This window comes from Dendronalium sp. ChiSLP03b (assembly GCF_034531165.2).
GTDB classification, from domain to species: domain Bacteria; phylum Cyanobacteriota; class Cyanobacteriia; order Cyanobacteriales; family Nostocaceae; genus Dendronalium; species Dendronalium minutum.
On the sequence record NZ_JAVRBR020000123.1, the window covers coordinates 1 to 96,420 of the forward strand.

The 96,420-nt window shown below is 43.0% G+C and carries 84 protein-coding genes and 3 pseudogenes; 39 read left to right on the plus strand and 48 right to left on the minus strand.

Annotation, left to right across the window (positions count from 1 at the left end):
* Positions 1-98 precede the first annotated feature (98 nt).
* Positions 99-584 (minus strand): NACHT domain-containing protein, encoded by a 486-nt coding sequence (locus tag RMY31_RS28155; RefSeq protein WP_409878655.1) that lies wholly within the window; start codon positions 582-584, stop codon positions 99-101.
* A gap of 585 nt (positions 585-1,169) precedes the next feature.
* Here RMY31_RS28155 and RMY31_RS28160 point away from each other — a divergent pair.
* The 6 genes from RMY31_RS28160 to RMY31_RS28185 all read left to right on the plus strand — a co-directional run bounded on the left by RMY31_RS28160 (position 1,170) and on the right by RMY31_RS28185 (position 8,695).
* Positions 1,170-1,562 (plus strand): hypothetical protein, encoded by a 393-nt coding sequence (locus tag RMY31_RS28160; RefSeq protein WP_322657237.1) that lies wholly within the window; start codon positions 1,170-1,172, stop codon positions 1,560-1,562.
* A 26-nt stretch (positions 1,563-1,588) separates the two neighbouring features.
* Positions 1,589-1,714 (plus strand): hypothetical protein, encoded by a 126-nt coding sequence (locus RMY31_RS28165; protein WP_409878657.1) that lies wholly within the window; start codon positions 1,589-1,591, stop codon positions 1,712-1,714.
* Between the two features lie 15 nt (positions 1,715-1,729).
* Positions 1,730-3,811 carry a dynamin family protein gene (locus tag RMY31_RS28170; protein WP_322657238.1) on the plus strand — a complete coding sequence of 694 codons (2,082 nt, stop codon included), beginning with the start codon at positions 1,730-1,732 and terminating at the stop codon, positions 3,809-3,811.
* A 59-nt stretch (positions 3,812-3,870) separates the two neighbouring features.
* Positions 3,871-6,069: a dynamin family protein gene (locus tag RMY31_RS28175; protein ID WP_322657240.1), complete on the plus strand. Its 2,199-nt coding sequence runs from the start codon at positions 3,871-3,873 to the stop codon at positions 6,067-6,069.
* Positions 6,070-6,288: 219 nt separating this feature from the next.
* On the plus strand, positions 6,289-8,055 hold the full coding sequence (gene argS, locus RMY31_RS28180; RefSeq protein ID WP_322657241.1) for an arginine--tRNA ligase: 1,767 nt from the start codon (positions 6,289-6,291) through the stop codon (positions 8,053-8,055).
* A gap of 76 nt (positions 8,056-8,131) precedes the next feature.
* On the plus strand, positions 8,132-8,695 hold the full coding sequence (locus tag RMY31_RS28185; protein ID WP_322657409.1) for a Uma2 family endonuclease: 564 nt from the start codon (positions 8,132-8,134) through the stop codon (positions 8,693-8,695).
* A gap of 52 nt (positions 8,696-8,747) precedes the next feature.
* On the opposite strand, the gene RMY31_RS28190 is transcribed toward RMY31_RS28185, so the two are convergent.
* From RMY31_RS28190 to RMY31_RS28215, 6 genes are all read right to left on the minus strand, one after another.
* Positions 8,748-9,350 carry a heme-copper oxidase subunit III gene (locus tag RMY31_RS28190; protein WP_322657242.1) on the minus strand — a complete coding sequence of 201 codons (603 nt, stop codon included), beginning with the start codon at positions 9,348-9,350 and terminating at the stop codon, positions 8,748-8,750.
* Positions 9,351-9,549: 199 nt separating this feature from the next.
* Entirely contained in the window at positions 9,550-11,217 is a 1,668-nt protein-coding gene (gene ctaD, locus RMY31_RS28195; protein ID WP_322657243.1) for a cytochrome c oxidase subunit I, read from the minus strand.
* Between the two features lie 8 nt (positions 11,218-11,225).
* A complete protein-coding gene (locus RMY31_RS28200; protein ID WP_322657244.1) occupies positions 11,226-12,152 on the minus strand; it encodes a cytochrome c oxidase subunit II in 927 nt (308 codons plus the stop codon).
* A 96-nt stretch (positions 12,153-12,248) separates the two neighbouring features.
* Positions 12,249-12,851: a DUF2231 domain-containing protein gene (locus RMY31_RS28205; RefSeq protein WP_322657245.1), complete on the minus strand. Its 603-nt coding sequence runs from the start codon at positions 12,849-12,851 to the stop codon at positions 12,249-12,251.
* Positions 12,848-13,348, minus strand: coding sequence for a DUF2231 domain-containing protein (locus RMY31_RS28210; protein ID WP_322657246.1), 501 nt, complete (start codon positions 13,346-13,348; stop codon positions 12,848-12,850). Before RMY31_RS28210 ends, RMY31_RS28205 begins: the two co-directional genes overlap by 4 nt.
* A 1,154-nt stretch (positions 13,349-14,502) precedes the next feature.
* Positions 14,503-16,110 carry a 2-isopropylmalate synthase gene (locus RMY31_RS28215; protein ID WP_322657247.1) on the minus strand — a complete coding sequence of 536 codons (1,608 nt, stop codon included), beginning with the start codon at positions 16,108-16,110 and terminating at the stop codon, positions 14,503-14,505.
* 86 nt (positions 16,111-16,196) lie between these two features.
* On the opposite strand from RMY31_RS28215, the gene RMY31_RS28220 reads away from it, so the two are divergent.
* The gene (locus tag RMY31_RS28220) at positions 16,197-16,865 is read left to right on the plus strand and encodes a GntR family transcriptional regulator (protein WP_322657248.1); all 669 of its coding nucleotides are present in this window, start codon (positions 16,197-16,199) and stop codon (positions 16,863-16,865) included.
* A 101-nt stretch (positions 16,866-16,966) separates the two neighbouring features.
* Here RMY31_RS28220 and RMY31_RS28225 read toward each other — a convergent pair whose 3' ends face one another.
* From RMY31_RS28225 to RMY31_RS28235, 3 genes are all read right to left on the minus strand, one after another.
* Positions 16,967-17,380: a secondary thiamine-phosphate synthase enzyme YjbQ gene (locus tag RMY31_RS28225; protein WP_322657249.1), complete on the minus strand. Its 414-nt coding sequence runs from the start codon at positions 17,378-17,380 to the stop codon at positions 16,967-16,969.
* Positions 17,381-17,496: 116 nt separating this feature from the next.
* Positions 17,497-18,801 carry a Tudor-knot domain-containing protein gene (locus RMY31_RS28230; RefSeq protein ID WP_322657250.1) on the minus strand — a complete coding sequence of 435 codons (1,305 nt, stop codon included), beginning with the start codon at positions 18,799-18,801 and terminating at the stop codon, positions 17,497-17,499.
* Between the two features lie 226 nt (positions 18,802-19,027).
* On the minus strand, positions 19,028-19,462 hold the full coding sequence (locus tag RMY31_RS28235) for a hypothetical protein (protein ID WP_322657251.1): 435 nt from the start codon (positions 19,460-19,462) through the stop codon (positions 19,028-19,030).
* A gap of 586 nt (positions 19,463-20,048) precedes the next feature.
* On the opposite strand from RMY31_RS28235, the gene RMY31_RS28240 reads away from it, so the two are divergent.
* Positions 20,049-20,216 (plus strand): hypothetical protein, encoded by a 168-nt coding sequence (locus tag RMY31_RS28240; protein WP_322657252.1) that lies wholly within the window; start codon positions 20,049-20,051, stop codon positions 20,214-20,216.
* Between the two features lie 529 nt (positions 20,217-20,745).
* On the opposite strand, the gene RMY31_RS28245 is transcribed toward RMY31_RS28240, so the two are convergent.
* Together RMY31_RS28245 and RMY31_RS28250 are read right to left on the minus strand one after the other, a co-directional pair.
* Positions 20,746-20,976: a bromodomain-containing protein gene (locus tag RMY31_RS28245; RefSeq protein ID WP_322657253.1), complete on the minus strand. Its 231-nt coding sequence runs from the start codon at positions 20,974-20,976 to the stop codon at positions 20,746-20,748.
* Between the two features lie 59 nt (positions 20,977-21,035).
* Complete coding sequence (locus RMY31_RS28250; RefSeq protein WP_322657254.1) at positions 21,036-21,350, minus strand: hypothetical protein; 315 nt, start codon at positions 21,348-21,350, stop codon at positions 21,036-21,038.
* A gap of 293 nt (positions 21,351-21,643) precedes the next feature.
* Between RMY31_RS28250 and RMY31_RS28255 the strand changes: the two genes are divergently transcribed.
* The 5 genes and pseudogenes from RMY31_RS28255 to RMY31_RS28275 all read left to right on the plus strand — a co-directional run bounded on the left by RMY31_RS28255 (position 21,644) and on the right by RMY31_RS28275 (position 25,013).
* The gene (locus tag RMY31_RS28255; RefSeq protein WP_409878663.1) at positions 21,644-21,817 is read left to right on the plus strand and encodes a GFA family protein; all 174 of its coding nucleotides are present in this window, start codon (positions 21,644-21,646) and stop codon (positions 21,815-21,817) included.
* A gap of 32 nt (positions 21,818-21,849) precedes the next feature.
* Positions 21,850-21,921, plus strand: a pseudogene (locus RMY31_RS28260) (aldehyde-activating protein); the annotation flags it as partial.
* 6 nt (positions 21,922-21,927) lie between these two features.
* Complete coding sequence (locus RMY31_RS28265) at positions 21,928-22,053, plus strand: hypothetical protein (protein WP_322657256.1); 126 nt, start codon at positions 21,928-21,930, stop codon at positions 22,051-22,053.
* Positions 22,054-22,247: 194 nt separating this feature from the next.
* Entirely contained in the window at positions 22,248-24,197 is a 1,950-nt protein-coding gene (nblS, locus tag RMY31_RS28270) for a two-component system sensor histidine kinase NblS (RefSeq protein ID WP_322657257.1), read from the plus strand.
* 168 nt (positions 24,198-24,365) lie between these two features.
* Positions 24,366-25,013 (plus strand): HEAT repeat domain-containing protein, encoded by a 648-nt coding sequence (locus tag RMY31_RS28275; protein WP_322657258.1) that lies wholly within the window; start codon positions 24,366-24,368, stop codon positions 25,011-25,013.
* On the opposite strand, the gene RMY31_RS28280 is transcribed toward RMY31_RS28275, so the two are convergent.
* Positions 25,005-25,499 carry a hypothetical protein gene (locus RMY31_RS28280; RefSeq protein WP_322657259.1) on the minus strand — a complete coding sequence of 165 codons (495 nt, stop codon included), beginning with the start codon at positions 25,497-25,499 and terminating at the stop codon, positions 25,005-25,007. The genes RMY31_RS28275 and RMY31_RS28280 overlap by 9 nt on opposite strands.
* 391 nt (positions 25,500-25,890) lie before the next feature.
* Here RMY31_RS28280 and RMY31_RS28285 point away from each other — a divergent pair, with 391 nt between their 5' ends.
* From RMY31_RS28285 to RMY31_RS28295, 3 genes and pseudogenes are all read left to right on the plus strand, one after another.
* Positions 25,891-26,793: a YihY/virulence factor BrkB family protein gene (locus RMY31_RS28285; RefSeq protein WP_322657260.1), complete on the plus strand. Its 903-nt coding sequence runs from the start codon at positions 25,891-25,893 to the stop codon at positions 26,791-26,793.
* Between the two features lie 52 nt (positions 26,794-26,845).
* Positions 26,846-27,217 (plus strand): annotated as a pseudogene (locus RMY31_RS28290) (DUF4112 domain-containing protein); the annotation flags it as partial.
* A gap of 139 nt (positions 27,218-27,356) precedes the next feature.
* Complete coding sequence (locus tag RMY31_RS28295; RefSeq protein ID WP_322657261.1) at positions 27,357-28,292, plus strand: alpha/beta fold hydrolase; 936 nt, start codon at positions 27,357-27,359, stop codon at positions 28,290-28,292.
* Positions 28,293-29,194: 902 nt separating this feature from the next.
* Here the strand turns inward: RMY31_RS28295 and RMY31_RS28300 are convergent.
* Both RMY31_RS28300 and RMY31_RS28305 read right to left on the minus strand, forming a co-directional pair.
* The gene (locus RMY31_RS28300) at positions 29,195-29,806 is read right to left on the minus strand and encodes a hypothetical protein (RefSeq protein ID WP_322657262.1); all 612 of its coding nucleotides are present in this window, start codon (positions 29,804-29,806) and stop codon (positions 29,195-29,197) included.
* A gap of 275 nt (positions 29,807-30,081) precedes the next feature.
* The gene (locus RMY31_RS28305; protein ID WP_322657263.1) at positions 30,082-31,185 is read right to left on the minus strand and encodes a D-alanine--D-alanine ligase family protein; all 1,104 of its coding nucleotides are present in this window, start codon (positions 31,183-31,185) and stop codon (positions 30,082-30,084) included.
* 411 nt (positions 31,186-31,596) lie between these two features.
* On the opposite strand from RMY31_RS28305, the gene RMY31_RS28310 reads away from it, so the two are divergent.
* Positions 31,597-32,445: a lysophospholipid acyltransferase family protein gene (locus RMY31_RS28310; protein WP_322657264.1), complete on the plus strand. Its 849-nt coding sequence runs from the start codon at positions 31,597-31,599 to the stop codon at positions 32,443-32,445.
* A gap of 68 nt (positions 32,446-32,513) precedes the next feature.
* Here the strand turns inward: RMY31_RS28310 and RMY31_RS28315 are convergent, their stop codons facing one another.
* The 4 genes from RMY31_RS28315 to miaB all read right to left on the minus strand — a co-directional run bounded on the left by RMY31_RS28315 (position 32,514) and on the right by miaB (position 35,896).
* Positions 32,514-32,846 carry a DUF5615 family PIN-like protein gene (locus tag RMY31_RS28315; RefSeq protein WP_322657265.1) on the minus strand — a complete coding sequence of 111 codons (333 nt, stop codon included), beginning with the start codon at positions 32,844-32,846 and terminating at the stop codon, positions 32,514-32,516.
* Positions 32,843-33,067: a DUF433 domain-containing protein gene (locus tag RMY31_RS28320; protein ID WP_322657266.1), complete on the minus strand. Its 225-nt coding sequence runs from the start codon at positions 33,065-33,067 to the stop codon at positions 32,843-32,845. The genes RMY31_RS28315 and RMY31_RS28320 overlap by 4 nt, the downstream gene beginning before the upstream one ends.
* A 268-nt stretch (positions 33,068-33,335) precedes the next feature.
* Positions 33,336-34,331: a DNA cytosine methyltransferase gene (locus RMY31_RS28325; RefSeq protein WP_322657267.1), complete on the minus strand. Its 996-nt coding sequence runs from the start codon at positions 34,329-34,331 to the stop codon at positions 33,336-33,338.
* A gap of 200 nt (positions 34,332-34,531) precedes the next feature.
* Positions 34,532-35,896 carry a tRNA (N6-isopentenyl adenosine(37)-C2)-methylthiotransferase MiaB gene (gene miaB, locus RMY31_RS28330; protein ID WP_322657268.1) on the minus strand — a complete coding sequence of 455 codons (1,365 nt, stop codon included), beginning with the start codon at positions 35,894-35,896 and terminating at the stop codon, positions 34,532-34,534.
* A gap of 148 nt (positions 35,897-36,044) precedes the next feature.
* On the opposite strand from miaB, the gene RMY31_RS28335 reads away from it, so the two are divergent.
* The 3 genes from RMY31_RS28335 (at position 36,045) to coaBC (ending at position 38,451) form a co-directional block, all read left to right on the plus strand.
* A complete protein-coding gene (locus RMY31_RS28335; RefSeq protein ID WP_322657269.1) occupies positions 36,045-36,659 on the plus strand; it encodes an alpha/beta hydrolase in 615 nt (204 codons plus the stop codon).
* A gap of 154 nt (positions 36,660-36,813) precedes the next feature.
* Complete coding sequence (locus RMY31_RS28340) at positions 36,814-37,026, plus strand: DUF2555 domain-containing protein (RefSeq protein ID WP_322657270.1); 213 nt, start codon at positions 36,814-36,816, stop codon at positions 37,024-37,026.
* A 192-nt stretch (positions 37,027-37,218) separates the two neighbouring features.
* A complete protein-coding gene (gene coaBC, locus RMY31_RS28345) occupies positions 37,219-38,451 on the plus strand; it encodes a bifunctional phosphopantothenoylcysteine decarboxylase/phosphopantothenate--cysteine ligase CoaBC (RefSeq protein ID WP_322657271.1) in 1,233 nt (410 codons plus the stop codon).
* Positions 38,452-38,550: 99 nt separating this feature from the next.
* On the opposite strand, the gene RMY31_RS28350 is transcribed toward coaBC, so the two are convergent.
* From RMY31_RS28350 to RMY31_RS28370, 5 genes are all read right to left on the minus strand, one after another.
* Complete coding sequence (locus RMY31_RS28350) at positions 38,551-38,835, minus strand: hypothetical protein (protein WP_322657272.1); 285 nt, start codon at positions 38,833-38,835, stop codon at positions 38,551-38,553.
* Between the two features lie 691 nt (positions 38,836-39,526).
* The gene (locus tag RMY31_RS28355) at positions 39,527-40,156 is read right to left on the minus strand and encodes a beta/gamma crystallin domain-containing protein (protein ID WP_322657273.1); all 630 of its coding nucleotides are present in this window, start codon (positions 40,154-40,156) and stop codon (positions 39,527-39,529) included.
* 986 nt (positions 40,157-41,142) lie between these two features.
* Positions 41,143-42,258, minus strand: a complete 1,116-nt coding sequence (locus tag RMY31_RS28360; protein WP_322657274.1) for a HAMP domain-containing sensor histidine kinase — start codon at positions 42,256-42,258, stop codon at positions 41,143-41,145.
* Between the two features lie 2 nt (positions 42,259-42,260).
* Positions 42,261-42,971, minus strand: a complete 711-nt coding sequence (locus RMY31_RS28365; protein WP_322657275.1) for a response regulator transcription factor — start codon at positions 42,969-42,971, stop codon at positions 42,261-42,263.
* Between the two features lie 173 nt (positions 42,972-43,144).
* Entirely contained in the window at positions 43,145-43,855 is a 711-nt protein-coding gene (locus RMY31_RS28370) for an NYN domain-containing protein (protein ID WP_322657276.1), read from the minus strand.
* Positions 43,856-44,992: 1,137 nt separating this feature from the next.
* Between RMY31_RS28370 and RMY31_RS28375 the strand changes: the two genes are divergently transcribed.
* A complete protein-coding gene (locus RMY31_RS28375; RefSeq protein WP_322657277.1) occupies positions 44,993-45,502 on the plus strand; it encodes a fatty acid hydroxylase in 510 nt (169 codons plus the stop codon).
* A gap of 287 nt (positions 45,503-45,789) precedes the next feature.
* Here the strand turns inward: RMY31_RS28375 and RMY31_RS28380 are convergent, their stop codons facing one another.
* Entirely contained in the window at positions 45,790-46,110 is a 321-nt protein-coding gene (locus RMY31_RS28380; RefSeq protein ID WP_322657278.1) for a hypothetical protein, read from the minus strand.
* 404 nt (positions 46,111-46,514) lie between these two features.
* On the opposite strand from RMY31_RS28380, the gene RMY31_RS28385 reads away from it, so the two are divergent.
* From RMY31_RS28385 to RMY31_RS28400, 4 genes and pseudogenes are all read left to right on the plus strand, one after another.
* The gene (locus RMY31_RS28385) at positions 46,515-47,648 is read left to right on the plus strand and encodes a trypsin-like serine peptidase (protein ID WP_322657279.1); all 1,134 of its coding nucleotides are present in this window, start codon (positions 46,515-46,517) and stop codon (positions 47,646-47,648) included.
* A gap of 237 nt (positions 47,649-47,885) precedes the next feature.
* A complete protein-coding gene (locus RMY31_RS28390) occupies positions 47,886-48,134 on the plus strand; it encodes a hypothetical protein (RefSeq protein WP_322657280.1) in 249 nt (82 codons plus the stop codon).
* A gap of 27 nt (positions 48,135-48,161) precedes the next feature.
* Positions 48,162-48,719, plus strand: a pseudogene (locus RMY31_RS28395) (chemotaxis protein CheB); the annotation flags it as partial.
* A 57-nt stretch (positions 48,720-48,776) separates the two neighbouring features.
* Positions 48,777-49,283, plus strand: coding sequence for a GAF domain-containing protein (locus tag RMY31_RS28400; RefSeq protein WP_322657410.1), 507 nt, complete (start codon positions 48,777-48,779; stop codon positions 49,281-49,283).
* Here RMY31_RS28400 and RMY31_RS28405 read toward each other — a convergent pair whose 3' ends face one another.
* From RMY31_RS28405 to RMY31_RS28435, 7 genes are all read right to left on the minus strand, one after another.
* The gene (locus RMY31_RS28405; protein ID WP_409878671.1) at positions 49,284-54,368 is read right to left on the minus strand and encodes an ATP-binding protein; all 5,085 of its coding nucleotides are present in this window, start codon (positions 54,366-54,368) and stop codon (positions 49,284-49,286) included.
* A gap of 179 nt (positions 54,369-54,547) precedes the next feature.
* Entirely contained in the window at positions 54,548-54,688 is a 141-nt protein-coding gene (locus tag RMY31_RS28410; RefSeq protein WP_322657283.1) for a hypothetical protein, read from the minus strand.
* Between the two features lie 479 nt (positions 54,689-55,167).
* The gene (locus RMY31_RS28415; RefSeq protein ID WP_322657284.1) at positions 55,168-58,266 is read right to left on the minus strand and encodes an ATP-binding protein; all 3,099 of its coding nucleotides are present in this window, start codon (positions 58,264-58,266) and stop codon (positions 55,168-55,170) included.
* A gap of 149 nt (positions 58,267-58,415) precedes the next feature.
* Complete coding sequence (locus tag RMY31_RS28420; RefSeq protein ID WP_322657285.1) at positions 58,416-59,438, minus strand: response regulator; 1,023 nt, start codon at positions 59,436-59,438, stop codon at positions 58,416-58,418.
* A 382-nt stretch (positions 59,439-59,820) separates the two neighbouring features.
* The gene (locus RMY31_RS28425; RefSeq protein WP_322657286.1) at positions 59,821-60,018 is read right to left on the minus strand and encodes a hypothetical protein; all 198 of its coding nucleotides are present in this window, start codon (positions 60,016-60,018) and stop codon (positions 59,821-59,823) included.
* Positions 60,019-60,034: 16 nt separating this feature from the next.
* Positions 60,035-60,223, minus strand: a complete 189-nt coding sequence (locus RMY31_RS28430; protein ID WP_322657287.1) for a hypothetical protein — start codon at positions 60,221-60,223, stop codon at positions 60,035-60,037.
* A gap of 112 nt (positions 60,224-60,335) precedes the next feature.
* The gene (locus RMY31_RS28435) at positions 60,336-61,133 is read right to left on the minus strand and encodes a creatininase family protein (protein ID WP_322657288.1); all 798 of its coding nucleotides are present in this window, start codon (positions 61,131-61,133) and stop codon (positions 60,336-60,338) included.
* Between the two features lie 172 nt (positions 61,134-61,305).
* On the opposite strand from RMY31_RS28435, the gene RMY31_RS28440 reads away from it, so the two are divergent.
* Positions 61,306-62,022: an ROK family protein gene (locus RMY31_RS28440; RefSeq protein ID WP_322657289.1), complete on the plus strand. Its 717-nt coding sequence runs from the start codon at positions 61,306-61,308 to the stop codon at positions 62,020-62,022.
* Between the two features lie 245 nt (positions 62,023-62,267).
* Here the strand turns inward: RMY31_RS28440 and RMY31_RS28445 are convergent, their stop codons facing one another.
* Positions 62,268-64,019 (minus strand): thiamine pyrophosphate-dependent enzyme, encoded by a 1,752-nt coding sequence (locus RMY31_RS28445; protein ID WP_322657290.1) that lies wholly within the window; start codon positions 64,017-64,019, stop codon positions 62,268-62,270.
* A gap of 513 nt (positions 64,020-64,532) precedes the next feature.
* Here RMY31_RS28445 and RMY31_RS28450 point away from each other — a divergent pair.
* Positions 64,533-64,934, plus strand: coding sequence for a peptidoglycan-binding domain-containing protein (locus RMY31_RS28450; protein ID WP_322657291.1), 402 nt, complete (start codon positions 64,533-64,535; stop codon positions 64,932-64,934).
* A gap of 50 nt (positions 64,935-64,984) precedes the next feature.
* Here RMY31_RS28450 and RMY31_RS28455 read toward each other — a convergent pair whose 3' ends face one another.
* Positions 64,985-67,270 (minus strand): FUSC family protein, encoded by a 2,286-nt coding sequence (locus RMY31_RS28455; RefSeq protein ID WP_322657293.1) that lies wholly within the window; start codon positions 67,268-67,270, stop codon positions 64,985-64,987.
* A gap of 229 nt (positions 67,271-67,499) precedes the next feature.
* Between RMY31_RS28455 and RMY31_RS28460 the strand changes: the two genes are divergently transcribed.
* Positions 67,500-68,114 carry a DUF1622 domain-containing protein gene (locus tag RMY31_RS28460; RefSeq protein WP_322657294.1) on the plus strand — a complete coding sequence of 205 codons (615 nt, stop codon included), beginning with the start codon at positions 67,500-67,502 and terminating at the stop codon, positions 68,112-68,114.
* Positions 68,115-68,284: 170 nt separating this feature from the next.
* Here RMY31_RS28460 and RMY31_RS28465 read toward each other — a convergent pair whose 3' ends face one another.
* On the minus strand, positions 68,285-70,060 hold the full coding sequence (locus tag RMY31_RS28465; protein WP_322657295.1) for an SWIM zinc finger domain-containing protein: 1,776 nt from the start codon (positions 70,058-70,060) through the stop codon (positions 68,285-68,287).
* Positions 70,061-70,504: 444 nt separating this feature from the next.
* Here RMY31_RS28465 and lpdA point away from each other — a divergent pair, with 444 nt between their 5' ends.
* From lpdA to RMY31_RS28480, 3 genes are all read left to right on the plus strand, one after another.
* The gene (gene lpdA / locus RMY31_RS28470) at positions 70,505-71,932 is read left to right on the plus strand and encodes a dihydrolipoyl dehydrogenase (protein ID WP_322657296.1); all 1,428 of its coding nucleotides are present in this window, start codon (positions 70,505-70,507) and stop codon (positions 71,930-71,932) included.
* 176 nt (positions 71,933-72,108) lie between these two features.
* A complete protein-coding gene (gene trpC, locus RMY31_RS28475; protein ID WP_322657297.1) occupies positions 72,109-73,020 on the plus strand; it encodes an indole-3-glycerol phosphate synthase TrpC in 912 nt (303 codons plus the stop codon).
* Positions 73,021-73,111: 91 nt separating this feature from the next.
* Positions 73,112-73,363, plus strand: a complete 252-nt coding sequence (locus RMY31_RS28480) for a DUF5340 domain-containing protein (protein ID WP_214430562.1) — start codon at positions 73,112-73,114, stop codon at positions 73,361-73,363.
* Between the two features lie 497 nt (positions 73,364-73,860).
* On the opposite strand, the gene RMY31_RS28485 is transcribed toward RMY31_RS28480, so the two are convergent.
* The 6 genes from RMY31_RS28485 to RMY31_RS28510 all read right to left on the minus strand — a co-directional run bounded on the left by RMY31_RS28485 (position 73,861) and on the right by RMY31_RS28510 (position 78,809).
* Complete coding sequence (locus RMY31_RS28485) at positions 73,861-74,088, minus strand: DUF2949 domain-containing protein (RefSeq protein ID WP_322657298.1); 228 nt, start codon at positions 74,086-74,088, stop codon at positions 73,861-73,863.
* A 510-nt stretch (positions 74,089-74,598) separates the two neighbouring features.
* Entirely contained in the window at positions 74,599-75,099 is a 501-nt protein-coding gene (locus tag RMY31_RS28490; protein WP_322657299.1) for a DUF192 domain-containing protein, read from the minus strand.
* 231 nt (positions 75,100-75,330) lie between these two features.
* A complete protein-coding gene (gene nblR, locus RMY31_RS28495) occupies positions 75,331-76,017 on the minus strand; it encodes a response regulator transcription factor NblR (RefSeq protein WP_322657300.1) in 687 nt (228 codons plus the stop codon).
* 440 nt (positions 76,018-76,457) lie between these two features.
* Positions 76,458-77,375 (minus strand): NAD(+) kinase, encoded by a 918-nt coding sequence (locus RMY31_RS28500; protein WP_322657301.1) that lies wholly within the window; start codon positions 77,373-77,375, stop codon positions 76,458-76,460.
* Positions 77,376-77,512: 137 nt separating this feature from the next.
* A complete protein-coding gene (locus tag RMY31_RS28505) occupies positions 77,513-78,508 on the minus strand; it encodes an SDR family oxidoreductase (RefSeq protein WP_322657302.1) in 996 nt (331 codons plus the stop codon).
* A gap of 196 nt (positions 78,509-78,704) precedes the next feature.
* Positions 78,705-78,809 (minus strand): PetM family cytochrome b6-f complex subunit 7, encoded by a 105-nt coding sequence (locus tag RMY31_RS28510; RefSeq protein ID WP_006199111.1) that lies wholly within the window; start codon positions 78,807-78,809, stop codon positions 78,705-78,707.
* Positions 78,810-79,174: 365 nt separating this feature from the next.
* On the opposite strand from RMY31_RS28510, the gene pdxA reads away from it, so the two are divergent.
* Genes pdxA through RMY31_RS28530 form a run of 4 tightly spaced genes read left to right on the plus strand, consistent with a single transcriptional unit; the run spans position 79,175 to position 81,561 of the window.
* Complete coding sequence (gene pdxA / locus RMY31_RS28515; protein ID WP_322657304.1) at positions 79,175-80,260, plus strand: 4-hydroxythreonine-4-phosphate dehydrogenase PdxA; 1,086 nt, start codon at positions 79,175-79,177, stop codon at positions 80,258-80,260.
* 44 nt (positions 80,261-80,304) lie between these two features.
* Complete coding sequence (locus RMY31_RS28520) at positions 80,305-80,934, plus strand: Uma2 family endonuclease (RefSeq protein WP_322657306.1); 630 nt, start codon at positions 80,305-80,307, stop codon at positions 80,932-80,934.
* Positions 80,935-80,939: 5 nt separating this feature from the next.
* On the plus strand, positions 80,940-81,278 hold the full coding sequence (locus tag RMY31_RS28525) for a type II toxin-antitoxin system RelE/ParE family toxin (RefSeq protein ID WP_322657307.1): 339 nt from the start codon (positions 80,940-80,942) through the stop codon (positions 81,276-81,278).
* On the plus strand, positions 81,271-81,561 hold the full coding sequence (locus RMY31_RS28530; RefSeq protein ID WP_322657308.1) for a hypothetical protein: 291 nt from the start codon (positions 81,271-81,273) through the stop codon (positions 81,559-81,561). Before RMY31_RS28525 ends, RMY31_RS28530 begins: the two co-directional genes overlap by 8 nt.
* Before the next feature lie 224 nt (positions 81,562-81,785).
* Here the strand turns inward: RMY31_RS28530 and RMY31_RS28535 are convergent, their stop codons facing one another.
* Positions 81,786-82,319, minus strand: a complete 534-nt coding sequence (locus tag RMY31_RS28535) for a hypothetical protein (RefSeq protein ID WP_322657310.1) — start codon at positions 82,317-82,319, stop codon at positions 81,786-81,788.
* A 146-nt stretch (positions 82,320-82,465) separates the two neighbouring features.
* Complete coding sequence (locus RMY31_RS28540; protein ID WP_409878681.1) at positions 82,466-82,606, minus strand: hypothetical protein; 141 nt, start codon at positions 82,604-82,606, stop codon at positions 82,466-82,468.
* Between the two features lie 254 nt (positions 82,607-82,860).
* Between RMY31_RS28540 and nifJ the strand changes: the two genes are divergently transcribed.
* Positions 82,861-86,556, plus strand: coding sequence for a pyruvate:ferredoxin (flavodoxin) oxidoreductase (nifJ, locus tag RMY31_RS28545; RefSeq protein ID WP_322657311.1), 3,696 nt, complete (start codon positions 82,861-82,863; stop codon positions 86,554-86,556).
* Between the two features lie 156 nt (positions 86,557-86,712).
* Here nifJ and RMY31_RS28550 read toward each other — a convergent pair whose 3' ends face one another.
* The gene (locus tag RMY31_RS28550; RefSeq protein WP_322657312.1) at positions 86,713-87,303 is read right to left on the minus strand and encodes a hypothetical protein; all 591 of its coding nucleotides are present in this window, start codon (positions 87,301-87,303) and stop codon (positions 86,713-86,715) included.
* Between the two features lie 292 nt (positions 87,304-87,595).
* Here RMY31_RS28550 and RMY31_RS28555 point away from each other — a divergent pair, with 292 nt between their 5' ends.
* Both RMY31_RS28555 and RMY31_RS28560 read left to right on the plus strand, forming a co-directional pair.
* The gene (locus tag RMY31_RS28555; protein ID WP_322657314.1) at positions 87,596-87,823 is read left to right on the plus strand and encodes a helix-turn-helix transcriptional regulator; all 228 of its coding nucleotides are present in this window, start codon (positions 87,596-87,598) and stop codon (positions 87,821-87,823) included.
* Positions 87,824-87,841: 18 nt separating this feature from the next.
* Positions 87,842-92,119: a PAS domain S-box protein gene (locus tag RMY31_RS28560; RefSeq protein WP_322657315.1), complete on the plus strand. Its 4,278-nt coding sequence runs from the start codon at positions 87,842-87,844 to the stop codon at positions 92,117-92,119.
* 156 nt (positions 92,120-92,275) lie between these two features.
* Here the strand turns inward: RMY31_RS28560 and RMY31_RS28565 are convergent, their stop codons facing one another.
* From RMY31_RS28565 to RMY31_RS28575, 3 genes are all read right to left on the minus strand, one after another.
* Positions 92,276-93,145: a class I SAM-dependent methyltransferase gene (locus tag RMY31_RS28565; RefSeq protein ID WP_322657316.1), complete on the minus strand. Its 870-nt coding sequence runs from the start codon at positions 93,143-93,145 to the stop codon at positions 92,276-92,278.
* Between the two features lie 69 nt (positions 93,146-93,214).
* Entirely contained in the window at positions 93,215-93,373 is a 159-nt protein-coding gene (locus tag RMY31_RS28570) for a YqaE/Pmp3 family membrane protein (protein WP_322657317.1), read from the minus strand.
* A 139-nt stretch (positions 93,374-93,512) separates the two neighbouring features.
* Positions 93,513-93,860, minus strand: a complete 348-nt coding sequence (locus RMY31_RS28575; protein WP_322657318.1) for a translation initiation factor — start codon at positions 93,858-93,860, stop codon at positions 93,513-93,515.
* A 263-nt stretch (positions 93,861-94,123) separates the two neighbouring features.
* On the opposite strand from RMY31_RS28575, the gene trpB reads away from it, so the two are divergent.
* Positions 94,124-95,365: a tryptophan synthase subunit beta gene (trpB, locus tag RMY31_RS28580; RefSeq protein WP_322657320.1), complete on the plus strand. Its 1,242-nt coding sequence runs from the start codon at positions 94,124-94,126 to the stop codon at positions 95,363-95,365.
* A gap of 102 nt (positions 95,366-95,467) precedes the next feature.
* Here trpB and RMY31_RS28585 read toward each other — a convergent pair whose 3' ends face one another.
* On the minus strand, positions 95,468-96,208 hold the full coding sequence (locus tag RMY31_RS28585; protein WP_322657321.1) for an FkbM family methyltransferase: 741 nt from the start codon (positions 96,206-96,208) through the stop codon (positions 95,468-95,470).
* Positions 96,209-96,420 lie beyond the last annotated feature (212 nt).

Here is a 96,420-nt window from a genome sequence, read left to right on the forward strand (position 1 = left end):
CGCCCGTCTCCAAATGCTTTCCCCTTAACTGCTTGCGCGTGTATTCTGATTGGATTTTCCACTGCCTTTTACTCCTCAAAACCCCTGCTCTTATTACTTTACTTCGACTTGTGTGTACACCGTAGCCTTGGAAAGGGGGGAACGGGGGGATCGTAAGTGCTACACAACAGCGCTAACCGCAAAGGATTTTTAACTAAATCTTGGATGCGCTGACGTTCAGCTTTATCTAATTCCTGCCATAATCTTTCCCCTTTGTCTGCATCCTTGTTGTGAAACCAACGCCCAATAAACTCTTGCACTTGTTGCGGATATTCAAAATTGAGTAACCGATACGTCTCGAAATTTTCTAAAGCGCCGGCGTTTGCTTCCCAAACATTCACCCGACAAGTCAGCACAACCCGCGCATTTTTCACCCATCCCGTCAACTGCTGGGAAATCTCAGTTAATGGTTGGGGTGAAGACATTTCATCAGCTGCATCCAACAACAACCACAGACTATTATTCTTGAATAAATCTGCGAAAGCGTTTTCCTGTTCTTCTTGTACGCGCACCACTTCTAAAGCATTCTTCAGCCAATCTTGCAACAGATAATTTTCTACACTCTTTCCTTGCAGAGAGGGGCTGTGGCTATATTGGTTGTTATACAGGAATCCGGTTTAATTGCGTGAAAAAATCTAATGCCAATTCAATTAATGATTGCAACACATCCTTGGTTTAAGACGCGATGAATCGCGTCTCTACAAGATGGTTTATTTGTTAAATTTTTTTCAAATTGGTATAAATATGGCATTTATCGATTGTATGCAACACGGTTCGGATCGTTTTTTTGATAAAAATCATACATGACAAAAACGCCTTGTAGAGACGGCGATTTATCGCGTCTCTCTTGTTAGTTCACAACACAAGTCCATTCGTCCACAACGCAAGTCCATTCATTCACAACATAAGTCCATTCATTCACAACACAAGTTCATTCGTCCACAACATAAGTCCATTCATTCACAACACAAGTCCATTCTCAACTATTTATTCTCTAGCGTCGTGTAATTACTGAGCTAGCAATCTAATCTTATTAAAAAAAACACCTTTTTTTGCAAGCTTTACTGAACCGCTACATTGTCCCATTGAGACACTCTAGAAAGATAGAGTTTAGTAAAAAGTATCCATTGATGCCACGCAAAAAAAGAAGCTCTACCCTGCTGGAAAAAACCGAACAGAGAGTAATCGGATTTAAATCAATTGATTCCAGCCTTGACTTTGGTAACTCCATCAGTTTAAACCATTTAACCGAGTTAACCGGGCAACTCCGTAACCAGATTGACCAGTATAATATGATGCTAACCGCCCTTGATTCGGCAAAGGCAGAAATAGAAACCCTTGAAAAAGCCATCCGCGAAACCTCAGAACGCTTAGTCAGTGGTGTGGTATTGAAGTATGGCAAAGACAGCCGGGAATACGAAATGACAGGCGGAGTACGCAAAAGCGATCGCATTCGTAAAGCCACCATTACTAGGTTAAAATCGACCGCAGATTCCAAAGCAGCTTCTAAACAGACGGCGTAAACAGCAACAAGTAGGCATCATTTACGATGAATGATGCCCATGCTTTGCGTAGGCGAGGCGTAGCCCCGCAGTTAGCTAGAGTGATTATTGTCGCTGTGCTGGCGGGGGTAACTGAGAAACTATTTTTTGATTCCCAAAAAAACAATCCTTAATTAAGGTGTTATTTTATGAGCGATCGAGTGGTAACTGACAAATTTCTCCAAGATTTAGAGCGTATTGCTCAAGTGCGGTCTGAAATTTCTGTAGGTTTGAATCAAATTGCTGAAACTATTAATCAAGCTGAATTAGCTGGGGATTCATCTTCAGGTAAACTCAGTTTAGAAAGAGATATTCAAGATATTACAGTAGCTAGTAAAAATCTAAAGCAAGGTGTATTTCGCCTTTTAGTTTTAGGCGATATGAAACGGGGGAAAAGCACCTTTTTAAATGCTTTAATTGGTGAAAACTTGTTACCGAGCGATGTTAACCCATGCACAGCAGTATTAACAGTTTTACGCTATGGCCTAGAAAAGACAGTTACCATTCATTTTAATGACGGTAAAAATCCCCAACAGCTAGATTTTCAGAGCTTTAGATATAAATATACGATTGACTCGGCTGAAGCCAAAAAATTAGAACAAGAGAAAAAACAAGCATTTCCTGATGTAGATTATGCAGTAGTTGAGTACCCCTTGCCACTGCTAGAAAATGGCATTGAGATTGTTGATACTCCGGGATTAAATGATACAGAAGCACGTAACGAATTATCATTAGGTTATGTAAATAATTGTCATGCAATTTTATTTGTCATGAGAGCTTCCCAACCATGTACTTTGGGCGAGCGTCGCTATTTAGAAAATTACATCAAAGGTCGAGGATTGACAGTTTTCTTTTTACTTAATGCTTGGGATCAAGTGCGGGAATCATTGATCGATCCTGATGATGTAGAGGAGTTAACAGCAGCAGAAGACAGACTACGGCAAGTATTTAGCGCCAATTTGGCAGAATATTGTTATGTAGATGGTCAGAATATTTATGAGGAACGCGTGTTTGAACTTTCTTCAATTCAAGCACTCAGAAAACGATTGAAAAATCCCGAAGCAGATTTATCAGGAACTAGTTTTACTGCTTTTATGGGAGCGTTGAATACTTTTCTCACTAAAGAACGTGCGATCGCAGAACTCCGCCAAGTTAGAACCTTAGCTAGACAAACCTGCAATCATACCCGCGAAGCAATTGCAAGACGCATACCATTACTCGACCAAAATGTAGATGAATTGAAAAAACGGATTGATTCAGTAGAACCAGAGTTTAACAAACTTACAAATATCCGCGATCGATTTCAAAAAGAAATTATCCATACAAGAGACACTCAAGCAAGAGCAATTTCTGAATCGTTTCGCAGCTACGTTTTAGATTTAAGCAATACCTTTGAAACCGATTTCTTACGCTATCAGCCAGAATTAAAGATACTTGATTTCCTCAGTAACGGCAAACGCGATGCATTTAACGCAGCCTTGCAAAAAGCTTTTGAACAATACATTACTGATAAATTTGCCGCTTGGACTTTAACTGCTGAAAAAGATATGAATGCAGCTTTTAAAGAACTTTCTCGGAGTGCCGCACAGTATGGCGCATCTTATAGTCAAGTAACAGACCAAATCACTGAAAAATTAACCGGACAAAAAGTTATAATTGATGCTGAAGCTACTACAGAAGATGATAACTCTCCTGCATGGGCAAAATGGGCAATGGGATTGTTATCTTTGACTAACGGTAACATTGCTGGTTTTGCAATGGCTAGTGTAGGGTTTGACTGGAAAAATATCTTACTGAACTACTTTACTGTACTTGGTATTGGTGCATTAATAGGAACAATAATCAGCCCTATCCTTGCTCCTCTCTATATCCCTTTACTTGGCTTAGGTGTAGGATTTTTACAAGCAGACCAAGCTCGAAAACAGTTAGTTAAAAGCGCCAAAAAAGAATTAGTTAAGTATTTGCCACAAGTTGCCCAAGAGCGATCGCAGACTGTATACGATGCAGTAAAAGAGTGTTTTGATGCTTATGAAAGAGAAGTAAATAAGCGAATTAACGATGATATTTTAGCTCGTAAATCTGAATTAGATAATCTTTTACAACAAAAACAAACACGAGATATTAATCGCGATCGCGAGTTAAATCGATTAAAAGTTTTGCAAGAGAATGTCATAGCTGAGGTACAAAAAATTGAAGCGGCATATAGTAATTTAATAACTTACTATAGCTAAATAACTTTAGACCCAGACGCAGATAATGAAATTTTGGGTGCAGTGGGAATGAGGAAAATATGCAACAAAAGTCTGAAGGTTATAAAAATTTAGTATACTCTCTCAAATCTGCATCTGGGTTACTAGATTTAAAGCAAAAATCGCAACTGAATCGAGATTTAATTGCCATCTGCAACAATCTGGCTAATTCCAACTTTCGGATTGCGGTATTTGGGCCTTTTAATCATGGCAAGTCAACTCTGTTGAATGCTATGCTGGGAAATCGCACATTACCAATTGATTTGATTCCCACAACAGGCGCAGCGATTACTGTTAGATATGGTTCTGACGTGCGGACTCGCATCATTTTAGTCGATGGAACAGAAATTGACTGTAGCGGCACAGAAATTTTACAGCAATTTGCCATTCTAGATGAGAATAGACAGATGCGAAAAGATGTGGCATCTGTAGAAGTTTTTTGTCCCCATCCCTTCTTAGAAATGGGTGTAGAATTTCTCGATTTACCGGGAACAAACGATCGAGAAGAACAAAATAATTTAGTCAGAGAACAACTTTTAAGTTCAGATTTAGTTGTTCAGTTATTGGATGCACGTAAGTTAATGACTTTAGGCGAACGAGAAAACCTGCGAGATTGGTTATTAGATCGCGGTATTAAAACAGTTATTTTTGTTGTTAATTTTATTAACTTACTCGAACCCGACGAGCAAAAACAAGTTCAAAATCGTTTGATATTTGTTGCAGAAAGCTTTCGAGCCGAATTACCTGCTGGTTTTAGTAATTTATATCGTGTAGATGCTTTACCTGCATTAAGAGCTAGATTAAAAGGTGATGTTGCTGCCGCTAATAGTAGCGGTTTAGCAGCTTTTGAAGTAGCTTTGCAAAATATTGTTGGGATTTTACAACAAAATTGTGGCGATGTGCGATTGCCAAGATTGCAGGCGCTCGCCTCTCAAATTCAATTATCATTAAAAAATAAAATTGACCCGCTTGCTAATGAAATTAAAACTTTTGATGACAAGCAAAACGCCAAAATTGAAGTTAAACAAAAAGCTGCTAACTTAATTAATCAAGGCTTTGTCACAAGTGTTAGAGAACTACGCGATTGGCTAGCATTACCCAAGCTGCTTGCAAAATATCAAGCCGATGCAGCAGTCGCATTGGCAGAAAATAATTTTAAAGCGTGGCAAACAGGCACTTTCAAAAACGACCTGACACAATTGCAACTAGCTGTAGTGAAATGGCTTTACCAAGCTTACGACTTTTTCCAAGAACAACGACCAGAAGACTTATTAATTCCCCTTCCTAGCGAACCGCAAATAACGCTACCACCAAAACCAAATAATACAGATACTTTGAGTGAACCTGGTTCCATAGCAGTTGGCAGTGGTATTGGTTGGTTGTTAGGCGGCCCTGTAGGAGCAGCTGTAGTTGGAAGTATTTCTTATTTGTTAAATAAAAATGTCCAAAAACAAGACGAACAATTAGTAAAAGAATCTTATCATCAAGAAGTTGCTAAACTTTGTATAGTCGCAATTGAAGATTATTTATCTCGCTTCAGTCATCAAGGGTTAACAATTTTGGCAGAATACGAGCAGAAAGCTGTAAAAATAATTCGCTTTACAGTTGGTCTGGAACCGCAAGAAATTACTAATAAACGTGAAGATTTGCAGTCATGGCAAAATACTTTTAATCAATTACTGCAAGAGTTAGAAACAGCAAATATCTTTTCAAATTATCAATCTTATCAAGAAACACCAAAACCTCAAAACTCAAGCAGAGAATATTTCCCACAACAAGAAACAGTTCAAACTTCCTCAGCAAAAGATATTCCGAATCAGCAACGACAAGAAAATACAACAAAGAATACCAGCACCAGAGTAGAATCTCCACGACAGCAAGTTTCTTCACCTCCCTCACCACGTCCAGAAGAGGTGGAAGCGAAATTTCGCAACTGGGAACTTGATGAGGAGATTGCACAAATGAAAGTAGAAATGCGTTCTGGTTCGCAAACTAGCAAAGCACCGAATCAACCCAAAACAGAGGTTGAAAAAGATAAAATTGCTCGCGCTTATACGACTTTAGGGTTACAACCGAGTGCTTCATTTGCCGAAGTGAAACAAGCTTATCGAACTTTAGTCAAACAATGGCATCCAGATTTATTTGTGGGTAAGCCACAAATACTACAACAAGCTCAAGAAAAAATGCGTATAGTTAATGAAGCTTATACAATTTGTCTGCAAAATCAAGAGCTTCGCTAATTTATATAAGATTAGCATCGGCGATCGCTCGAAAACATGGAGTATCGTCACAATCAAGCAATTATATCGAAGATGGAAGACAGTCCAGTGGATGGTAATGTACCACAATGGTCTTCTGTTGAACTATGTAACCATATTTTAGGGCTAGAATAATCAAGCTTTTGAAAATGTCCAACCATTAGACAGCCCATAGCCCCCTCAAACAGATAACATTTACGTATGAACGCTACACAAGAACAACTAAAACTAAAATTTGAGCAGGCTTTGGTGGCTGCTTTTGGCCCTGACTTGGCTGGAGTAGATCCGATTTTGGTTGCTGCTAGCAATCCTAAATTTGGTGATTATCAGGCGAATGTTGCTTTATCGCTGAGTAAAAAGTTAGGAAAGCAACCAAGAGCGATCGCTTCTACTATTGTTGAGAAACTAGATGTATCAGAAATCTGCGAACCGCCAGAAATAGCCGGGCCAGGTTTTATTAACCTCAAACTGAAAACAGCATACCTAGAAGCACAACTGAATGCCATTCAAGCAGATCCCAGACTAGGAATCCCCACGGCGAAAACACCACAGCGGGAAATTGTAGATTTTTCCAGTCCGAACATTGCCAAAGAAATGCACGTCGGACATTTGCGTTCCACGATTATTGGTGATTCCATCGCCCGCGTTCTCGAATTTCAAGGACATGATGTCCTGCGGCTGAATCATGTGGGTGATTGGGGTACGCAGTTTGGCATGTTAATCGCCTATCTCCGGGAAGTTTACCCAGAAGCTTTAACTACTGCTAATGCTTTGGATATTGGCGATTTAGTCACCTTTTACCGCAAAGCAAAACAGCGGTTTGATGCCGATGAAGCTTTCCAAGAGACAGCACGGCAAGAAGTTGTTAGATTGCAAGCAGGTGCAGAAGATACGCTACATGCTTGGAAATTACTGTGCGAACAGTCGCGCCAAGAGTTTCAGATAATTTATGACTTACTTGATGTTCGTGTAATTGAACGGGGTGAATCTTTTTATAATCCTTTACTTCCAGGTGTTGTAGAAGATTTAGAAAAATCTGGCTTATTGGTAGAAAACCAAGGCGCAAAATGCGTTTTTGTGGAAGGATTTACCAATAGAGAAGGTGAACCTTTGCCCTTGATTGTGCAGAAATCCGATGGTGGCTATAACTACGCTACGACAGATTTAGCAGCTCTACGCTACCGGATTCAACAAGATGAAGCAAAGCGCATAATTTATGTAACAGATGCTGGACAAGCAAACCACTTTGCCCAATTCATCAAAGTAGCACGCAAGGCGGGATGGGTTCCCGATGATGTGGAACTTGTCCACGTTACCTTTGGTTTGGTGTTAGGTGAAGATGGTAAAAAATTCAAAACTCGTTCTGGCGATACTGTAAGATTGCGGGATTTATTAGATGAAGCGATCGCTCGTGCCCGTACAGACTTAAAAGCTAGATTACAAGAAGAAGAGCGCCAAGAAGCTGAAGAATTCATTAATAAAGTTGCTGAGGTAGTTGGCATCAGTGCAGTGAAATATGCTGACTTAAGCCAAAACCGCACCAGTAACTATATTTTCAGCTACGACAAAATGCTGGATCTCAAAGGCAATACCGCGCCTTATATGCTATATGCTTATGCGCGGATTCAGGGTATTAGCCGCAAAGGTGATATTAACTTTAAAGAGTTGGCAGACAATGCCAAAGTTCTGTTGCAACATGAAACAGAATTGGCATTGGCAAAATACTTGCTGCAACTAGACGAAGTAATTAATACTGTAGAGCAAGACTTATTGCCCCATCGTTTATGCGAATATTTGTACGAACTGAGTAAAAAGTTTAATCAGTTTTACGATCGCGATCGAGGAGTTCAAGTCTTAAATGCTGAAGAACCACTACGGACATCCCGCTTAGTTCTCTGTGACTTAACAGCTAGAACTCTAAAATTAGGACTATCTTTACTGGGAATTCAAGTACTAGAAAGAATGTAAAAAACTTTATGTCTGAGTGTTTTCGTGGTTGTTTCTAACAGCCACCAAATTGAGATTTTTACAAGAGGCGATCGCAATGGTACAAACACCACAAAAAAGCATAACATTAGCAGAATTTCTCAAGCTCCCAGAAACCAAACCCGCTAGTGAATACATTGATGGTCAAATTATTCAAAAACCAATGCCACAGGGAAAACACAGTACAATTCAAGGTGAAACGGTTAGCGCTATTAACTCGGTAGTTAAGCCCAATCGAATTGCTCGTGCTTTTCCAGAACTACGGTGTACATTTGGTAGCAGGTCAATAGTACCAGATGTGAGCGTATTTACTTGGAACAGAATTCCCCGCAATGAAAATGGCGAAATCGCCAACGTTTTCCAAGCAACCCCTGATTGGACAATTGAAATTCTATCGCCTGACCAAAGCGTTACGAAAGTAACGAAGAATATTTTGCATTACTTAAATTATGAAACCCAAATGGGTTGGCTAATCGATCCAAAAGAGCAAATCGTAATTGTGTATATACGCAATCAACAGCCAGTCTTTTTGGATGAAGCAAATTCTTTACTTCCAGTCCCGGATTTTGCAAGTGAATTAAAGCTGACAGTTGGAGATTTATTTGGTTGGTTATTGGAATAATTAAGGCATGGAAGTAACTACCTCCATGCCATATTGATTTGAATATTAATCCTTATTGCCAAACATAAATAAGGATAAACAGAATAATCCAAATTACATCGACGAAGTGCCAAAATAAAGAAGTTGCATTGACACCATAGTGACCTGAATCGTAATTTCCAGGAATGAAAGAGCGCACCAAAATAATTAATTGCAACAGAATTCCGGTAAAAACGTGCAAACCGTGGAAACCTGTTAACAGGTAAAACATACCTCCAAATGTTCCAGTGGTGAAGCCAAAAGCTAGGTGACTCCATTCAATCGCCTGTCCAAACAAAAAGTAGCTGCCCATCGCCATCGTTGCTAAGAGAAACAAACGATATCTCCATAATTTATGACGTTGCAGCTCGCGTTCTGCTAAATAAATGACAAAGCTACTGGCAACAAGAATTACCGTATTGATTGCAGGTTCTTTAATTTCCAGTCCCGAAACACCAACTGGTAGCCAGTTAGGAGTCGTTATTTTGTAGATAATGTATCCTGCAAAAAAACTCAGGAAAATGACGCTTTCAGACAGTAGGAACACGATGAAGCCAAACATCTTGTTACCTTCTTCGTCGTAGCTGTGTTCGCCACCTGTCTGGTGCAACTCATCTGAAGCGATATAACTGTCCATCGATCCTATTACCTTGCAGGCTGAAGAGGTTTGAAATTGAAACGCAGAGGTACGCGAAGGGGAGGCAGCGCGTTGCGGGGGTTCCCACGCCACTTGCTCCACTTGGGGAAACCCCAAGACCGCAGTGGCTCCCCGTTGTAGCGACTGCCGTCGCGCAGAGTGTATGCAGAGGGTTTCTGCGTCTTCCCGATTCTCTGCGTTAGTTGTGAGTGTGAGCTTGTGCTGTTAACGGTTCGGATTTACCGTAAGCATAGGGTTCAGAAATGATGATGGGAATTTCTTCAAAGTTCTCTACTGGGGGCGGTGAAGAAACCATCCACTCTAGTCCAATTGCCTGCCAAGGATTATCTGGTGCTTTCTCACCTTGCATCCAAGAAATCACCATGTTGAAAATGAAGGGCAAAGTGGACATTCCTAACAAAAATGCACCAAGGCTAGCAATGATATTCCAGAATTCATACTCTGGGGCGTAGGAAGCAACTCGACGCAACATTCCTTGCAACCCTAAAGGGTGCATGGGTAAAAAGTTGAGGTTAGTGCCGATAAATGCTAAAGCGAAGTGCAACTTACCCCAGCCTTCGTAGTACATCCGACCGGTCATTTTGGGGAACCAGTGATAGATGGCAGCATACAAACCCATCGTCACCGTGCCGTAGAGGACATAGTGAAAGTGACCAACTACAAAGTAAGTGTTGTTAACGTGGACATCGACTGGCACAGAAGAAAGCATAATGCCTGTGATGCCAGCGAAGACAAACATGACTAATGCGCCCAAGGCAAACAGCATCGGTGTATTTAGTCGCAACTTACCTCCCCAGATGGTCGCTACCCAAGCAAACACCTTAATACCAGTGGGTACAGACACAAACATAGTAGTGAGCATGAAAATCAACCGCATCCAGCCAGGAGTACCGCTGACATACATGTGGTGTACCCAAACAATGGCGCTGACTACGGCAATCAAGATTGATGAAACGGCGACTACTTTGTACCCGAATAGAGGTTTGCGAGAGTAAACCGGGAAGATTTCTGAGAAGATGCCGAAGACGGGCAGAATAATCACATAAACGGCAGGGTGGGAGTAGAACCAGAAGTAATGCTGGAACATGACTGGATTTCCTCCGTTGGCTGGGTTAAAAAATCCAGTACCAACTGTAAGGTCCAGTAGCAGCATGACTGCACCTGCGGTCAGTGCGGGTAATCCAAATAGTTGGATAATCTGAGCGCTAAATACACCCCAGACAAACAATGGCATTCGGAAGAAAGTCATCCCAGGCGCGCGCATCTTGACGATGGTGGTGACAAAGTTGACTGCCCCCATAATCGAAGACACGCCAGATATTGCTACTGCCAAGAGCCAGATAACTTGTCCATTGATTAAGTTACCTGTGGGATTCTGGAGACTAACTGGTGGGTAAGACCACCAACCGGCTTGAGCTGGACCACCAGGGACAAAGAAACTGCCCATCAACAGAATCCCGACTACTGGCACCATCCAAAAGGCGACAGCGTTGAGGCGAGGAAATGCCATATCTCGCGCCCCAATCATTAGGGGTACTAGATAGTTAGCAAAACCAACCAGTGAGGGAAATGTCCACAAGAACAGCATCACAGTGCCATGCATGGTGAACATGCCGTTATAGACGGTGCGATCTACTAGGTCTGCATCGGGTGTAATCAGTTCTCCCCGCAGTACCATCGCAAAGATGCCGCCGACTAGAAAGAAGAAGAATGAAGTAACAAGGTACTGGATACCAATAACTTTATGGTCAGTGCTAAAGCTGAAGTATTCCTTCCAGTTACCTGGGGATTCGTGGTGAGGCTTCTCACTAGAGAGACTGATGCCTTGAATAGGGATATTTGTCATAGTTCCTTTCAACCTGGGTAATTGACCAGAGGAGATGCCGCAGGTGCAACTGTAGTCCAACCAGTTTTAACTGGCTGAGTAGATGCTTGTGCATACTCAGAAGCTGCCTGATTATTTGCTGGCGATGGTTTTTGGCTTGCAGCTTGGGCTAGCCATTGGTGGTACTCTTCTGGTGATTCGACGACCACATTCGCTTGCATGGTCGCAAAGTATGTGCCGCTATATTGAGAGTCGGTTAGCCGATATTCACCAGTGCGAATCGGAGTGAATTCAAAGTCAATAGTGTGGTTAGGAATAATGTCTTGCTTGAGACGAAATGCCGGAATGTAAAAACCGTGCAAAACATCTTCCGATCGCAAGGCTAAACTTACTCGGCGATCGCTTGGTAAATGCAATTCGGTACTGGTAACATCTGTTTGAGGATAGTGAAACACCCAAGCCCATTGTTTAGCCAGTACATCAATTTTTTCTACAGGTTCAGTTAAGGCGGCAACTGGTGCTTCGTTGGTTGCTGCGTAGGCCGATTCCATACCCATTGGATTGTGCAGGTGAACTAGCTGCGCCGGGCCTTGAATCCCCATTTGCTCGTAAACTTGGTAGCTGTAACCAGCAATCCAAAACACTAGCAAAATTGGGATGGCTGTCCAGACAACTTCTAGGGTGACATTACCCTCAATGGCTGGGCCGTCGCTGAAGTCATCCTTTTTCGCCCGATGGAAAATCACGGAATACATCAGGGTGCTAGTCACTCCCAGAAAGATGAATGCACCCAGCGTTACCAAAAAGCTCATCAAATCGTCAATCAGGTGAGATTCCGCCGCTGCTTGTGGAGGCAGCCACGAATAAGCTTGCTTGCCTATCCAGAGACTGGTGACAGTCACCGCGATCGCACCGCTAATTACGGTCAAAATATTTAATATCTTCCGGACTTTCATGGTCAGTGGTTAGTGGTTGGTGGTTGGTAGACAAGACAACTGACAACTGACAAATGTACGGGCGCAAGGGCTTGCGCCCCTACTGACAAAATTTGACTACTTGAGTACTGTGTTGAGGTCTTCACCCAATCGCAGCAATTTATCTGCTGTATTATGTATGCCAAACTCGGCAGCCATTTGCGCTCCTAGTGTGCCGTGGACGTACATAATAAACATGACTGCTACACCTGTAAGCAGATAGCTCCAATGCACTTGTTTATCTGCGTCTTGGTTAGAAACGAAGCGTTGCCATCCTCTCCAAATGGTCATGACCAGAATCAGCGCTAATAAGAACACTCCACCTACGCCATGCCAGAGCATAGTTTCCATTGCCTGTAACCCCCAGGCACTCTTGACATCGGCTGGTGGGGTTGCCAGCAGCATTTCATAAAAGCCTGCTGCTACGGTGAAAAAAGTAATGACGGTTGAAGCTAGCATGTTGTACCAGCCGACATCAAATAAGTTGGCACGTTCAACAGAAATCGCCAAAAATTTGAAGACCCATTTTTGGAAAGGGAACAGCACACCAGCGATATCAAAGGTAAGGCCGATGATGAACAAACCCAGAGTCAGGTGAACTAAGTTGGGATGAATGGGAATACTATAAGGCAGTCCGTTTGCACCCAGGTCGCTCAATTGGTTAATCAGTTCAGAGTTCATGGCAAGATACCTTCCTTAACCGCTTCCACAACTGGCACTGTGTGCAGTCCATATACCCAAACAAGTTCGTCTCCCAGATATACCTGCAAGCCAACTATCAGGGTTAAAAGTAGCCCTGCTCCCAGATAATAAATTGAAAGTTTTTGCGGGTTGCGAGAACGAATTACATAGCGCCATGCTGTAATCGCCGCGATAATTCCCGAAAGCGACCAGCCAATGAGTGTGTGTACATTCAACACTGATTTAGCCAGATCGTAAGGTTGTGCCAAGCCTGCTTCAAACTGACCAAAAATAATGGCCACGAAGATGGCGATCGTGGCAACAAACATATTCCACCAACTCACTTCAAAAAGATGAGTTTTCCCCGTCAAATAACCAACTACATCACAGAAGAATGCAAACAATACCATCGCAATTACGAAGTGAACAACGATGGGATGAATTGTATCTGGGTAGGGTAAATTGTGGTCGTTCAAAGATGTAAGATACTCAAGCATTGTCTTCTCCTGGACATATCTACCGCTCCTCGGTTCAGCCTCAAAAATTATTGATATTAGCTAGCAAGACTAGGAATATTTACACACGACCGGAATTGGTTAATCAGATTTTTGCAGCGAAATCCGGTTGTTTGAGTGTAAACTTCGTAGCCGCAAGATTCAGCGAGGCTAATATTTATAGTCAATGATTGAGTTCAATTCATTTGTTCATGTTGATATTCTGCAACAGTGATTTTATATTTACCTCACAAAATTACTGTTGTTCGTTTGATTTAGTGTGACCTATCTCTTAGCTTAAGGATTTTTTTAGTAGTTGTCAAAAAACTTAATAAAGTTTTCTAAAGATTTTTATAATATAGCTTAACTTGTTCTTTTTCAGAAATTGCACATAGAAAAATATTTGAATGTTCAAGATTTAACATTCTTAAAATCTGGATTTGTAATAGCAATTACAAAATATTAGTTTTAAATTTTTAACTATAAATTAAAAACTCAATAGAATGAAAATAGATTTTTAATTAGATTAAATGAATTAGGATCCCGGTGAGTGCGTTCATCAAAAGTTTTGACGTAGCGACTGCTCCATATCAATATGTTCAAAAAGTAAGTACAGAATCTGAACTTTTTTCATTACTTGGGATAAATATAGCGTCGCTAACACTAGGGGCAAACTAAACCGTATTGAGTAGTTGGAATTGATACCAGGGCAAACGCACGTAAAACCTGAAACCCTTGCGGGACAAGGATATTGATGAAAAAAGAGACTCAATTATAAAACACCCAAACCCTTGCTATTAAAGGATTCTTATACTTTAGATGCGTTTGCCCTGGAGTTGATACCGTTAGTGAACTTCACAATTCACTGAAAAGGATAAGCTAACAGTGATTAAATTCTTGAAATACTTTGTGCAAGAAATGTTTAGAGTTACATTGTCAAGTTATTCTGCAAAAAACTTGACAATTTTAGGAATATAAAAAAAATGAGATTAACTCTGTCTTACTTACAGATTTACAAAAAAAGAGCGATCGCGCCATTATAGATACGTGCAAAAAAAATAAGTACCGAATCAATTTTTGAATTCGGTACTTACAACTTCGTCAAAATGATGAAATGTAATTATTCGCGCTCACCAAAAATAGAAGAAAAGCGATCGCTAACTACCCAACAGTAACGGAGTCTGGCTTTGAATTTGTAAGTAACGATAAAGCCGATTCAAGGCGTTTATATACGCATAAGCTGCTGCCACCACAATATCAGTATCAGATGCTTGCCCCGAAAATATCCGCTCTTGATGTCCTATACGAACTGTCACAGTTCCTAGCGCATCAATTCCTCCAGTCACCGATTGGACGGAGAACTCTATGAGTTGATTGGAAATCTGCACTAGTCGATTGATTGCCTGATACACAGCATCCACTGGCCCGGTGCCTACAGTCGCATCCGTGAGGATTTTGCCATCAGGGGTGACAACTGTAATTGTTGCAGTTGGACAAGTGCAGTCACCACAAATCACCTGAATGTGTTCGAGTTGAAAGCCACTTTCTATTTGAATCTGTGTTTCATCTCGTACAATCGCTTCTAAATCCCAATCTGACATTTCTTTTTTCTTGTCAGCGACTTCCTTGAAGCGATTGAAGGCTTTGTTCAAATCTGCCTCACTCAGTTCAAATCCTAATTCCTTCAGTCTGGTACGGAAGGCGTTACGTCCGGAGTGCTTGCCTAAAACAATGCGATTTTCTGGTAAACCAATGGCAGCGGCTTCCATAATTTCATAGGTTTGGCGGTGCTTGATAATCCCATCTTGATGAATTCCCGATTCATGGGCAAAGGCATTTGCTCCCACAATCGCTTTATTTGGCTGAATCAGCATTCCCGTTAATTGCGAAACCAAGGAGGAGGTTTTGTAAATTTCCTGGGTTTTGATATTGGTTAAAGGTGCATCACAATCAACTGGACGATTAAAGTAAGGATTAAAGAAGGGTTTGCGAACTTGTAAGGCCATGACAATTTCTTCCAATGCCGCATTACCTGCTCGTTCGCCAATACCATTAATCGTACACTCCACCTGGCGTACACCGTATTCAATTGCTGCGAGGGCGTTAGCTGTGGCCAAACCCAAATCATTTTGAGTGTGGATGGAAAGAATCACCCGCTCAATATTGGGAACGTGTTCTCGAATGCCCTGAATCAGATTGCCCATTTCTTTAGGCGTGCAGTAGCCAACGGTATCAGGAATGTTGATTGTAGTTGCACCAACTGCGATCGCTCGCTCCAATACCTGATAAAGAAACTCTGGCTCGGTGCGGCTGGCATCCATCGGTGAGAATTCTACATCATCTACAAAAGACTTAGCATAGGCAACCATTTCTTCGGCGATCGCTAACACTTCACTACGAGACTTTTTCAACTGATATTTGAGGTGAATATCCGAGGTAGAAATCATTGTGTGGATTCGAGGACGTGCAGCGGGTTTCAAGGCTTCGGCTGCTGCTTGAATATCTTGGCGAATGGCTCTAGCCAAACTACAAATGATTGGCCCACCTGGTATCCCTACTTGTTCGGCGATGGTTTTAACAGCTTGAAAATCTCCCGGACTGGCAACGGCAAATCCAGCTTCAATCACATCGACACCTAGTAGAGCTAGTTGATGAGCGATCGCTAGCTTCTCTTCTACATTTAGGGTTGCGCCTGGTGACTGTTCGCCATCCCGTAGCGTTGTGTCGAAGATGATAACTCTGTCTGCTTGCGATCCAATACTCATAACTGTCTCCCGTAGTGTTTAGGGAATTTTTATTTTTTACTTTGGATATTGTATACAATTTTTAGATTTTGTATACAATATAAATTATGAACTTCAATGAATTAGCAGCCAATGTACTGCACCAACGCAGTACCCCCGATCTAATTGCTGATGCTTTGCGGGAAGCGATTCTACAGGGTATTTTTCAGGAAGGACAATCCCTCAGACAAGATGAAATTGCCACTCAATTTGGAGTCAGCCGCATTCCCGTGCGCGAAGCACTCAAGCAATTAGAGGCTGAAGGATTGGTGACGCTGCATCTCAATCGCGGTGCAATGGTATCGGTAATGACAGCCGCCGAGGCGCAGGAAATTTGTGAGATTCGCAGCGCTTTGGAAGTAAAAGCGATGCAGCTGGCAATACCCAAGTTAAGTACGCCTGATATAGAAAAAGCTGCTGTAGTTCTAGAAGCCAGCGACCAAACAACCGATGCAGGTTTATTAGCGAAACTTAACTGGGAATTCCATGCCACACTCTATGCCAGTGCAGCACGTCCGCGACTGCTAACAATGATTAAAAACTTGCATGTTAATTGCGATCGCTACGTCCGCGTACAATTGGCACAAATGGATTATCAAGAGCGATCGCAAAAAGAACACTATCAACTCTTGGACGCTTGTCATCAGCGGGATAGTAAAGCGGCCGTCCGGTTGCTGAAACGCCATATTGACACCGCAGGAGAACAGCTAGTTGCATACTTGCTACAAAAAGCGTAAAAGCGGCGATCTGCTATAAATATTTCCTACGTAACTGCTAGAATTCTCTGTTTTGGATTATTTTTAGCTAATTCACAGAGAAAACAAGTTGTGTAAAGAAATTACTCTCCATATACCGTCACCATAATTTGACGCTGGCGGGGTTTAATGTCACACTCTAGGTGAAAGATTTGCTGCCATGTACCCAAAATCAACCTACCATTTTGCACAGGAATCGTAAGCGAAGGGCCTAACCAAGTAGCTTGTAAGTGAGAATGTCCGTTACCATCATGCCAAGTTTGCTCATGTCCGTAGTCGCGGCTAGGGGGAATCAGTTTATTCAGGATTTGCGGTAGATCCTGTTGTAGTCCAGGTTCAAATTCAATTGCACCAATTGCCGCTGTACTACCAATGTTAAATACATTTACGATCCCCGCCTGAATTCCCGATTTTTTCACGATTTGATTTACCTTATCAGTCAAGTCGTGCATTTCGCCATTTTTGGTAGAAATCGTAATTTGCTCCTGATAAACCATAGAACTGTAAAGTGTAAAAGATAAAGGATGAAGTGGGGACTTTCTGATTTTTTCTCATATTCAAGCTTCATCCCCTTATAGGTCAAGCAACTTCATCCTTTATCCTTCATCAGTAGTTAGCGAATCTCTTCTAAATCGACCCACTCGTCATAAGAAGAGTCGTAACCGATGTAATGGACATAGTATTGCTGACCTTGGATGTTCTCAATGGTTGCAGAATACCAATCCTCTTGGTCACCATCCCAACATTTTACCTTTTGACCGACTGCAAATCCGCTGCCATCAGATGAACTAAGAGCGCGAGTCCGAATGTCATCCTCGCCAACCCACTCATCATGAGATGAACCATAGCCAATGTAGTGAATAAAGAATTGGTCATTTTGGATTTTTTCAATCGTTCCCTGATACCAATCGGCATCATCATTATCCCAGACCTCTACTGTTTTGCTCAGTGCATATTCACTGCTATCAGAATTAACAGCAGATGAGACATCTTGGACGGACTTTTGCGGTTGTTGTTGAATTTCCTCTTTTACTAAAGCATATGCTCGCAAAATCAAGCTGCGAGCTACAGTTTGAATTCCCGTATGCTCGTAGTAATTGGTAGTTTGATCGAGGAAGGCTGCCACAAAGTCCAAATTATCATCCGCAATCTGAATAAAACTACCCAGACTCTGAGAAATCGATTGTGGGGTTACGCCTGTCTTGGATACTAAGTTATTCATCCAGCCTTGCACAGAGTTAAAACCCTGCGCGATAAAACCAAGTTTATCAGAGGGATTATTGCCTGGAATAAAGTTGTTAACGGCTGAAAAGACAGGATTTTGAGCTACTACACCAACATCCGCACCACTAATAATTCCCTGGATTTTGCTGAGGAAGTCTGGACCTAACGGCAGAATTCCGTCTATGCAAACTAAAGCTGCCATCCGCATCAAGGATGCATCTTGATAGTTGTTAGCGAGAGTACTGGCAAACTCTTGGGGGTTAGGTTGGGGAATGCCATTCAATTTGCAGAAGGCAATGATTTCGATCGCGATTTTCAGTACTAAGTCAATTGATTGAGTTACGTCGGCTTTGGGAGTAATATTGCTTAAAAAAGAGAGAAAGCCGATTTTTTCACCAACTTTGTTGGCTAAAGCTGCCGTTGCCATAGCTGTATCTGCTTTATCGAGTATTTGATAAAGCTTGATGGCAGACTGGTAGCCTTGTTGGGGATCTTGATATAGAGTAACAGCGCGATCGCGGATTTTCTGGATTACATTAGCATCGGTTTCTGCGGTGATGGCGCGGATAGTATTGTCAAACCCTACCAAATTGTTCCATTGTCCTGGTGCGACATAATCGAGAGCCTTCAACACTTTGACAGTAATATTGTCAGCTGGTAACTCGTCAACTAACTGAATTATTGATTTATCCATAAGCTGGTTTCAAAACCCAACATCGTGTTTACAACAAAGTTCAGCTATATCCATAAGGAACTAATACCCGGACACGCTGAACCTTATTGATAGAGTTCCCTGACTGAATGAAAAAGTAACTTACTGGGTACTGGGAACAAGGGGGACAAAGAAAATAATTCCTGCCTTCTGGCTTGTAAACACTGACTTATCGCAATACTCAATCTCCAATACTCAGTTTCCAGCCTTAAGTATTTGTCAGCACAGGAGACCAAGCAATTGAGCTTGTTTTAAATAAAGTAGAACAATCAATAACACGAGGTATATCTATTATCCCTTGACGATCCCAGGAAGGATAAATGTAATTCTGTAGCCAGCAAGTAAGCTCCCAAGAATACTTATTAGATATCTCATTTAATAGTGCGATCGCACTATTTCGTGATAAAAAACTGATTTCTTCTCCATATAAATCTAAGGGAAAAGCCAGAGTCTGTAAAAGGCTTTCATATTTAACACTCGTTTTATTCTTATCTTCACCAAAACAATAATTAATAAGAGAAAAACCAGCAATATTTAAATCTAATCCATTAGAAGCAAAGATAAAAGTCTCACCATCTTTCTCAGATTCATAATCACTAGGAAGCCAGAAATCTCTACAAAAAAACTGGTAGTCGTTAGACATAATCATCCTATATATTTTCAAAATATTTAAGAATAAAAAAGGTCTCATAATGGTAGACTGCCATCAGTAGTATTTACCAATGAACAGCATTACGAGTAAATTTGATTTCTGAAATATATTCAAAGCAATAATGATGTTAATAGCATCACTTCATACTTTGAGAAGTCAAGTATTATGTTAATAACATCACTTCATACTTTGAGAAGTTGTGATTTGTGTGGTTGAATACAGCTAGGACTTGTGTATTAATAATAGTCCTAACCTATGGATTCCCTACTATTTGTATCGAAAGCTACTTCTTAATAGTGAATCCGGTTGTCATCCAGATTATGGAACATCACACTTATCTTTTACTTTAACTTTCAGCGAGCCGCTAATTTAGGGAATTAATCAAAAATCAACAATGAACAGACATATTATTATAAATAGCATAATTACTACCTGCAATTTTTAAATTTTTTTCAAGATGATGAAAAATTCATCTTTGTATAAATTGCTTACATTATTTAGGCACAGTATTTCAAAGTGTTATATTATTCTGACTTTTTCCGGTATTCTTATAACTCACTTCCAGACTAGGTTTTGTTTGACAAACGCTAAATTTTACCAAGCATTGATAGTGTTCTACGCGTCGATCGCAGCAATCAAAGTGTATCGATATTTACCTATCTATGCTTTGGGAGGAACACCAGTCGAGTTTATAAGTTGTACGGAATTCTCTCGTGCAGAATCTCAAGATCCACGTCGGATATAGTCTTATTGATTGCAGGAAGGTTATATATTTAGATAAGCTAGGCGATCCCTGGCATAAAAATCGGCTCGAATTGCTAGAGCAGATAATAACAGATGTAGACTGCAATAACCAATAGACCTGCAACAATACCTTTGTAGTGATGTTGTACTGCAATTAGTTGCTGCGAGATATTTTTCTAGAGCAGGTATTAAACTGCAACAAAACAGCCAGGATATTGCTCCTGGCTGGTGATAACCAATGAAACTTGTGGTGATTTCTAGTTAATATTAGCAAACGAAGAGAGCAACAACTAATAAATATGAAACAGATATGAAACAGTCTTTTTTGAACCTATGTAACAGGATAATTCCTAATTCATAATATAATCTGCTCTCAGTAATCACGAATTACGAACTATCTGTTAGAAAATCGAGCGCCTGCGTTCCAGAGAGAAATAAAATGCTAGTCAATAAACATCAAAATATTCCACTTGTAGCAAGCATAAAACCATCGAGATGATGTTATGGATATGTCAGAAAGAGCATAGCAATTAGAACTGGTTTTCATCAAGACTATTCTCTTCTTGAGCCGCATGTGGCAGTATCGAGCGGTCATCATCTGGAATTCTTGTAGGTACTCCTAACCGCTTGCGAACTTGTTCCTCTGCTTGATTTTGGTCTTTGCTATTGTCAAACTGACTTGCATCTAACAGATATTTGCTGCGTGCTGCTTCATCTCGGGAAGGCCTATAGCCTTTCTTCCACTTGTACTTAAAGTTCATGAGCAAGCTATATCTTAACTACATGCTTAAATTTAATTTATTTACTGTATTTATTGCCTCTAGCGCTGGTCAGGTAGGTAACAATTAGTTGCCATACTTTTTTCCTCAATCCTACTATTATTTCCTACACTATAGGTAGAGTTCATGTTCAAGCTGGGAAAAGTGATATCACTAGCGGATTCATTGCTGGGATTGCAATCCGCTGGAAAAATAAAAAGTTGTTTTCCGAGTTGCACCGCCTTCCGATGAAGCGCGATCGCTTCATCCAAAGTATGAAACATAATTGGAATCCATCTGCCGCTGTAAAAGTAGACAACGACACGGTTCATTTTGTACTCATCTACGGGGAATGGATTTTGCCAGATCGAAACCACGCCGATACTACTCCTGATGTAATAGATTTATTGATGAAAAATTTATTTAAGCTTTGATTTAAATTTTTACTTTCCTTAACACTTTCCTGCTTCTTGCCTAGGATGGATAAGCAAATATACTTAATATTTACTTAAGATTTTGGTTCTTTAACTTGTTTTGATTTTGTTTAACCGATACGACTACACTCTCATAGGGAGTAAAGTAAAGTTGGAACTTGTAATGCATAGTCTGGGCGATCGCTACCTTGCAAATAGCAACTCAGACTTGTACCCAGCAAAGGCAAGATAGTCTGATGGCAGAACGTATCAGAGGTGGTTGTATGTGCGGGGCTATCCGCTACGAATGTTCAGCAGAACCAATAGCTATGGGGAATTGCCACTGTCGCGATTGCCAACGGGCTACAGGAAGTGCATTTGCTGCGGCGCTCCTCGTGCCATCTAGTGCAGTCACTATTACCGGAGATTAAAATAGTACGAGGTTACAGGCGATCGCGGCAGCATTGTCAGACGTGGTTTCTGCCCAACCTGTGGGGCGCGGTTATTTGGTAAGCCACCCATACCCGACCTCATGAGCATCATGGCAGGGAGCCTCGACGACCCAAGCTGGTTTCGACTTGGGGTAGACTGTTATATAGTCAGTGCCCAACCTTGGGATTACATGAATCCGGATCTACCCAAGTTCGTCAAACTGCCGCCGATGTAACGATCGATTCGATGAAGGCAAACAGATACCAAATATTTCAGCCCTAGTAAGTGAGCTAAAACACATCTAAATTGCACAGTTGTTGACCGCTGATAGTCAACTGTCATCTCTCAATTAACATATTTGTCAAATTAACTGTTAATTTTTAAGTTGTTGGAGTTTATAACTAAAGACTACTAACAACTTTATTTAAGATGCTGGCTCTTTTAACAACAATCCGAGAAGCGATCGCTAATTGGTGGTCGGAGTTCACCCTCCAGACCAAGCTTTTGGCTGTCGCCACTTTAGTGGTTTCGTTGGTGATGAGTGGTTTGACCTTCTGGGCTGTGAATACAATTCAGCAGGATGCGCGGATGAACGACACTCGCTTCGGTAGCGATTTAGGACTGCTGCTAGCTGCCAACGTCGCCCCCCTCGTTGCTGACCAAAATCTCACTGAAGTTGCCCAATTTTCCCAACGCTTCTACAGCAGCACCTCTAGTGTGCGTTATATGCTCTACGCTGATGAAACTGGGAAAATCTTTTATGGAATTCCTTTTTGGGAACCAGAGGTAGAAAATTCTCTCACCATTGAGCGGCGAATACAACTGCCAGAAGATTACTCAGGCGATGGTGAAAAGCCAATGGTACGGCAACACATGACCCCAGATGGGTCAGTCACTGATGTATTTATTCCCCTCATTGTTAATAAAAAATACCTCGGTGTATTAGCGATCGGTATCAACCCCAATCAAACCGCAGTCATTTCTACAAATTTTACCCGTGATGTCACGATCGCCGTTTTCATCACGATTTGGGTAATGGTGATTTTAGCAGGAGTGATTAACGCTTTAACTATCACTAAACCAATTAAAGAACTGCTGGTTGGGGTGAAACAAATTGCTGCTGGTAACTTCAAACAGCGGATTGACTTACCCCTAGGAGGCGAACTGGGAGAGTTAATTCTCAACTTTAATGAAATGGCAGAACGCTTAGAAAGTTATGAAGAGCAAAACATTGAGGAACTGACAGCAGAAAAAGCCAAGTTAGAAACGTTGGTTTCAACCATCGCTGATGGTGCCGTCTTGATTGATAACAGTATGCAAGTGATTTTAGTCAACCCGACAGCGCAGCGAATTTTTGGCTGGGAAAGCGAAGAAGTAGTAGGTAGCAATGTTTTGCATCATTTGCCCTCGGCGGTACAAATGGAGATTGCGCGTCCCTTGTACGAAATGGCAGCAGGGGAGTGCGAAAGTGCAGAGTTTCGTATTCATCTGAACCAATCAATCAAACGCACCATTCGTATTCTCTTGACTACAGTACTCAACGTACAGCGGGAGAGTATTAAAGGTATTGCCATAACTGTGCAAGATATTACCCGTGAAGTAGAGCTGAACGAGGCCAAAAGTCAATTTATCAGCAACGTTTCTCACGAACTGCGAACGCCTTTATTTAATATCAAATCTTTTATTGAAACTTTGCACGATTATGGCGAAGACTTGAGTATTGAACAGCGACAAGATTTTCTGCAAACTGTCAATCATGAAACCGATCGCTTGACTCGCTTAGTCAACGATGTTTTGGACTTGTCCAAGCTAGAATCTGGTCGCAATTATAACTTTGATGGAGTAGATCTGGCGCAGGCGATCGAGCAAACTCTGCGTACTTACCAACTCAATGCTAAAGATAAAGGCATTGAACTAATTCAGGAAGTCGCCCCCAGCTTGCCGCTTGTCGTGGGTAATTATGATTTGTTGCTGCAAGTATTAGCTAATTTAGTTGGTAATGCCTTGAAATTCACTGAGGCGGGTGGCAAAGTAGCAATTCGTGCCTACCAATTAGATCCCAAGCCTAACTCTCATAATCAGTCTTCTCAAGTGCGAGTAGAAATATCGGATACCGGTATTGGCATTGCCCAAGAAGACCAACAGGCAATTTTTGACCGCTTCTTCCGCGTCGAAAACCGCGTTCACACCCTAGAAGGTACTGGCTTGGGTTTATCAATTGTGAGAAACATTATGGAAAGGCATCGGAGTAAAATGCATCTGGTAAGTGAAGTTGGGGTGGGTACCACTTTTTGGTTTGACCTAACCCTGTTTGATGAAGACGCATCAACAAAAGTTGTAGCGCCTACAGCTGAACCCTCCAAAATCCCAACAGCTTAAAAGGGACTAGGGATCGGATACTGGCTACTGGAAAGATGTTCAAAAATTTGAGAGAAGTTAAAGCAGAATTCCAGAATTTTTCCGTTTTTTACCCAATCTCCAGTCTCTAGCCCCTTTTACCGATCAACAATCATTTGCTAAATTTAGGAAATTTTTAGATACAAGTGAATGAATCAAAATCGTCTTGAACTGCTTGAGTTAAAACTACGCACACAAGCTCTGAATGAACGCAAAGCCGCTCTAGATGAGCTGGCTTCATTTCCCGCTGAAGTCGCTGTACCCCTATTCCAAAAGCTAGCTCAAGAAAAAGACGTTGTGCTTTGTCGCTTTGCGGTGATGGGTTTGGGCAATCACCGGACTGACGCTTCATTTCAAGTTCTACAACAAATCTTAGAGCATAACCAAGATGGGAATGTGCTATCCGAAGCGGCGAATTCACTTTTTGAATTTGGTGATGTAGCTATTCCCTTGCTGCAACAGCTGTTTGAGCGGTCTGACAACTGGTTAGTTCGTCAGACAGTAATTTCTCTACTGATGGAAACCAACAATCCTGAGGTTTTATTAGCTGTTGCAGTACAATCTTTGGAGGATGAGACACAATCGATTCAACAAGCTGGGATTCAAGCTCTTGGTCATTTGTTGAAATCATCCTTGAAGAATCAGGCTTTGGCGCTGTTAACAGAACTTGCACAAGATTCCGACTGGCAAAACCGATGGCAAATAGCGATCGCTCTCCAAGGCTGTGAAGATCCTCAAGCCCAGCAATTAATTGCCAAGCTCCAGCAAGACGAACATTTTCGCGTCGCATTACAGTGAATTAGCCTTACTCTGTCCCTGCTCGCTCTTCCGCTCTCTTGCCAAGCTATCAATAGCGTCACCCAAGGCAGTAGTAAGACTTTTGCGGGTTTGGGCGTGGTTGTCTTGCTCCGTTTTTAAAGCTTGCAGCAGACGATCGCGTTCTTTGGTGACTGCAATCAATTTGCCTTGCAATTCTTTTACAGATTGGATTTGTTGGATTTCTTGTTGGATAGCTGTCGTTATTTTACCATCAACCAGTATTCCTGCCTCAATACCTTTGAGTTTCTGAATTTCTACCTTGAGGGATGCGATCGCCTGTTGAGATAGATGAGCATCTGTGCGGCGTTGCTCTGCTTCTGTGTTGTAGAGTTTGCGCCATTTTTCTGCGCTTTCCCAAGCAGCATCGCGCTCGCGTTGCTGTTCTCCTAGCTGCTGTTTAAGTGCCTGAATTTCTGCCAACCACTTTTGTGTTAAAACTGCTGTTTTATCAGTACTTTCAGTCATTTTAATACTCTTTTATAACTACCACTGTACTAATTTTGGGTATTTGTCAATTAAAAACGTAAATCTAAATACGTTGTTAAGAGAACAAAACTAATATCATCAAACTAAAAACTGACGATACCATTTTTACAAGAAATAATGGGAAATTTAAAAGCCCTCCAGTAACAGACAGAAAATATTTTCTGCTTGTTACCTCCTGATACCAATTCTCTAAAATCTCATTACACATCAATCTCTCCGTGTCTTTCTGGCGATCCGAATCATGCGACTTAAAGGCACATTAGCTTACCACCACCGAAAGTTTGGTAAAAAAATTAATAAATATAGATGCGATCGCCACTGAAAATCTGGCAAATTATTTGAGGAAACTAACCAGCCGTAGCTAACAATCATGGGACAGCCTCGTTTTGTCGGCTTTGTTCGTCATCTAAATTGGCGCACGCTCAAGAAAACTTTTGCCAGGACAATGGAAAGGCGACTTTTGGGACTGGCTTCGGAAATTGCCTTCAACGCCATACTATCCCTGTTTCCAGCAATTCTCGCCGTACTCACAGCCATCGGTCTATTTGAAGAATCGTTGCAAGATACCTTTAAACAGCTGGCGAATCAAATCAGTCAAATCGCACCCGAAGAAGCTTTGAAACTAATTCGTGATTTTGCCACCAGAGAAATTACCAACTCTAAAAACAGAGGTTTATTTTCTTTGAGTTTTGCGATCGCTATTTGGACTGCTTCTGGGGCCATAAGTACTGCCATGACTGCCTTCGATCAAATCCATCAAATTCCCCCAGAACGGACGCGTCCCTTTTGGAAAGCCAAACTTGTCTCCCTCGGATTAACAGTCGGTACAATTTTGCTGTTAATGGTGGCTTCTTTCTCGGTATTTATTAGTGACTTACTATTAGGAATGGTGGTGTATAAAAATGGTTCTTTAATTTTCTTGTTGCATCTTTGGCTGTTGTTACGTTGGCCTTTAGCTTTAAGTATAGTTGCAGCTGCGTTCGGCTTTGTCTATCGCTATGGTCCCAGCGTGTGGAACTCAGGTACGCCGATGATGCCAGGGGCAATTTTAGCAGCTGTTTTCTGGGCAATACTGTCTGGTTTGTTTCGGACTTATGTAGCAAATTTCGGCAACTACAATAAAGTTTATGGTGCAGTAGGCACTGTGATAGTTTTAATGCTGTGGCTGTGGATGAGTGCTGCTGTGATGTTAGTGGGCGATCAATTGAATGTGACTGTCGGTGAGGATATGCGCTCAAAAACAGATAAAAATTTGCCGAAAAAAATTAATTAATCAGTTAGAACGTGACAGTCATCAGTTCATCCTAAAACAAGCGATCGCCTTCATGCCTAATTCTTCACGTTTTTCTAATATCGATCCTAGCGCTCATGTACCTACTTTAAAACGGCTGCGTCAGCTGAGCCGCCTTCTAGATAAAGTCATTACTATTCCCGGAACGCCAATTGCTATTGGTCTAGATCCAATTCTAGGATTTATACCTATTGGTGGTGATTTTTTAGGGTTTTTACTTTCCAGCTACATCATCGTAGAAGCGGCACGATTGGGAGTAACGAAAGCTACTTTGGGCAGAATGCTCTTGAATGTTATTATCGATAGCTTAATAGGTGCTATTCCTGTAGCAGGAGACTTTTTTGATTTTGCTTGGAAAGCAAACGAATATAATCTTAAGCTTTTAGAAGAACACTTTAAGTTTCCCCACTAGCAGAAAAGTGTAAATACTTAGTTGGAATTTATAGTTTTAGCTAACTGCCATTGTCATATTAGCCTTCCCATGCTAATAATTGGAATGCTGTAGTACGGCTTTACTGGCGTTTAAATTAGTCATTGATAAAGGAATGAAAGATTGGTGGCAAGCCACTTTTCCTAAAGGGCGGCAAAGTCTAATTATTAGCGATGCTCATGGGTATCCTGTTCAAATTGCTTATGGTGAAAAAGGTAGAGGTAAACCGTTAATTTTATTACATGGTATGGGTAGCTGGAGCTACAATTGGCGTTATAGTATTGACCCACTATCTAAATATTTTCGGGTAATTTGTTTTGATGCCAAAGGCTACGGTTTTTCTGAGAAACCATTGTCTCGCAGAGAAAATAACAGTCATCAAATCATTGAATTTGAGAGAATCATTCAGGCATTATGTGATGAGCCTGCGGTGATTGTAGCAGAATCATTAGGAGGATTAGTTGCTCTTGCCCTTGCTCAAAGAAATCCTGATTTAATAGGGCGGTTAGTAGTAGTCAATGTACCTATTTTTGCCAAATATCTACCTCATTGGGCTATGCGGTTGCTTGCTCTAACTCCCTTGGAAATAGTGCAAGCAATTGACTATTTGCGTCTGGCATATCTGTTTGCGCCTCTATTTAGAGAAATTATGGCAATAGAGAGGCGTGGAGAACTATTCGACCCATCGATACTGACACCAGAGGATGCGTATTGGATAGCTTACCCGTTTATTGAGTTGCCTGGTACGATTGCTAAAGTTGCCGAAGAATTACAAATAGCAGCACAGGAAATTGATAATTGTCAAGCTAATAAGCCAAATATGCTCAGTAAAATTCAAAACGATCTGAGCGCTATTAAGTGTCCTACATTAATTTTGTGGGGCGAGCAAGATGGTTGGTTTCCGGCTAGCCATGGTAAAAAACTGCATCAATGTATCCCTAATTCCAAGTTACAAATTCTGTCTAACTGCTGTCATGATGCTTCAACTGGTTCTTCAGAGGTAGTGAATGCAGCTGTTTTGGAGTTTCTACAAGATACAAGTTTTTTGTAAATTTGCTGCTTTAACAGCATTTCTAATTACGAATTACGAATTACGAATTACGAATTAGTATAGGGTAGTGATTTTGCCCAATTGCCATAAAAAAAGAGTGGGAGGAGGCATACCAATCGCCTCCGATCTCCCACTCTGGCATTTGCCGCTGTAGCGTTTAGGAATATATGCAGACGTTGCCCGTTATTTAGGGGGCTAATGGTACGTCAACGACAACGCCCGCAAGCATTTAATATTCCCTTTGCGACAAATGTCAAGCCTGATGATTAATATTTATTTGCCTAGATAAATAGTTTGTAAATTATTGGTAGATATATGTTGTTTGTCATAGAAAAATATTCTAGACAATGTTGAACAAGTTAGTCTTAATCTTGGTAGCCCCTGATAACAACACCCTTGAAGTCGTTTATCTTCTACAATTTAACTTAGTGAATCTGAGTATGGTTGCCATTTTGGCAGGTTTTTAAAATTTTAAAATTGCTTATTTATAACTTTTTAAAAACTATTAATTTGCTACAGACGATGAATTACAGGGAGTGGGGAGTAGGGGGAGATGAGGGAACGCGAGGACATAAAGAATAATCCCAATTTGAAAAATGATTGGGACAGATGGATTTACAGAACCCAGATACAAAAGGCGATTCTCAATTTAAAATCCAAAATGGTATAAGTAGAACGGCGTAAATATTTGTAGTTGGGATGAGGCAGAAGGCAGGAAGGAAGAGAGTTTTAGACTCGTTTATCTTTCTTAACATGGTTGTGTTTTTTCCCGCCGACTTACTTAACTCCTAATTCCTAACTCTTAACCATTAACTGACTATTGGACACTAATAAGGGTACGGAATTACCGTACCCTTATTAGCTAAACGCTTTATATGAGAGCTTTTCGTATTACGCTGATATTAAGAACTGCGTAAAATTGAAGACAAAGAATTCTGTTTGCGAATATCCATTAAGTCAGCTAAAGATTCTTTGCTTTTATCCAGTGGATGCCTGTGTTCTGGGGGCAGAACTGTCACCAGAGGCTTTGTTTTAGCTTGCATTGAAACAAAGGGCTTCAGTGGTTGCAACGGCACAAACACTGGCGGATTCTTGAGAGTCTGCGGTTCCAATCTTTGGGGACGGCTTGGTGTCACACGTGTGGGATAGCGGTTGATATGTTTGCGGACTTTTTGACGCTGCGTTGGACGATTAAGTAATCTGAGAATTACCAAGCAACCACTCCCACAACTGAGGGCGATCGCAATCACCATCCATAAAGGTGTAGGATTGCTAGTCTCAGAGGGTGTTTTGATTGGGTTTTCAACTACAGCTGGGATTTCTTCTGGTTCTACCTGTTCCGCGTTTCCAGCATAACCTAGGCTGTACAAGGCCAAGGCAGCACTCCCTAAAAGCATTGTTAATAACCCAGTTAACAACAATAAAGGATGCTGTGTAAGCAGATAGATAAAAATGTTCGAGCCACCTATTAGTCCCGACTTATTGTTTGTCAGTTCCAACGTTGGTTCTGTCATTTGGGTTGACTCATGCTGTACGCTCTGACTATTTTCCATGTTTACTTTCAGATTTGTACCCCTCTAGACCATGATTGTACTAAAAGAGCCAGCAATGAAGTATCCGTGGGCAGATTTCCGATTCTAGTAGCTTTTTTGTGCAATATATGCTACAGAATCTTCTGATTGTTCCAAAAATCGCTGCTTTTGGTAAATTTATGAGGGAGATGGCTCCGCTTGGGAAAGGGGAAGATCCGTCCTTTTCCCTGTCCAAAGAGCTTTTGACTCCCTCAGCACTATTTAGAATGTCTTTCGAGAGCAAGTTGAATCAATCGGTCTACTAATTCTGGAAAGGATATTCCACTATAAGCCCAGAGTTGGGGGTACATACTGGTAGCTGTAAAGCCTGGTAAGGTATTGATTTCGTTAATTAATACTTCTCCTGTAGCTTCTACATAGAAAAAGTCTACTCTTGCTAACCCAGCGGCATCAACAGCGGCAAAGGCTTGTAATGCCATATCCTGAATTTGACGGCTTACAGCATCTGGGATGGATGCGGGAATGTGTAAATCTGCTTTACCTTCAGTATATTTAGTTTCGTAATCATAAAAATCACTGTTAAAAGTAATTTCGCCGACGACGGAAGCTTGGGCTTGGTCGTTGCCTAAAACAGCGCATTCTACTTCTCTGGCGACAACTCCAGCTTCTACAATGATCCGTCGGTCGTAACCCGCAGCTTCATCTAGTGCCGTTTCTAATTCTTGGCGCGATCGCACTTTGGCAATACCCACTGATGAACCTAAGTTAGCAGGCTTGACAAAACAGGGATAGCCTAATGTTGCTTCAATATCATCACAGAGTTTAGGAAATACACAAGGATTTGACCAAACTTGCGCTCTAGTTAAAGCCTTGTATTTTACCTGCGGCAGTCCCGCTTGTTCAAAGGCCATTTTCATAGCAATCTTATCCATACCCATTGCTGAACCTAGTACCCCAGAACCAACAAAAGGAACTTGCATCAAGGTGAGTAACCCTTGAATTGTACCGTCTTCACCATTTGGGCCGTGGAGAATGGGAAACCAAACATCTACTTCAGCGACTTGGGAAGGTGATTGCCAACGACTTAAGGCTTGAGCTTGAGGGTTAGATGCCAAATTATTTTGTTCTTGAGGTGTTGAGTGTTCCGATTCCAAGAGTGGGAGGCCAGAACCTAGAACCTGTTGAGGTGTTTCTCCCGCCAACCAACGTCCATCTTTTTGGATGTAGAAAGGCAAGATTTCATACTTACTAGCATTTTGCTCTGCACTTAAGGCTTTAGCGATCGCCCGTGCTGAACTAATCGAAACTTCATGCTCACCAGAACGTCCGCCAAACAGCAAACCCACCCTCAGCTTAGTCATCTTTAGTACCTCTAAACTTCTCAAGCAGCTAGCGTATCACAACCTGCTAAAGTTGCTATATTTTTACTTGAACTCAGGTATTTTCAATAGTATGAGAAACATAAGAAATAAGACATGAGGCATAGGGAATAGAGGGATAAGGTGAGACAGCGCTGCGGAGAGAAGTTGCCATAGCGTAGCGAAGCGCGAGTCTTCTCCCAAGTGGAGCAAGTGGCGGGAGACGCTACGCGAACGAGCGTCACGAGCGTCGGAGGGTTTTCCTCCAAGCAAACTTCGGGGAGGGTTTCCCGGCATAAAGCAAGTGGCTCACCTTCTGGCTCCTGTCTCAGCACTATTGACTCCCGCCTTCTGGCATTAGAACCGCAACAATAGTGATAGTCAGACTTTCACCATTCCTGATAAGATGCTTGAATGTCACAAAAGCAACACAACCGTCACACAAAACCCGGATGGTCTTTAGACGAACGAGATCCAAAGTTCATCCAATCTTTAATGCCTCTAATAGGCTTTTTGTATCACTACTATTTTCGAGTTCAGACTAGTGGATGGCATCATATCCCAACCCAGGAAAAAGTCTTACTTGTTGGCTCCCACAATGGAGGACTCGCAGCTCCTGATATGGTAATGATGATGTATGACTGGTTCCGACGATTTGGTGTGGAGCGACCAGTCTATGGTCTGATGCATCCCAAGGTTTGGCAAGTTAGTTTGCCATTGGCACAACTAGTTGTTAAGGCTGGAGCGATCGTGGCTCATCCTAAAATGGCTTACGCCGCTTTGCGCTCTGGAGCTAGTGTACTAGTATATCCAGGTGGTGCAGAAGATGTTTTCCGACCGCATCATTTGCGTAATAAAATCTATTTTGCGGGACGGCAAGGATTTATCAAGTTAGCGCTGCGGGAGAATGTACCGATTGTGCCTGTAATTTCTTGCGGTGCCCACGATACGCTGATTGTGCTGGCTGATTTATACAAAGTTGTACAGCAACTTCACGAGTGGGGGATGCCTTGGCTGTTGGGAATCGACCCAGAAGTTTTTCCCATTTATCTGGGGTTGCCTTGGGGATTAGCACTTGGCCCTCTTCCCAACATCCCGTTCCCTGTGTCTATTAATACGCGTGTTTGTTCACCAATTGTGTTTGAACGCTACGGTCGGGAAGCAGCTAGCGATCGCCAGTATGTCAATGAATGTTATGAATTAGTTGTTAGCCAGATGCAGCAAGAGTTAGATTGCCTAGTGAAGCTAAGTGCTGAGTCATAAATAAGAAACAAGATTTTAAGGTTTAACGAATTCTCTATTGGTTTGCGTTATTAACGTTCAATCCTCTCTCATGCCAACACCAAAATACTCTGTTCCTGTGCATCCACAAACTGATTAATCATAACGTAATTGTCCCGCAGAACCTGTATGATTTTGGAGGTTGGACAATTGCCAACGCGCAGGTAGATAAATTTTGGTGGATGACCGTATAGAAGACTACGCTGGTGAAAATCAGAGTCTTTGGAAACTATGACGAAATCATTTGCTCTAGCGTATTCCCAAATTAGTACATCATCACTCTGAATCAGTGCCAATGCTTTAACATGCACTGAGTCAGAATATAGATCCGTAATCTGGGAGATGATTCGATCAGAGAGGTTTTCGTCCAGAAGCAATTTCACAGAGATGCTACAAATAACTTTCTCTCGCGATCAGCGGCAAAAGCAAGACAAGCTTTAATATCTTCGGAAGTAAGTTCAGAAAAATCTTCCAGAATTTCTTGTTCCGTCATGCCACCTGCGAGATATTCTAAGATATCGTACACTGTGATTCGCATTCCTCGAATGCAGGGTTTACCACTTCTTTTACCTGGTTCGATTGTGATGATGTCATCGTATTTCATGAGTTTGCAGGCATGTTTGCTTATGCTTATTGTCACACAACGCTAAGAAAGCTAAGACTTTTATCTGGAATTTTGGTGAGTAAATAACCTTGTTGTCAACGCCAATTCTCTCGTTTATCTGTAGCGATCGCCAGTATGTCAATGATTGTTATGAATTAGTTGTTAATTAAATGTAGCAAGAGTTAGACCAGCTAGTGAAGCGAAGTGCTGAGTCATAAACAACAAACAAGACAAAGAGGTTTTGTCCAGAAGCAGTTTCCTAGAAATGCTACAAATAACTTTCTGTTGCAATCGGCAGCATCTTTGCTTGATTACTGAAATTTTCAAAAGGCTTTTCAGAACAATCAGTTATGTATTGAGCCAGACTGCGAGCGACGTGTTCAGCCAAATTAACAGGTACTGCATTGCCAATCATCTGCTCAATATCAGTTTTAGAACCCTCAAAAGTAAACGTTTCTGGAAAGGTTTGCAGACAACTTCTCTCTAAAGTAGTCAAAGAACGTATTACTGATGATATTGGCGCTGAATCTCCAGGGTGTGGTTTATAAGTTTTTGGTATAGGTCTATTTACTCCTCTAATTGTTGGGCTAGGTTCATCAATACTAAATACACCACGTCTCTTGTAGCTTCTAGGATGTCTATAGTAATGCTCAACATCTAAGGTTTTTCCAGTTTGCCTAAAATACTGCCTAATAGTCATAGGTTTATTAGATAAACCTGTCTCTAAATAAGATTCTAACCTCCTGTCTTCTCCATTAAGTTCGCCGATCCAAAAGAATCTTTTTCTATTTTGTGGAACACTACATAAACTAGCATCGAGTATTTTCTCAGTAAGACCATATTTAGCAATTTTAAATATTTTTTTTGCTTCTTGATACTTTATGCTTTTTGCAAATCTATCAACATTTTCCATAATGAAGAATTTTGGTTTGACAGCAGCTACTATTTCAGCAAAGGAGATTGTCAAATCGCCTCGCCCCAATGTTTCATCTCTTTTACCTGCACTTGAAAAATCCTGACAAGGTGGACCTCCAGCTATAATATCTGGATTGAGTTTTTTAAATATGTCAAAATCTTCTTTAATAATACGAAGATCTACTATAAAAGCTTGATGATTAAAATTTTGATGGTAGACATCTATAGCTAATCCCCAATTATCAAAACCAGCAACTACATTAAAACCAGCATTTTGAATTCCTAAGGATAATCCACCACATCCAGAGAACAAATCTATAACTCTAAATTTATTCAGCTTAATTTTCATTTTTAATGTCTATTTAATAGTTATTTAAGCAAATAGTTCTGGATTAGTTAAAAGAGCAGCATCCAATCTTCTTTCAGGACTCAGAAAGTTCTGTCTAGCAATGATTACATATAAACTTGCAATCATTGCAGCATAAGACCACTATTCTAAAGTGTAACTGGAATAGCTAAATGATTTAATCTTTTTATTCAAAAAATTTTCTATACTGATATTGCTTGCCGCACTTCTATCGGTTCACCAGTCAAGCTAAAAGCTCGAACTTCGGTAATTTTTACCTTTACTAATTGTCCTTTGAGTTCGTTAATGTCGCCAGTGAAGAAGGTGAGACGATTACCGCCTGTACGTCCCATCACCTGAGTTTTATCTTTAGGGTTTTGGTCTTCTACCAAGACTTCTTCGATGCGTCCAAAGTAACGTTGCGATCGCTCGGCTGCTTTGATGCCCACTAAATGATTTAATCTTTGTAGGCGATCGCTTTTTACTTCTTCACTCAACTGGTTTGTCCACAAAGCTGCGGGTGTCCCCGGACGAGGTGAATATGCTGCTGTATTCAACATGTCAAAGCCAATATCTTCCACCAGCTTTAAAGTATTTTCAAACTGCTCTTCTGTTTCCCCAGGAAAACCGACAATCGCATCAGCACTAATTGATGCATCTGGCATATATCGCCGAATTGTATCGATAATCCGGCGATATTTCTCGTGAGTATAACCCCGTCCCATTGCCTTTAAAACTTCGTTATCCCCTGATTGAAAAGGAACATGGAAGTGTTCGCACACTTTGGGCAATTCCGCACAAGCCCGAATTAGTCGCTCAGTAAAATAACGGGGGTGACTAGTAGCAAATCTTAAACGCTCAATTTCTGGTACATTATGCACGTAATAGAGTAAATCTGTGAAAGTGTGCAGATGCCGACCTTTTGGTGTTACACCAGGCAAGTCTCTACCATAAGCATCAATATTTTGACCTAAAAGAGTTACTTCCTTGTAACCTTGCCGTCCCAATTCTGCCATTTCAGCGCGAATAGCTTCCGGCGTACGGGATTGTTCTACGCCGCGTACATTGGGAACGACGCAGTAAGTGCAGCGTTCATTACAGCCATATATCACATTCACCCAAGCAGTTACTTTGCTATCCCGGCGCGGTTGGGTGATATCCTCCATAATGTGAACTGGCTCGGTTGCCACAACTTGATTACCCTCCAAGACCGACTCTAGTAAATCTTTGAGACGGTTGGCGTGTTGTGGCCCCATCACTAAATCTAATTCTGGGACTCGCCGCAACAGCGTTTCGCCTTCCTGCTGGGCAACACAACCAGCAACAATCAATGTTAAATCTGGCTGCTCGTGTTTGCGCTTTGCCTGTCTGCCGAGATAAGAATAAACCTTTTGTTCGGCATTATCTCGAATCGTGCAGGTATTGTAGAGAATCACGTCTGCATTATTTGGATCTTCTGACCACTCAAAACCCATATCTTCTAAAATGCCAGCCATGCGTTCTGAGTCGGCTTTATTCATCTGGCAACCGAAGGTGGTGATGTGGTAGCGGCGTTTAGAAGCGATCATGGGCAATTATGCTTAATCAGCGTAATGTTATATAAGCTTTATTTCTATTTCTATTCTATTAAAGTATAGAAAAGACTACTTGATGGAGTAGGCGATCGCTTTTATGGTTCAAGTAGAAGAGTAGGATTTTAGGAGTAAACCTCTGTCTTTGCAATTCGTTACCTTTCCCCCCTCAACTTCTCAACCTCCAGTCGGCTTAATAGTTACTTTGCACGGTTGGGGAGCTAACGCTGAGGATGTCGCATCTTTATTACCTTTTTTCAGATTACCTGAGTACCAGTTTATCTTCCCCAATGCACCTTATCCTTATCCCTATTCCTCTATAGGGAGGGCGTGGTACGACTTGAGGATGGAGAATATGTATCAAGGTTTAGCAGAAAGTCGGCAACTGCTAATAGATTGGTTGCAATCTTTGGAAAGTACTACTGGTGTGCCTTTATCACGCACTATTTTGAGTGGATTTTCTCAAGGTGGAGCTATGACTTTGGATGTGGGATTAAACTTACCCCTGGCCGGTTTAATAGTCATGAGTGGGTATTTGCATCCAGATGTAGAAACGACAACTAAAAGTAGTTTTCCGCCGACTTTAATCATGCATGGTAGAAACGATGAAGTTGTGCCGCTGCAAGCTGCCTTAAAAGCACGCGAAACTGTGGAGTCTCTGGGAGTTGCGACAGAGTACCACGAATTTGATATGGGGCATGAAATTAGTCCACAAATGTTAGATGTGCTACGAAATTTTGTTGTAAATGCAATTGGCTAGTCTCGGTTGCAAGTTTTTTACAAATAAAGGTAAAAATCCTGAAAATTTTTACGAAATCCATGCACTCGAATGAGTAATATAGATTGGGTGGCTGCGCCAAGCGCAACTTAACCCATGCTGGGTGCGAATGCTGCATAAGGGAGGGGCAAGCATTATGAAAACTCTAAGCATTTCCAAGAAAGAAATTGCTGCCATGACCGCGGCAGAGGTGGAAGAGCTGGCTAATCGTCTGGAACTTGATAATTACAGCAATGCTTTTGAGGGTTTAAATGATTGGCATCTATTGCGAGCGATCGCGTTTCAGCGCCCGGAGTTAGTTGAACCCTATATCTACCTCTTAGATTTAGAACCCTACGACGAAGCATAGTTAGGAGTTGGGAGTAGAGACGCGATTATACTCTTACGAGAAGCCGCTCTTACGAGCGTCTACGCGTCTGTGCAAGAGTTAGGACGCGATTATTCTCTTACGAGAAGCCACTTTTACGAGTTTATACGCGTCTGTGCAAGGGTTAGGAGTTAAAATTCCTAACTCCTAACTACTCACTCAAAACTTTTTGTCATGCCTAATTCCCAATCCAAAAGCGAAAATCTCAAGAATAGGGTTCTTATTGCTGTGGGCGGCGGTATCGCCGCCTACAAAGTTTGTGAGGTGGTTTCAACTTTATTTAAAGCTGGGGTGGAAATCCGAGTCATTCTCACCCGTTCAGCACAAGAATTTATCACGCCTCTGACTTTAGCAACCCTATCTCGTCATTCTGCTTACACAGACGATGATTTCTGGCAACCAACTCACTCGCGTCCGCTGCATATTGAGTTGGGTGAATGGGCAGATGTGTTCGTAATTGCTCCTTTAACTGCTAATACATTGGCAAAGTTAGCTTACGGCATGGCTGACAATTTGCTCACAAATACTGTACTGGCTTCTACTTGTCCTATACTTTTAGCACCAGCCATGAATACAGATATGTGGGAACAACTGGCGGTGCAGCGAAACTGGCATCAGCTACTGACAGACAGCAGATACCACGGAATGAGTACAGCATCAGGGTTACTAGCGTGCGATCGCGTTGGTGCTGGTAGGATGGCAGAACCAAGAGAGATTGTAACTCATATCCAATCGCTGTTACACACTGGAGGGAAGCGAGATTTAGCAGGTAAACGGGTGTTAATTAGTGCTGGGGGAACGCGAGAGTATCTTGACCCAGTTCGGTTTATTGGCAATCCTTCCACAGGTAAAATGGGATTGGCTTTAGCCCAAGCTGCACTTCACCGGGGTGCAAGCGTTACCTTAGTGCATGGCCCAGCAAATTGGGATGTACCATTAGGAGTGCAAGTGATTTCCGTAATTAGTGCAGACCAAATGCAGCAGGTAATGTTGGAATACTTACCTAATGCTGATGTAATTGTTATGTCAGCCGCAGTAGCAGATGTAAAGCCCAGAGATTATAGTACGGAAAAATTACCTAAGCGATCGCTTCCCCAAGCCTTACCCTTAGAACCCGTACCGGATATCGTTGCCCAACTCGCACAACTCAAACAACCACATCAACGTTTAATTGGGTTTGCCGCACAAACAGGCGATATAGTCATACCAGCTCTAGAAAAGTTGCAGAATAAAAAGTTGGATGTTATTGTTGCTAATCCTATCGATCGACCTGATAGTGGTTTTGGCAGTGACAACAATCAAGCAATATTTTTAGATTGGCAAGGGCATAAGGTAGAAATCGCACCTTGTACTAAATTGCAAATGGCACATCATTTATTTGATTTTGTCATATCTGGAGAAATTTGAGTAATACTAAATGGGGAAAGGCAATATTATTTATGAAACCAGAGCGTAAACTTTTCACATAAGAAGAGAATAAACCGCGATCGCTAGCAAAATATATTGCTAATACAGATAAGTCAGATAATATGAAACACTAAAAGCAAACATAGTTAAAATGATGGGAATCACATTACTAAACTCTAGTTTGCGTTTCTTAAATATTTCTAATAAAGACATTGGAATAGTCAAAGGCCAAAAGATAGTTGTGATTACAAACATCACAAAAGATAAAAACTTTTCTTCTGGAGAAGAGCTAGGATGTCGCAGAGAAAATCTTAGCCAGTTGCTGAAGAAATAACAGGATATCAGTACATAACTAATAATTAAAGTTAATTGTATCTGATTCATTGTCAATACTCCTTCAGATATTTGACGACTCATTCAAAATAAACCAAATGAAGTTATTACACAACTGGCTTGATAGCAATCTATATACCTGATTCATGGAAAGTTTGGAAATTCTCTTTAAGGCTAGGGGATAGCGAACGAAGCTCGTTCTGACTACACCCGACACTTCATACCGTCCGACTTTCCACAGTATGTAGAAAAGTCAGATTTAAGATTGCCATATCAATACGATAAATATTATGCGAAGTCAGAAAACACATAAATCAGTAATTATACTGTTCGTGTAGGTTACTGAATGAGTCACTAAAACATTCATACCTGAGACCGAGACAAAATCATGGGATATTTTTTCCGAAGTCCCAACGCGATGGTTTTGTCTTAATTTTGCGCCATTTGGTTATTGGATTCTACCCGATTTTGATCTGCGTCCTCTTGGCGAGGTTGATTAGCACGTTTTGTCTGATGCGGGCTGGGTTTTTGATGCGTATACTGTAGTTTGTCATCAGATATCCACTGTCCATTATGAGGTCAGGGTTTGAGACGCGCTAACCCTGATTCATAAAAGAGTCAAAATCAAATAAAATTAGAAAACTCCTGGTGCTGTAACACAAGGAGTTTAAAACCTGATATATGGGAAAAAGTAGAACCTCGTTGTTTTACAACAGGGTTTTACTTTTCAGGATTAAATTCTCTAATTCCCAAGCCATATAAAGTCGAATTTTCCTGGAGCAGTTTGCTCAAATTTAAATCCTGGCGGTTGAGTTTCATTTTGGTACGTAAGTTCAGCTTCATGTGTGTTGTTATTCCACTTTATGTACACAGTGCCTGTAGACAAATAATCGTAGTTTGGCTCTTCTAAGCGTAAATAAACGCCAGTTGTTAGAGGCGGGAAATTTGGCTTATCTGTTGGTAAAGTACCTATAATACGATATTCATCATTCCCATCATTTGTACGGTCTGTTGATTCTCCGACCTGATCGGTCTGACATTTCAAAGACAAAGCTTTCCCGGCTTTAGATTGATCAATTAATCGAAATGCCACCACCGAATTAGTCGTGTTAACAACCTGAAATTTAGAAAGACCTTTTATATCAGAAAGGTCTGGGTTATCTGTTTCCCACTCTCGATATACCCCAGTCCCATCACAATGCTGCCAGGCGAGAACTTTAACGAGTTCTCCAATTTTAACGGACAAAAATTTATCATTAAGTTCTGAGTTTCCATCGTCACAAGGTGCTGCATATTCTTGATCTATTTCATATGAATGAGAAACACCTTGATAGTTTTTTTGTTCAAAAAAGATTGCCCCACTATTAGACATAGTATTTACTCCATTGTGAAAAAATGAAGGACTCTGACTATATATGCAGGTTATTACTTTCATTTTTGCTGCATACTTTATTGAAAGTATGCTTAAGTAATTTATCTGTAAATTAGATAAATCACAGCTTTTATGTGATGAAAATCACCTATTTGTACTGTGATAGCATAAATTATTACAAGCTAAGATTCTTGAGATTGAGATTGAGGTAAATATTCTTCTCAATCACATTCTGTTTAAGAAAAAGATGCTTGCTATTGTTGTTGGAAGGAAATATTTGCAATTGGACTCTTGAAATAATAGTGCGCGTTCGGCAAATAATACGGCTTGATTAAGACTAAAACTGAGTTAGCTAAATATTATTGTGGAGATACAGTCGTAAAGAATGTAACTCAAAAAAACTCATTGATATCTCTTAAGTAGGAGGAGCAATCGCAGTTTCCCTCAGACATACAGAAGCTGCGATAGCTTACCCCGCCTCCATAATGACCTGGAAGCGGCTTACTTTTACTATTTGGATTCCTAGGCAAGTGAAAGCTCTAGGAGGAGCAGGGCTGGGAAGAGGAGGGGCGACAGGGATGAGTTATTGATTAGCGTTTAGTCTTGGGAATGATTCTGAGGGAACAGGTAAGCGATCGCAGCCCAACCAGATACAGTGATTAAACTAACCAAAAATGTAGCTATAACAAAAGTAGACATACGATAGCTAGGTACTAGGTATTGGATATCGAGGAAGTTCAAGGACAAAGGGGAAAGAAATCCTTTTTCCCTTTGCCTTTTTTAGTCCCCAGTCCCCCTTCGGGTGACGTTCGCAAGCTACGCTATGGCAACTTCTCTCCGCAGCGCTGTCTCACCAGTCCCTTTCAAACTAGCAATTGGATATGACGCAAATGCAACCGACTTGTGACAATTGTTTGTATATAAACAGAGGTGTAAGGGACAATAGGTTTTTATTTGCCCTACATCCTTATCCCCCAGACCCTTAATTAAGCCAAAGGCAAGAAAAAACGAAACTTACTGCCAATTCCCATCTCGCTTTTTACCTGAATCTGACCGCCTTGCAACTCAACCAAACGGCGGGATATAGTTAAACCAATACCAGTTCCTCCAGAATAGCGATCGCGCGATTGATCCGCTCGCCAAAAACGCTCAAACACATTTGGCAGATCTTTCGGGGCAATGCCAATGCCTGTATCGGCAACTTCAATCCAGAGTTTAGATGCTTCACTCCAAGCACGGATAGTAATTGTCCCTTTAGTGGTGTAACGCACTGCATTACCAAGCAAGTTGACTAGCACCTGTTCTGTACGGTCAATATCTGCCAATACCAGCGGCAATTGTAATGGAAATTCTGTACGCAGAACGGGGCCATCTTCCAACAGCTGGTCGGTAAATTTCTCTACTAACGACTCTAATAAGGGATACAAATTCACTGGCTGTATATTAATAGGCAAATAACCAGCTTCTGCTTTGGAAAGTTCTTGCAAATCGTTTACCAAACGTTCTAAGCGCCTAGTTTCCTTTGCTAGCCGTTGATAAATTTCAGGAGATGGTTCAATTTCTCCGTCAGCTAGTTCCTCTAGGTAACCGCGCACAACTGTCAGTGGTGTCCGCAGTTCATGAGTCATGTCTCCAATCAGTTCCCGCCGCCGTGCCTCTACTCCTTCTAAACTGGCTGCCATGCGATTAAAACTAGCACCCAATCGATTCAGTTCTGGAATATCAGACAGCGGTAATCGCGCTTCCAAATGACCGGCAGCAAACTTTTGTGTAATTTGTTCCATCTCGGTCAACCGCTGCATAATCCGTTTGGATACCCAGTAACTCAATCCTCCCGCTGCGGTAGTACCGACTATAACTGACCAAAGCGTGCTGCGTTGCCAAGCAATTTCAAAACCCTGAACTAATTCAGTACGAATATTGATTAATCTCAACCCCCTACTTTCTAACCTTTCCAAGTGCAGCACAAAAAAGCGGGGAGAAGAAACTTTGCTAATAATGACAAGACTAATTAATCCTACTATCATCACCACTAAGTGGGATAAAAATAGGCGTGATGCCAAAGGCAAGGACTTTGTCCAACGCCAGCTCGTTTTCGTCATAGTTACACTACGGGGGAGTCTTCAAATTTATAGCCCACCCCAACAACGGTTTTAATAAAAGCGGGATTAGCAGGGTCAGGCTCAATTTTTTTTCTTAATCGAGCGACATGAGTATCCACTACCCGTTCATCGCCAAAAAAATTATCACCCCAAAGTTTATCAATGAGCTGAGTCCGGTTCCAAACTCGACCAGGATTGCTGACAAAAGTGCTTAACAAGTTAAATTCTAGGGTAGTCAAGTCTAAAATTTCTGGTTCTTGGGAATCCATTTGACGACTGGCAGTACGTTGCTCTACATCCACGATAAAGTGTTGGGTACGATTTACCTGATGTTGTCCGCCTTGGCGGAGGCTACGCCGCAATAGCGCCCGTACCCTAGCAACCAACTCTCTAGGACTGAAGGGTTTAACCATGTAGTCATCAGCACCAGTAGATAAACCAATCACGCGATCGATTTCCTCGCCCTTAGCTGTGAGCATCAAGATATAGGGGTCTTTTACACCAGGTTTCTGGCGAATTCTGGCACAAACTTCCAATCCATCCAACCCAGGAATCATTAAATCTAGGATGATTAAATCTGGTGGTTGCTCCTGAAACATCCGCAAGGCATTGACACCATCGCGGCTAACGCGACAGAAAAATCCTTCTTTTTCTAAAGAATGTTGGATTAATTGAGCAATTTCTGATTCATCCTCAACAATTAAAATATCCATCGCGATCGGGATTTAAATAAACGCAGAGTTATTTCCTGGCTTGTCATTCTACTCTATAAAAGAAGGCAGAGGGTCAGGAGAAGAGGAAGACGCGAGGACGCGGGGACACGCGGACGCAGAAAAAGAACTCACCGTGTCTCCCTTGTCCCCGCTTCCCCCTTCACGATGGGGATCTAAACGTTGGAATTAGACAGCGCCCGATAATTGTAGCCTGGATGGGAATCCTTTTGGATGTGATGCTTGATGCTATCAATGTCAAGGAAGTAGTCTGCAACATCAATTAAGCTGTCGCTGGTCATTGTTCGCAGACTTACAACTTCAACCCTAGCTCCTTTACTGGTGACAGCATCAACAGCATAAGTTAAATCTCCATCTCCACTGACTAAGACCGCAGTGTCATAGTAGGGAGTTAAGGTAATCATATCGACAGCAATTTCTACATTCAAATTCGGTTTTTTGGAATTATCTGCTAGCTGGACTTCTTTGGTAACTACACGATAACCATTGCGACGCATCCAAAATAGAAAACCCTGTTGTTTTTCGTTGGGGCGTGGACGCATAGGAGTTTGCCGCGAGACATCAACAGTAGTGTAGAAGAAAGCCCGCAACAGCCTCGAACCAGCTGTTAAACGACAAAGCAATTTCAGATAGTCGATTTCAATGCCTAGTTGCAAAGCCGCATGAAATAAGTTTACACCATCAATAAAAATAGCCACCCGACCACGATTTAAGTCATTGACAATGGAACTTTCAGCCCTAGGCTCTTTTTTTTTGGGAGCTTCACATTTGATACCATTTTTTATCAGGATTTTCTCTGACAAAGGTGTTTCTTCTTCAAGGCGTTTATATGCGTTTTTTGCCTTGGTGAAAGTGGTGATATTCATTGACTCCTCTGGATTTTAAATCTGGAAGGGCTTTTGGGCGAATTAGCAATTATTCAACTGTGCTGATTTCTCAGCTCAGCAGTAAATGGTATGCAGCCACTTGCTGCAAATACACTCAAATCGTGTTAATTGGGCAGATTCCAAAGTTAACGCCCCAGAGGTTTGAACTCTTGTCAGGGCTGGTTTTACGAGATATTCCCTTTGCCTACAGATATACTGCTCTTTAACTACCCCTACAGCACGTTAACTGGCTACAGAATGCCAGCACTTGGGTACAGGCAGCTTATTGCCAAGTTAGGGGTAGAGTGAGCCATCGGCATCTATTTGTATTGTACATCTATAATGTGAAAATCCTTCATTTAAGGCTTTCTTTGTATATTGTTATGTTGATATTTCATGGCAAAAATTGTTAATATGGTTTTGATATATAAATAAATTTGTTAATTATTTTTTAATAAAAAAAAGTAGAAAAACTATCAAAAAATATCCAATTTGTAGTGGTTGCAATAGGGAAGCTTAAAAAAAAGGGATTTTATGGGAAAAGATCGCCGCGTTCGCCTGCATCTGAGTCTAGAAAAATGTCAAAGCCTAGAAGCGATCGCCTGCTGAATTTGTAAAGTATTTCAGTAAAATACATCACATATTTTTGTATCCATAATTCACGACATATCCTGAATTTTCTTGTTGGTAAAGCTGACTGGGAAACAACTTTACCAACAGTCGAGAGCCATGATTAGCTTAGTTTCTAACATTATAGATTGAGTCACAAATGCAATTGGTTTGGACTGAATAATATTGCATCAAACCTTAACCTAAATTTGTACTATTTTTAACTCAATCTTTGCTTATGCCATATGCCTTAGTAAGAAGATTGTGAGGTGAATATGGTAAAGTACGGTAAGTCTATCGAGATTTTGATGTATAAAGTTCGTCAACCTAGAGCCAGAAGCCAGATTAAAAGCACTCACAAGTTGCTATTCCCTACATTCAGGAGCGTAGATTCATGAAACTGCAACCTCCTAAATTATTCTGAGCTGAACTAGCTGCTGGCAAAGTAGAAAAATTAATTATCTACGTCCACAGCATGATATCTGCATTTTTTCTTTGATGTTTTCTGACTGAACGTGAGGATGATAAATGCTTGAGGCTATCGCTGTTGCTTGGCTATTACTATTTTTTGGTGATTTATTGTCTACTTTTTGTTACCACGTACCCGAGCATGTTTTTGGTAGCCTCCATCTAAAAACGCACCACTCTTGGAAGAAGGATTTCCGCCACTACGCTATTTTGACATTTAATCCCCAAGTTCTTTTAGATGGTATCTTGGGAGCCTTACCTTATCTACTGATGGCAGTAATTCTGTGGCCTTTCTCTCCTATCGGCGTTATTTTTGGACTACTGCTTGGTCAGTTTCATGTATGGTGGAGACACATCAGTGTTTTAGGTTGGCAAACTCCAAAACTTGTTAATGTTTTGTGCCAAGTTCTATTCATCACTACTCCTGAGAGGCACTGGTTACATCATCACAAGACTAATCTCGGTTTCGGTGATATTTTCACATTCTTTGAGCAACCAGCACAAATTTGGCTGCGCTGGCTAAGGCTGCTAAGACTTCATCTGCGTTACTCTCGCATCTCACTGGGGTAAGCAGCATTTGTAAAAGTTTTAACTAAATACTTTTTGAATTTACTCATAGAATTAGCGATCGCTGCTTTTATGAGTAAATTATCTATGCTAATTTATGACTCATACTGCATTAGTATTGGTTGGCAGCTACAACACACTTGCAAGTCTGATTGCAGACTTTGTTGATGCAGGTATCGAAACATTGATACTGCAATTCAATTCCTTTGCCTAAGAAATAACTCGTTTTGACCAAGAAGTTATGTTTTGCGTCTAACAGTTACAAAAAGTGTAGGTAAATTCTATCAAAGCTACTGTTGTATTGGTTGTATTGACTCTATGGGTGCAGAACCAGCACCACTATTTATAGGACTTGAAGGTTGCTTAATATCTAATGGCGAGCTGGAGTTAGGAGTGTCAGTAACCGTAGGCATCAATGGCTTGGCATTTCGCATTCTTTCTGGTGTCCAATAATCTTGTATTTGCTCATTTGTTTGAGTGGTATTTTCCTTTTGAAGGTTATTATCCTGTGTCTCCATATCTACTGATTCTCCTCTAGCAATATAGGAAGTCAATAATATTCCTGCGAGGCTGGCAATTGCTAAAGTTGACATCCATTTTTTTATGCTCATATTTCCTCTCTTGTAATGAAACTACGAACTAGGATTTTTTAGAGCTAGAAACTATGCGATCGTGTCAGAGGAACTGATAGCGAACATATTGTGTTAATTATTACTATCTTTTTAGCATTTCATTTTGCTTATGCTCCTTCATCTTTATTTTACATCTTCTCAAGTTAAGGCATAAGGTTGTGTTCTCTATGTTGTTCAACAGCCATGCGTTTTGCCATGAATTTTGGGATTTTACACCAAAAATGTCTTTTATTAGTAATTACCCCAAAGTTCTTGAGTTAAATAAAATTAACCAAGTAACACTAAAATCTTATAATAACTTCATCATAAATTCATATAAAAACCTACATACTGACTGAAATTAACTGTATAAAGCTACTCGCTGTCAGGAGCGAATTTACTATATGCACAAGTCTATTGCTGTGTTCAACATCTCTGTGTTGGCTACTTCTTTAGCCATCTCGCAAACACCTGTATTTGCACAACAGGCAGAACTATCAACACCGTATCTAGTTAAAGAAGCTCCTAGTGTGAGTCCTAACAGTACGCAAAATGTTTGGACTTCTGAGAGGCTGAGAAACGCTAAACCTCTACCTTTACCCATATCGTATAACGGTGTTGTTACAGGACAAACAACTCAAGTTACAGGCAAACCGCAAGCAGGTCGTGGGGCAAAACCAACAGTCAAAGTCTCTGTTAATCAGGAGCCTCTATTTACGCCTAATAACCTTGAAGTTCAAAGCGACCAAGTTCAGCCTAACAACGTTGGTACTCAAAATGCCCGTTTTACGAGTTCTCGACTAGTTCCTCTATCGGCTGATTTGTCTTATCCGTATGTAGCCTCAGGAAAAATTTTCTTTTCCAAACCTGGTGGGGGTGATTTTATATGTTCTGGGGCTGTCATCAGACCAAGACTTATCTTGACAGCAGGTCATTGCGTTCACAGTGGAAGTGGAGGAAATAATGGTTTCTACACTAACTTCCTCTTTGTTCCTGCTTATAGAGATGGTGCTGCCCCATATAGACAGTGGTCTTGGAGTCGCGTTATTACAACAAGCACTTGGAGTACTGGTGGTGGTGCAGTTCCTAATGCTGCCGACTATGCAATTCTCGAAGTCTCAGACCAATCATTTAGCGGAGTAACTCGCAAAATAGGTGATATTGTTGGCTACTTCGGATACAAAACTCTCGATCTTCTGCCTAATCACGCTACGTTGCTGGGATATCCAGGTAATCTGGACAGTGCTCAAAAAATGCATCAAGTGACAGCAGGAAGTTATGGTAGTGGAGGCAATAACACAGTCTTGTATGGTTCTGACATGAGAGGCGGTTCTAGTGGAGGGCCTTGGGTGCAGAATTTTGGTGTTGTTGCTAGCGGACAAGTCGATGGTTCGGATAAAACTCCCAACCAAATCGTTGGTGTTACCTCATATGGCCCCACTGCTGTTGGGCCACTTTACCAAGGCAGTTCGATTCTCGATAGTCGATTCACCACTATCTTAAACACCGCCTGCGCTTGGAAAGCTGGCAACTGTTAATCTAAGTTAGTTCGACGGGTGCTATATTGACCTCTTCCCCAGCCCTCCTACAAAAAGAGGAAGGTAAAAAGGTGGTTTTTCAGTTGTTCCCTCTCGGCCTTTTGGGAGAAGTGGGTTGGAGAACTCCTCAAAGCCGAGTTACACCAAATCGGGATAGGTGGTATTATTTCTAGATGGATAGACTACGCTTGTATTAATACTTAGAGTATTTATGCTTTAGATATCCTTGCTTCTCTAATGTTTAAAACTATTGATGGTTTGGAGAAACAACAAGTACGACTGTCAGAGCAGCAGTTCGATCAAAGAATCAGGTGGTGTGTGCAAGAAGTCTATTTGGATCGGGAGGAAGCTCGACAGGCTAGGGAGGAAGCTAGAAAGATTACGAAGATGACTCAGCACACTAAGGAGAAAGCTCGACAGGCTACGGAGGAAGCTCGACAGGCCAGGGAGAGAACCCAGCGAGCTAAGGCAAAGCTCTGTCTTTAGTCAAACAATTAGCACACCGTACTAGGGATGCATAAAGACAGAGATCGTAAGAAATCTAAAATTGCGATTGTAGCGATCGCGGCCTCGGCTGGTGGAGTTACAGCGATTCGCAAGGTTCTCTCAGGATTGCCTGCTACCTTTCCCGCTCCGATTCTCTGCCTACAACACCTCAGTCCTTCCGACACTAGCGTTTTAGCACAAGTGCTACAGTTACAAACGGCTCTTTCAGTACGCTAGGCACATCAGGGCGAACAACTCATGGCGGGAGTAGTGTATGTGTGTCCACCCGGCCATTACTTTGTTGTTTGTGCCAACGGTACAATCTCTCTACCACGGCAAGAAACCAAACATGGCTGGCTGCAAGGAGTAAATCATTTTTTTGAGTCGTTGGCCGCAAATTATGCAGAGCGGGCTGTAGTAATTGTGTTGAGTGGCATGGGCAAAGGCGGCGCAGAGGGTGTGCGTGCTGTGTCTCAACAGCATGGCGTTGTGCTTGTCCAGGATAAAGCTAGCTCTGTAGCTTATGGAATGCCGGAGGCTGCTATAGCGACTGGTTGTGTAGACCAAGTTCTACCACGTGAGGCGATCGCTCCATTATTGGTGAGCTTGGTATGTGAGGGACATCCTTTATCCGAAGCGCAAGTGAGCAACACAACATCATCTCTTAGCACTCGTTTGTCGATATCGCCCACGCTTCAGGACGCGTTGGATAGCGTACTTAATAGGGCGATCGCCATACACCGAACCGACATGGGCTACATTCATCTGTTCGAGCCAAAGACAAGTTCCCTCGTAATCGCCACCCAACGCGGCTTCAGATCGGACTTTGTTAATTTCTTTGGGACGATTCGTATAGATGACGACTATTCAACCTGCGCCAGGGCTATGCGTGCCGGAGAGTCTGCGATCGTCGAAGATATAGAGGTCGATTCCCTATACAAGCCTCATCGGGCGATCGCTGCGTTAGCCGGATATCGGGCAGTCCAATCCACGCCGCTAACCAGTCGCAGAGGAACCTTGGTCGGCGTATTGTCCACTCATTTCCGTCAGCCTCGCCAATTTTTACCGTGGGAGATGAACCTCTTTGATATGCTCGCTCGTCATGCTGCCAATCTGATTGAACTTTTTCAAACAGATAATGTTCGATAATCAATTACGAATTATTAATGGTAACTTGACAATAAAAGTTGCACCCTGCCCGACTCCTGGACTTTGGGCGTGAATAGTACCACCGTGGAGTTCTACGAGGTTACGGGCGATCGCAAGTCCTAACCCCAGTCCTTTTTTTACACCATCTGCTTGACGGAAAGTATCAAAAATATAGGGTAAAAATTCGGCGCTGATACCGCAGCCTGTGTCACTTAAAATAATCTGGGCTTGATTTTCATAAGTTTGCAGACTAACTGCAATTCTTCCGCCATTATGAGTAAATTTAACAGCATTAGTCAGTAAATTTAAGACAATTTGTTGTAAACGCTCTGGATCGCCTTGAACTATTCTTGGTAATGGATCGAGCGTACACTCTAAGCAGATGTCTTTAGTTGTACAACTTTGATGCACGCTGGCGATCGCAGCTTCAATCACTCCTTGCAGTTGTACTGGCTCTTGATTTAAGCAAATTTTCCCCGCAGTAATCCGCGAGATGTCGAGCAAATCTTCAACCAGTTTGGCTTGCAGAGTGGCATTGCGTTCAATCGTTTCCATAGATTTCATCAGCATGGCTTGATTAGACGGGCTGCTACGGAGTAACCGCGTCCAACCAAGAATAGCGACTAGGGGGGTATTTAGTTCGTGAGAAACTGTTGATAGTATCTCATCCTTCCTCCGGTTAATTGTTCTTTCCTGGCGAAGAGTTTCTGAGCGCAAGTGTGCCATTTGCAGATAGGCATTTACACGGGTGACGAGTTCGCTGGCAGAAAAGGGTTTAATTAGGTAATCGTCAGCCCCAGCAAGAAGTCCTTCAATTACAGACTCTTCTCCAGCACGGGCAGAAAGCAGAATTATTGGTACTTCTTTTGTCCGTACATCAGCCCGCAATGCTTTCAATAATTCAAAGCCGTCTAACCCTGGCATCATCACATCAGAAAGAACCAGATCCGGCACTCTTTCATTAGCCGCCGCCAGTGCAGTAGCCCCATCTGCAAACGCTTCTACTGTGACGTGTCCGCTTAATATCCGCGTCAGATAATCGCGCATATCGGCGTTGTCATCGACTATGAGGATATGGGCTGGGGAATCTGGGGGAGAAGTTCTAATTTCTGAGTTCCCCAAAATGGTTTCTGAGTTCCCCGAAATGGTTTCTGAGTTCTCCAAAATGGTTTCTGAGTTCCCCAAAATGGTTTTTGAGTCTGCCTCCCCAACTTTCCCTGCTTCTCTTCCCCCTACGCTCTCTTGTGGCAACCACCGCTCTGCCTCCTGAACATAAGGCACAGTGCCTAATGCAGTTGATGTCTGGGTGCGTGTTGCTGTGATATGATCGCCTACAACTCGATGTAGGCGACGTGCGCTATCGCGCCCCGCTTCGCTAACGCTTGGCAAGTGGGCTGTGCCCAATGCAATTGTGACGGTGAAGCAGCTTCCTACTCCCACCGTGCTGCTAACACCTATAGTTCCACCATGCAGTCGAATTAACTCCTGCACCAAAGCTAGACCAATACCAGACCCTTCATGAGTTCTGGCTTTTGTACTTCGCACTTGATAAAATCTCTCAAACAGATGGGGCAATTCTTCAGGTGCAATGCCCGTGCCTGTGTCTTCTACCTGTAACGTTACACGATCGCCATCAGCAAGATACAGCCTGACGGCAATTTCACCTTCTAAGGTAAACTTAAAGGCGTTGGAGAGCAAATTAAGAACTATTTTCTCCCACATTTCCCGGTCTACGTATACAGGCTCACTCATCGGTGGGCAATCGACCACTAGCCGCAGCCCTGCCCGTTCAATGGCGGAACGAAATACACTGGCTAACTCAGTTGTGTACAGTGCCAAGTCAGTCGGTTCATAGATTGCTTCCATGCGTCCAGCTTCGATGCGGGAGAAGTCGAGCAGGGTATTAACCAGTTTCAGCAGGCGCAAGCTGTTGCGATGGGCGAGTTCTAGCCGTTCGCGTTGTGAAGAAGTTGGGGGATTGACGGAATCGCTCAAGGCATCTTGCAAAGGAGCGAGTAACAGCGTTAGCGGGGTACGAAATTCATGGCTGACATTGCTGAAGAAAAGGGTTTTGGCGCGATCGAGTTCTGCCAGACTCTCTGCGCGTTGGCGTTCTTCTTCGCGGGCTGATTGTTCTCGAACCCTTTGCAGTTCCGATTCCCGCATGGCTTCTTCGGCGCGGGCGCGTTCGACCCGTGCCCAGATGCGATCAGTGATTTCGCGCAGCAAATCAACTTCGTCGTCGCGCCACTCTCGTGGTTTGCTGTCAGAGATGGGAAGCATAAACCGCCACTCGCCATTACGCATCAGCGGAACGACGATAAACGAACCGATACCGAGCGCGGCGTAATTTTCTGCGTTGACGCGCCGATCCGTTTGCGTGTCGTTGACGACGAACGGCTCACCAGCCTGAATTTGTTCTTCCGAAAAGAAATCCTCAGTCCGGTAAGTTCCCTTGAGCGAAATCGCGTCGTCCACTTTCCAGCCGTGAGCGACTGTTGCGGTTTCAAGGTCTTTGGTAAATTCGCCAAATACGCATTGCGCCGCCCCGAAATACCGCGCGATTTTTTCGCCGAGGCGGTTCATCGTTTCGGCGATGTCCTCTAGCCCGACCAGCTCATCGGTAATTTCCGCGAGCATCGCCTGGTTTTGTTCGCGGCGTTTGCGATCGGTGATGTCGTTGAACACGATCGCCAGTTGTTTGTTTTGGGGATCGCCGTATGGATACGCCGCTATTCGGAAGTACCGTCCGACATCGGCTTGCTGAATTTCAAACTCGATCGGTTCGCCTGTTGCCAAAACCGTTTCATAGTTTGTGAGAATCTCAGCTTCTAGATTCGGCGAAAAATCATGGGCGGTTTTGCCGATTGCTTGCGTCAGTCCGCTCTGGATTTCAAATGCCGAATTTACTTCGAGAAAACGGTAGTCGAATGGCTGTCCGTCGTCATACAGCATTTCGATGATGCAGAAGCCATCGTTGACATTCTCGAATAGCGATCGATATTTCGCTTCCGATTGGCGCAAGGACTCTTCGGTGCGGGCGCGTTCGACCGCCTCCTGATTCTGCGAGATGATAATTGCGGCGGCTCTGGTCAGCACGGCGGCGAACTCATAGTCGCGCGGTGTTGCTTCGCGCGGGTGTCTGAAATACATTGCGAATGTGCCGACGACCTTTCCTTCTGTCGTCTCAATCGGAAACGACCAAACGCCGCGGTATTCATGCTGTTCAGCCAGCCACAGCCAATCTTTCCATCGCGGGTCTTCGGTTACGTCGGGAGTGATAACCGACTGACCCGTATAGAAGGCTAAATCGCACGCCAGCGAGTCCGCACTGATTTTGAAGCCGTCCACACACTCGGCGTAAGGTTTGGACATTCCGACAACGTGGCGCAACTCGCTTCCAGTCTCATCGGCAATGTAAAAGGCGCATCTGACATCAATGCTTGATTGCTCGACGGCGGTACGGACAAGCACGCCGAGCGATGCTTCGAGGGTTGCGCCTTTGACGGCAGCTTGAAACGCTTCCTTTTGCCCCGCCAGCCAAGCCTCGCTTTCGCACAGGGCTTCTTGGGCTTGCCGCTGCTCAATCAGGTCGGCGGCTTGGCGGGCGAGTAAATCGAGAAACCGCAGTTCGCGATCGCTCGGTTGGTGGGGTTCGCGCCAATGAGTGGAAAACATGCCGACGAGGCGACCGCTACGCGAAAGCAGCGGTGTAGACTGCACGGCTTTGATACCAGAAAGGCGGTAAGCATCGAGATCCTCTGTACCAGCCATAAAATCGCTCTTTTCCACATCTGGCACGATCGCGCGCTCGCCCCGCAACGCCACGCCGCAAGTACTACCTGAATCAAGGCGCACCCACTCCCAAAATGCTGCCGATGCTGGGTTAAATCCCTTCCACGTCAGTAGCTGAAGCTCGTTTCTTGCAGGGTCAAGTATTTGGATACTGCCCATATCCGATCGCATTAAAGCGATCGCCGCATCAACAATCTGCTCGTAAAGGGCATTGATGTTTTCTGACTGAATCAACTGACTGCTGATGTGCTGTAACTGCTTTGTATCAGCCAGCTCTTGCGCCAGTTTCGCCTCGTTGTCACGCAAAGCTGCTTCCGCTTGTTTGCGATCGGTAATGTCATAAGAAACGGCAAGCGCTGCATAGACTTCGCCTTTTGCAGAATAAAGCGGCGTTCCCCGTGAGACGTAAGCGCGATCGTGTGCATTGTGTTCGTGTTCAAACAACTCACCAGCAAGAGCTTGACGATAAAACCCTTCGTAATACGCAGCTAATTCGGGCGGAAGTACCTCGAAAATCGTCTTACCGACAAAATCTTCTCTTTTGAATCCGGCTGCTCCCAAAGCTTCTCCTTCAGCGAGCAGGTAGCGGAGATTGCGATCGACGACAAACACAGCCCCACCCGGCAAATTCTCAATCAGAGCAAGCGATCGTTCTTCTGAGAGCTTGCGCTCAACAATTTCCGCTTCTAAAGTAGCATTGACAGCCAGCAATTCTTGAGTTTGTCGCTGATTGAGTAAGAGGGCGGCAGCCGTAAAATCTGCCAAACTCGTCATCACCCGCACGTCTTCACTGTCAAAATGCCTTTGCTCATCGTGGGACATAATCCAGATCGTGCCGAGGGCGTGATTCTCCGCAATCAGCGGTAGCACCAAGCCTTCGACAACTGGGGTTTTCGCTTCCTGAAAATAGGTGAAATACCGTTCAGGATGAGAAAAAAGCACAGGCGTACCGCGCTCCAAGCAAACTCCACAGGGGCTAAAGTTGCGGGGTGTACTGCCGCCTACGTACTGTGCTAACGTTCCTGCTAATACATTCCAGCGAAAGATTTCTTCCCCTGTAGGAGTTGTCTCTAGTAAACTGACTCCAGCGGTTCCTGCAATCCACAATTCTAGTGCCATGTCAACTAGACTCTGAAGCATCGTTTCAGGCTGATTTATCAACTGCCGCGCCAATGCGTGCAATGCCTGATTTTCTTTTAGTAAGTTTGCCGGACGAGGGTTTCGACGGGACAACTCCTCGGTGATGAGAATATCTTCTAGCGTAACTGTTTCTCTTTGAGGTCGTTGCATGGCACTTATAGCTCTGGCTAATTTTGCAAGAATTTTATTCGCTAGCTATTGAAACGATTTGAATTTTTATAACTCGATGCATCGGTTTTGTAGTTTTTTCAGTGGTGACAAAGCCCCTTGGGGCGGGGTGTGGGGTGTAGGGGAAGAGATAGACAATTTTAAGGCTCAAGATATCCGCCTCATCGTTCTGCGAGTTCTTCTGTGAGAAGTTTCATCCCGTTGGCGATCGCGCGTTGGCGAATTTCCCATAGCTTCTTACCGAGGGGAGTTTGCGGAACAAACTCCGGCTCTGGTTTTAAGGATTGTGCAAATTGAAGCACTTTATCTTACGATTCAGGAGAGAGTTCGCGCCAATATTCAAGTAATTGTTCTTCTTTACTCATAATTAAGCGTCTTCGTAAGTAGATTTTACCTTTAGAGGATGTTTGAAAAGTCCTTTTGTTGGTAGCAAAATGTTTTAGATCCCCCTAAATCCACGCCACTTGCTTCAAGTCGGGGAACCCGCCCAATGCAGTGGCTCCCCTTAAAAAGGGGGACTTGAAGAATTTCCCCTCTTTTCAAGGGGGGTTAGGGGGGATCAAAACGCTGTTAGGCAACTTTATAACACTTGTGTGTACACCGTAGCCTTAAAAGGGGGGCTAGGGGGGATCGACAAGTGCCTAAAATCACAGCGAACCACTTTTCAAACAACCTCTAATAACTTCACGCCTTCCTTGTAGCAACTTCTGTCTTGCCTGTAGCAACTTCTGCCTTCACGTTTCCGTGTTTCGCGCAGCCTGTAGCAACTTCTGCCTTCACGTTATTGGAAACAGACTTGTGTTATGGCATCTTCTTTTAAAGGTAGTTTGACTGTAAAAGTTGTGCCTCGTCCAATTCCGTCACTTACAGCCTCAATTGTACCGTCGTGAAGTTCTACAAGTTGACGAGCGATCGCCAGCCCCAATCCTAAACCCCCTGGTAAGTGACGGCTTGGAACTTCCTCCTGAGTAAAGCGATCGAAGACATGGGGAAGAAAATCAGCACTAATACCGATACCATTGTCGCTGACTTGGATAATAGCCCAAGAGTCAACAGCATCAAGCCGCACTTCGATATTTCCTCCTTTTGGCGTAAATTTAATAGCGTTATGCAGCAATTTGGAGAAAACTTGCTGCAAACGGATTAAATCCCCGCAAACGCAAATATCTTTTTCTAGAGACGTTACATGTAACGTCTCTACAATTTGAATTGTTTTAGCCTGAGCATCGCTGAACATTGTCTGAATCACTTCACCAACAGTAGAGGTGAGATTGACTGGCTCGCGATCTATGTGGACTTTACCTGAGAGAATAGTTGAAATATTCAGCAGATCCTCAATCAGCATTGCCTGGTTGTTAGCGTTACGCTCAATGGTATCTAGAGCGCGTAAAGCACTAGACCGATCCAATTGATTTGAACGTAGTAAGCGAGTCCAGCCCAGGATAGCAACTAAGGGAGCGTGAAGTTCGTGGGTAACAGTTGCTAAAAACTCATCCTTGAGGCGATTGGTGGATAATTCCTGACGCAGACGCGCCATTTGTAGGTGAGAATCTATGCGAGCGATTAATTCCTGGGCAGAAAAAGGCTTGATTAGGTAGTCGTCTGCTCCTGCTTGCAAACCCTCAATTGCTGCTTCTTCTCCTGCACGAGCCGATAGCAGGATGATGGGTAAGCCTTTTGTCTTGGGATCGGCACGCAATGCCCTTAGCAATTGAAAACCGTCCACCTCTGGCATCATCACATCGGTGAGTACCAAATCTGGTAGTTGCAATGAGATAGCGGTTAGTGCATCTGCTCCATTCTTCACAGCTTCTACCTGCCATTGCTCCTGTAGTAGACGTTTTAGATAGTCGCGCATATCCGCATTATCATCTACAAGGAGTATATGAGTAGAGGAAGACGCAAAGACATTGAGACGCGGTGAGAAGTTGCGTGCGGGGGTTCCCCCCGTTGAGCAAACTTCGGAGGACACGGAGAGAGAATAATTCCCCGCGTCCCCGCGTCCCTGCGTCCCCGTGTCCTTTTCCAGGAGCCATTGCTGTGCTTCCTGGACGTAAGGAACAGCAAGTGATGTTGATGCCAGTGTCGGTTTGGCACTAATTTGCTCAGATGGCAAGTGTGATGAGCCTGTGGGCAGGGTTACTCTAAATGTCGTTCCCACATCCACTACACTCTCCACGCTGACAGTACCGCTATGTAGGTGAATTAGTTCAGCCACCAAGGCTAACCCAATACCCGACCCTTCATGACTCCTTGCCTGCACCCCTCGTATACGGTGAAAGCGTTCAAAAATTTGGGGTAACTCTTCGTCAGTAATGCCTGTGCCTGTATCCTGTATTTTTAGCTCTACTTTGTCATTTATTTGGTGTAATGAAATGGCAATCTCACCAGTGAAGGTGAACTTAAACGCATTGGAGATTAAGTTAAGAACTATTTTCTCCCACATTTCCCGGTCTACATACACCAGGTTGCTTAAGGGCTGACAATCCACAATTAATTGCAGTCCTGCTGTTTCAATAGCCGAACGGAAAACTGATGCGAGATCGGCCGTGAATGCTGCTAAGTCGGTTGGCTCATAGACTGCTTGTATCCTGCCTGACTCAATCCGGGAGAAGTCCAACAGGGTATTTACCAGTTTCAGCAGTCTCATCGCGTTACGTTGAGCGATCGCCAGCTGTTCGCGCTGCTGCGGCAAAAGCTGACCGTGTTCTCCAGCAAGCACATCTTCCAGTGGATTAATCAGCAAAGTTAGCGGTGTGCGAAATTCATGGCTGACGTTGCTAAAAAAAGCAGTCTTTGCCCGATCTAACTCTGCTAATGCCTCAACCCGTTTGCGTTCTTCCTCATAGGTGTGGGCATTGGCGATCGCCATCGTCACCTGTCCCTCAACCAGGTCAAAGAAGCCCTGGTAATCATCATCGAGTGGTCTTAAAGGACTAATCCCAACAATGAGAACCCCCAAAATTTCTTGTCCAGGTTGCTGAAGCGGTAGTGCGATCGCCCGCTTTGGTGAAGTAGACCACGCACCGCACCGAAGCAATCCAAATCGCTCTACTAAATCCTCAATGACTAAGCTTTTACCAGTTGCTAAAACAGAGTTGAGTGACCAGCAATCAGCCGATGGTACTAAAGACAGCTCAATTGTCTTGGGGCTGGCAAGCGTTCCAACTGCTAAACCTGTTGTACTCACGAGTTGGGCTTTTTGGCTGGCGCGTTCTAGTAGATAAATCAGAGCAAAGGGGATGTCGTGAGGGTTGTTTGCTAACACGCTGGTGGAAATGTTGCAAGTCTCGTCTACGGTCTTAGCTTTTGCCGTCTCTGCACCTAATTCACGCAATGTCCGCAAGCGACGGTCGTCTAATACTCGCCTAGTGTCTTCAGTGCAGGCGCAAAAGACACCCTCGACTCCACCATCGTCATTGCTAATCGGACTGTAAGAAAAGGTAAAGTATGTTTCTTCCGGATAGCCGTTGCGCTCCATAATTTCAAGTAATTCTTCATTCCATGACGGCTTACCAAGATTCATCACGTCCTCAGCTAGCGGCCCAACTAGATGCCAAACATCCGTCCAGATATCACGAGCGGGTTGACCCAAAGCTTCAGGATGCCGCTTACCCAAGACAGGAATATAAGCGTCGTTGTAGAAGTTGAGTAGTTCCTGTCCCCACCACACAAACATCGGGTAGCGAGAACCTAAGATAATGCGAATCGAAGTTTTTAAACTTTGTGCCCAGTTTTCAACTGGGCCAAGTATGCTTTTTGACCAGTCGTGCGTTCGCGAAGCGTCTCCGAAGGAGTCTCGCATCAACTCGCCCATCTCGCCACCGCCTGCAAACACATCAGTGATGGCGGCTTTCTTGCCTCCAGTTAAGCTGTCCATATTTCCTGGGAAGGATATCTACTAAAATTCCTAATTTTTCAGCTAAGAAAATTCTAGACTGTTACTGAATTGATAATTAGAAGGCAGGAGTAGCTATTATTTCTCTTCATCTTTGTATCCCCGTGTCCTCCCTCTTCCCCAGTTCTCTTTCAAGCTCGTCCAGAAAGCCGTGCCACCATTGCAATTAACTCCGTTGGCTCAGCCAGTTTATGCAAATGCGATTGAAAACCTGCTTTTAATGCTTTTGCTCGGTCTTCTGCAAGATAAGCAGTCAAGGCAGCAGTAGGAATTTGCCATCCTTTCTCTGCTTCTAGTGCCTTGATTTTGCGAATCAAAGCATACCCATCCTCATCGGGCATCCTGATATCACTAATTATCACATCGGGGCGCGATCGCTCCAACTCAGATAGCGCCTCTGTGACTGAAGCAACCGTTGTCACTATAACCCCATGTTGCATTAGCACTGCTGTAATCAACTCGCGAGTATCGGCTTCATCATCTACGAATAGTACGCGCAAGCCATCCAGCCCATTGGGTTGTTCCATAGGTGCTATCAACCTTGGCATCTGCCCAGGTGCTGCTAATTGCTTGTACTTAGTAATATCATGCAGGCATATCTGTAACGCACCTAAAGCTCCCGAAGTTTCTCGGCCAGGTTTCACCAAAAGTAAAGCATCAAAAGCTTGTCTGTCACGGGGACAGATAGAGACTTCCAATTCTTGCACAGACTTGATATTGAGTGATTCCTTCAGTTTTGCAAGAAACAATAAATGTTCTTCTTGAGATACAAAATTAATTAATGATTTGCCAATTAGCAAACTGGGCAATACATTTAATAATGCAGCAGCAGTGTAGTTTATTTCGAGAATTATTCCATCAGCATTTGTTACCAAATAACCGTTAGGTGCAAATTTGAATAAATCATAATAAACCTTACGTTCTGCTATGATACTTTCATTTTGTTGCAGCAGTTCTTCTTCAAGAACTTTCATCACTTCTAAACTAGCCTGCATTTCTTCTTTGAGAAATTCCAGGTTTTCTATAGAAGCGGTGAGAGTTTTCAACGCTGCGATCGCTTGTGGCTGCATTGGCGACTGCATTATGTAGCTTGAGAGTGCCTCTATCTGCTGCCGTATTTTTTCAAAACTATAGTTTAATTCTTCTTGGTTCACAACTAACTCCCTTTTCTAATACTTTAGGCATAAATAAATAAGTATAAATAAATATAATATGGACTATCATTGCGAGGAACCTAGGCACTTCTGTGGCTTTCCGCAGAATAGCAATCCCAGTCATTGCGATTAGCTTCGTCGTTCCTCCTCTCTAGGAGACGCTACGCGAACGCAATGACATATTACATTTAATTATGCCTGTCTAGTTACTCAATTAATAAAGTATTTTAATTATCTTGATTTTTATCTCTATTGAGAATTTCAAATTTTTTCGGAATGCTACTGCTACATGAAAGGTAGGGATGGTATAAATAAACCGAGGTCGGCTGCCTTGTTGTTTTAATATCGCTCAAAGTTGCTTCCAGCGCGTCTACATCCATTCCTAACTCATCCACAGGAATAGGATTAACTTAGCGCCAGCCTGGACGAATTTGGTAACTACCCCCAGGAAGGTTGGCCCTTCCACAATTACCAAGTCACCTGGTTCGATAAACACATCTGGTAGTAAGCCCTGGATTTGGGCGGAACCGTAGCCAGTAAGGATGCGATCGCGATCGCTTGCAATCCCTTGAGCCTGCAAACGAGAGATAATCTGCTCATACAGTAGCGGTGCGGGTGGGCCGTAGTTCAGGGCAGTCTAAGTCTGCGTGGGGAAAGAGATTGGGATCGGCTAGACCGTAGGCAAAGCTAACAGTGATAATCTTGGTTAACTCTGTGCCATAAGTCGATGGTGCGATCTCTTTTGCTCGTTGAGCAAACAAATCAGCAATTTGGTAAACAGGCATCGGTGATGGTGCGATCGGGCAATTATGCTTAATTATCTAGGAAAATGTATTGCAGCGATTAGTCACTTCTAGTCGCCCAAGCAAGTAATAAATTAGACTTGACAAACATTTTCTAACGGGGTTGCTGAAAAACGTATATATCTTTGATCGCTTGTACCCAACCATCAGATACAGATTCGAGGATGCGATCGCCTTTTTCTCTAGTTGCAGTTGTCGCATCGCCGATGACTCCACTTTTACTGATATCCCGCGTCACCCAAGCCACAGGTAGCTTACCTTCCCAACTCAGTAGACTACTTTCTGGATGTTCTGGCGGATACTCTACAACGGCTTTCTCCAGCTTCACCTGTTCCGGTAAAATTGCCAGCATAATACTGGTTTCCGCATCTCCAGCGTGCATTCCTAACTCAGCTTCTTTCGGAGTCAGCAATTCTTTAGTGATATTAGGCACGCGCCAAGTAAACAGTGGAAACACCAAAAAGTCATCATACTTAACATGCAAATCTCGCGCTGCCATCTGCATAACTTGGGGTTGTCCCCCGTGGGAGTTCATCAACACCAATTTTTTAAACCCAGCACGGTAAACACTTTCTCCCACTTCCATAATCGTTGCTGTCAGCGTTTCCGTGCTGAGGGTAATCGTACCAGGAAAGTGCCAATGCTCGTTTGATTTACCATAATATAGGGTGGGCAATGCATAGACGGGAATATCAGCATCTAGCTTTTCCAAAGCTTTTCCCAGCACCCCCACACCGATAGCAGCATCGACAATCAGTGGCAAATGGGGGCCATGTTGTTCAATAGCCCCTACTGGTTGGATAATGACTACATTTTCCTTATTCGGCATTGTCTGGATGTCAGTCCAAGATAGATAAGGGAAAAAGCGTTCTGGAGGAATAAAGCTGTGCATTGTACTACTTTCGCGCCATTTTCATGTTACAGCGATTGGGTAACTCGGAGTTCTCTCTGGGGATTAGGGGCAATGAGGACTGGGAACGGATTTAGTTCACCCTAAAACCCAATACCTAATCTCTAGCCAACAGTCATCAGTCAAATTACAAGCAGTTAAAAGGACAAAACTCATGGTTGACGAAAATGGATCGATTCGCACTCTATCAGTTGATATTGGCGGTAGTGGTGTCAAAGCAATGGTTTTGGATATCACAGGAAATCCTCTAACGGAAAGGGCGCGTGTAGATACACCTCAACCAGCTAAACCAGAGGTTGTAATTAATGCAATTACAGTATTAGCAGCAGCTCAAGGCGAGTTTCATCGGATTTCTGTCGGGTTTCCCGGTGTGGTGCGCTGCGGAGTTACAGAAACAGCAGTCAACTTACATCCAGATTGGATAGGGTTTGACTTAGAAACAGTATTGTCAAACCGCTTAAACAAGCCTGTACGCGCAATTAATGATGCAGATATGCAAGGATTTGGGGCGATCGCAGGTAAGGGCGTAGAATTAGTCGTCACCTTGGGTACAGGATTTGGTTCGGCTTTGTTTGTGGATGGTAAATTAGTGCCGAACATGGAAATGGGACATCATCCGTTTCGTAAGGGTGAGACTTATGAGGAACAACTCAGGCGTGCAGAGTTAGAAAAAATTGGTGAGAAAAGATGGAATAGGCGTTTAGAAAAAGCGATCGCATCTTTGCAAAGGCTGTTCAACTATGATTATCTTTACATTGGTGGTGGTGAAGCTGTAAGAGTAAATATCCAGCTACCTTTAAACGTGAAACTCATCCCTAATGTCACTGGTTTGTTAGGCGGTATTGCTTTGTGGCGAGATCGGGAAAGTTGATATTCTCCTACCCCTGTATTCGGAGTACCGAGTAAGTAGATAAACAAAAATATTTACAGTCATTGCGATCGCGGAGCGTCTCGTACCCCAGCGGGAAGCCGAAGAAGGCCCGTCTACATTATGCTTTGCTGCATTCGTAATGACATAGTGTAATTAATTATGTTTACCTACTTACAGTGAGGGATTTTCAGACTTATCGAAACAGTGCTGAGTAAAAAAGTAAAATTAATTGCACTCAGCATCTTTTAAATCAGCTCTTTGACTTTATCTGACACTGCTGTGAAGATAATCTTCTCGCGGTTAGGCTCACCTCTAATCAGAGATTCAGCAAACTTAGCCGCTTGATTTAGGGTAATTTTAGGCGGCAAGGGTGGTTCATGGGGATCGACGATCGCCTCAACAATTACCGGCCCTGGTGTAGCAAGTGCTTGGTCAAGAATATCGCCACAAGTCGCGGGGTCATCAATGGTAAAGCCAGTTGCACCGCAAGCACGAGCAAAAGCAGCATAATCCATCGGTTGCAGTTCGCAGGCATATTCTGGATTGCCCAAGAAGACCATCTGCTCCCACTTAATCTGACCCAAGGTGTTGTTCTTGATGATGACAATTTTGACGGGCAGCTGATATTTGACACAAGTTAAAAACTCTGCCATTAACATTGAAAAGCCACCATCCCCGACAAAAGCAACGCACTGTCTCTCTGGATAGGCAATTTGGGCGGCGATCGCGTAGGGAAGACCGCAAGCCATTGAGGCCAGTGTTCCCGATACTGAATGCATTTGACCCTGCTTAGCTGGAATTTGCCGCGCCCACCAAGTCGTATTCGTACCAGAATCTGCGGCAACGATCGCAGTGTCAGATAAACGTTTGCCCAGTTCCCACGCGACTACTTGGGGTTTCATGGGCTTATCCTGCCGCGTACCCCTCTGTTCCATTAACTTCCACCAATCTTTCATCCCGGATTGAGCTTTTTCTAGAAAACTCCTATCCTCTTTATGTTCCACTAGCGACAGAATTGCTTGTAAGGTGCGACGGCTATCACCAACTAACCCCACTTCAACGGGATAACGCAACCCAATCCGCATGGGATCGATGTCAATCTGGACACCTCGTGCTTGTCCCGGCTTGGGTAGAAATTCCATATATGGGAAAGATGTACCTACCATCAACAGAGTGTCACAGTCTTCCATCGCCTCTTGGGATGGCTTGGTTCCAGTCAACCCAATTCCACCTGTAGTATACGGGCTGAAATCTGGTACAGCCGCTTTACCCAACATCGCTTTGACAATTGGTGCCTCTAGCTTTTGTGCCAGCTGTTCCAATTCAGTTGTTGCTCTTAAAGCCCCACGACCAGCCAAAATTACTATTTTCTTGCCAGCATTCAAAATCTCAACGGCACGCAGCAAATCATTTTCACTGGGCAGTTGGGCACTGTGCGCCCTCACATCCGATGTGTGATGGAGAACATTGTGCATAGAATGCTTTTTAGTAACCTTCTCGGTCTGGAAATCAATTGGAAATGTGATGTGAGCCACACTTCGGTAGGAGATAGCAGCACGGCAAGCCAAATTTGCAACAGTCTCGATATGGTCAGGCCCCATCACACGAGTGTTATAGACGGCGACATCCATAAACACTTTGTCAAGGTCTACATCTTGCTGGGAGTGAGTATCAATCAAATCATGGAAGTGTTGACCTGTAATTGCCAACACTGATTGACCATCCATCTTAGCGTCATAAAGACCATTAATTAGATGCAGACCGCCAGGCCCTGATGTCGCCAGACACACACCCAATTTACCTGTGTATTTAGAGTAGGCACAAGCCATAAAAGCCGCCGCTTCTTCATGGCGCACTTGGATAAAGCGGATTTTGTCTTGGCGCTGGCGCAAAGCTTCCATTACGCCATTAATTCCATCACCAGGTATACCAAAGATAGTATCGACACTCCAATCAATTAAAGTGTCAACTAGAACATCGGATGCTGTTGTTACCATTTTTAATTTCCCGACACTTTACTGCTGTTTAAACGCGGTATTGCATTTACATCAAGTTTGTGTAATTACAAAAATTGTCCTGAAAGGTTTTGTTTTATATTGAGATTAATTTCTTTAAGCTGCATCTGGCAGTTGGGAGAGACTCAGCTTGACGAAATTCATCCCTGATACCGAGTTCATTCAAAAGTAGTAGGGAGGATGAGGGGAATGAAGAGCATATCACTTCCCCATTTCTAGATGCTATTTCTGACCGCTGATTTATAGAAGATTTTGATTGCTTACAAATAACGGCTTACCGAAGCCTTAATAAATTAATCATGCTTTTGTCACAATTTTGCAATAACTTTGTCAATATGATGTGTGATGCTAAAGCTCTGGGTTAGGAAGGCTCACTCCATACCAAACCCATACACCAGAGTCTACGAGGAGAATCACCATGAGGTACAAGCCCTTATGAGGATGACTCTTCAAATCAAAGTTGCAAAATCTCACATAATTGAAAGGAACAAAAAGATGAATTGGAAAGTACTCGCTTGCCTCCCTATTCTGATAGCTACTGCCGTGCCAGCTTACTCTTTAACTAATAATAAAAGCCACAATCCGACTACTGCTGCCCACGTTGCTCAAAATACCCAACAAGCTAACACCATGAAAAAGGCTAATACTGTGCAAAAGCTTCATGCTAAGCACAAGTCTAATAATATGGCCAACCATAGTACCGTACTGAGAGTAGGTAGCAGAGGAGAGGCAGTCAAAAAAGCTCAGAATGTTTTAAAGCAGCAAGGATTTTATACTGCAAGCGTGAATGGTGTTTTTGATAAAAATACCCGTTCAGCAGCGATCAAATTTCAGAAGTCTAAAGGATTAAGAGCAGACGGAATAATTGGGCCTCGGACTATGGCAGCTATGAAATAAAATAATTTGCTCAATTTTTTCACTGGAATCAAGTAATCCAGTAAAGCAAATTATTCTTGCAGACGTGCAATCACACAGTGCATAACTTTAATTTCATTGACAATTCGCTCCAGTTCTATAAATAAGGGAGTTTGTTCTCGAACGGCTTGTAATGTCGGAGTTAAAGTGTTGGCATTTGTGGCAATCTCTGATAACCGAGTAGTATGTAGCTGTTCAATTTGGTCGTGAATTGCTTCGAGATAGCCATCCAGCGCTGGTAACGGTTGGGGTGGCTGTCTTTGTCGAAGGGCATCTGCTAGGTTTTCTAAAACTTGGATAATGGTATCAGTAAGTTGTTTGAGTTCAGTAAATTGGTACTCGCCGCTAAATTCCCGCAGATGTTCTGCTAGAGTTGTAACTGAACTGAAAAAGCCACGAATGTATACCATCAGCGTCATTACAGGTTCGATTTCTCCCTGAACGTGACGAGGTTCGCTGAACAATCTTTGAGCCGCCGCAGCAGCGTTGACGTTCTCTAGTCCAGCTTGATGGCGTAGCATATTGATAGAATCACCAGACGAATTCTGTTCTGGATAAAGATATTTAGCAATAACCTGTTGAAAGTAGATAAGATTGGCTCGAATTGTCTTTTGCAATTGTGCAGGAAGTTGCTGTCGTTCCCAACGGGGGAAAAGTAAATAGCTGCCAACCAGTGCTAAGATTCCCCCAATCAGGCTATCAACAATACGCCATACTCCTACCTTCCAGCCACCTGCACTAATAACGTCGAGTAGCAAGATGATGGCAGGAGTAAGTAGTATGGTGAATATACTGTAGCTTAACGATCGCACCGACATAGCAGCAAACACGAGTAGCAGGAAACAAATAGCGATCGCCAATGGATTCTTAATTAGTAAGACCAAAGTAATGCCAATGATTCCACCCAAAATCGTACCGATGACCCTTTGTACTGTTGTCTCAAATGTTCCACCAAAGTTGGGCTTAAGTGCAACTAAAGCTGTGAGGGTTATCCAGTAGCCTCTAGGTAATTGCAATACCGAGGCAAGTAATTCAGCGAGCGTTGTTATCAGTGCAAGGCGCAACGCGTGACGAAACAGAACTGAATCAAAAGTGAAGTTATTCCGCAGTGTATCAATAATTGCAGAACGCTCTGACTGGGCTGGGGGGGAAATATCTCGCTGGTCGATGCGGCGCGGTTTTCCCTGTCTTAAATCTGTAACAATATCCGCATCAGTATGAATTTGCTGTGCCAGCTTTGTCAGACTAGTTTCAATCTTCTTCAGGTTGACTAGTTGGGAATAAACATCTGTCTGGACATGGCTCGTTTGATTGAGAATTTGAGAGCGCAGAACTTGCCACTGGTTTCCCAGTGCCTCAACCGTCCGATCCAGATCCCCCAGGTGAACTGAGTTTTTTCCTTTGGCGATTGCTTCTGACAACATTTGTAGAGCAATTGCCAACTGTTCTATCGCTTGCTGAATTTCTTTCTGTAACCGAGAAAATAGTTGACCTTCAGATGCGATCGCTAACAGTTCGTTCAATGCAACAACAGAATTGACAATTTGATTGGCATCCTCAATCAACACGAGTAAGTGATTTTCCCGCAGGTTAGCTCCTTTTTGCCTAGTCCACATGGCTGTCCAGATGCTACGGGCAGATGTCAAATCCTGAATGATAGTATCCTGAGCTTGCAAAAATCGCTCTGTCCACTCCTGACTATCCTGGGGATTTAATGCTCTGTGGCTTGCCAAATCCACAAATTTTCTCAACGCTAGATAACTGTTAGCGACTATCTGCCTTACAGGTACGTCAGGACGCACTACCCACAGTCCTGATGACAACACAGTTGTCCATATTCCACCAGCCAGACAGAGCGCACATTGCTGGATAAGAGTAGATAAATTGGAAAATGAAGCAAATTTAGCCAGCGCGATGACAAACATAATCGAAGTCACCAAGCTGACAGATGCAGCCACACTGCCATACAAACCCGCTAAGCCTGCTATAAACATCACCAAGAACGTCGCCGGAACAGATAACCAGAGATTACTGCTAACCAGACTCGCGATCGCGAACACCACAGTCACCGCAATGGTAGCAGCTATCATCGCAGCTACTTTCTGGCGATAAGTTCCGTCAACATTTACCATACCAACAAACCAAGCTGCCATAGTGGCGATCGCACTTGCAGCAGTATGACCAGTAATGATTCCAACTCCAATAGGGACACTTAGTATCAAAAGGCTACGCAATCCGGAGAAAATGGCGGGCTGACCTGGCTTGAGTTGAAACTGCTGCAACAACCAACTGAGAGGACGTTTATCTGTTGATGGCATTATTAGGCTGGCGACTGTAAATGAAAAAAGTAAAAATAAATCGCCTCTTACAGAATTTTAGCCAGATAAGTAGAAGGCAGGAGGTGAGCCACTGCAAGTCGAAGCAAGCTACGCGTCAGCGGACGTACCCGAAGGGCAGGAGATTGAAAGTAAAAATTTAATCTTCCCCACTCACTGTTCATACATTTTGTTTTGATATTGATTTTTGGATCATTTTTACCGTCCAAAAATGAGAGCATCTAGCGAATACGCACTAGGAGCTAGTGAAGTAGATACAATATGTTACAGGACGCAGTCATCACTCGAAGTCTCTGAGTTTCCAAAGCGATCGCAAGGTTTTATGAAACGAGAGCCATCCAGAGATTCATTGCTCAATTTACTATTACCGCTAGCACTCATCTTGGGGTTAGTTTTAATTCTGAGTTTGAATGTGGGAGAAGCTAGAGATGAGAGGGCGTTAACAAGTCCTCTGGAGACGTGGCTCAAAGTCATTGTCGGTTATTTGGCAGCAGCGACAGAAATTGCAGCAGCAGTTGTAATTGGCGGAGCGGTAATCCGAGGTATTACTAGTTATCTGCGATTGTTGTTTGCTCGTTCTAAACAACATTTCGATGCCACAGAAGCAATTCGTCTACAATTGGGACGAGTACTGGCATTGGGGCTGGAATTCACTGTTGCCAGCGATATATTGCGGACGGCAGTAGCACCTACTCGCCAAGATATATTGAATTTGGGAGCGATCGTCTTGCTGCGAACCCTACTGAATTATTTCTTGGAGCGCGAGATTCAGCAGGGGGAACAACGCCGTTTGCCGGAGCCGGAGATTGATAGGAGTATAGGATGAAACCTCACCGTTCCAGCTTAAAACCCTTGGAAGGTGCGAATCGCTCGCTTCGCAGCCGCCTCGATTGGAAAAGTGAATTGGTATTAGCAACTGCCCCGACAGTAGTCATTGCCTAAACCAGAAAAGCCAGTTCAAATCGGACTTTTTTAATTACGAATTACGAATTAGTATTACTCCATACCCCGTTGCTTGAACATTTCCATTAATTTCCGCTTGCGGGCGTGGCTTTGTACTAGTGTTGCCCGATAACTTGACCAGTCTGCTTTTCTCCCAGATTCCAAATAAGCAGCGCGTGCTTTCTTTAACCATTCAACTGCATAATAATAGTATTCTGCTTTACCCCGATCCATAATCTTTTCAGCACGGCGACGGGCATTAGCAATCACCCAATCAGGATTGTAAGGGATGGCAGCATTCATGACTCGGTGTATTAACTCAGAATAATAGGAGCTGAGTTCTGTAACGATCGCAATGGCATCGTCTATTAACCCTTCATGCAAAAAAATATCTATCTTTGCTGATGCTGTTTCCCAACCTCCAAAGGTGCGGATGGTTTTCAACAAGTCAATTTTGACACTTTCCCAGTTGTCTCCAGCAAGTTCTTCTATCTTTTGGTAGTCAAAAAATGAAGGCTTTACTTGGAAAGCAGCTTTGGTTGCTGATAAACCGGCTTCACGATTATCCAATTCCAGCGCTAAATCACTTGTCCAAATTCCCAATTCATACTGAGAATTTCCTGGTAACTTTAATCCACTTAGGGCTATGTCTAATGCTTGCTGCAATGAGCCTTGCTCCGCAAGTGTTTTAGCTAGGGCAAAAGCTTCTTCGATTGAGTTCATCTCGGTTTGGGCAGCCTCAATTGCTTCTTCTACCCTGCCTAACCTACCCAGCATTGTCAGATATTGTTGAGTTTGCCCTTCAGCTGACGCTAAATACAGGTATTCTTCGTAACGTTCCTGACGTTCGAGGATTTTCAGGCGAATTAGTGCTAAATCATCAGCGTAATCTGGGACTTCTCCCTCCCAAACTCCCCTTTCAGTGATATTTCCTTCTAGAACACTCACCAGCGCTGGTTCATCCCAGCCTTGGTGCAAAGCCTCTAAACTCATGCCAAAATCAGCGCTCCACTCATCTTGCCATGCTTCTAAATTCACCTGGATATCAACTTTTTCTTCTGGGGTAAGTTCAACGCTGAGAATGGCTTCACACCAAGCATGATTTAATTCACCAACAATCTCATCATTGTCACCACCATATTCTGCAACATCGTCCCAATTTTCTACACAGGTAGAAGTTATCGCCTCCAAAATAGCGATCGCACTATAACCATCTCCCCGTTCGCTAAAATCTACAGCAGTTTGGATCACGCTGGGCAATTCTTCACTAATTGGGTCGTCCTCGTAGCCATCTTCCCAGTAGCGCACTGCATCCCGAAGAATTTGGCGTACCTGCTGCCCAAACGGCTTGCTATTAATACTAGTCAAGCGTACAGGTTTGACGCTTTGTTGCTTGGTAACAGCATCGATTGTCCAACTGACATGGTGATCGATAGCCTCAATCAACTGTGGGTATCGGGCTACCAATTCTTGCACCAGTCTTTGGGTTTGCAGATGATCGAGGGAATCAAGCAGTTGTTCTAGGGTGGGGCGTTGCTCAATAATTTCTGGCTGACGCACGCAGACGAGTATCGTCGCTACAATGTGTTTACACCAACCGTCAAAGTTGTAAGCACAGGTGCAGTTTGCTGAAGTTACACTTTGCTCGTCAAAACTTAGACTGACGCGATAAGGTCTAGCTTCACTACCTTCAACTTCTGCTTGAAGCTGATGACTACGTTGGGTAAGGGCAGTGACAGCACCTGCCTCATAATAAACCTCACCCCGTTGGAAAGATTTGGTGTTGGCATTACGGCGGATGGTGAATTCACTGATTTTGGGAATAGACATCGAGCGATCGCCTGTGAAAATCCTGTACGTGAATGAATTTTATATCCAGCTTAAGTGTTGAGATAATGCGTTGCAAGAGAACTCAAAGTAACAGAAAGTTCCTCATGTAGTAGCATTTGTATTTTACGTCACTAATTACTTAATTCTTTACTCAGTTTATTTTTGATCGGAGTAGATCGTTGTTCCAACTAACATGATGCTCTTCAATAAATAAAAGGACTATTTGTAACCTGACCTACATACCATACTTTGCCAATAAATTTATAGTTGTAGTATTAAATAAGATAGGTACATATTTTTTACTATAATAATACTCAAAACATAAATCTCTTCACCTGCTAACGTAAATCATAATTTGATTTAGCAACTCTTAAATATGAAGGGGGTTGCATTGATTGCTTGTCAAGTTGAGAATAAATATGCGAAGCACGCGGGGAAACTAACGTGAGTCATGGATTTGATTACGATTTAGTGATTATAGGCGCTGGCGTAGGCGGACATGGCGCAGCCCTACACGCTGTCAGCTGCGGTTTGAAAACAGCAATTATCGAAGCTGCTGACATGGGCGGAACCTGTGTCAATCGGGGCTGCATTCCTTCTAAAGCGCTGTTGGCAGCAGCTGGACGTGTGCGGGAATTACGCAATGCCCACCACCTAAAGTCGCTGGGAATTCAAATCGGCAGTGTGGATTTCGATCGGCAAGCGATCGCCAATCATGCCGGCAATCTAGTCTCGAAAATTCAAGGCGACTTAACCAACAGCCTCAAACGACTAGGAGTTGATATCATTCGGGGTTGGGGGAAAATAGCTGGAAAGCAAAAAGTGACCGTGACTGGCGATGGCGGTGAAAAAACCATCACAGCTAAAGATATTATCCTTTCCCCTGGTTCAGTCCCCTTCGTGCCTCCAGGCATTGAAATAGACGGCAAAACCGTTTTTACCAGCGACCAAGGCGTGAAATTGGCATCTCTACCGGAATGGGTGGCGATTATTGGTAGCGGTTACATCGGCTTGGAATTTTCTGACGTTTACTCAGCTTTGGGCTGTGAAATCACCATGATTGAAGCCCTAGATCAGTTAATGCCAGGATTTGACCGCGATATTGCCAAACTCGCCGAACGAGTGCTAATTACTCCCCGCGACATTGAAACCAAGGTGGGGATTTATGCCAAAAAAGTCATTCCCGGTTCTCCGGTGGTAATTGAGTTGGCAGATTTCAAAACCAAAGAAGATTTAGATGTCATCGAAGTGGATGCTTGCCTAGTTGCCACAGGACGTATCCCAGCAACGCAAAACCTCGGTTTAGAGTCTATTGGCGTGGAACTAGATCGGCGGAATTTTATCCCCGTCGATGACCGCATGGCAGTGCTGAGTGCAGGTGAAGTCGTACCGCATTTGTGGGCAATTGGCGATGCCAACGGCAAAATGATGCTGGCACACGCCGCTTCTGCTCAAGGCATCGTCGCGGTGGAAAATATTGTCGGGCGATCGCGTGTGGTAGACTATCGCAGCATCCCCGCAGCCGCATTTACTCACCCAGAAGTTAGCTATGTAGGTATGACAGAAACCGCAGCCAAGGAATTGGGTGCAGCTGAAGGCTTTGAAATCGGTACAAGTAAAAGTTACTTCAAAGGCAATTCCAAAGCCTTAGCAGAAAACGAAGCCGACGGTATCGCAAAGGTTGTGTATCGCAAAGATACAGGTGAAGTCTTAGGCGTTCACATTTTCGGATTGCACGCCTCAGACTTAATTCACGAAGCCTCAGCAGCCATCGCTAACCGTCAATCAGTGAACGCCCTCGCTCATTTAGTTCACGCCCACCCCACACTATCAGAAGTGCTGGACGAAGCCTACAAACGAGCCGTTATTTAGGGAGTAGAGAGCAGGGGGAGCAGGGGGAGATGAGGGAAATAATCAATCCTCAATCCCCAGTCCCCATTGCCCCTAATCCCCAGAGGGGGTCCCGAGTTCCCCAATTCCCAATCCCGATTGCCCCTAATCCCCAGAGGGGGTCCCGAGTTCCCCAATCCCCAGTCCGAGTCCGCATCATGCAAATCCGCCGCCGTTCACCAAGCCCAGCTATTAATGTATCTATATTGCGCTACCAAGTTGCTTTGCCCGATGCAGCCCCAAATAATATCTTGGAAGAAATCGTCTGGCATAAAGAAATCGAAGTTGACCAAATGCGGGAAAAGGTACCTTTGCTGGAATTGCAGAAACAGGCACTCACAGCACCCCCAACTCGTGATTTTGTTGCAGCTCTACAGCAAGGTAAGACAAATCCAGCGTTGATTGCGGAAGTTAAAAAAGCTTCCCCTAGCAAAGGTATTTTACGAGAAGATTTCGACCCAGTAGCGATCGCCTTATCCTACGAGCAAGGTGGTGCAAGTTGTCTTTCTGTATTGACTGATGTCAAGTTCTTTCAAGGTGGCTTTGATAATTTAGCTAAAGTTCGCGCTACCGTAGATTTACCATTACTGTGCAAGGATTTTGTTATATATCCTTACCAAATGTACTTAGCTCGCGTTCAAGGTGCAGATGCTGTTTTGTTGATTGCAGCTATCCTCAGCGACCAAGATTTGCAATACTTTATTAAAATTGCCAATGCCCTCAATATGGCAGTTTTGATTGAAGTCCATAGCTTAGCAGAACTTGACCGTGTACTAGCTTTAGATAGTGTATATTTAGTAGGAATTAATAATCGTAATTTAGAAGATTTCTCTGTTGACTTGCAAACTACTTGTCAACTATTAGCAGCAAGAGCAAAGCAACTACAGGAACGGAAAATACTGGTTGTCAGCGAATCAGGATTACATAATTCAAATGATTTGAGTGTAGTGGAAAAAGCAGGTGCATCCGCAGTTTTGATTGGAGAGTCTTTGGTCAAACAATCAGATCCAGAATTAGCGATCGCCAATCTCTTTTCTAAATCTTCATCTGTATCTACATCAAGCCAATAACCAAATATTTCTTTATTGTGTAACAATTCATTAGCAAGAGACATATTCTCTTGACTACGAAATCCCACATTTTAAATCTCAAATTAACTACATGGAGCAAATTCCTCTACCTTCACCTGTCCACTACGAACTTCTACTCCAACTCTTAGAAAGACAAACTATGTCAGCAGTCAGTCAAAACCCTGATTTGCGCCGTCAGGTAAATCAACTAATTATTACTCTCCGCAAAGCAGCAGTGCAACAAAAACAGCTAGAAGAAATTTGCCAGTTTTCCTCTGTAGGAGTAGACCATCGTTGGTCAATCAATCATCATAACGCTGAGAAAGTTGTTACTTCCGATTGAAACAAAGCAAATTTAAAAGTCAAAAGTCAAAAAATATTTTTTCCATAACTATACACCTGTTAACAGATAACCAATTACTTTTGCCAACTGATACTAGTTGGATAAATTTACCATGATTGTCTGAGGGACTTCTAAATAAACAATATCTCATTGTAATTGTTGATTATTGAACGCCAGTCGCGACTCAACCCTTCTCCTAAGGTCGCCGCCGCGAGAATGGTAAGCCCGCCCCCAAGCTGGCTCCTGTTGACTGTGCACAAAATCAAGCGGGATAATTTATTTGTGGGATTTTAATCCAAAAAATCTGTCTTGAAATCCTAAATTGTTGTGACAACCGACTACTAACAAAATTAAAAGAGCGAGTTGATTCTTTAACTCGCTCTTTTAATTTGTATTTAAATGAGTAGAAATGGTAAGAGACAATTTTCTTATCTATCAGCCTTGATATAAGGCATGGATGTGACATAATTCAATTCTCCTGCACGAGCTACTCATATCTACGCCGTCTCCAGCCAATCGTAAATTCGTTCCAACTGTTCTAAAGTGATCAACCCGTACTGCCAAAGAATCATCGGTAAAGGTCCAGGATCTTGCTCGCGGTGTCGCAGAGCAACCGCTAACGATGCTGCGGAAATTGACAAATCTTCTTGCAAAAAATGAATCAGTCGAGAATATGTTGATGGTGACATTTGTAACTCACCTCCTTGCCTATTTTGTATTGTCATATATCGATTTACCATTACTCAGTAACCCGCAGCTAATATTTCATCTACGACCAAACGATGACCGGATAAACACCTCTACAATTTTGCCTAATATTCCTCAAAAAGAGTGGTTTTATCTAAAAAAACAGGAAATCTCAGCTTTAGCCTTACTTATCTGCTTAGTTCTTAAGCTACAAGTTAGTCAAGTCAAATTGGTTTCACCTTTTTTACTTTAGTGTTTTATTTAATTACACATATAGTAATAAAGATTCCATAGCCTATACTCTCCTATGAGCGACTATTTATACGTACACCAAAAGGAGGATCTTTGTGACTAAACGCTGTGAACTGTGATTTTACATTAGAAACAGGACTGTTTCCTATTTTTGACATGATATTAAATAGTAGCCTCACAATTCAGTCTTTTACATCTACTTGATAGTTTTTTTACAAAAACATCATGAAGTAATATTCTCTCAGTGCCTACAGGAGAAACCATTCCAATATTTATCTCAGCACAGCTACGGTTACTTAAAATTCAATTTTGACGCGATCGCCATTTTGCAAGTTTAATTCCTCAGCTCGTCCAGAACGCAGTTCAATTACCGTATCGATGGGTACATTAGGGCCATAAGTAGGGCAAGGCTCACTGGCACAGGGAGGTGCAGAAGCTTGAATATACTTCACCATCCCATTTTGCAAAAAGACCATATCTAAAGGAACTGGTACATTCTTCATCCAAAACCTGACTGGCTGTGCCGAAGAAAACTTAAATAGCATCCCCCGATTATCTGGTAAAGCTGGTCGATACATCAATCCTTTTGCCTGCTGTTCCGGGGACTGTGCCACTTCTAACTGAATCGTCGTACCGTCAGGAACTATTGCCTTTGCAGAAATCGGTAGCGTTTGACCAGCAGATGTTTCCAATGGAGTGCTTGGGGTTGCAGCAGGAGATTTAGCGTTTGTTTGTATGGAACAGCCCATCAACAAAATCCCCAGCATCAAGGGTACTAAACTTAGCCAACGTATCATACAACTTTTGATTTTGTAATTTAGATTTCGATTTTACAGAATTTGGGCCAGAAAGCCTACGGTTTTTAGTTGTTTTATTTGGGACTGGGGGTAATGGGGATTGAGGATTAGGGAATACAAATTGAGACACCTAGCAGTAACTTTGCTAATAATCTGCCTGTATCAATGCTGTGTGCCTTAATTACGTTAGCGTAGCGGTAGCGAGTCCGCGAGCGTCATTACAAATTAATATTAAGATTCTCTTAATACGTAGCCTACACCTCGAACTGTTTGAATAAGACGCTTTTGACCTTCATCTTCGATTTTTAGGCGTAAGTAGCGAATATAGACTTCAATCACATTCGACTCACCCATAAAGTCGTAGCCCCAAACATTTTCTAGGATTTGTTCGCGGGTTAAAACTTCACGAGGATGTTCCATTAAAAACTTTAATAGTTCAAATTCCTTCATTGTTAAGTCAATAGCTCGGCCGTTGTGTATGGCGCGGCGGGTCGCTATGTCTAATACTAAATCTCCAAAACGTAATTGCTCTGTTGTATCGATATCAGGTTTTAAATAAAGGCGAATCAACTTCAAAAAGTCTTCTGGGCGGTAAGGCTTGAGAATGTAGTCATCAGCACCAGCTTCTAGACAAGCTACGCGATCGTCAACTGTATCTCTTGCCATTAGTACTAGCACTGGCGATCGCATACCAGCGCTTCTAAGATTTTTGCATAACGAGAGTCCTGATTCGCCTGCGAGCATTCGGTCTAAAACGATTAAAGCAGGTTGGCGATCGCGGCAGTATTGTAAACCACTGGTCGCATCGTGAGCTAAAATCGCTTCGTAACCGGCTTCTTGCAAATCAAAAGAAAGCTGATTTGCTAGGCTATCATCGGTTTCAATCACCAAAACACAGGGACTGTGAGCAACTGTCATAACAATATTTAGGATGTTGGATTTTGGAACCAGTTCGCTCTAATTGAGCGAACTGGCGCGATTATACAGACCTTTGAGAAAAAATCTGTACATCAGCTAGAAGTTTAATTGCAGGTTTTTAGGGATGGATAAATCCTGAGTTGAGATGTTGATTAAGATTTTTTAGTAGATTCAGGTATAACCTATCCAATTCTCCAATGCAATTTTAATAACTAATTCCAAATACCAGTCCGACACCAGCAATTCTGGAAGGAAATCAGTTAGTTAGCATGAGGATGGAAGTTAAAGAGGACGCGGAGAATCACTACTAACTTCTATCTCCTGACAACTGACAACTGACCCTTACGGGTGACGCTCTTGCGTCGCTAACGCTGCGAAGATCGGCAGTTGCTTCAAGTCGGGGAACCCGCCCAACGCACTGCCTCACAACTGACAACTGACTAAGGCAATTCTACCGAAGTGGGTTTGGCTATGTGCGGCAGACCCCAACCTAGTTTTTCTCGCAAAATGCGGAAAAATTCTGGCGGTTGCAGACGAATAAACCGGACACTATATTGCGATCGCTCCAAATATACCCGATCCTCTGGAAAAACATAGCACCCTCCGTTCCCATCTACCACCATTACTAACCGAGGGATATTGACTGGGTAAATGCTAACTGGTTCCGTATCTGTAAATACTAACGCCCTGGAAGCTAAAGAATGAGGACAAATGGGTACTAACTGCAACACAGGTACACCAGGAGTCACAACTGGTCCACCAGCACTTAGAGAATAAGCTGTAGAACCAGTTGGTGTAGAAACGATTACACCATCTGCTGCAATATCTACTGGCGCATGTCGCCCCACTGCAATTTCAAAATGGCACATAGATGTCAATGGTTCTCTATGTAATACCATTTCATTCAAGCAGAGGGCTTCCCACAGTACTGACTCTCCCCGCAGTACCTTAACTGTGAGCATCGCTCGTTCTTCAATTTCATACTTACCTGCCATTACCTGTTCCATTGCTTGGGGCAGTTGGTTCAGGTAGGCTTCCGTCAAAAATCCCATGTGTCCGGTATTCACTGTTAGTAGTGGGATGCCGCAAGGTGCGACCTGACGCGACGCTGCTAAAACAGTGCCATCTCCTCCTAGTACTACTGCGAACTCCATTTCTGAGTCAAAGCCAGGGGGCGTTAGACCATCAATAGGAGTGTGGCATACAGGACTTTCTGGGGTAGAGTAGCCCAGTATGCCACCAATACTCGATGTAATAGATACATTCCAACCGACTGCGGTTAGCTTATCTTTTAGCTCGATAGCGACGCGACTCGCTATCGGTTTCACGTCATTGTAGATAATGCCTGCTTTCGGCACACTTAAATATCCAAGATTAGGCGATGCTCTGTCTTATGTAATCCTTACATATTTTGGACAATGTAGTCATTAGTCCAGGGTTAAAAGTCTAAAATCTGTTAACGGTTAACTGTTGACGGTTGATCGCTAACCACTGACTATTGACTATTGCTATTGACTTTTTTAAAAGGAGTCTTTTTAGTTTTCTCCTTTTTGGTTTGATTTTTCTCATAGTCTAGCTCTTTGAGCTTTTTCATAATTCGGCTGAAGTACTCTTGTAGATAGCTTTCGAGAGTGGTGGTTTGTTGTTGGTCTAATCCAAAGACTTTGTATACCTCATCCATTGGGGCATTTAAAGGTTTACCACTTGCCAATACTTCGGTAAACTCTAGTCTGTCTGCTACATTCCACCCCCACTGAAAGAACCGGATAATGCGGCGCACGGAACGCAGTAGGTTGATTGGCATCCGCGTTATTCTAGCTTCTTTGCCAGACAAGCGTTCGCACAGACTAATGATTTCCTCAGCACTCCAAGCGCGAGTACCTACAACAGGGAAAGCTTGTTTTTCCGTCTCTGGCACGCTCAAAGCGCGAATTGCAAACTTCGCAATGTCTTGAGTATCCATATAGGCGATAGGCGAAGAATTACCTGTCACCCAAACTGGTTGTCCTTCTAAAATGGGGATTCCATATTGACCGATTAACCCTTGCATAAAACCAGCCAACCGTAAGATGGTGTAATTTATGCCGGACTCAGCTAAAAAAAGTTCCGTACACCGCTTAATTTCCATCAGCGGTACTTCTGGATACTTGTCAGCATCAAGAATAGAAAAGAAGATAAAACGCTCTATACTTGCAGCCTTCGCTGCTTGGATTAAAGCTACCTGACCATCCCAGTCGACTTGCTTAATGGTTAGTGAATCCGTAGCACGAGATGTTGCAGCGTCGATAACTGCGGTTACACCTTCCAGCGCTCCTGTCAGGCTTTGAGGGTCACATAAATCTCCCCGTACTAATTCTGCACCCCATTCTTTGAGAAAAGCAGCCTTCTTAGCACTCCGGACAAGACAACGTACCTTATACCCCTCATCGATAGCACGACGAGCCACTTGTCTTCCTAAGGTGCCTGTAGCACCGACGATTAATAATGTCATTAGGGCAGTAATAATTTTTTAAGTTTTATGACAAGAATCTTAACAGAATTGTCTCTGTTAACAAAAGTTTACATCTTTTTTAAGAAACTCAATTAATACAGAGATACTAGCGGAAAAAGCGTAGTCCGTTTTCCGGACACGCTATTTTTCCAGAGAGGAAAGCCTCTCATCTATTGAAACCACCTTGCCAGAGGGATTATTCCTCTGCACCCTGAATTTTCAGCAATAAAGCGCCTAAAGCCCAACCCACGAAGATTAAACCGAAAGACAACAAAGCTGCATTTAAAATTTCGCCGCCCATTGGTGTGTTTCTCCTTTGCGAATGATTATTTGCAATTTTTCTAAAGGTTGCCCTTTAGATTTTCTGTTTTTTGGACTTTACTAGACTAGACTTGATTGCTCAAATCTAATTTTTGATAGTCCTACGATCCAGGTATTTGAGTTTTACGTCCACCAAATGCCTTAGGCAGATTCAGGTAAACTAGGTCTACCAGAAGCTTTTCAGCAAATAGCTACTGTTGAATTAGACCTGTGTAAATAATTCTAAACCAGTTTTACGGTCAATCTTTAGTTTTGAGGGACTAGGGATTGGGGAACTCGGGGCCCCCTCTGGGGATTAGGGGCAATGGGGACTGGGGACACAAAAAGATCGGGGATATTTTATATATGTATCAAATAAATCAAAATAAACTAGTAAATTTACAAGATAACCATAAACCAAGGTTGGCGCTGACGCTGGGAGATCCGTCAGGAATTGGGCCGGAGGTGATTTTGAAAGCTTTGGCAAACCCAGAAGTTACTCAAAACTGTGACGTGACAGTGGTAGGTAATCGAGATTTGTTGTTACGCACTTATAACCAACTGAGTTTAAATGGAAATTTAACACCTTTGGTAAATCCCGATCGCTTGACAGTCATTGATGTACCGCTGGATAGAAAGATTGAGGGTGAGATTGTCATCGGAACAGGTAATACAGTTAGTGGTGCAGCTAGTTTTGCTTACATGGAATATGCGATCGCCCAGACACTTGCTGGTAAATTTGATGGTATTGTCACAGGTCCGATCGCTAAATCTGCTTGGAAAGTCGCAGGGTACAATTATCCAGGGCAAACAGAACTTTTGGCAGAAAAGTCTGGAGTTGATCGCTTTGGGATGTTATTTGTAGCGCGATCGCCTTATACTGGTTGGACGCTCCGCACTTTGCTTGCTACCACACATATACCCTTGCGTCAAGTAGCCGATACGTTGACACCGCAGTTGCTGACAAAGAAATTAGATTTGCTGGTGGAGTGTTTAGAAAAAGATTTCGGGATAATTAAAGGGAGAATTGCGATCGCAGGTTTAAATCCCCACAGTGGCGAACAAGGACAACTGGGAACTGAAGAACAAGATTGGTTAATTCCGTGGTTAGAAAAAGAACGACAAAACCGCCCGAATTTCCAACTAGATGGGCCAATTCCGCCAGATACGATGTGGGTTAAACCGGGTCAAGCTTGGTATGGTAATTCTCAGATTCAAAGTCCAGCCGATGGGTATCTGGCACTTTATCACGATCAAGGGTTAATTCCCGTGAAGTTGATGGCATTTGATAGAGCCGTTAATACTTCCATTGGTCTGCCTTTTGTGAGAACTTCACCCGACCACGGGACAGCATTTGATATTGCGGGTAAGGGAATTGCTGATGCTACGAGTATGCAAGCGGCGATACATTTAGCTGCTGAGTTAGTTAGTCAAAGATTGGCTACGAAGTAATTAGGACTTTTTTATTGTTTTAATTTGCTTTGAGGAATTAAGCCATGACTCAAGCCTTGCGCAAACTAGTTACATTCGATGAATTTGTTGCTAAATATCCAGATAACACAGGGAAACGTTATGAACTACATGATGGAGTAGTAGTCGAAATGCCTCAACCAACAGGCGACCACGAAGAAGTAGTTGGATTTTTAGCCTTTGAACTGACTAGAGAGTGTATTCGTTTAAATCTTCCCTATTTTATACCCAAGACAGCACTAGTCAAACCACCTGAAAGTGAATCTGCTTATTCGCCAGATATACTGTTGTTGAATCGCCCTAATTTAGTAAATGAATCTCTATGGAAAAAAGAATCTACTGTTAGTCAAGCAGCATCTACTCCTTTAGTGGTTGAGGTTGTCAGTACCAACTGGCGTGATGATTATCATAAAAAATATGCTGACTATGAAGAAATGGGAATTCCTGAATACTGGATTGTAGATTATGCTGCTTTAGGTGGTAGAGAGTTTCTTGGTAAGCCCAAACAACCTACAATCTTAGTTTGCTGTTTAGACGAAGGTGAGTATCAAATTAATAAATTTCGAGGAGATGACCGTATCCAGTCCTTAATATTTCTAGAGTTAAATTTGACCGTACAACAGATTTTTGAGGCTGGAGGGGCAATTACGAGTTAACAAACATGGAAGTACAACCACGGGAGATTAGGACTTACCTCACAGTAGATGGAAAAAATCTTTTTGATGAGTGGCTTAATTCTCTAAACGATAGAAAAATAAAAGCTAAAATTAGAGCCAGACTTGACCGAGTTGAAGACGGGAACTTAGGAGACTATAAGTCTGTTGGAGACGGTATTTTTGAACTGAGAATTGACTATAGTCCAGGCTACCGGATCTACTTTGCTCAAGAAGGAAAGACAGTTATTCTGCTTTTATGTGGTGGCGATAAAAGTACCCAAGAACAAGATATCAGTAAAACTCAAGAATATTGGCAAGACTATAGGAGTAGAAACGATGCCTAAAAGTACAAGTTATCACGAAATACTAATTGAAGATTTAAAAGAGCCATTAGAAGCAGCATCATATATTGAAGTTGTTCTAGAAGAAGGCGATCCTATAATGTTAAGCAAAGCGCTTAGAAATCTTATAGAAGCGCAAGGCGGAATTGATAGATTTTCTTCTCAAGTTCAGCAATACTACCAAAAATTCGACCAGATGCTATTAGAAAAAGGGAAAATTGAATTTGATTATCTGAGTACCTTATTAGATGCATTGGGGTTACAGCTTGCAGTCAAAATTAAATAAGCTTGAGAATGTTTCTAGCTGAAGGTAGTCTCAAGCGATCGCTTCCATAAATTATCCATTTATTTTAATTTATGTAATTTTAACAATTATCATTAAAGCTATTTTTTTACACATTTGATAAGAGGTTGTTTTTACTTAGCCAAGTAAGTTTTAGAAAAAATAAAAAAGCAGTTAAAAACTGCTTTACTTAAAATTGACGACTTTTTTGTAAGCCAAATCTACTGTTAGCTAACCAAAGCTAGCTTGTCAGTATAATCTTCAGCTTCAGGAAAAGGCTCTGAATTACAATCCAACTTTGATTGAATATCTTGTATGATACCTTCCCAATCTGCGTTGGGATTCCACTCACGGCTAATCCTAGTTTTGGTTGCTGGATCGTAAAGCCGACAGAACACGACGTTTTCTTTTCCAGGTGTTGCAGCAAGAATTAGAGGCTTAGAAAAGTCTTGCACTTGTGATGCAGCTAGCAAAAATGTTTTAGCAAAGTTTGTTTCAATACCAGTTTGTACAATATAAAGTTCATCAGCACTGACAAAAATATTTAACTTCTTGTTGTCTCGACCTCTGAATTCTCTTGCTATCAATCGCAATTCAGTCACATATCCAGTTAAACCTCTGTGCTGAACAGGAGTCCTCGTGTCTTGCTGGCGATCGTAGCGATACCAAACATATTTTTCTCCATTAAGTTCTCCCTGATTAACATACAAATAAACAGGTTCAGGAGGATTACATAAGCCTAATTCAATTTCATAAACCATTAAATATTCTCCAAATCGTCTTAAGATTGATTCTTAGTTAATTGTTGTTGATTGAATGTCACTTGTTTCTGCTATGAATATCCAAAACTAACACTAGGTAATAAATTTTGACATCGGTAGAAATATTGGCATTAATAGTCTTCTAATTAAAGGAGACGATCGCAACTACCTTGATAGCTACGTACCGATGCAGAAGAGATATGAACTATTCCCGAACCTATACCCCACAAAAAACAATAAAGTGCCCGAAAAGTATACTGGTTAATCGCTTCAGGTCTTGAGTACATTGTTAATATCTATTAATGGGCTGTTTATTAAGGATGAGATACTAATCTATGCAGTATTTATGTAATCTCAAACTAATAGCCCAAAGCCCTCACAACAATTATTTAACTAAATATTAAACTTGAGACACCAATGTAGAAGATATAATGCATTGACTTCCTGGCTCTGGCTATTTCTAATTCTTCTCTTCACGGGTTCTCTTCATGCAGTTTAGAAGACCAAGCAATCAATAGAAAGTGAGACAGGGAGACAAATAATGAACAAAACATTTGCAACCATTGACGGGAATGAAGCTGTCGCCCGTGTCGCTTACAAATTGAATGAAGTAATCGCCATTTATCCCATCACTCCCTCTTCAGCAATGGGTGAATGGGCAGATGCTTGGTCAGCAGAAAATCGTCCCAATCTTTGGGGCACAATTCCTAGCGTTGTCCAGATGCAGAGCGAAGGTGGAGCTGCTGGGGCTGTGCATGGGGCATTACAAACAGGTTCCCTGAGTACCACTTTCACGGCATCTCAGGGGCTATTGTTGATGATACCTAATCTTTACAAAATTGCTGGTGAACTAACTAGCGCTGTGGTTCATGTTGCCGCACGATCGCTAGCTACTCACGCTCTGTCAATTTTCGGCGACCATAGTGATGTAATGGCAGCTCGTGCTACTGGCTTTGCCCTGCTGTGTTCAGCTTCGGTGCAGGAAAGCCAAGATTTTGCCCTCATTGCTCATGCAGCCACCTTAGAAGCGCGAGTATCATTTATGCACTTCTTTGATGGCTTCCGTACGTCTCATGAAGTGCAAAAAGTCAAGCTGTTGTCAGATGAAGAATTGCGATCGCTCATTCCCGACCATCTCATAATAGAACACCGCAGCCGCGCCCTGACCCCAGACCGCCCAGTATTACGCGGTACTGCTCAAAACCCCGATGTTTACTTCCAAGCCCGTGAAGGCGCTAACCCTTACTACAACGCTTGTCCCGAAATTGTCCAGCGACTCATGGATCGATTTGGCGAACTCACAGGAAGGCATTACCAAATTTATGAATACCACGGTGCTAGCGATGCCGATCGCATCATCGTTCTCATGGGTTCCGGTTGTGAAACGGTACATGAAACGGTAGATTACCTCAACGCCTGTGGGGAAAAGGTGGGAGTTGTGAAAGTGCGACTTTACCGCCCCTTTGATGTGCAAAGATTTGTAGCAGTATTACCAAACAGTGTAAAAGCGATCGCAGTTCTTGACCGCACCAAAGAACCAGGTAGCATCGGGGAACCGTTGTATTTGGATGTGGTAGCAGCGATACATGAGGGATGGGGAGAGGACGCGGGGAATGAAGAGGACACGGAGACAAGGGGACGCGGTGACGCGGGGAATGTTTTTGATAGATTCTCCGCGTCTCCCAGTCTCCGCCTCTTTGCGTCTCCTAAAATCGTTGGTGGTCGCTACGGTCTTTCTTCTAAAGAATTTACGCCAGCGATGGTGAAGGGCATTTTTGATAATCTTGCCCAAGCACAACCGAAAAATCACTTTACTATTGGTATTCATGACGATGTTAGTCACACATCTTTGAATTTTGATGCTAACTTCTCTACCGAACCCGATAATGTCGTCCGCGCAATGTTCTACGGGTTAGGTTCTGATGGTACTGTTGGGGCGAATAAAAACTCAATCAAAATTATTGGTGAAGAAACCGACAACTACGCCCAAGCTTACTTTGTCTACGATTCTAAAAAATCTGGCTCAATTACTGTTTCTCACTTACGCTTCGGGCCGCAACCAATTCGTTCGACTTACTTAATAGACCAAGCTAACTTTATTGGTTGCCATCACTGGGGATTTTTAGAAAAAATTGATGTTCTCAAAGCTGCGATTCCTGGGGGAACTTTATTACTTAATAGTCCCTATGATGCGGATAGTGTCTGGGAATATTTACCTTTGAATGTGCAGCAGCAAATCATTGATAAACATCTGAAGTTTTACGTTATCAATGCTAGCCAAGTTGCCCGCGACAGTGGCATGGGCGGACGCATTAACACGATTATGCAGGTGTGCTTCTTTGCCTTAGCAGGGGTCTTGCCACAAGAAGAAGCGATGCCTGCGGCGAGCTACGCTAACGCCAAAATTAAACAAGCGATTGAAAAGACTTACGGTAAGAAAGGGGCAGAAGTTGTCCGCATGAATTTGCAAGCTGTAGACAATACCCTAGACAATTTACATAAGGTAGATGTCCCAAGTCGAACCAGCAGCACTATCCAAAAGCAAGCTCCTATTTCCATCGATGCACCGGAATTTGTCCGAGATGTTTTAGGACGAATCATGGTGTGGGAAGGTGATGATTTGCCTGTTAGTGCATTACCAGTTGATGGTACTTTTCCTACAGGTACAGCTAAGTGGGAAAAACGCAACGTCGCTCAAGAGATACCCGTGTGGGAGCCGGATGTCTGCGTGCAGTGTGGTAAGTGCGTAATGATTTGTCCTCACAGTGCCATCCGCGCCAAAGCTTATCAACCGAATGAATTAGTTAATGCACCGCCTACGTTCAAATCAATTGATGCCAAAGATAAAGACTTTGCCAATCAAAAATTTACTATTCAAGTTGCCCCAGAAGACTGTACGGGATGCACCATCTGTGTAAATATTTGTCCTGCCAAAGATAAATCTGAGCCATCGCAGAAAGCGATTAACATGGCACAGCAGTTACCTTTGCGCGAACAAGAACGGAAAAACTGGGATTTCTTCTTGAGTTTGCCTAATCCCGACCGACGGCAGTTGAAATTAAACCAAATTCGCCAACAACAATTGCAAGAACCTTTGTTTGAATTCTCCGGTGCTTGTGCTGGTTGTGGTGAGACACCTTATTTAAAATTATTGACACAATTGTTTGGCGATCGCTCTGTAATTGCCAACGCCACAGGTTGTTCTTCAATCTATGGCGGTAATCTCCCCACCACTCCTTGGACGACAAACACCGAAGGACGCGGCCCGGCGTGGTCGAATAGTTTATTTGAAGATAACGCCGAATTTGGTTTTGGTTTCCGTCTGTCGCTAGACAAACAAACAGAATTTGCTACAGAATTACTACAACAATTGAGTGGAGAAATAGATGAAAACTTAGTCCACTCGATACTCAACGCCGAACAAAAATCCGAGGCTGATATTTGGGAACAACGAGAAAAAGTAGCGCTCTTGCAAGAAAAGTTAGAGCAAATCTCGACTGCGGAATTAGAACTCAGTCTAAAATCCAAAATCCAAAATCTCAAATCGCTGAGTGATTACCTGGTAAGAAAAAGCGTTTGGATTATTGGCGGTGACGGCTGGGCGTATGACATTGACTTTGGCGGTATCGACCACGTGCTAGCCAGCGGTCGCAATGTCAACATCTTAGTTATGGATACCGAAGTGTATTCTAACACAGGCGGTCAATCTTCCAAAGCTACACCACGGGCAGCAGTAGCGAAATTTGCCGCCAGCGGTAAGCCTGCGCCTAAAAAAGATTTAGGTTTGATTGCCATGACCTACGGTAATGTCTACGTAGCGAGTGTAGCTCTGGGTGCAAGGGACGAGCATACTTTAAAAGCATTTCTAGAAGCAGAAGCTTATGATGGCCCATCACTGATTATTGCTTACAGCCATTGCATAGCCCACGGCATTAATATGACTACAGGGATGAATCACCAAAAATCATTGGTAGAATCAGGTCGTTGGCTGCTATATCGTCACAATCCAGAGTTGGAGAAACAGGGTAAGAACCCTTTACAATTGGATATGCGATCGCCTACACAATCAGTAGAGCAATCAATGTACCAAGAAAATCGCTTCAAGATGCTTACCAAAAGCAAACCCGACCTTGCCAAACAGTTGCTAAGACAGGCGCAAGCAGAAGCAGATGCGCGTTGGCGGATGTATCAATATCTAGCAGAGCGTAAAATACCCGAAGGCAACTCTAACAAATAAAGATGCATTAACAATGTGAGTCGATACAATGGCATTGCAGGTCGATAGATTGACAATGCAAGCCAATACAATGCCATTGCAGGTCGATACATTAACAATGCAAGCCAATACAATACTATTGCAGGTCGATGCATTAACATTGTATTACGCAGCTTCTCAAATTACTTGCAATTTATGAAGCTCTGACCCATCTAGTACAGTGGTATCAAATACCTTGTTTCCTGAATCCTTACATAGCTGTAGAAATTTTGCATGAGTTTGAGGGTATCGTCCTACCAAACAGCCTGCACTCCACTTTCCAATCGATTCAGGTGCTTGAAAGGTGGTATGCTGATTGATTGCAAAATCTTCGCCCACATCTATCGGATCGTTTGTACGAAATCCATCTTCATTGCGATCGCGGTAAACCTTAATTTTTCCACATTGTACCAAAGCGTCTTGCTCGTGATGCTTGCCAAATGTCCAGGCCTCTAAGTGTTGTCCAAATGCGATTCGTGCTGCACCATTAACATTGAGACGGTTTTTTGTATACCATAATCCCGGCTCTGTAGTTGCTTGGGCACATAACAAAATCTCGCCATCATCTCGAATTACAGAGCGAACGTCGTTCCAATAATCAATCTGGTCATCATTAAGTGCAAACGTATCTGGGTCAACGCCCTCTATGTAGACAATGTTGTAAGCACGAATTCGATATTTTTGTGATTGCAAATACTCAATTATTTTCTTTCCTGTATCTTTGCTCATATGATTCATCCTCAAAGGTACTAAGATTTATTCAAAGCGATAGCAATGATTTCGTAAGACAGCTATTTGCAAGCTACAAAAAGTAGTTTTAATTTTGCAATACTGTTGCAAAATCAAGGCAGTCTGAAGCTGTCATAATCATGTCCGGTTAAAGACTTATCTATTAAAACCGACACAAATACGCAAGCAGGCGTCCTTTTCAAAATCTCTATAACTTTGGATGGATGTATTTAAATATATAGCAGATGCTATAGTCCAATACCTGGGATAAAATTAACAATATATTTACCTTATGCCTGCAATCGAACAGCCAAGGGTTGCACAGTTGGTTCGCGAGACTCGACAGCACCTTAACCTCTCACAGGTGAAACTGGCAACGATGCTAGGGGTTTCGTTTCACAGCATAAATCGCTGGGAAAACGGACGGACGCAACCTTCGCCATTAGCTATGAAACAGATTGAAGAGCTACTACACCAGATGGGAGAAGTCGGTGAGGAGCTGTTAGCCAAATACTTTTAAGCATAAGGAACAGAAGCTGTGAGTGCTGAAGTTTGGGCAACTATTCCCGAAGACATTGAACAAGTCTTGGCTAGGATCGGCGACGGTTTTGTCATGTTAGATCGTGAATGGCGCTACGTCTATGTCAATGACAAGCTAGCTGAACTCGCCCAGATAAATAAACAAGACTTTTTAGGTCAAAGTATTTGGGAGTTGTTTCCTGAGACAGTCAATAGCCAACTTGATGTTGAGTTACATCGGGCTGTTGCTGAGCGAGTAACAGTGCAGTTTGAGTATTTAGATGCAAAACGGCATCTTTGGTTAGAAAAGCGTATATATCCCTCACAAAATGGCGTATCAATATTAACTAAAGATATTACACAGTACAAACGCACCCAACAACTTCTAGCTGCCCAGTATGCAGTCACTCGCATTCTTGCAGAAGCTACTACATTTGCTAATGCCGCCTCTAGCATTCTGCAAGCTTTATGTGAAAGTTTAGGATGGCAAATTGGTAGAATCTGGAGTGTAGACCATCAAGCTAATGTCCTGCGTTGCATTAGCAGTTGGCGTTCATCCTCCTTGAAGATAGGGGATTCTCCAGCATTTAATCAACGCACAACCTTTGCCTTTAGTGAAGGGCTACCTGGTGAAGTTTGGGCAACTGGTGAACCTGTTTGGCTCAATGAACTTACCACCATCGGATTTCCGATTCAGGTGGGCAAAAAAATTTCAGGTGTCATCGAATTTTTCAGTAACGAAATTCCAGAGCCTGACTCTGACTTACTCCAGGTGATGAGTGCGATCGCAACTCAAATTGGTCAATTCATAGATCAAAAGCAAACAGAGTCATTACTCCGAAAAAGTGAAGCGCGCTACCGTTCGCTGGCAGAGGCAACCGCCTCTATCGTCTGGACAGCAGCACCTTATGGCAACATAGTTGAAGAAATTCCGACTTGGCAGGCATTCACTGGGCAAAGTCTCGAACAATACAAAGCATGGGGTTGGCTTGATGCCCTGCACCCAGAAGACCGTGAATCCATGCTTACAGTTTGGAAACAAGGGTTTTATAGCCGTAGCAATGTATGTGGGGAGTATCGGTTGCGACGGCATGACGGCGAATATCGCTACATAGCTGCACGCGGCGTACCCATACTCGACGAAACAGGCCAACTTTGCGAATGGGTAGGCATGTGCGTAGATATTAGCGAACAGCAAACTGCGCTGCGCGATCGCGAACAATTGCTAGAGCGCGAGCAAGCAGCCCGTATTGAGGCTGAGGTGGCAAAAGAACAAATTACTAATATTTTAGAAAGTATCACTGATGGCTTTCTGGCTTTTGACCGTGAGTGGCGTTTCACTTACCTCAATCACCAAGGAAGCAGAACTTTAGGGCGTTCTTGCGAAGAATTATTGGGCAAGAATTTATGGGAAGAGTTTCCAGAACTAGCCGAAACTAGCTTTGGTCAACTTTATCAAAGATCCGTTGCCCAAGGAGTACCGCTAGAACTAGAAGATTACTACCCACCATTTGAGGCATGGTTTGCCGTTCGCGCCTATCCTTCTGCAACAGGACTAGCACTTTATTTCCGCAATATTAATCAGCGTAAGCAAGCAGAGGCAGCACTGCAAGAAAGCGAAGCAGGTTTTCGACTACTGGCAGAAAATTCCACTGATATTATTTCACGCCATACAGTAGAGGGAACTTTGCTATATATCTCACCAGCCTGCTACACCTTACTAGGGTATCAACCTGAAGAACTAATAGGTCATCCCAGCGCCGAGTTGGTTCATCCAGACGATCTAGCTGAAATTGCGAAGAACTATCCAGTTAATGCTGATTTACCAAACATCTATACCATCACTCATCGGGCTAGACACAAAGACGGACATTATATCTGGCTAGAATCAACTGTCCGAGCTATCCGCGACCTGCATAGAGAAATTATAGAGATGCAGGCATCTGCTAGGGATATTTCCGAACGCAAGCGAGAGGAGGACAGGCAGCGTTTTTTAGCTCAGGCTAGTAGTATTTTGGCTTCATCACTCGACTCCCAAACCACTTTAGCCAGTTTGGCGCGTTTGGTAGTGCCTGAAATCGCTGATTGGTGCATAGTTGATATTATTAATGACGATCAATCAGTTCGTCGGGTAGCAGCAGCTCATACCGAGCCGTCGAAACAAAAATTGGTAGAACAATTAAAAAATTATCCGCCAGATTTAACGCAGCCTGGAGGCATTGCGGAGGTATTACGGTTAAGAAAGTCACAAATAACCCATGACATATCTGACCAACAGATGCAAGCAGCAACCTGTAATGCCGAGCATCTAGAACTCTTGCAACAGCTAACTCCTAAATCTGGGATGTGTATATTGCTGACTATCCGCGAACAGATATTGGGCGCTATGACTTTAGTATCTTCTTCGGGTCGTCACTACGATACTAATGACCTGGTGTTAGCTGAAGAATTGGCTCGCCGTGCTGCCATAGCCGTTGATAATGCCCAACTTTACACAGAAGCACAGCGATCGCAACAAGCTGCTCTTTTTGCTGCGGCTCGCACTACCCGCCTACAAGCTGTGACTGCGGCGCTTTCGCAATCTCTAACATCAGCACAGGTAGCAGAGGTAATTGTTGAGCAAGGCATGGCGGCTTTGGGAGCCAGTTCTGCTTTAGTGGCACTAGTAACTGAAAGTGGCACAGAATTGGACATTGTTCGTGCTGTTGGTTATCAACCAGAACTAGTAGATTTATGGCGGCGATTTTCGATTAATGCACCCGTACCCTTAGCAGAAGCAGTCAGAACCGGAGAGCCTGTTTGGCAAGAGCCAACAAAAACAAGGGCAACTCGTTACTCACATCTGGCTGAAACCTATGCTCGGTATGACTATGGCAGTTGGATTTCGATTCCATTGATGCTCGAAGGACGAGCTGTGGGTGGCATGTCTTTAGCTTTCGCTGAGATGCAAGAGTTTAGCCAGCATGACCATGGCTTTGTGCTATCACTAGCACAGCAATGCGCCCAAGCCATGGAACGTGCCCGCCTGTATGAAGCAGCACAGACGGCACGAGAAGCCGCCGAAACAGCCAACCGCATTAAAGATGAATTTTTAGCAGTCCTCTCTCATGAATTGCGATCGCCACTCAATCCAATTCTCGGATGGGCGAAGCTACTCCAAACCAAAAAACTGGATGAAAAGACAATTCTGCAAGCGCTAAAGACCATTGAGCGCAATGCCAAGTTACAAGCTCAACTAATAGAAGACTTACTGGATATCTCCCGGATTCTCCAAGGCAAACTCAGCTTGAATATATATCCAGTCGATTTGTCTTTAGTGATTTCGGCTGCAATGGAAACCGTGCGTTTGTCGGCAGAAGCTAAGTCCATTCAAATACATACAACTCTCGACCCAAATTCAGCAAAAGTTTTAGGTGACTCTAACCGCTTACAGCAAATCATCTGGAACCTGCTTTCAAATGCAGTCAAGTTTACACCAGAGGGGGGACGAGTAGACATCCGACTGGAGGCAGGGAGAAAAGAGGACACGGGGACGCGGGGACAAAAAGACGCAAAGAATTTATCACAAACACTCTCCGCGTCACCGAGTCTCCCCATCCCCGCGTCTTCTACTTTGAACTACGCTCAGATTACCGTTACCGACACAGGTAAAGGCATTGACCCCAATTTCCTACCCTATGTGTTTGACTACTTTCGTCAAGAGAACAGTACCAGCACCAGAAAGTTTGGTGGGTTGGGGTTAGGGTTGGCGATTGTCCGTCACTTAGTCGAACTGCATGGCGGCACAGTCAAAGCAGAAAGCCAGGGCGAAAATCAAGGGGCAACTTTTACCGTGAGGCTGCCGCTGCTTAAAGATTCATCAGAGATGAAACAGGATAATACAGATTCCGAACCATCTTCAAATTTAAATGGTGTCAACATTTTAATAGTCGATGATGATGCTGATACGCGAGAATTTATCGCCTTCTTGCTAGAGCAGTATGGGGCGAACGTCACAGCAGTATCATCAGCCGCGGAGACATTAGCCGCTCTGGGCCAGTCTTTGCCAGATGTGCTGTTAAGCGATATTGGGATGCCAGAAGTCGATGGATGTATGTTGATACGACAGGTGAGAACTCTACCACCAGAACAGGGAGGGCAGATTCGGGCGATCGCTCTTACTGCCTATGCTGGAGAAATGAACGAAAAACAAGTACTAACAGCAGGATTTCAAAAGCATATTGCCAAGCCAGTGGAACCAGCCGACTTAGTGGAAGCGATCGCTAACTTACTTCAATCTAATACCAGACAAAACTAAAGTAGATAAAAGGGCGTTGCATAGTTGCGGGATGATTTAGCAACTTCTAAAATTCTCCCCCTGCTTCCCCTACATCCCCTGCCTCCCCTGCTTACCCCAATTCATCCCACTGTTATGCAACGCCGATAAAAGTAAGGAGCTAAACCCCACACTCATTTATCGCTTGCGAGCCACAATACCATACATTAACGGCAGATTCGGTACATCCTCTGGTGGAAACCATTGCCGTCCGGGGGCTTCGCGCATTTGCTCAAATAGCTTACAACCATTGGAATAGGGGTATTCCTGCAATACTTCCACAGTCAGCCCAGCTTGCAACAACGCTGTGACTATCTCGCCAATACCCCACTGAAATTCGTGAGAACGGTAGGAATTGCGAAAATTCTCAATCCCAGTTTCATACTCTGATAGAGCCAATCCCTGGTTAGAAATAGCTACATAATCACTTATACCATCTTCCCAAGTCAGGGGTTTCCCGTCACTAAAATAAGGGAACTTGTGACTCCAATCCCAATCAAATAGCATCGCAACAGGATGGAATTCTACAACAACCAAGCGTCCACCTGATTTGAGAATTGCAGCAATTCCTTTAGCCCAGACACTCAAATTAGATATCCAACAAATTGCCCCATAGGAAGAAAATACAATATCGAACAGTTCGTTTTTGTTAGCTGTTTCCTCCAGCCAATTAAACAAATCTGCGCGATAAAAATTAGCTGAAATTTCAGATTCCTCTGAGAGTTTTTGGGCAAAGGCTATAGCTTCATCACTAATATCTACACCAGTCACAACTGCCCCAAGTCTTGCCAAACTTAGAGTATCCTGACCAGCGTTGCACTGGAGATGAACCACTGATAACCCAGTAATATTTCCTAAGAGTTCTTTTTCTTCCGGAAAAAGTGTATTGCCCCCTTCTCGAAAAAACTTCGCTTGGTTTCCCTTATGGCTATTGTGCGCCTTAGTTGCCTCATTCCAAGACAACCGATTCTCTTCGTGAAGTTGTTTTCTCAAAGGGGCATCAGTCATAATCTTGTACTCACTCAGTAGTAGGTTGAGTAGAGATAAAGAAAAAGCCCAACCTATTCTTATGAATAATTACTTTTTGGCTATTACCCAAACTGCATGAATAATCCCAGGAATATAACCAAAAAGTGTCAAGACTATATTAATCCAAAAGTCCATACCAAAACCTACTTGCAAAAACACCCCTAGAGGCGGTAGGAAAATAGCACAAAGAATCCGAACTAAATCCATTTAACCCTCCTGTTAATCTCAAAATGAGCAGCCGTATAGTTTAGTTATGCGCCACTGCTCTTGCTTATTTGTACATCTCAACGATAACATTGCCGTTCTGGCTAAACAGCACTGTAGAGATGTGGTTAACCGCATTTAATTAGCCACCACTGATTTTGGCTTTGTAACCTAGCTTGGTCAAAATTTCGAGAATTTTCTGTTTGTGGTCACCTTGAATTTCAATCTCATTATCTTTGACTGTGCCACCAGTACCACACTGAGTTTTCAATTGTTTCACTAAATCTGCCAAGGTTTCTGGTTTAGCTTGAAAACCGCTAATCACCGTCACCGTTTTGCCTTTGCGTCCGGTGCGGGTAGCTTGGACTCTGAGATTTTGCTGCTGCGGGGGTAGTTCGGGAATTGGTCTTTCTATAGCGGCAGAGTTGTCGTTACCAAATTCGCGGTAGACAAAGTTTTTGTCAGAAGACTTGGGTTTGGAAGAAGACATATTGAATACTCAGGAAAAATCAGAGACAGTAGTGACTTCTATATAAATATTGTGCCTGGAAATTTAGTAGACTGCTGCAAAGAAGGCAGGAGTCAGTTGTCAGTAGTTCTGAGTGCTGAGTGCTGAGTGCTGAGTTAGGAGTTAAGAGTTATTCTCTTTATCTCCCCCTGCCTCTCCTGCTCCCCCTGCTCCCTCATCTGCCTCTGCTCTCTGCTCCCAATTTTCATATAATAATTAAGTAATTCCCGTCATCGAAATCAGCCGTGACTACCACTCCCCTCTCTCCAAATTCCCCATCAACTGCTCAAGTTCCCGATACACAAGGACGCTTTGGACGCTTTGGCGGGAAGTACGTACCGGAAACGCTGATGCCTGCTCTTGCTGAACTAGAAACAGCTTATCAGCAATACCGCAATGACTCTGATTTTCAAGCAGAACTACAACAACTGCTGCGAGACTATGTAGGACGCGCTACACCGTTGTATTTTTCTGAACGCTTGACTGCTCATTATGCCAAACCAGATAGCACAGGGCCGCAAATATACTTAAAGCGCGAGGATTTAAATCACACTGGCGCTCACAAAATTAATAATGCCCTTGGTCAAGTATTGTTAGCCAAGCGCATGGGCAAACAGCGAATTATTGCGGAAACAGGTGCTGGACAACATGGAGTGGCAACGGCAACAGTTTGCGCTCGTTTTGGGCTGGAATGCGTAATTTACATGGGCGTTCACGATATGGAACGCCAAGCCTTGAATGTGTTTAGAATGCGGCTGATGGGTGCAGAAGTACGTCCGGTGGCGGCGGGAACGGGAACTCTTAAGGATGCAACTTCTGAGGCAATTCGGGATTGGGTGACGAATGTGGAAACCACTCACTATATCCTGGGTTCGGTAGCAGGCCCACATCCTTATCCGATGATGGTGCGCGATTTCCATGCAGTCATTGGGCAAGAAACTCGCGCTCAAGCAATTGAAAAGTGGGGCGGATTACCTGATATTCTCATGGCATGTGTGGGTGGTGGTTCCAACGCTATGGGATTATTCTACGAGTTTGTTAACGATCGATCTGTGCGGTTAATTGGAATTGAAGCAGCCGGAGAAGGTGTCAATACAACAAAACACGCCGCAACCTTGACAAAAGGACAAGTTGGTGTATTACACGGGGCTATGAGCTATCTCTTACAAGATGAGGATGGACAAATAATTGAGGCACACTCAATTAGTGCAGGGCTAGATTATCCCGGTGTGGGGCCAGAACATAGCTATATGAAGGATATTGGACGCGCTGAATATTATAGTGTTACCGATGAAGAAGCGTTGGCGGCCTTCCAACGACTGTCCCGCTTGGAGGGAATTATACCAGCATTGGAAACAGCCCATGCGATCGCCTACCTGGAAACTCTATGCCCTCAACTGAATGGTAGTCCTCGAATTATCATTAACTGCTCTGGACGTGGTGATAAAGATGTGCAGACAGTAGCTAAGTTTTTAGCTCCTGCCTAACGCTTTAAAAACTTTGTAGAAGGATAATAGCAAAATTCCTATCCTCACTGAAGCTCTAACAGTAAGCAGGGATAGGAATTTACGAATTGCGAATTACTATTACTACTGATGTTTTTGCCAAAACAGTTCTCTACCTCTAAAAGAAATTTTTTCATTCAATTCAAAACCAGATGCAATTAGCTTAGACTTGACGAACTTTGCTTTTTCAGAGCCAATAATTCGTTTATGCAATTCCATCGCAATTTTTTGGATATTGTGAAGATTTGCATAGGTAAAAAATTCGTATTCTCCTCCTTCGATATCAAGAATTAGAAAAGAAGGATTAACTTTTTTTACTTCCTCATTAAATGACTTGACAGGTACATTAATAGGCTTAAGTCCGGTTTGATGTTGAATAACAGAGGACTCCCAAAAACCTTTGGCGATATAAAACGTTTGTTCCCCAGCAGTTTCGCCTAACATACACATTTCCAGATTTGGGGAAACATTATTTAAAGCATACGTCTTCCGGATAACAGATTCTAATACTGGGTTAGCTTCATACGTGAACACTCTTTCATTTCTAATCCTCTTAGCACAAAAGCTAGAAACTAAGCCGATTCCAGTTCCCAACTCCATGACAATATCGCTTGGTTGAAGCTGAGATTCAACAATCTTCAACTCATATTTTTCATAAGTTCCTGCATACAATGCTTCTTGAAGTTCTCTAGGTAGATTATCAATAACTGGAATTGCAATTCCATGAATCTTAACTATCTGTGGTTTCTTCCAATCGTAGTATGTAATTTTGGTACGTTCTAGAAACCTACCAGTCTTAATTCTGAGTTGTGAAATATTTATCATTTCCTCACTCCATAGATTTTAAAGAACTGGGGACTGGGTAACAGAGGAAGACAACTAGCAATGGCTACTGACTACCCCTCTTTTATCACTTTGGGAGAACCCAATCGCTGAAAGCCTTTCGAGGCTTTAATTTCTAAGTTTTGGCTATAAATTTTAGTTACTGTTAGAAAATAAAGGCTCAAAGCTTGACTCAATCAAAGTTTCAGAATCTT

Bases quoted from the DNA above. Each gene is read 5' to 3' on its own strand.
- nblR (WP_322657300.1), bottom strand. From the start codon at position 76,017: ATGACAGTTGCTCACAGTCCCTGTGTTTTGGTGATTGAAACCGATGAT.
- RMY31_RS28415 (WP_322657284.1), bottom strand. From the start codon at position 58,266: ATGGACAGCTTAACTGGAGGCAAGAAAGCCGCCATCACTGATGTGTTT.
- RMY31_RS28170 (WP_322657238.1), top strand. From the start codon at position 1,730: ATGAGCGATCGAGTGGTAACTGACAAATTTCTCCAAGATTTAGAGCGT.
- RMY31_RS28340 (WP_322657270.1), top strand. From the start codon at position 36,814: ATGAAAACTCTAAGCATTTCCAAGAAAGAAATTGCTGCCATGACCGCG.
- argS (WP_322657241.1), top strand. From the start codon at position 6,289: ATGAACGCTACACAAGAACAACTAAAACTAAAATTTGAGCAGGCTTTG.
- RMY31_RS28445 (WP_322657290.1), bottom strand. From the start codon at position 64,019: ATGGTAACAACAGCATCCGATGTTCTAGTTGACACTTTAATTGATTGG.
- RMY31_RS28275 (WP_322657258.1), top strand. From the start codon at position 24,366: ATGAATCAAAATCGTCTTGAACTGCTTGAGTTAAAACTACGCACACAA.
- RMY31_RS28375 (WP_322657277.1), top strand. From the start codon at position 44,993: ATGCTTGAGGCTATCGCTGTTGCTTGGCTATTACTATTTTTTGGTGAT.
- RMY31_RS28570 (WP_322657317.1), bottom strand. From the start codon at position 93,373: ATGGATTTAGTTCGGATTCTTTGTGCTATTTTCCTACCGCCTCTAGGG.
- RMY31_RS28525 (WP_322657307.1), top strand. From the start codon at position 80,940: ATGGAAGTACAACCACGGGAGATTAGGACTTACCTCACAGTAGATGGA.
- nblS (WP_322657257.1), top strand. From the start codon at position 22,248: ATGCTGGCTCTTTTAACAACAATCCGAGAAGCGATCGCTAATTGGTGG.
- trpC (WP_322657297.1), top strand. From the start codon at position 72,109: ATGCAAATCCGCCGCCGTTCACCAAGCCCAGCTATTAATGTATCTATA.
- RMY31_RS28555 (WP_322657314.1), top strand. From the start codon at position 87,596: ATGCCTGCAATCGAACAGCCAAGGGTTGCACAGTTGGTTCGCGAGACT.
- RMY31_RS28360 (WP_322657274.1), bottom strand. From the start codon at position 42,258: ATGACGAAAACGAGCTGGCGTTGGACAAAGTCCTTGCCTTTGGCATCA.
- RMY31_RS28355 (WP_322657273.1), bottom strand. From the start codon at position 40,156: ATGTCTAATAGTGGGGCAATCTTTTTTGAACAAAAAAACTATCAAGGT.
- RMY31_RS28220 (WP_322657248.1), top strand. From the start codon at position 16,197: ATGAACTTCAATGAATTAGCAGCCAATGTACTGCACCAACGCAGTACC.
- RMY31_RS28460 (WP_322657294.1), top strand. From the start codon at position 67,500: ATGAGAGCATCTAGCGAATACGCACTAGGAGCTAGTGAAGTAGATACA.
- RMY31_RS28440 (WP_322657289.1), top strand. From the start codon at position 61,306: ATGGTTGACGAAAATGGATCGATTCGCACTCTATCAGTTGATATTGGC.
- RMY31_RS28225 (WP_322657249.1), bottom strand. From the start codon at position 17,380: ATGGTTTATCAGGAGCAAATTACGATTTCTACCAAAAATGGCGAAATG.
- RMY31_RS28175 (WP_322657240.1), top strand. From the start codon at position 3,871: ATGCAACAAAAGTCTGAAGGTTATAAAAATTTAGTATACTCTCTCAAA.
- RMY31_RS28575 (WP_322657318.1), bottom strand. From the start codon at position 93,860: ATGTCTTCTTCCAAACCCAAGTCTTCTGACAAAAACTTTGTCTACCGC.
- RMY31_RS28520 (WP_322657306.1), top strand. From the start codon at position 80,305: ATGACTCAAGCCTTGCGCAAACTAGTTACATTCGATGAATTTGTTGCT.
- RMY31_RS28285 (WP_322657260.1), top strand. From the start codon at position 25,891: ATGGGACAGCCTCGTTTTGTCGGCTTTGTTCGTCATCTAAATTGGCGC.
- RMY31_RS28205 (WP_322657245.1), bottom strand. From the start codon at position 12,851: ATGAACTCTGAACTGATTAACCAATTGAGCGACCTGGGTGCAAACGGA.
- RMY31_RS28215 (WP_322657247.1), bottom strand. From the start codon at position 16,110: ATGAGTATTGGATCGCAAGCAGACAGAGTTATCATCTTCGACACAACG.
- RMY31_RS28550 (WP_322657312.1), bottom strand. From the start codon at position 87,303: ATGAGCAAAGATACAGGAAAGAAAATAATTGAGTATTTGCAATCACAA.
- miaB (WP_322657268.1), bottom strand. From the start codon at position 35,896: ATGATCGCTTCTAAACGCCGCTACCACATCACCACCTTCGGTTGCCAG.
- RMY31_RS28200 (WP_322657244.1), bottom strand. From the start codon at position 12,152: ATGAAAGTCCGGAAGATATTAAATATTTTGACCGTAATTAGCGGTGCG.
- nifJ (WP_322657311.1), top strand. From the start codon at position 82,861: ATGAACAAAACATTTGCAACCATTGACGGGAATGAAGCTGTCGCCCGT.
- RMY31_RS28350 (WP_322657272.1), bottom strand. From the start codon at position 38,835: ATGAATCAGATACAATTAACTTTAATTATTAGTTATGTACTGATATCC.
- RMY31_RS28565 (WP_322657316.1), bottom strand. From the start codon at position 93,145: ATGACTGATGCCCCTTTGAGAAAACAACTTCACGAAGAGAATCGGTTG.
- RMY31_RS28210 (WP_322657246.1), bottom strand. From the start codon at position 13,348: ATGCTTGAGTATCTTACATCTTTGAACGACCACAATTTACCCTACCCA.
- RMY31_RS28255 (WP_409878663.1), top strand. From the start codon at position 21,644: ATGGCAGAACGTATCAGAGGTGGTTGTATGTGCGGGGCTATCCGCTAC.
- RMY31_RS28540 (WP_409878681.1), bottom strand. From the start codon at position 82,606: ATGTACTCAAGACCTGAAGCGATTAACCAGTATACTTTTCGGGCACTT.
- RMY31_RS28160 (WP_322657237.1), top strand. From the start codon at position 1,170: ATGCCACGCAAAAAAAGAAGCTCTACCCTGCTGGAAAAAACCGAACAG.
- RMY31_RS28370 (WP_322657276.1), bottom strand. From the start codon at position 43,855: ATGAATATCACCACTTTCACCAAGGCAAAAAACGCATATAAACGCCTT.
- RMY31_RS28300 (WP_322657262.1), bottom strand. From the start codon at position 29,806: ATGACAGAACCAACGTTGGAACTGACAAACAATAAGTCGGGACTAATA.
- RMY31_RS28305 (WP_322657263.1), bottom strand. From the start codon at position 31,185: ATGACTAAGCTGAGGGTGGGTTTGCTGTTTGGCGGACGTTCTGGTGAG.
- RMY31_RS28185 (WP_322657409.1), top strand. From the start codon at position 8,132: ATGGTACAAACACCACAAAAAAGCATAACATTAGCAGAATTTCTCAAG.
- RMY31_RS28385 (WP_322657279.1), top strand. From the start codon at position 46,515: ATGCACAAGTCTATTGCTGTGTTCAACATCTCTGTGTTGGCTACTTCT.
- RMY31_RS28320 (WP_322657266.1), bottom strand. From the start codon at position 33,067: ATGAAATACGATGACATCATCACAATCGAACCAGGTAAAAGAAGTGGT.
- coaBC (WP_322657271.1), top strand. From the start codon at position 37,219: ATGCCTAATTCCCAATCCAAAAGCGAAAATCTCAAGAATAGGGTTCTT.
- RMY31_RS28295 (WP_322657261.1), top strand. From the start codon at position 27,357: ATGAAAGATTGGTGGCAAGCCACTTTTCCTAAAGGGCGGCAAAGTCTA.
- RMY31_RS28325 (WP_322657267.1), bottom strand. From the start codon at position 34,331: ATGAAAATTAAGCTGAATAAATTTAGAGTTATAGATTTGTTCTCTGGA.
- RMY31_RS28535 (WP_322657310.1), bottom strand. From the start codon at position 82,319: ATGGTTTATGAAATTGAATTAGGCTTATGTAATCCTCCTGAACCTGTT.
- RMY31_RS28235 (WP_322657251.1), bottom strand. From the start codon at position 19,462: ATGTCTAACGACTACCAGTTTTTTTGTAGAGATTTCTGGCTTCCTAGT.
- RMY31_RS28310 (WP_322657264.1), top strand. From the start codon at position 31,597: ATGTCACAAAAGCAACACAACCGTCACACAAAACCCGGATGGTCTTTA.
- RMY31_RS28490 (WP_322657299.1), bottom strand. From the start codon at position 75,099: ATGATACGTTGGCTAAGTTTAGTACCCTTGATGCTGGGGATTTTGTTG.
- RMY31_RS28390 (WP_322657280.1), top strand. From the start codon at position 47,886: ATGTTTAAAACTATTGATGGTTTGGAGAAACAACAAGTACGACTGTCA.
- RMY31_RS28435 (WP_322657288.1), bottom strand. From the start codon at position 61,133: ATGCACAGCTTTATTCCTCCAGAACGCTTTTTCCCTTATCTATCTTGG.
- RMY31_RS28165 (WP_409878657.1), top strand. From the start codon at position 1,589: ATGAATGATGCCCATGCTTTGCGTAGGCGAGGCGTAGCCCCGCAGTTA.
- RMY31_RS28585 (WP_322657321.1), bottom strand. From the start codon at position 96,208: ATGATAAATATTTCACAACTCAGAATTAAGACTGGTAGGTTTCTAGAA.
- RMY31_RS28405 (WP_409878671.1), bottom strand. From the start codon at position 54,368: ATGCAACGACCTCAAAGAGAAACAGTTACGCTAGAAGATATTCTCATC.
- RMY31_RS28280 (WP_322657259.1), bottom strand. From the start codon at position 25,499: ATGACTGAAAGTACTGATAAAACAGCAGTTTTAACACAAAAGTGGTTG.
- RMY31_RS28455 (WP_322657293.1), bottom strand. From the start codon at position 67,270: ATGCCATCAACAGATAAACGTCCTCTCAGTTGGTTGTTGCAGCAGTTT.
- RMY31_RS28510 (WP_006199111.1), bottom strand. From the start codon at position 78,809: ATGGGCGGCGAAATTTTAAATGCAGCTTTGTTGTCTTTCGGTTTAATC.
- ctaD (WP_322657243.1), bottom strand. From the start codon at position 11,217: ATGACAAATATCCCTATTCAAGGCATCAGTCTCTCTAGTGAGAAGCCT.
- RMY31_RS28465 (WP_322657295.1), bottom strand. From the start codon at position 70,060: ATGTCTATTCCCAAAATCAGTGAATTCACCATCCGCCGTAATGCCAAC.
- pdxA (WP_322657304.1), top strand. From the start codon at position 79,175: ATGTATCAAATAAATCAAAATAAACTAGTAAATTTACAAGATAACCAT.
- RMY31_RS28430 (WP_322657287.1), bottom strand. From the start codon at position 60,223: ATGCCTGTTTACCAAATTGCTGATTTGTTTGCTCAACGAGCAAAAGAG.
- RMY31_RS28380 (WP_322657278.1), bottom strand. From the start codon at position 46,110: ATGAGCATAAAAAAATGGATGTCAACTTTAGCAATTGCCAGCCTCGCA.
- RMY31_RS28190 (WP_322657242.1), bottom strand. From the start codon at position 9,350: ATGGACAGTTATATCGCTTCAGATGAGTTGCACCAGACAGGTGGCGAA.
- RMY31_RS28530 (WP_322657308.1), top strand. From the start codon at position 81,271: ATGCCTAAAAGTACAAGTTATCACGAAATACTAATTGAAGATTTAAAA.
- RMY31_RS28450 (WP_322657291.1), top strand. From the start codon at position 64,533: ATGAATTGGAAAGTACTCGCTTGCCTCCCTATTCTGATAGCTACTGCC.
- RMY31_RS28505 (WP_322657302.1), bottom strand. From the start codon at position 78,508: ATGACATTATTAATCGTCGGTGCTACAGGCACCTTAGGAAGACAAGTG.
- RMY31_RS28265 (WP_322657256.1), top strand. From the start codon at position 21,928: ATGGCAGGGAGCCTCGACGACCCAAGCTGGTTTCGACTTGGGGTAGAC.
- RMY31_RS28480 (WP_214430562.1), top strand. From the start codon at position 73,112: ATGGAGCAAATTCCTCTACCTTCACCTGTCCACTACGAACTTCTACTC.
- RMY31_RS28230 (WP_322657250.1), bottom strand. From the start codon at position 18,801: ATGGATAAATCAATAATTCAGTTAGTTGACGAGTTACCAGCTGACAAT.
- RMY31_RS28365 (WP_322657275.1), bottom strand. From the start codon at position 42,971: ATGGATATTTTAATTGTTGAGGATGAATCAGAAATTGCTCAATTAATC.
- RMY31_RS28485 (WP_322657298.1), bottom strand. From the start codon at position 74,088: ATGACAATACAAAATAGGCAAGGAGGTGAGTTACAAATGTCACCATCA.
- RMY31_RS28245 (WP_322657253.1), bottom strand. From the start codon at position 20,976: ATGAACTTTAAGTACAAGTGGAAGAAAGGCTATAGGCCTTCCCGAGAT.